A 92,075-nucleotide genomic window follows, 5' to 3' on the forward strand; every position below is an offset into this window, starting at 1 on the left:
CCTCAAACCGGGCGGCACCCTGCTCTATGCCACCTGCTCCGTGCTGCCGGAAGAAAACAGCGCCCAGATAGAGCAGTTTCTGGCCCGCACGCCCGGGGCTGACATTGAGCCACTGCCCTACCCGGACGGGGTGACTGAAACCCATGGACTTCCCGGACCACTCGGTGAACAATGGCTGCCACAGAAGGACGGTGCCGACGGATTCTACTACTGCCGCCTGCGCAAACACCCGGATAACGGGAGTTCGACGCAGTCCGGCGAGTCGGGAATCGCGCCGGCACCGCAAGACCCCGGCGCCGGACGGAACATACCATGAAGATCGTCATACTGGGGGCCGGTCAGGTAGGCGGCAGCCTGGCTGACACCCTGGCCCACGAAGACAACGACATCACCCTGGTCGACACCGATCTGGAGCGCCTGCGCGACCTGCAGGAACGTCTCGATATCCGCACCGTGCACGGCATGGCCTCGCACCCCACGGTGATGAGTCAGGCCGGAGCCGACGAGGCCGACCTGATCATCTGTGTCACCAGCAGTGATGAGGTCAATATGGCCGCCTCCCAGGTGGCCCTGGCCCTGTTCAAGACTCCGACCAAGATAGCGCGCATCCGCAACCCGGATTACCTGAAACATGCGGATGCCCTGTTTCGCACCGAGGCCTGCCCCGTTGATGTACTGATCAGCCCGGAACAGGTGGTCTGCGACTATATCCGGCGGCTGATCGAACATCCAGGTGCCCTGCAGGTACTCGATTTCGCCGAGGGTCACATCAAGCTGGTCGGCGTGCGCGCCTATGAAGGCGGGCCCCTGGTGGGCCAGGAACTGCGTTTTCTGAAGCAGCACATGCCGAATGTACCAGCCCGGGTGGCGGCCATCTTCCGCAAGGACAGGCCCATTCTGCCCGAGGGCAATACCCGCATCGAACCCGGTGACGAAGTCTTCTTCATAGCCGCCAGCGCCAATATCCGCGCCGTCATGAGTGAACTGCGGCGCAAGGAAGTGGCCTACAAGCGCATCCTGATCGCCGGCGGCGGCAATATCGGTTTTCGGCTGGCCTCGTCCATTGAACACCGCTACCGCGTCAAGTTGCTCGAGCGGAACCCCGAGCGCTGTCATCATCTGTCCGAGCATCTGAACAACACCGTGGTGCTGCAGGGCAATGCCTCCGATCAGGAACTGCTGATCAGCGAGAATATCGAGGACACCGATATCTTCATCTCCCTGACCAATGATGATGAAGCCAACATCATGTCCTCCATGCTGGCCAAGCGCCTGGGTGCACGCAAGGTGATGGCGCTGATCAACAACCCGGCCTATGTCGACCTGGTGCAGGGCGGTGAAATCGACATTGCCATTTCACCGTCGCTGGCCACCATCGGCAGCCTGCTGACCCATGTGCGCCGGGGCGATATCGTCAATGTGCATTCACTGCGTCGGGGGGCCGCAGAAGCCGTGGAGGCGGTGGCACACGGCGATCGCAACAGCTCCCGGGTAGTCGGGCGCAATATCGCCGACATCGACCTGCCGGAAGGCACCACCATTGGTGCCGTGGTCCGGGAGGGGGAGGTCATCATGGCGCATCGCGGGCTGGTGATCGAGGCCGAAGACCATGTGATCCTCTTTCTGATGAACAAGAAACGGATTCGTGACGTGGAGCGGCTGTTCCAGGTCGGACTGACTTTCTTCTAGGGACTGGCATGCATTTTCGCATCATACTGCGCGTACTGGGCTTGCTGCTGATGGTGTTCTCGGTGGCCATGCTGCCACCGGCCGGCCTGTCGCTGTGGTACGACGATGGCGCCTTCTACAGCTTTGCCTGGTCGTTCGTGTTCATTCTGGCAGCCGGGCTGCTGCTGTGGCTGCCGGTGCTGCGCAACCGGGACGAACTGCGGACCCGCGAAGGCTTCCTGATCACGGGCCTGTTCTGGGTGGTACTGGGCACCGCCGGGTCGCTGCCGCTGTATCTGTCCACCGATGCCGCCCTGTCCTACACCGATGCCTTTTTCGAGTCCTTTTCCGGGCTGACCACTACCGGCGCTACCGTGATGACCGGCATCCAGGATCTGCCCGAGTCGATCCGCTTCTATCGCCAGCAACTGCAGTGGATGGGTGGCATGGGCATCATCGTGCTCGCCGTGGCCATCCTGCCCATGCTGGGCGTGGGCGGCATGCAGCTGTATCGGGCGGAAATGTCCGGGCCCATGAAGGACAACAAGCTGGCCCCGCGCATCGCCGAGACGGCCAAGGCACTGTGGCTGATCTATGTCGGGCTGACGGCAGCCGCCGGTCTGGGCTACTGGCTCGCCGGCATGAGCCCGTTCGACGCCGTGGGCCATGCCTTCAGCACCGTCGCCATCGGCGGCTTCTCCACCCATGATGCCAGTATCGGTCATTTCAACAGTGGCGCCATAGAATTCATTGCCATCGTGTTCATGCTGCTGGCCGCCGCCAATTTCGGACTGCATTTTGTCGCCTTTCGCACGCGCAGACCCGGGCAGTACCTGCGCGATCCGGAATATCGCTTCTTTCTGCTGCTGATTTTCGGCCTGATGGGCGTTACCACCCTGTCGCTCTGGGCCACCACCAGCGAGACAGGCTGGCAGGCCCTGCGCATAGGCGCCTTCGAGGCCACCTCCATCATGACCACAACCGGTTATGCCAGCACCGGCTTTGCGCACTTTCCGCTGTTTCTGCCCTTCCTGCTGTTCATGGCCTCCTTCATGGGGGGCTCGGCAGGCTCTACCGCCGGCGGCATGAAGTCGATCCGCATTCTGTTGCTGTGGAAGCAGGGGGTGCGGGAAGTCAAACGGCTGATCCATCCCAATGGGGTCTTTCCCATCAAGGTGGGGCGTACCGAAGTGCCGGATCGGGTACTGAGTGCGGTCTGGGGCTATTTCTCCGTCTATGTGTTCGTGTTTCTGGTGCTGCTGATTGCCATGCTGGCCACCGGACTGGATTTCGTCACGTCCTGGTCCGCCGTCGGCGCGGCCATGAACAACCTGGGTCCGGGTCTGGGGGCAGTTGCCTCGAACTATGCCAGCATTCCGGACGCCTCCAAATGGCTGCTCTGTTTCGGCATGCTGATGGGCCGCCTGGAGATCTTCACGCTGATCATCATTATGAGCCCGATGTTCTGGCGCCGGTAGGCAAGGCCACGCCCCCGCTTTATAATGCCCGATTCTTCGTCACTCTGTGGTTCGGGCATGCCCCGCACACGCTTGCAGGCTGCATGACAGCCTGGTTAGTGAGTGTCCACTAACATCAAAAGGTGCAATGTGTCAGCAAAACCGACCTTTCAGGAACTGATTCTGACCCTGCAGCAATACTGGGCTGAACACGGCTGCGTAATGCTGCAACCGCTGGATATGGAAGTGGGGGCCGGGACATCGCATCCGGCCACCTTCCTGCGGGCCATCGGGCCCGAGCGCTGGAACGCTGCCTATGTGCAGCCCAGCCGCCGCCCTACCGATGGCCGCTACGGGGAAAACCCGAACCGTCTGCAGCATTACTATCAGTATCAGGTGGTGCTCAAGCCCTCACCCGATGATCTGCAGGATCTCTACCTGGGGTCGCTGCGCGCCATGGGCATTGATCCGACCGTGCACGACATCCGCTTTGTGGAAGACAACTGGGAAAACCCGACACTGGGGGCCTGGGGTCTGGGCTGGGAAGTCTGGCTGAATGGCATGGAAATCACCCAGTTCACCTATTTTCAGCAGGTGGGCGGTCTGGAATGCTTCCCCGTGACCGGCGAGCTGACCTATGGTCTGGAGCGCCTTGCCATGTACATTCAGGAAGTGGACAACGTCTATGACCTGATCTGGACCCGCAGCCGCGATGGCTCTGTGGTGACCTATGGTGATGTCTATCATCAGAACGAGGTCGAACAGTCCACCTACAATTTCGAGCATGCCAATGTCGAAGCGCTGTTTGCCGCCTTCGAAGAGCATGAAGCGGCGAGCAAGCGGCTGATCGAAGCCGGGCTGCCCTTGCCGGCCTATGAACAGATTCTGAAGGCCGGTCATACATTCAACCTGCTCGATGCCCGCCATGCCATCTCGGTCACCGAGCGTCAGGGCTATATCCTGCGCATCCGCACACTGTCCCGCGCCGTGGCCGAGGCCTACTATGACTCGCGCGCAGCGCTCGATTTTCCCATGGCCGATGCCGACATCAGGGCCCAGGTCAAGGCCCGGCAGGAGAAGGAGTCCGCCCAATGACCACAGATACCGGAACTCAGGATTTCCTGTTCGAGCTGGGCACGGAAGAGCTGCCGCCGAAATCACTCAAGCAACTGGCACAGGCACTGGAACAGGAAGTCTGCACCGGCCTGGCCGAGGCCGGGCTGCAGCACGGCGAGGTCAGCCGCTTTGCCGCGCCACGCCGGCTGGCTCTGCGCATCAATGCACTGCAGGACCGTCAGGCCGACCGCGAGTTCGAGCGCCGGGGGCCAGCCGTCAAGGCGGCCTTTGACGATGCCGGCAAACCCACACGCGCGGCAGAGGGCTTTGCCAGCTCCTGCGGTATAGCGGTATCCGATCTGGAGCAGGTAGAGACCGACAAGGGCGCCTATCTGGTGTATCGGGGTACCGAGCCGGGCCAGGCCACCACGGCCCTGCTGCCGGCCATTCTGGATCGGGCACTGGATCGTCTGCCGGTGGCCAAGCGGATGCGCTGGGGCAGCCATCGCTTCGAGTTTGTGCGGCCCGTCAAGTGGCTGCTGGCCCTGTGGGGCGAGGATGTACTGCCCTACGAAGCCTTCGGTCTGACGGCGGACAACCTGAGCTACGGACACCGCATTCATGCCCCCGAGGCCATTGCGATCCGCCGTCCCGCTGATTATGAAACCGTATTGCGCGACCAGGGCTGGGTACTGGCCGGTTTCGAGGCGCGCCGGGACTATATCCGCAACCACCTGAGCAAGGCCGCCGATGAGCATGGTGTGCAGGTGGTGGTGGAAGATGACCTGCTGGATGAGGTCACCGCCCTGAACGAATGGCCGGTGGTTCTGAGTGGCCAGTTCGAGCAGCGCTTCCTCGACGTGCCGGCCGAGGCGCTGGTGTCGTCCATGCAGGAACACCAGAAGTATTTCCCGGCCCGCTCCGACAGCGGCGAACTGGTCAATCGCTTCTTCTTTGTGGCCAACCTGGAAAGCCGGGACCCCGAACTGGTGGTGTCTGGCAATGAAAAAGTGATTCGGCCGCGCCTGGCCGACGCCGCCTTCTTCTGGGAAAGCGACCTCAAGACCCCGCTGGCAGAGCGGGTGGCCAAGCTCGACAAGGTGGTCTTCCAGAAACAGCTGGGCACGGTCGGCGACAAGGCACGCAGGATCGAGAAGCTGACCACACATCTGGCCGGCCTGGCCGGGGCAGACCAGACAATCGCCGGTCGCGGCGCCCTGCTGGCCAAGGCCGACCTGGTGACGGATCTGGTCTTCGAGTTCGATGACCTGCAGGGTACGGCCGGCTACTACTATGCGCTGCGCAGTGGCGAGCCCGCAGGCGTCGCCAGTGCCATTCGTGACCACTATCGTCCGGCTTTCGCCGGCGATGCACTGCCGGAAACGCTGGAAGGCAGCCTGGTGGCGCTGGCCGATCGCCTCGATACGCTGGTGGGCATCTTTGCCATCGGCCAGAAGCCCACCGGCACGCGTGACCCCTTTGCACTGCGACGGGCTTCTCTGGGTATTCTGCGGCTGCTGATCGAAAAAGCTCTGCCGCTCGACCTCAGGGCCCTGCTGAACTCGGCGCTCGCGGGCTATGGTAAGCGTTCACTGCCCGCCCGGGATACCGCCGTTGATGAGGCTCTGGCCTATGTACTGGAGCGCTTCCGCGCCTGGTATCAGGACCAGTCGGTGCCCACGGATGTGTTCTATTCGGTGCGCGAATTGGCATTGACGGTACCCCTGGATATCCACCGCCGCGTATCCGCAGTCAGCACCTTCAAGGATTCCAGTGCCGCTGCCAGCCTGAGTGAAGCCAACAAACGCGTGGCCAACCTGCTGGCCAAGGCCGATGCCGACCTGTCTCGTGTCACCGGCACCACGGCGCTGACAGAGCCGGCGGAAGCCGCATTGCTCGAGCGGCTGCAGGCTCTGGAAACCGAAGTACCGCAGCAGGTCGCACAGCATGACTACGCCGGGGCCCTGAAGGCGCTGAGCAGCCTCAAGGAGCCACTGGATCAGTTCTTCGCGGAGGTCATGGTCATGGCCGAAGACGCCGACCTGCGCCAACAGCGCCTGGCGCTGCTCTACAGAGTGCGGCAGCTGTTCCTGCAGGTCGCTGATATTTCGCTGCTGCAGCTTTGATCTCTCGCTGAGGCGATACCAAAGCCGCCGGCAGTCGTCTGCCGGCGGTTTTTTTGTGTCCGTGAAATCAGGGGCTGGCTGCGTCTTCCGGCTGCAGGCGTGGAAAGAGATCGGATACCGACCACCAATCCGGCAACCAGCCCAGTGCATCGGCCATGACCCACAGGGCCAGCAACAGAAACAGCAGGCTGGCCAGGCGACGGACGACCCGGGTCGGTATCCGGTCGGCAAAACGATGACCCAGCCAGAGCGCCGGCGTGGTCACCAGCAGAATACCCAGGGTCGCACCCAGAACAACCGGTACCACCTGGCCATAGACCCCCATCAGGCCGATTACGGTGACCTGTGTCTTGTCGGCCATTTCCAGTATGAAGAAGGCCAGTGCGGACGAGAGCATCAGATGTCGGCCGGAGCGCACCGGTGGCGGCGCATCGTCCTCCTCGAACAGCAGCCAGACTGCCATGATCAGGAATACACCCGCAATCAGCCAGGGTTGCCAGTGCATGGGCAACAGGCTGAACAGCCACAGGCCGGCCAGCGCTGTCAGCAACTGGTTAGCGAACAGACCCAGAGCCATGCCCCAGAATATGGGCCAGGGGCGGCGGTAGCGCAGCCCCAGCAACAGGGCAAGAAAGAGGGAGCGATCACCGATTTCGGCAATGCCGACAGCGAGCGCTGAAACAAGAAAGGCATCCATGGAACTTCTCCGGGCTGGGCGACTTGGACAAAACCGGTGCAGCGTTTTCCATCGCCCAGCCTGACTTGTCCGTCAACCGGAAGAAAACACCGCACAGGTCTCGCCAAGCTGACAGGTCACAGGCAACCTGCCGAGCCGTGTACACCATGGTCATGTGGACCAAATATGTTGATGTACACCCCGCCCTGAATGCTCAGAGCAGGCGACTACTCCCCTGAAGGATGGCGGCATTAAACCGCAAAGGCGCCCCAACTTCAAGTGTCGAGTCTGGTCGCAGGCGCAAGATGTTCCACGTGGAACACTCTGTACCGGCAAATCAGACAGCCATCCACAAAAAAGCCATTGTTCCACGTGGAACAATGGCTTGTTGCAAAGCTCAACTGCAGATTGCGTCAGTAGTCCAGGTTCTCCACCAGCAGGGCATTCTGCTGTATGAACTCGCGTCTGGGCTCGACATCATCACCCATCAGCGTGGTGAATATCTGGTCCGCCGCGATGGCGTCCTTGACCGATACCTGCAGCATGCGCCTGGACTCCGGATCCATGGTGGTTTCCCAGAGCTGCTCCGGGTTCATCTCGCCCAGACCCTTGTAGCGCTGTATATGATAGCCGCGCTGGGCCTCATTCATGAGCCAGGTCATCATCTCGGCCATGCGCTCGGTGCTGAGCTCCCTGTTGCCGCGTACAATTCGGGCCCCGTCACTGAACAGGTCCAGCATGACCTTGCCCAGACCGTTGATGCGCTGATAGTCCTCGGATTCAAAGAACTCAGGCGTCAGGCTGTAAGTCTGCGAGAGCCCATGCTGCACGGACGTGATACGCGGTGCGTGCAGCCCGGTCTCTTCATTGCGATAGATTTCCGCACTGTAGACCCGGGTACTGGTGTTGTAGGCCTGCAGCATGCTGTCCATCTGATCCGTCCAGGCCTGCATTTCGGCCTCCCCGCGCATCAGTTCGCGATTCACCGTCGGCAGATACAGCAGATTTTCCAACACCGCTTCCGGATAGACCCGGGCCAGTCGGCCAATGGCTTTCATCACGGCCTGATACTGCAGGATCAGTTTTTCCAGTGCTTCACCGCTGATTGGTGGCGCACCCTCTTCCGGTATCAGTTCGGCGCCATCAATGGCCACCTGAGTGAGATAATAGTTCAGCGCATCATCATCCTTGATGTACTGCTCCTGCTTGCCCTTTTTCACCTTGTACAGTGGTGGTTGGGCGATATAGATGTAGCCGTTTTCGATCAGTTCCGGCATCTGTCGGAAAAAGAAGGTCAGCAACAGGGTTCGAATATGGGAACCGTCCACGTCCGCATCGGTCATGATGATGATGTTGTGGTAGCGCAGCTTGGCGATATTGAATTCTTCGCGACCGATACCACAGCCCAGAGCTGTGATCAGAGTGCCAACCTCGGCCGAAGCCAGCATCTTGTCGAAGCGTGATTTCTCGACATTGAGGATCTTGCCCCTCAGCGGCAGAATGGCCTGCGTCTTGCGATCCCGGCCCTGCTTGGCAGAACCACCGGCGGAATCACCCTCCACCAGATAGAGCTCTGACAGCGCCGGGTCCTTCTCCTGACAGTCGGCCAGCTTGCCCGGCAGACCGGCTATATCCAGGGCGCCCTTGCGGCGGGTCATGTCCCGGGCCTTGCGTGCGGCTTCCCGAGCCCGTGCCGCGTCAATCATCTTCTGCACGATCTGCTTGGCTTCGTTCGGCTTCTCCAGCAGATAATCGGCAAAGTGCTGCCCCATTTCCTGCTCTACAGCCGTCTTGACCTCGCTCGAGACCAGTTTGTCCTTGGTCTGCGAACTGAACTTGGGATCCGGCACCTTGACCGAGATAATGGCCGTAAGACCTTCCCGAGCATCGTCGCCGGTGGTGTTCACCTTCTGTTTCTTCTGTACATTTTCCTGGGTGATGTAGTTGTTCAGACAGCGCGTAATGGCGGCCCGGAAACCGGCCAGGTGGGTGCCACCATCCCGCTGCGGAATATTGTTGGTGTAGCACAGAATCTGTTCCTGATAGCTGTCATTCCACTGCAGCGCCACCTCTACCCCGGTACCATCTTCCCGCATCTGATTGAAATGGAAGGTGCTGTTCAGCGTGGTCTTGTTCTTGTTGAGGTAGTCGACAAAGGACCGCAGACCACCTTCATAGCAGAAATGCTCTTCCTTGCCATCGCGCTCGTCGCGCAGCCAGATGGATACACCGCTGTTCAGGAATGACAGTTCGCGCAGCCGCTTGGCCAGGATGTCATAGTGGAATTCGATATTGGTGAAGGTCTCGCCGGACGGACGGAAATGAATTCTGGTACCGGTCCTGTCAGCAGCTTCCAGCTGTTCCAACGGGGTATCCGGTACACCGTGATGATATACCTGCTGATACTTGAAGCCGTTGCGCCAGATGGTCAGGATCAGTTCGCGCGACAGCGCGTTGACCACGGATACACCCACACCGTGCAGACCGCCGGATACCTTGTAGCTGTTGTCGTCAAACTTGCCGCCTGCGTGCAGGACGGTCATGATGACTTCCGCTGCTGATTTGCCTTCCTCGTGCTCATCGGTCGGTATGCCACGGCCGTTGTCACTGACCGACACCGACTCATCCTGGTGAATGATGACTTCTATATCCGAGCAATGACCGGCCAGAGCCTCATCAATCGAGTTGTCCACTACCTCGAAAACCATGTGGTGCAGACCGGTGCCGTCATCGGTATCACCGATATACATCCCGGGTCGCTTGCGCACGGCATCCAGCCCTTTCAGCACCTTGATGCTCGACGAATCGTATGTATCAGACATCGATTACTCCTGTAACCTGTATGGGTGAACCCGACCTGCTTCTACGGCAAACCAGCGCGGGTCATCATGCGCAGACCACAGCCCGGGGGCCGGAAGCTGGTCTGCGGCCAGAACGGTCATAAAGACCTGGGTGTCAAAACTGTCGATCAGCCGCAACATCTCGGTCAGATGGGCCTGATCCAGTTCTGCGGCCAGATCATCCATCAGGATGATCGGCAATGTTGTATTTTCCCGCTGGGCCAGACAACGAATCTGGGCCAGTTTCAGACAGTGCCCGAGCACCTTCATCTGCCCCCGTGACAGTACATCACGGGCCGGCATGCCTTCCCACAGCATGCGCAGATCCGCCCGATGGGGCCCGACCTGGGTAATGCCGGTACGCCGCTCGCGCTCCTGTATGCCCGGTCGTGACAAGGCCTCTTCCAGCGTCAGCCGGCTGTCCCAGCCCGGGCTATACTGAATACCCAGTTCACGTCCGAAGGCCAGTGTATCGGACCGCTCACACAGCTGCCGAAACTCTTTCAGCAGCGTTTCGGTGTAGGCCGTACGCAACTCATGCAACTGGCCGGACACGCGCAGGAATTCATGGGTCCAGGCCTGCCGCTCGGAAGCCGATATTTTACCAGATTTCAGCCCACTGTTGCGTTGTTTTACGGCCCGCTCAAAGCGACGGAATACGGGGCCTGAACCCTGTTGTTCCACGTGGAACACACCCCAGTCGAGAAAACGGCGGCGAACACGGGGTCCGCCCTCGAAAAGCTGGAAGTCATCCAGTGTCAGCGCCTGTACGGGCATGATGGCCGCCAGTTGGCTGGCTGAATGCACACGATCACCATTGACCACGATATGACTGTCCGACTGTCTGGACCGCTCCATGCCGATCGCATACCCACTGGGCTGCAGCTCTCCATAAAGAGAGAAGCGCTCGGCCTGGATATGGATCAGGGGACGATGCTGCGCCACTCGATAGCTCTTGCCGGTGCCCAGCACGTAAAGCGCCTCCAGCAGAGACGACTTACCCGACCCGTTATCGCCGCTGATGCAGTTGAAGCGCGGGCCAGGTTGAAAACGCAAGCCGTCAAGGTTACGGAAACCGGAGACTTTGAGAAGAGAGAGATACATGCAGTGAGGAGTTGGCCGTATTCACCGACCGGGTCGGTGAATACGGCCAATAGACCTAGAGACGCATCGGCATGACAACGTACAGTGCGGTCTCGTCGTCGAAGTCCCGCACCAGAGCACTGCTGTTGGCGTCGGCAGCCTTGATCAGCACCTGCTCGCCCTTGATGGCATTCAGAACGTCGATCAGATAATTGACGTTGAACCCCACTTCCAGCGTTTCGCCTTCATAATCGACGGGCAGGTTTTCTTCTGCTTCTTCCTGCTCCGGATTGTTGGCCAGTACCTGCAGATTACCGCTGGTCACTGTCAGTCGCACGCCGCGATACTTCTCGTTGGACAGGATCGCAGCCCGGGTCAGCACCAGCCGCAGGCTGTCCTTGTCGGCCACTATCTCCTTGTCGCCGCCGCGCGGAATCACCCGTTCGTAGTCGGGGAACTTGCCATCAACCAGCTTGGTGGTGAAGGTATACTGTTCGACTGTCGCGCGCAGATGGTTGGTGGTCAGTGTCAGCCTGACCGGCGAGTCGGTATCTTCCAGGATACGCTGCATTTCCAGCACGCCCTTGCGCGGTACGATCACCTGTACCCCGGGTACAGGGTCTTCCGAATTCACTGCCGCCATGGCCAGGCGATGGCCGTCTGTGGCCACGGTGCGCAATTGCCGGTCTTTCAGTTCCAGCAACATGCCGTTCAGATAGTAGCGCACATCCTGCACCGCCATGGCGAAGGTCGTGGCATCAATGATGCGCAACAGGGCACTTTGCGGAATAAACAACTCGCTGGCCTGCTCATCGGTCTGGATATTGGGGAATTCAGTGGCCGGCAGGGTCGACAGGGAATAGCGGCTGCGGCCGCTGGTCAGCAGTACCCGCTCCCCTTCGGAGCTGAACTGCAACTGCGATTCCGCCGGCAGCGACTTGCACAGATCAAGCAGCTTGCGGGCCGGCAGCGTCACCCGCCAAGCCTGGGGCGCCGGTGTTTCAAGCGGCACTCGGGCCACCAGTTCCACTTCCAGGTCGGTACCGGTCAGCGTCAGTGTATCGCCTTCCGCTTCCAGCAGCACATTGGCCAGTATGGCCAGAGTATTCCTCTTTTCTACCACTCCGGCCACAAACTGTAGCGGCTTCAGCAGGGCTTCGCGTGAGACGTTCAGATTCATTGTCCTTACTCTTGCTCGGTTAGCTGGTCAGTGACCGGTGAATTTTGGCGTAATCTTCCCGCAGTTCGGCGGAAGTTTCCAGCAGCTCCCGCACTTTGCGACAGGCGTGCAGCACCGTGGTGTGATCACGACCGCCGAATGCCTTGCCGATTTCAGGCAGACTGTGCGACGTGAGTTCCTTGGCCAGTGCCATCGCCATCTGCCGCGGTCGCGCCACGGAACGGCTGCGGCGCTTGGAAATCAGATCAGAAATCTTGATATTGTAATACTCAGCCACGGTACGCTGAATATTGTCGATGGAAATCTGCTTCTCCTGGGCCGCCAGCAGGTCCTTCAGTGTATCCTTGATAAAGCCCAGCGTAATCCGGCTGCGGGTAAACTGGGCGCTGGCAATCACCCGTTTCAGGGCACCTTCCAGCTCCCGCACATTGGACTGAATCTTCTGCGCTATAAAGAAGGCAGCTTCATCGGACAACTTGACCCGATCACGCTCGGCCTTCTTCTTGAGGATGGCGACCCGGGTTTCCAGGTCCGGCGGCTCCACGGCTACCGTCAGACCCCAGGAAAAACGACTTTTCAGACGATCTTCCAGACCTTCTATCTCCTTCGGGAAGCGATCACAGGTGAGAATGACCTGCTGATTGCCTTCCAGCAAGGCATTGAAGGTATGAAAGAACTCCTCCTGGGTGCGGTCCTTGCCGGAGAAAAACTGAATATCGTCAATCAGCAACGCATCCAGATTACGATAGAAACGCTTGAAATCCGGCATGGCACCCTGCTGCAGAGCCTTCACCATATCGGCCACAAAACGCTCGGAATGGATATACAGCACCCGGGCATTGGCATTGCGCTGCACCACCTCGTTGCCGATGGCATGCATCAGGTGCGTTTTGCCCAGGCCAACACCGCCATAAATGAACAGGGGGTTGTAGGCGCCGCCTTCGTTGGCCGCCACCTGTCGCGAGGCGGCAAGTGCCAGTTGGTTGGCCTTGCCTTCGACAAAGCTGCCAAAGGTAAAACCCGGATTCAGATAGCTGTGATGGCGCAGGCCACCTTCAACCCGCACCTTGCTGTCCTGCTGATCGAGCTCACGCGCCGCAGATGATTTCTCACCCATGGTGGTGGCCTGGCCATTCAGGGTAGCAGAGCTGCTTCTTCGTGCCGGCACAACGGTTGCACTGCCGGACGCCCCGATGGACAGTTCCACGCGCAGCCCCGGATCTTCACTGACCTCCTTGGCCAGTTGCGTGATGCGATCAAGATACTTGTCACGCACCCAGTCACTGACAAACCGGTTGGGCGCCGCCAGGTTCAGGCGGCTGTCCTCTTCACTGACTGACAGCCGTCGAATCCATGTGTTGTATTGCTGTGGCGGCAACTCGGTCTCCAGCACTGCAAGACAGACTTCCCAGACTCCCTGTGCCAAGCCAACCCCCGGATATAAAAAAATGAAAGGAACAGACGATACACAAAGGCTGTGTATAAGCAGGGAACACAGACGGGCATAACCCGCGTATAACCCTGTGCCTGATCAGGCTGTGGACAGTATGCCGTTTTATGGACTGCTTTTCCACCGCATGCTGACAGCTTTGCGGTCAGTTGCTACCGGCTTTTAAAACCCTATTTTTGTTTTAAATTCAATGACTTAATACGTTTTTCCACAGAAAATTCCGTACCCTGTAGTAACCATTACCACTGTTCTTCTCTTCATAAATCAATACATCATGTGTGAGTCACTGCATTGATCCAATACAACCCCGGCCTACAGACTATCAATGCGTGCCAGGTCCCTTGTTTCAGAGTGACTTCTCGGCTAGAATCCGCGCTCACCTGATTTCAGGCTGACTGCTTTTTGAGCAGCAGCATCCAACCGCAGTGAGACCAACGTTATGAAAAGAACATTCCAACCCAGTGTTCTGAAGCGCAAACGCGCTCATGGTTTTCGTGCCCGCATGGCCACCAAGAACGGTCGCAAGATTCTGGCCGCTCGTCGAGCCAAGGGCCGCAAGGTACTGAGTGCCTGAGCAGACTGATCGGGAACCGCTGGCCGCCGCGTCCGAGCGACCAGGCAGTCAGCGGTTTCAGCGTAGCAGACGTCTGTTGACAGCGAGTGATTTCAACCGGGTGTTCGAACAGGCTTCCACCCGGGCCGGTACAGCCGAGCTGTTTCTGTTGGCAGCACCAACCGAAGCACCGGATGCCCGAATTGGCTTTATCGTGGCGCGCAAGCATGTTCGGCGCGCCGTCAAACGGAACATGCTGAAGCGAATAGTACGGGAAAATTTCCGTACCCTGGATGCAGACTATCCGCCACTGGACATCATCGTGATGGCACGCAAGGGCGCAGATCGACTCAGTCGACCCCAGGTGCATGAAGCGATCCGGCATCTGTTGCACAAGTTGCGTCGACGCTACAACCAGGCAGGCTGAGTGAACAAGCTCGAAACGAAGCGCGTATCGACGCTTTTCATGCCGGAGTCACCCGGTTAGCATTACCAACCTGTTTTAAACTTCATAGGACAATTCATGGACTGGCGACGCGCGCTCCCCATACTTGGCCTTGGCATTGTCAGCTATTTGCTGGTCTTGCAGTGGTCGGAATTTGATACTACGCAACGGAGCCAGGAACTCACTCCCGCGACTGAGCAGTCCAGCCAGGACATGCCGCCGCTCGAGGAAGCCCCTGATCCCGAGACTACCACTGAATTGTCCTCAGAGGCGGAGAGTGCGCTGCCCGAGTTCCAGAGTGCTGACGATGAATCGGCACAGCAACCCGGTGAATCGGTGCCGCAACTGGATGCCACGGGTGATACAGCCTCCACCATCGTGGTCGAAACCGATACAGTGCGGGCGGAAATACAGTTGCAGACCGGTGATCTGACCGAAGTTGCGCTGTTGCAGTACGCGGTATCGTCCGATAACCCGACCCCCATGCGCATACTGGAGCAGCATTCCGGGCGGACCTACATTGCCCAGAGCGGGCTGCTGAACCAGGACAACCGTGATATTACCCGCCAGGGCCGTTTTGTAGCCGAGCAGGACCGCTTCGAACTCGGTGCCGGCGAAGATGAGTTGCGGGTACCGCTGACCCAGGTACTGGACAGCGGGCTGGAAATCACCAAGACCTATGTGTTCAAGCGTGATGACTATGCCATCGATGTCGAATTCGAGGTTCGGAACACTGCGGATTCGGCACAGCAGTTTTCCCAGTTCGGCCAGTTGCGCCGTGATCGCAGTTCGGATCCGAGCCGAGGTGCCGGCTTTGCCATGGCATCCTACCTGGGTGTAGCGACCACCTCGGAAGACGATCGCTACGACAAGATCAGTTTCCGAAATATGGACCGCCGCGCCCATACGCACACCCACTTTGGTGGCTGGATGGCGTTCCTGCAACACTATTTCGTCAGTGCCTGGGTGCCACCGCAGAATGAAACACATCGCTATTTTGCCCGGGAAAACAACGGCCTCTATTATGCCGGCTTCACATCTCCGGCGCGCACGGTAGAAGCGGGCGGTACCCAGACCTGGGAGACGACGCTGTTCGTCGGACCCAAGCTCCAGGACCGTCTGTCCGAACTGGCCGAGCATCTGCAGCTGACAGTCGACTATGGCTGGCTATGGTGGGCGGCGCAGCCGCTGTTCCAGTTGATGACCTTTATCCATGACTATGTGGGTAACTGGGGCTGGACCATTGTGCTGCTGACTCTGATCATCAAGATGGCCTTCTACCCGCTGAGCGCCAAAGCCTATCGATCGATGGCCAAGATGCGCAAATTCGCGCCCAAGATGCAGCAACTGAAGGAGCAGTATGGTGACGACCGCCAGAAGATGGCGCAGGAAACCATGAAGCTCTACAAGAAGGAGAAGATCAATCCCATGGGCGGCTGTCTGCCCATGCTGGTGCAGATGCCGGTGTTCATCGCCCTGTACTGGGTATTCATGGAAAGCGTCGAGTTGCGTCATTCGCCGTTTATCTTCTGGATTCAGGATCTGTCGTCACGTGATCCCTACTTCATTCTGCCGCTGATCTTCGGTGCCACCATGTTCCTGCAGATGAAGCTGGGTGCACAGCCCACAGACCCGATGCAGGCCAAGGTGATGAAGTTCCTGCCCATCGGCTTTACTGCCTTTTTCCTGCTGTTCCCGGCCGGCCTGGTACTGTACTGGGTGGTCAACAACAGCATTTCGATTGCGCAGCAGCAGTTCGTGAACTGGCGCGTGCTGCGGGAAGACGAAAAGGCCGCCGCTGCCGCCAAGGCCGATGGCGACTGACGACACCATTTGCGCGATAGCCACGCCACCCGGCAGGGGTGGCGTGGGCATTATCCGGTTGTCCGGTCCGGCCAGCCTCGATATCGCCCGGCGGCTCACCGGCCGCACGCCCCAACCCCGCTACGCTCATTACGGGCTCTTCTCCGATAACCAGGGTGAAGTCCTCGATGAAGGCCTGACGCTCTATTTCCCGGGTCCGCACTCCTTTACCGGCGAAGACGTCGTTGAATTCCAGGCCCATGGTGGCCCGGTCATTCTGGATCTGATTCTGCAGACCGCGATGGCGGCCGGTGCTCGTCTGGCTCGCCCCGGTGAATTCAGCGAACGGGCCTTTCTCAACGACAAGCTGGATCTGGCGCAGGCCGAAGCCATTGCCGATCTGATTGCGGCCTCGTCCGAACAGGCGGCCCGCAGTGCCACCCGCTCCCTGCAGGGTGAGTTTTCCCGTACCGTTACCGCCCTGGTTGAAGACTGCATTCAGCTGCGCATCCATGTCGAGGCAGCAATCGATTTTCCGGAAGAGGAAATCGATTTCCTGTCCGACGGACGGGTCGCTTCGGCGCTGGAGAATCTCAGAACCCGGTTGGCCCAGACCATGGCCAGTGCTCGTCGAGGCACCCTGTTGCAGGAAGGCATGACGGTGGTGATCGCCGGTCGGCCCAATGCCGGCAAATCCAGCCTGCTCAATGCACTGTCCGGGCAGGACACGGCCATTGTCACCGATATTGCCGGAACCACCCGGGATGTGCTGCGCGAGTCCATACAGATTGACGGTCTGCCGCTGCATATCATTGATACTGCGGGTCTGAGAACCACGGAAGATGCAGTGGAAAAGCTGGGGATAGAACGCGCCTGGGCGCAGATCAGGCAGGCCGATTTGGTTATTCTGGTTGTGGACAGTCTGCAGCAGACAGAATCAGCTGTCGGTCCGGAAGCCGACCCTTTGCTGGCCGAGCTGCCGGCCAAATTGCCGGTGCTGCAGGTGCGCAGCAAATGTGATCTCAGCGGGGAGATTGCCGGCATGACATCGGAGCAGCCACCGGTGATCACCCTCAGTGCCACCACGGGTGCCGGTCTGGACACCTTGCGTACCTATCTGAAGACCACCATGGGCTATGACAGCACCAGTGAAGGCGGCTTTATTGCCCGCCGGCGCCATTTGCAGGCCCTGGAAGAAGCCACGGCCAGCCTCGACAGTGCTCATGCCCAACTGCACGGGTCGGCAGCGGGTGAACTGGTGGCAGAGGACCTGCGTCAGATGCAGCAGGCCCTCAACAGCATCACCGGCGAATTCACCTCAGACGATCTGCTGGGTCGCATTTTCAGCAGTTTCTGCATCGGCAAATAATCAGCCTTCGCTGGCAGTGAACCTTCCAGCCCGGTTACGGCAGGATTCCGTGCGGATTCGCAGGCTGCTGATCAGGCCTGGCCGTTGTCTTCCGCGTTGCGGAACATGCGCTTGATCAGCAGGCGCAACCAGGCACGCAGCTCGGAGTCGCTCTGGGGTCGCTGCACTACCTCGTTGATGCCGGCCTGCCGGGCATGCTGGGCCAGTTTGCTGTTGCCGGCCGGGGCCAGCCCGATGATCCAGGCAAACCGATTCCCATCTTCGCGCTCGCGGCAGAAGCGGGTAAATTCGATACCGTCGACCAGCTGCGCAGCCAGATCGATGATGATGACATCAAAGGCCTGTTCACGCAGTGTGGTCAGCGCTATCTGGCCATTCTTGACCCAATGCACATCAACCCCGGGGGTCAGATGTTCACCCGCTTCCTGATAGAGCGTGGGTGAATCATCGACGATCAGCCAATGCTCTACCATCCGACTGCGCTGGCGGGTCTGCTCGCGATCCAGCCACAACCAGAACACGATGCTGGTGCCTGCTTCCGGGGTGGACTGCACCTGCAGCCGCGCGCCGAGTTGACGCAGCAGAAAGAGCGCAATGGTCAGCCCGGACCCCAGGCGGGAGTCGGCTTCTTCCTGATCCCCCGCATGCAGGGCCGGAATGCCATCCTGCCAGAAACGCTGAATATCCTGCAGCAGAAGGTCATCCATGCCATGGCCGGAATCACGCAGCTCAAAGCGGGTATTGACGCGATGCCGGGTCTGCCCTTCGGCCTGTACCAGCAACTTGATAAAGCCGCTGTCGGTGTACTGTATGGCATTGTCCAGCAAGCGCAGCAGTACCATCTTCAGCGTGGTGGCGGGCCCGGTCAGTGGCGGCATGTCGCTGCTCAGCAGTTCGGTGCGGAAATAGAGCGGGTGCTCCTCTTGGCGGGTCTGATACTGGTCGAACCAGTCTTCGAACTGGGTCAGCCAGGCGCGCAGATCCAGCGGCTCATTCTCGACCGCATAGTCGCGGGTCAGAAGACGTTCCAGCGTCTGCAGATCCTGCACATAGCCGAGACCGTCACGCACCGCCTGCTGTGCCGTGTTGAGCAAGGCATGGCGTTCGTCTGCCTGCACGGCCTGACGCAGGCTCACCACGGCATTGCTGACCTGCTGCAAGCGCGCTTCGATATGGTCGTTGAGGGTGCCGCGCCAGGTTTTGCCCAGCAGGGCTGCAGTGCGGTACTGGTTCAACTGTTCCCGATGTTCGTCAGCGACATCGGCAAAGGCCTGTGAGCGCGCGCGCAGATCGGCCCAGGCCTTTTGCTGATTGTGATGATACTGCCAGTACACCACAAAGGAATGCAGGCCGGTCAGCAACAGGAACAGCAGGATAAACAGCGTCACCAGCACGGGCTGCAGGACCGGCGCCCAGGACATGAGCGCAAACCAGCCGCCGGCGAGCAGACTGAATCCGAACAGCACAATGTGCAGGCTGCGCAAGGCCCGGGTGTGGTGCAGATGCCAATAGATCATGGCCGCCGTGGTCGAGTACCAGCCCCAGATCAGCCACAGATAGGTTGCGGGCGGAACTACCAGTTGCAGCACCAGGGCGGTCAGAAAACCGCCAATGGCGGCGCTGTACAGCCACCCTTTCTGTGTCCGGTCCAGAAAGGCCGAGAGCGCGGCAATGACCGACCCCAGGAGGCTGACACCGGTTACCGCCAGCAGCAGATACCAGACCCGGTTCTGCAGCCAGGGCCATTCGGGCCACAACCACAGATGGCCCAGGCCGAACCAGTACCAGACCTGCAGGGCCCAGGCCATGGCGGCAATGGCCACCCAGACAAAGGACCAGTGCCCCTTGAGCACGGTTTGCAGCAGGTTGAACAGAAACAGGGCCAGCAGCAGGCCCGTGGCCGCCCCGATCAGCAGCATTTCCTGCTGGGCAAAGGTCTGGTAGCCGGTCTGGTCTACCAGCATCATGGGGTAGAACTGCCAGTCGTCACTGGTACCCGTGATGTACAGGGTCTGGCGGGTACCGGGCTCTATCTGCAGCGGTATGATGAAGTGGTTGCCGGGAAACAGGCGTTGCGATGGCGACATGTAATCGCTCATCTGCACGTAGCGGTCGGTATCCGGCAGGTCGAGATAGACCCGCAGCAAGTCCAGGCTGGGGTTGCGGATGACGACATACCAGTTGGTCTGGGTACTTTCGTTGCTGATGTTGGCCGACCAGTGAAAAATATCATCTGACCAGCCTCGACTCGGGGTCATGCTCTGGCCTTCCGGCCATTCGAGATCAGGTTCGGGTTCCCAGTGCTGCAGCCACAGACCGGCGGTATGCTGATGCAGGTCATAGCGACTGCGGTCATCGGTCAGAGTCAATACAGCGTGCGCCGGGGCAGTCAGCAGCCACAGGCCAAGACCGACCCACCAGGCCCATGGATGGGAGCCGGTTTCAGTGGGCCGTAAAGTCGGCAACCATTTTTTGCACATCAGCCCAGACCAGTGCCTTGTCCTTTTCATTGAGTATCTCGTGGCGAAGCGTCGGATACAGCTTGAGTTCAGCCCCCGGGCCATGCTGCCGCAACCGGTGCGCCAGGGTTCGGGGCCCTTTGCCAAAGCGCCCAACCGGATCCCGGCCGCCGGCCATGATCAGCACCTGACAGCCTGCTGGCAGGCGTTGCAGTGTGCTGTTCCGCGCCAGGCGCAGCAGCACCTGACTCAGTTCATGCCACAAACCCACACTGCAGGCGAAACCGCAGAGCGGGTCATCAAGATAGGCATCGACCACGGCGGGGTCACCACATATCCAGTCGGATTCGGTACGGGCCGAGGCAACGCTGCGGTTGAACTGACCAAAGGTCAGTTTCTGCACCAGCGGGCTGACTGCCGAAGCGCCCTGGCGCCACTTCAACAGTCCGGTCAGGGCCTGCAGGGCTCGGGTCGGCAGCGTCTGGGGTGAGTCAGGGCCAACCAGAACCAGGCCCCGGCAGGTGTCAGGCAGGGTCAGGCTGGTGGCGTAGTCGAGTACGGCAAAGGAGCCCATGCTGTGGCCCAGTATCCACAAGGGCAGTCCGGGCGCCCGGTCGGCGGCGTGGGCCAGCATGACCGTCAGGCGGTCGGTGACCGCGTTCCAGCCGGATGGGCCAAGATCTCCCAGCGTGCTGGCGCCGGCGCCGTGGCCCGGATGGTCATAGGTCAGCACATGCCAGCCGCGCTCGGCCAGGTAGCGGGCGAAGGCGTCATAGCGTCGGTGGTGCTCTGCCATCCCGTGGCAGATTACGATGCAGCCGCGGGCCTCGTCAGAGGCAGGTGTCCATTGCCAGTCGAAATCAGTCATGCACGCAGTTTAGGTGCAGTCGGGCATGCAGGCAATGCTCAGTTGGGCATACGGACCCGTAATGCATGCTGATCCATGAAAGGACGCAGGATACCGGGCTCCTCCCGCGTGACCAGTACCGGCGCCTGTTCGAACCCGTCCATCAGAATGGACAGGGTCTGTTCCACGATACCCTCGAGTTCGGAGGCGTAGGGCTCGCCAATCAGGGTGTGGGCCACCATGTTGGCTTCGGTCATGTCCACATGCAGAATGAACCGACCCAGGCGCAGGCGCAGCTGGTCATTGAGTTCTTCCAGCAGGCGATGCCCGAGATAGGCACGATCGATCAGGGCCAGCAAACCACCGGCCTGACTCAACTCGCATTCGCGGGTGAAAAAGTTTTCTACCGCCTGGGTAACCGGCAGAATCAGCGTTTCCAGACCCCATTGCCGGGCCGACGTCTGGGCGGTACGCAGAGACACTGGCAACTGTTCCATATAGCGGCCCACAAATACCTGCAGGCTGGTGCTGTCGGCATCCAGTTTTCTGGCCTGTCGGCTGTAGACCTGTTCCATGTCGGGACGAGATTCGTCGCAACTTCGGGCCAGCAGAATGGCATATTCCACATCGGTCACGGTCATGGTGCGTCACAGTCAGGTTCGGTAGGGTCTGATTCCAGTATAGTGGCTGTGCATGAACTGTCCGTCAGGACTGCGTTATTTTATGTAATATGGCGCCACCGTCTGGCCACCAGCCCGGCCATCAGCAGGCTGCGCAGCGCCATCATGGCGGCAAACAGAATCCAGATCACATGATTGCTGGTAATGGGAATCAGCAGGCTGAGCGGCAGGTAGATGGCAAACACGCTGATCAGCAGCACATTGCGCATGGCACGGACCCATTGCAGGCCGATAAAGACACCATCGAGCCAGTAGGCCCACCAGGTATAGAGCGGCATCAGAATCAGCCATATGGCGTATTCGATCGCCACGGCGCGCACTCCGGGCAGATCGGTCAGCAGATGAATCAGGAATTCGGCCGCCAGGGCAAAGACCAGGGTCAGCAGCAAGGCGGTACCGGCGGACCACAGGCCACTGCCCAGAATCGCCTGTTGCACGCGCCGCCGCCGGCCAGCGCCGGCATGCTGTCCGACCAGGGCTTCGGCGGCATTGGCATAACCGTCAAGCAGGCTCGAAATGACCAGCAGGAAGCTCAGCAGTACTGCATTGGCCGCTACCACATCCGGGCCGAGCTGCAGCCCCAGACGGGCGAACCAGTTGAAGGCGAACAGCAGGGTCAGGGTGCGAATCAGCAACGGCAGGGCCAGCCGCAGGTAGTGGCTGAGTGGTGGAATGGCTGCGGACAGCGCTGCGGATACTCTGTGCGCACCCTGGCTGTGCAGTACCCGCCAGGCACTGCAGGCATAAACCAGAAAGGCGCAGAGATCGCCGATCACACTGCCCACGGCGACGCCCGCCACCTGCCAGCCCAGGCCGACCACCAGCAGCACACTGAGCGCAATATTCACAATCTGGGCGGTCAGGGTGGCCCAGAGGTTGATCCGGGTGCGCTGCACCCCGATACACCAGCCGGCCAGCAGCAGATTCAGCAATACCAGCGGCACGGACCAGACCCGAATGCCGAGATAGGTGCGAATATGTTCGGCTACCACTGAATCATCGGGCTGATAGAAGCCGATACCGAGCGCAATCAGCAACGGTGACAGCAGAACCAGCAGCACGCCCAGGCCACCGACCCAGACCGCCAGCCGGCGCAACCAGAGGCCTGCCGCCGCCAGGCCGGAGCGACCGAATATCCAGGCCGTGCTGCCACTGGTGGCCATGGTCAGCAGATTGAACCCCCAGGCGACAAAGCCGAACAGATTGGCTCCCAGCGCCACGGCGGTCAGGTAACGGCTGTCCGTCTGGTGACCCATCAGGCCGGTATCCACCAGACCAAGCAGCGGGGCGCTGGCGTTGGCCAGCATCAGGGGCCAGGACAGATGCCAGATCCGGCCCAGCATGGTGAGGGGAAACAGACGCCGCAGCGGGCAAGCAAAATAAGCCAAATCCGGGAGGTCCTTGTGGTCGTTGACAGCCTGCAAGCCCGCCTTACGGGCCTTCAGGTTTGACTTTCGGCTGACAATTTTACAGTATTGCGCGCCGCGTAAGACTGTCAGATCAGTGCACGCACGTATATACTCCCCACCGCCAGAAGCGGAGTAGCAACAGCGTTCCCTAATGTAAAGATTCTCGCCGGGCCGGCCACCGATGTCACCCCAGCGCCAGAATCGACGGTCAACTGCTGATCTGGTGCGCCGCGCGGAGCATCGTCGTACGACAAAAGAAGCTGTATCAAGCCGAGGTAAACATGCTTAAACGACTGCGACCCTTCAGCCTGCTGGCTGTGGTTTTCACGGCCCTGATGGTGGCCAGTAGTGGTGCCCTAGCCGGGTGGGAACTGAACATGCGTCAGGGGGTAACTGAAATCAGTCAGGAAATCTACTCCCTGCACATGCTGATGCTTTACATCGTCTGCATCATCGGGGTGCTGGTGTTTGGCGTCATGTTCTGGGCCATGTTCAAGTACCGCAAGTCCAAGGGCGCCAAGCCGGCGACCTGGCATGAGAACACTCGTCTTGAAGTGCTGTGGACGGTGATCCCGCTGGTGATTCTGATCGGCATGGCGGTGCCGGCCACGGTGACTCTGGCCAAGATCTACGACACGCCGGATGCGGACATCACAGTCAAGGTCAACGGCTATCAGTGGCGCTGGGAATACACCTATCTCGCAGATACACCGGAAGAAGAGGTGTCTTTCTTCTCCTCTCTGGCAACACCGCGTTTCGAAATTCGTGGTGAGGCGCCGAGAAGCGAGTTCTACCTGCTGGATGTCGACAACCCGCTGGTGATTCCGGCCAATACGCCGGTCAAGTTCCTGATCACGGCCAACGACGTTATCCACTCCTGGTGGGTACCTGATTTCGGCATCAAGAAGGATGCCGTGCCCGGCATCATCAATGAAAGCCATGCCACCGTGCTCGAGCCGGGTACCTATCGCGGTATGTGTGCCGAGCTCTGTGGTCGCGACCACGCCTACATGCCCATCGTGGTTGAAGTGCTGGAGCCGGAAGAATTCGAACAGTGGCTGGCCGAACAACGGGGTGACGTGGCTGCCGCCGAACAAGACGACAGCGTTGCCCTGACCTCAGCCGGACAAGTAAGGAGCTTTATTCAATGACAGCTATTCCGCATGATGATCACGCACATCATGGTCCGGCTACGGGCCTGTGGCGCTGGGTAGTCACCACCAACCACAAGGACATCGGCGCGATGTACCTGTGGTTCAGTTTCGCCATGTTCCTGCTCGGCGGCGCCTTTGCCATGGTCATCCGGGCCGAGCTGTTCCAGCCCGGTTTCAGCCTGGTGGAGCCCGAGTTCTTCAACCAGATGACCACCATGCATGGTCTGATCATGGTGTTCGGTGCCGTGATGCCGGCCTTTGTCGGGCTGGCCAACTATATGATTCCGCTGATGATCGGGGCGCCGGACATGGCGCTGCCGCGCCTGAACAACCTCAGCTTCTGGATTCTGCCGTTCGCCTTCCTGATTCTGGTCAGCACCCTGTTCATGGCCGGCGGCGGCCCCAACTTCGGCTGGACCTTCTATGCGCCGCTGTCGACCACCTACGGCCCGCCGTCCACGGTCTTCTTCATTCTGGCCATGCACATCATGGGTGCGTCCTCCATCATGGGGGCGATCAACATCATCGTCACCATCTGGAACATGCGCGCGCCCGGCATGACCTGGATGAAGATGCCGCTGTTCGTCTGGACCTGGCTGATCACCGCCTTCCTGCTGATCATGGTCATGCCGGTACTGGCCGGTCTGATCACCATGATGCTGCTCGACATCACCGCGCAGACCTCGTTCTTCAACGCCGCCGGTGGCGGCAGCCCGCTGCTGTTCCAGCACCTGTTCTGGTTCTTCGGACACCCTGAAGTCTACATCATGATCCTGCCGGCCTTCGGCATCATCAGTGCCATCATTCCGGCCTTTGCACGCAAGCCGCTGTTCGGCTATGCGTCCATGGTGTATGCGACGGCAGCCATTGCCATCCTGTCATTCTTTGTCTGGGCCCACCACATGTTCACCGTGGGCATGCCGTTTGCGGCGCAGCTGTTCTTCATGATCTCCACCATGATCATTGCCGTGCCGACCGGGGTGAAGGTCTTCAACTGGGTGGCTACCATGATCGGCGGCTCCATGACCTTTGAAGTGCCCATGCTGTTTGCCATCGCCTTTGTGGTGCTGTTCACCATCGGTGGCTTCTCCGGCCTGATGCTGGCCATCGCGCCGGTCGACTATCAGTACCACGACACCTATTTCGTGGTCGCACACTTCCACTATGTACTGGTGCCAGGTGCGGTGTTCTCCATCATGGCGGGTGTGTACTACTGGCTGCCCAAGTGGACTGGCCACATGTTCCATGAAGGCCTGGCCAAGGTGCATTTCTGGATGTCCTTTATCGGCGTCAACGTGGCCTTCTTCCCGCAGCACTTCCTGGGCCTGGCCGGCATGCCGCGCCGGATTCCGGACTACCCGCTGCAGTTTGCCAACTTCAACATGATCTCCAGCATGGGGGCCTTCCTGTTCGGTCTGAGCCAGTTGCTGTTCATGTTCATCGTTATCAAGTGTGTGATGGGCGGCAAGAAAGCCGAAGCCAAACCCTGGGAAGGTGCCGAGGGTCTGGAGTGGGATCTGCCAAGCCCGCTGCCGTACCATACCTTTGAGACACCGCCGAAGATCAAGTGAGGTCTCCTGCCATGACTACTGATGCAGCAAAGAAGAAGTCGAACACGAAGATAATGGTGCAGCTGGGCCTGCTGGCAGCGTCCATGATTGCATTTGTTTTCGTGGGTCTGGTGCCCATGTACAACTGGATCTGCGAGGTCACCGGCATTGGCGGGCGCACCACTGGCCCGACCACGGAACTGATCACGGAAATCGACGAAAGCCGCGATATCCGTGTGCAGTTCATGGCCAGTGCCGAGCGCGACATGCCGTTCGAGTTTCGGGCGCTGGACACGCGTGTCCAGGTGCATCCGGGCCAGCAGCACACCATCCACTACCGGGTTACCAACACCAGCGACGAAACGCGTGCGGTGCAGGCAGTACCCAGTCTGAGCCCCTATCGGGTGACGGAGCATTTCCACAAGATCGAGTGCTTCTGCTTCGAGGAAACGGTGCTGGCACCCGGAGAATCGCTGGATATGCCGATGATTTTCTATGTGGATCCCCGACTGCCTGAGGATGTGAGCAGTATTGCCATGTCCTACTCTCTGTTCAATCTGCCCGGATATGCCCAGGCTGACATCAAGGAGCCCAACTGATGGCCTCATCAACTCATGACAAGACGCCGGCCTACTATGTGCCGGAATCGAGCCGGCTGCCTATTGCCATGGCCTTCACGCTGTTCCTGCTGGCCTGGGGCGGCGCCGGTGTGTTGCAGAATGTCTCCGGCATTCAGCAGAACAGCTCCGGGGTCTGGATTCTGTCGGTTGGCCTGGTCATGTTTGCCGCCACCCTGACGGTCTGGTTCACCAAGGCTGCGCGCGAACATATGGCGGGTCTCAACAGTGAACAGCTGCAGGAGAGCTACCGCCAGTGCATGAAATGGTTCATTGTGTCCGAGGCCATGTTCTTCGCCGCCTTCTTCGGCGGCCTGTTCTATGTGCGGGCCTTCGAGCTGCCGTGGATGGCCGGCGAAGGGGCCAAGGCGGCCACCGGCATGCTGTATGAAGGCTTCGAGTACACCTGGCCGTTGCTCACCAACCCGGTACCGGAAGCCGTGCCCGGCCCGCAGGAGGCCATGCACTGGACCATTCCGCTGATCAACACCACCCTGCTGATCACCTCCAGTGTCACCCTGACCTTCGCCCACCATGCCCTGCGCAAGGAGCATCGGGCCAGCCTGAAAAACTGGCTGCTGGCGACCATTGTGCTGGCGGTGGTGTTTCTCGGTTTCCAGGCCTACGAATATTATGAAGCCTATGCGCATCTGGGCCTGACTCTGGATTCAGGCATTTACGGGTCCACGTTCTTTATTCTGACCGGGTTCCATGGTGTGCACGTGATCATGGGAACGATCATCCTGATCGCGCTCTACTTCCGTGTATTGAAGGGCCACTTTACCGGCCCCGACCATTTCGGTTTCGAGGCCGGGGCCTGGTACTGGCACTTTGTGGATGTGATCTGGATTCTGCTGTTCTTCGTGGTCTATATCTTCTAGGCACCGGCTCCGGCCGGTCAGTAGGTGCCGCTCCACGGAGCGGCTACATCCAACTGACCGGTGACCAGCCCGATGACCAGGACCGCCATCAGCACTGCCGCCAACCCGACTCGCCACCAGAGCCAGTACAGGGTTTTGGCACCATCTTCCCGCCACAGGTGACGCGCCGAGGTCGCCAGCGCAATGATCATGGCCAGCAGCAGAACCGCCAGTAACAGCTTGAACATACAGGATACTCCTCATGGCATTTAGGCCAGGCTGGGCGATGACAGCTTTTGTGCTGTTTTTCCTGCCGGTGACACTGGCTCTGGGGATGTGGCAGCTTAACAGGGCTGACGAAAAAAATCAGTTGCTGAGCGCCCTGGCCCAGCAGGCCGAAATGCTCCAGCAGTGGGACCAGGGTCCGGCTCCGGCCCCGGGTACGCCGGTCAGCAGCTGTGTGGTTCTGGCCGGTACCGAATGGCACCTGGACAATCGGACTATGGACGGCAGGGTGGGTTATGACCTCTACTGGCCGGCCCGGCTGTGCAGTGATGGCGCTCCCCTGCTGATTCGGGCCGGGTGGCTGGAAGGGCCGGCGACCCGGGACCGGCTGCCGGCATCACGATTGCCGGACTTGCCGCCAGGACAGGCCACGTCGATACAGGGCCAGATACGGCCCGCGCCTGGCACGCCCTGGTTGACGGCCGGCGCCCAGCAGGTAGAGTCCGGGCGCTGGCGCCTGCAGAATCTGACCGATGTGCCGGACCAGGAGTGGGGTGAAGATACCCCAATAGTGCAGATCACACAGCCGGAGCCCTGGGCTCTGGTCGACAACTGGGACCCGGTCAACATGCCGCCGGAACGGCATATCGGGTATGCCATACAATGGTTCGGGCTGGCCGCCGTGTTGGTGGTCGGCTTCCTGATCTGGGGATTTCATCGCGGTCGAGCGACCGCCAGGAGCACTGACAGCAATGAGTAACGCCCGCCCCAAGCCCGGCTACAAGGCCGCCCAGTTGTGGATTGTCCTGCTTACACCCCTGGTGGTCATACTGGCCTCCACGCTGCTGTTTTATTCCGGCTGGCTGCATCCGGAAGACACCACCAACAAGGGCGAGCTGATCTCACCGCCGCTGGATATCAGTGCGCTGGGGCTGGAACAGGACGACCGCCGCTGGTGGCTGCTGACGGCCTCCACTGCCGGCTGCGACGCGGTGTGTGAAGAGCAACTGTATTGGGTGCAGCAGATTCATATTCGGCTGGGGCGCGAAAGTCCGCGCGTCAGTCGTTCCCTGCTGACCGCAGAGCCGGTTGCTCTTAGTCAGGAATTCCCCGGCCTTCATGAACGCCAGGGCAATCTCGATGCCCTGCCCATGGATGAGCCGGTGCAGTTGTTTGTTGTCGATCCCAATGGCAATGTCATGATGAAATTCAATTCTGACAACAGCTATGAAGATGTGCTGGATGACATCAATACGCTGCTCAGCCGATCAACCATAGGTTAGAGGTCTAATGTCCATGTTACGGAAAGATCTGTCCCGCCCCGGCTATCTGCTTGCACTGTCGGCAGTCATCTTCAGCTATTTCGTGGTCACCCTTGGTGCCTATACACGTCTGGTGGATGCCGGCCTGGGCTGTCCGGACTGGCCCTTCTGCTACGGGCATCTGTGGGCGCCGCTGACCGACGAGGCCATCTCACTGGCCAACCAGGCCTGGCCCGAATTTCCGGTGGACCACAGCATCATCTGGCCGGAAATGCTGCATCGCTATGTAGCAGTGATACTGGGGCTGATGGTGCTGGCCCTGTGGTGGGTCACCTGGCGGCATCGCAATGTGCCCGGTCAGCCGCTCAAGCTGCCCATCGCCATCGGCATCATCATCTGCATTCAGGCGGCTTTCGGGGCCTGGACCGTGACCCTGAAGCTGTGGCCGCAGGTCGTCACCGCGCACCTGCTCGGCGGCTTCCTGACCGCGACTCTGCTCTGGCTGCTGACCCTGCGGCTGTCCGGCTGGCAACCCGGCCTGCGCTGGGTCAATACCCGCTACATGTCGATGACCCTGGGCCTGATCACCATGGCGGCGCTGATCATCCAGATTGCGCTGGGTGGCTGGACCTCGGCCACCTATTCGGCGCTGGCCTGTCCGGACTTCCCGACCTGTCAGGGCTACTGGTTTCCGCCGTTCGACTACGCCCGCGGGTTCGACATCTTCAAGGCCATTGGCCCCAACTATCTGGGCGGCAAACTGGATGGTGAAGCCCGTGCTGCCGTGCATCATGTGCATCGCGTTGGCGCGCTGGTGGTGACCCTGCTGATGCTGGTTCTGGCCTGGCGGGTGCACAGAGCCGGTTTACAATCGCTTGCCAAACTGTTAGTGGGTACACTGGCAGTGCAGGTTGCACTGGGTATCATAAACGTATATTTTGCCCTGCCCCTGTGGGCGGCAACAGCTCACAATGGTGTGGCACTGGTGCTGCTGATGGTCATGACGACCATCCTGTACCGTATGTACCGGGAGTTATCCTATGACCAATAGCGTGGTCCGCTCTACTCGCACAGCGCTTTTGCGCGACCTCTGGGAGATGTGCAAGCCCAAGGTCGTGCTGCTGATGCTGATCACTTCCGTGGTCGGTATGGCGCTGGCGACCGAGGGCTGGATTCCGCCTCTGGTACTCATCTTCGGCAATCTCGGCATTGCCATGGTGGCGGCCTCCGGTGCCGCCATCAACCACCTGATGGATGAGCGCATTGACCAGAAAATGGCCCGCACCCAACGCCGACCCGTGGCAACGGGCCGGGTCTCGGTGCCCATGGGGGTGGCGTTTGCTGCCCTGCTGGGTGCCATTGGCAGCCTGATCCTGTGGTGGAGCACCAATCTTCTGACCATGTGGCTGACGCTGGCGGCGCTGGTGGGGTATGCCTTCATCTACACCGGCTTTCTCAAGCGGGCCACGCCGCAGAACATCGTGATTGGTGGTCTGGCCGGGGCGGCCCCGCCCCTGCTGGGCTGGACTGCAGTAACCGGGCAGATAGAGCCGATGGCGCTGTTGCTGGTGCTGATCATCTTCACCTGGACCCCGCCGCATTTCTGGGCGCTGGCCATTCATCGGCGTGAAGACTACGCCAAGGCCAACGTACCCATGCTGCCGGTGACCCATGGGGTGGCCTACACCAAGCTGTTCATCCTGCTGTATACGCTGTTGCTGACGGCCGTGACGCTGTTGCCTTTCCTTATTCTGGAGGTGGGTCGTCTGTATCTGATCGCCGCCATGCTGCTGAATCTGCGCTTTATCCAGTGGGCCTGGCGGCTGTATCGGGATGAAAGACACGCCATGCCGACGTTCCGGTTCTCCATCACCTATCTGCTGTGGCTGTTTACCGCCCTGCTGGCGGATCACTACCTGAGCCTGTTCGCGCCGCACCTGGCGCGCATGGTCAGCTGAGCCTGCGGCTCAGCCTTCCCGCTTCAGCCAGGGGCCGAACCAGGTGACCAGCTTTGCCTCCAGCTCCGCCAGTCCTTCCTTGTGCAGGGCCGAAAAGGTCTGAATGCTGACCAGATCATCCACATTGGCCAGTCCGGCACGGGCTTCCTGCAGGGTATTTTTCTGCGGGCCCTTCTTCAGCTTGTCCGCCTTGGTCAGCAGGATATGAGTCGGAATTTCCGCATCCACGGCCCATTGCAGCATGGCACGGTCGAACTCCTTGAACGGGTGCCGGATATCCATCAGCAGCACCAGCCCGATCAGGGACTGCCGCGACTGCAGGTAGGATTCCAGTTCGGCATCCCACTGCTTCTTGATACTCTTCTGCACCCGGGCGTAGCCATAGCCGGGCAGGTCGACCAGACGCAATGAGTCGGCTCCGAAGGTAAAGAAATTGATCAGTTGGGTACGGCCGGGTGTTTTACTGGTGCGAGCCAGTTTATGGTTACGCGTCAAAGTATTCAGCGCACTGGATTTGCCCGCATTGGAGCGTCCGGCGAAGGCTATCTCGGCCCCTTCATCGACCGGACACCGGGCAAGGTCAGGCGCGCTGGTCAGAAACTGTGCCTGTGCAAAATCGAGGTAATCGGACATTGAACAAATCCCCTGCTGTTTTCCGGCTCCGGATGCTGAGCCGAGAGTGTACCAGAAAGCCGCTGCATCGCCTGCTGTCAGCAGCGCTGTTGATGGCCGGAACCCTGCTGTTTTCTGCCAGCTGGGCGGATGAACCTGTACCGGGTCAGCGGGTGGTGGAGCAGAACTGCATGAGTTGTCATCTGTCGGGGGCCGGCAATGCCCCGCGTCCGCGCCACAGCGAAGACTGGGCTCCACTGCTGGAGACCTGGGGGTTTGACCAGGTGGTCACCCAGGCCTGGGAAGGACGCGGTCGGATGCCGGCGCGAGGGTTCTGCCAAAGCTGCAGTCGGGAGGACATCGAAGCAGCCGTGCGCTACATGATCCCGGAGCATCTGCTCGACGAGTATGCGCCGGAACCCTGATCCGGCGCGAATCAGCATGCAAAAATCACGCGTCTGATTGCCCGTGTGGCCCCGTACCGTTAAACTATGCTCCAGTCAATTTTCATTCAAGAACATGGATCACGGCATGATGAAAAAAACCATCGCGGTCACCCTCGCGCTAGTCGGATTGTCCGGCTTGGCGCTGGCTCAGGGTGATGCAGAACGGGGCGAAGAACTCGCACAGACCTGTGCAGGCTGCCACGGTACTGACGGCAACAGCGCCAGCCCTGACTTTCCGAAAATCGCCGGTCAGAACACGCGGTATTTCATCGAGCAGATGGAGGCCTACCAGGACGGCTCGCGGGTCAACGCCCTGATGCAGGGCCAGGTCGCCGCACTGGATGATCAGGATATCCGGGATCTGGCTGCTTTCTATGCGCAACAGGAGCCCAACTTCGGTGAGGCCGATCCGGATCTGGTCGAGCTGGGCCGCGAGATCTACCGTGCCGGGCTGCAGGAATCCGGAGTCATGTCCTGCATGGCCTGCCACGGTCCTCAGGGTCAGGGCAATGCGGCTGCCGGCTTCCCACGTATTGCCGGTCAGCATGCGGATTACACCATCAGCCAGCTGAACGCATACCGCACCGGCTACAGAGCAGATGAACCGGCGGAGAACGCCCGCATGACCGATGGTGACACCCGCATGATGCGGGCTATTGCCTACCGTATGCGTGATCACGAGATCGAAGCGGTGGCCTCTTATCTCGAAGGGCTGCACTGAGGCGCGGCGGGCTCTATAAATCAACTGTAAAAAGGCGGAGTATTCCGCCTTTTTTGGGTTCAAATACCCCATAATCATTCGCCTGAAGGCGACTCAGGTGGCCTAAAACTATCCAGAAGTTCAGGTATTCGCTATGAAACGACGTATTGCGCTGGCCTCGGCAATGTTGGCGGCCCTGTTGACGGTGCACACCGTCAAGGCCGATCACCTGGAAGAAGGCGTGCATTATCGCACCCTCAGTTCACCGGTAAATGTATCCATACCGCGCGACAAGGACGGTATCATTCATGAATTCTTCTGGTACGGCTGCATCCATTGCTACAACCTCGAGCCCGCCGTCATAGAGTTCAAGAATGACCTGCCGGACAACCTGGCTTTTGAGGAAGTACCCGCCACCTTCAGCGAAGTGCATGAACTGCATGGGCGGGCATTTTATGCCTGGCAGTTTCTGAACCTGCCGGAAGACACGCACCAGGCGCTCTATGACGAGATATTCGTCAACAACAATGACTTGCGCAGCGAGCGAGCATTGGCTGATTTCTTTGCCGAGCGTGGCGTGGATGCCGAAGACTTCAGAAAGATGATGAATTCTTTCTCCGTGCAGACCAAGATCAGGGTGGCACAGAATCTGACTGCCGGGGCGCAGGTCAGGGGTACGCCCTCGGTCATGGTCAATGGCCGCTACATGATTGAAAGCGGCATGCCGGGCGTGAGTTCCAATGAGGAAATGCTGCGCATTGCCCGCGAACTGGCTCTGGAGCAGGCCAGCGATTGAGCTTTATGTGCGGTTTTCCTGATTTGATGTAAGCCTGTAGAGCTGAACAGCAACGGGTGGGCGGTGTTAATCGGATGATTCCGTCGGTATTCGCTGCTCATAGGGTTGTTGGAAGGCCCGGTCCAGTAAAGTACCAATGTAATCGGCCAGGTCGTCAAAGTAGGCGTCATCCATGGTCGTTTTGCCTACCGATTCCAGTATAGGCTGTAGCAAAAGCGGCGCGACAAGCAAGCTCTGCAACACCAGTCGCGCCTGTTCGGGTCGATGAATGTTGCCCTCGGGCAGTGACTGATCCAGTTGTTGCTCTACTTGACGCAGCAGGGGACGCAAAACTGTTTCGATCAGCCATTGTCGCTGGTTGTCCGGAGCAAACAAAGCGCTCTTGACCACCAGGTGGATCAGTTCGCGTGGAGCGAAACGGTAGTAGTTGCGGAACAGGTCAGCAAAGGACATCTCGGGGAAGCGCTTCAGGCTGGCAAGTACATGCGCCTTGACCGGTTCAAGATAACTGAGCAGAACCGCGCGGTAAAGGCCACTTTTGTCGCCATAGTAATAGGCGATCATGGCGGAATTGACACCGGCACGCTCGGCGATGCGCCGAATTGAAACCCGCTGGTACTCTTGATGCAGGAACAGATGGCGCCCAGCTTCCAGCAAGCGGTCGCAGGCGCTGGTGTTTTTGTCCGATGAGTATGTCTGCATGCTATCTCCCCCGTTTGTATGACTGATAACGCGGGCCTTGGACAATACCGCAGAGCCACCTAGATTAGCCACTCCAGTTGCCAGAATATCCGATCGCTGTCGTCAGCCGTCTGCAATTGGACTGCGTCTCCAGCGCGATAGCCAACCCAGCCAAACCGGGTGCGCCACTGGTCGCTGATGTCCCAGTCGGCCGCCAGCCGCGTCGCCTGCCCGCTGTCGGTCAGGCCGCCAAAACCGAGCACCACTCCACTCAGCGTGAGCCGCTCCCGCAAGGTGCTGTGCTCTGCGCCGATGGCCCAGCGGTGGTTGAACTCCTCACCCAGATTGGCGGCCATGTCAGGCTGATAGTCAGGCAGGTAATCAGTGCGGTACTCGAGTAGCAGGCGGCTGTTTTCGGGCAGCGTAAGGTCGACCCCCAGCGCCCAGGATAGCCGTTGGGTGGTGCGTTCCGCACCACTGCTTCGCACCGCCTGCCCGCCCTGCTGGGTCGTGTTGACCGGGGCCCAGGTAAGACCGTCTTCAACGGCGATTTCGGCCCTGATCACAGTACTGTCGAACGGCACGCTCAGCCCGGCGCCGACGGTTGTCAGTCGCTCGTATCGGCGCTCGACCGCGCCCGGCTCAAACATCAGATGCCCAGTCGGGTTGTAGCCACGCCAGACGAACGCCGCCAGATCGGCACCCTGCCAAAGGCCGCTTAAGCGTACACCGCCGGCATGCGCGTCCGGGTCTTCCCAGCCATGGTTGGGTGTCCGGTCTTTGGTCTCGGCAGGCAGTGGATAGTAATCGCTGCCATGAACCGGCTGTTCGGCCATCCGGTTTTCATGCGCCACCATACCCTGTAGCGTCCAGTTACCCAGGTACAACCGGGCCTCGGTCAGCCAGCGGGACAGCCTCGTTTCGTCGGCGTCATACAAACCCGGCTGCGCCATACGGGGCGGGTTGACCGGTTCGAGCACTGAGAGTACATCGTTGAAGCCCCAGGATTGCACTTGCCGTCCACTGGTCAGCGCCCAGTCAGAGGTGCGGTAACCCAGGCGGGCCTCATGCAGCTCCAGTTGAGTTTCCCGCTGGTCACGATAGGGCGTTTTCCAGTCCGTGTCGGGTCGCAGGTCAAACACCCAGTCCTGGCTCAGTTCAGCATCCAGAACTCCATCGAAGCGGCTGTTCGGACGCCATTCCACTCTGGACCGCCAGGCGGTGACCAGGCTGGCCAGCCCTCGGTGATCAGTCTCATTCAGGTCTGGTTCAGGCTGGGTCGTGTTCACCTGCCCCCGTTGGATCAGGCGATTGGCCAGATAGACCGTACGGGGTTCTGACGGCTCCACCGGTTCGACCTCGCCGAAGCCGCTGTTGAACGTTTCACCAAAAGGGTCGTCTGCCGCCACGATGTTACTCGCCACGACCAGGCTGGTCGCTGCGAGTATCAATAGTACTGTTAATCTCATAGCCCCTGCTCCAGTCGCTGTATGCTGAATTCGGACGCTGATATTTCAGGGTCCAGATCGATGTCGCTGAATGTCAATTGAGTACGATGCACGGTCTGGCCGCCTTCCTGGCTGACCACCTGCATGACTTTAGGCAGCCAGTAGCCATCGCGATGCTCCCATTCCGGTATGTTTATCAGTTTGCGTTCATTGACACCCTCAAGGCTGTGGATGGCTCGAATCACCTGATAGTTGCTTTGCTGAACATAGATTACCGATTCGGTGTAGCCGGTGCGGTCAATCACGTCGTTGTCGGCCGCCGTGGCGCGAACCAGCCAGACCGGTTCGTCACCGACCCTGTCTTCACCCAGCAGCTCGTATGTCCAGTCATCCAGATTGCGCGACGACATATCGGCATAGGACAGGTCCGACCCCATAAAGCTGCTGCTCTGGTCACTGCCAGCGATGCGTCTGGACCTGTTCATGCTGGGTAAAAACAGCCACTGGTCGTCGCTGAGTTGCGGGTCGTTGTAATCGAAGGACAGAAAACCGGTGCCACGGACATCGGACGGTTCCAGAAAAAACATCAGACTGCGTTCGCTGTCCTCAAAGGTCCGGCTCAGCGACTGCAACCGGCGTACTCGCTGGTTGCTGTTGCGATCAATCAGCGTCATGGTGATCTCGGAGGCCATCACTTCGGGCGTGGGTTGGGCATCGACTTCGGCCATGATCTCCCGGCCGGTTTCGGCCTGGGCGCTGGTGCTGGTCAGCACCAGAATGGTCGACAGAATGGCGATTCCAATGCTCAGATGAGCAGGCTTATTCAAAAGTTCATGTTTCATTGGGCAGTCTCCCTGGTCAGTAAGGGGGCGTACCAGCGCAACAGCACTGGCGTGAGGGTAAAGTTCGACAACACTGCCAGCAGAAAAGCGGTTCCGCTCAGGAAGCCAAAGTTGAAAATGCTGGAGACGTTGCTGAACAAGAAGACGTAGAAACCGACGGTCAGAACAATGGCTGTGGTCATCAGGGCTCGGCCAGCGTTGTCGAAGGCCGTTTCGCTGGCCGCGCGGGCGTCCGGATTTTTGGCCAGCGCCGAGCGGAAGTGGTGAGCGAAGTGCACCGTGTTATCGACGGTGATGCCGATGGCGATTGTTGCCACCAGCATGGTGAACAGATCCAGCGGGATGCCGAGCCCGTGCATCAGACCCATCACCACCAGAATGGGCGCCAGGTTCGGCAGCATGGCCACGACACCCAGACCGACCGAGCGCAGCAGCGCGATCATCATCAGTGTAATAGCCACAGCCGCAAGGCCATAGCTCCAGGCTGTGGTGGTTACCACTTCGTCCAGGGTATCGCTGAGCAGGGGCAGCAGACCGGCGACATGAACCTCGGCCCAATCTTCCAGCGCACCACCCAACTGAGTTTCCGTCACCTCAATAAAGTCCTGGTATTGCAGAATGTCCGCCCAGGGCATGATCAGCGTCACCTTCATCTGGCTGTAGTCGGAATTCACCAGCCGGGCAAGCTCATCCGCACCCGTGTTTTCAAACAGCACCAGTTCTTCGGCGAGCAGGCTGGCGTTGGAAGGGATCCGGTAATAGGTCGAGTCGCCATCGTTCAGGGCCTGGTGGGTGCCCTTGATGATGTCCAGCATTGAATTCACATGGCCAATGCGTACACCACCGGGTGTACCGGCTTGCAGGGCCGAGAGTTCTTCGTCCAGGCGTTGCAACAGTTCGGGGTTCTTGATGCCGTTTTCCTCGCCGGTGTCGATGATCACTTCCATATTGATCGTGCCGCTTAACTGTTCGTCGATGGTGTGAGTGGCTGTGCGTATCGGCAGATCTTCTGGCATCCAGTCAAGCGGGTCGAAAGAGAAACGCAGCTGTACGGCAAATGCCAGCGCGATAATCACTGCCAGAAGCCAGGCAGAGGCCAGCCAGGCACCCCGCTTCCAGGACAGGTCGGCAAAATAACGCAGAATCCCGCGTGCCCGATCTCGATGATGCGTCGGGCGTGCTGCGGACAGAGGCCAGAGAGCCATCAGCGCCGGGGTCATAAGCACTGTCAGAACGAAGGCCAGCATCACGCCCAGTGCGGAGAAGGCCCCCAGGTTGGCAATGGGTATCAGATCGCCGCTGGCCAGGGTTATCAGGCCGGCGGCCGTGGTCAGGGAGGTGAGGAAAATGGGCAAGGCGGTGATACGAATAGCCTGGCGCATCGCCTGGAATCGGTCGATACCGTTGTTATAGGCATTGAAGAAATGCGTCAGTATATGCACGGCATAGCCAACGGTGATTGCCAGCAAGAATGACGGCACCAGAATCAGTGGCATTTGTACTGTCTGCCCGGCAAGAGACAGTGCTGAAAAGGTCGCCAGTATGGCCAGCATGACAGCCGACAAGGGTATGACCACAGCGGACACTCGCCGGAAAAATGCCACCAGTACAATGATGATCAGCACCACTGTCAGACTGATGAAGGTCTGCATCTCGCTTTTCATCGTGGTTTCCAGTTGCTCGTTAACCACCGGCATGCCGGCAATGACCGTCCTTAGCCCCTCTGTGATCGCCAAGTCGGATTCCAGAGCCAGGATCAGCTCATTGGTTTTCTCGATGGGCAGGAAGCGCTCGCCGTCATCAGCAGGCTCAGCATCACTGACCGACGGCCCGGCGGTGAAATCCCCGCCAAAGGCATCGTCGAAGGCAGTGGCGTCGTCGGGCACCGCATCCGGGTCGAAATCGTAGGTGTAGGGTTCAATCACCAGGGCGGTGAAGTTGCGCGCAGCGTTGATGACCATGCCTTCGAGCATCGGCGTGGCGGCAATGCGCCGCTCGATGGTGTTCCGATCCAGTGTGCCTATGGGCGTCGGAATCAGGTCATCGACCAGCAAGCCGTCTGCAGTGCCTTCCTGGTATGGGGCGTTGATCAGGCTATCGACGCGGCGCACCCATGGGACTGATTGTTCAATGCGCCGGTGAAGGTCGGCCAGTTCAGTCAGGCTCGCATTACTGAGGACGTCATCCGCCGATATTCCGACGACGATAACGTCGTTGCGACCGTAAGTTTCCTTGACCGCGTTGTAGGCCTGGCGTGCAGGCTTGCTCTCATCAATAAAGTGTTCAAGATCGGTATCGATTTCAAGGTGGCGCAATTGGCTACCCAGGGACAGCATGATCAGAAAGATCATGCCGAGTACTGTTAGCGGGTGGCGCATTACCCAGTCGGTATAACGTTTGAGCCAGGATGAAACGAGGTCAGGTTTCATGGTGCGGTCTCTCCGGTACGGCATTAATCAAGTGATTAAACTCTAGTGCCGTACCCGACGGGGACGCTATGGCTTTTGTTCATCAAATGGAACGAAGTGATAAATGGTTATCGCCGAACGCATCTAACCAGAACGGGGAATCAATAGTTATGACATGGATGGTGTATCGGGGCGGCAGGCGACTGGCGTAGTCGAAAGCCTTTGACGGAAGTCAGGGGGCTCTGAAGATGAGAAGTGTGTACTGTTCAGGCCGGTTTGACCGGCCCGAACAGTCTGGAATCAGAGCAATTCCAGATCCCAGTCATCCAGTTCTTCACGCAGCCGCTGTCGTTCCAGGTGGTCTTCTACCGCCCGGCGGGCCGCCAGCTTGCGGTGATTGTTCTGCCGTTTGTTCTCGCTGCTCTCCGTAGCTTTATGAAGCTGATCGTCTTCCAGATTGGCCAGTTCGACTTCAAACAGATTCATCGACATGAATAGGACTCCTTGTTCAGTCGGCGTTCAGTCCAGCGCTCGGACCGCACGGCCGTTTCTTCTTTTTCTTGGGTCACGACACAGGCTGTTTTGCATCGTGTCACCGGTAACAGTGTGCTATCGGAAAACCACATCGCAGCCTTGACCGGTGCCTTTGAGTTTAGATCAAAGGTCGGGATCGAACAAATACTGATTGTATCCAAAGCGTGAACATCGTCACTGTTCGAAACTGATGGCGACAGATTCAATGCAACAGGCGGGGTTGTTCGGTCGGTGGTCGGTAATGCCGGACAAAGGTCTCCAGATCATCCACATCCAGTGTATGACCGACCTGTTCCCCCTCGAGGCGGCTGGGTGACAGCGAGCGAATGGATTCCAGATCCTGGTAGCTGTTGACCCGAACCACGCAGAGTTCCCAGTTCAGTGACTGGCTGATGCCAGCCAGCAATTGCATCTGCCCGGGTTCGCCCACGGCCATGCGCAGTCGGGTCAGCGGCAACTGCAGGCACTGACTCAGTGTGACCGGCCAGGCTTCCACGTCTTCCAGCGCCAGCCTGAATCCGGTTCGATGCAGGGCGTTGAGCTGCGCCATTACCAGCGTGCGGTCATGCTGCAGTACTCGCGCCGGAAAACTGAGCTCCAGCAGCGCGGGCGGGATATTGAATTCATCCAGCACCGTCGCCGTCATTTCGCGCAGGTGTTCATTGAAGACCAGGCGGCTGTTCAGCGGGAAGGAGAGCAGCAGTGTTTCCTTGTGGGCGGAGCGCGCGCAGCGTACGTGGCAGGCGCAGGCCTCGCGCAGCAACTGCCGGTACAGCCGTTCTTCCAGCTGTTTTTCCTGCGCCAGAGCATAGAGCGGATCGGCCAGCTGTTCACCCAGTTCGGCATAGGCCAGTACCGTACTGACCCGGATGCCCCTGAGCTCACCATGGGTGCCCTCCACCTGGGGGCGAAAGCGCAGCGGGGTTTCCAGGCAATCGAGTATCTGTTGCAGCGCCTGCAGGGATTCGGCCTTGCGGGCATCGGGACTGCGGTGCAGGTCACCGGCTTCCACCACCCGATTACCGCCACGGTGCTTGGCCTGCTCCAGGGCGATACCGGTGGCATTCAGGCATTCATGGACGTTCTCCGGGTTCAGCATCAGCAGCCCCATGGAGACGGACGGCAGCACATCCTGGTCGTCCAGCAGCATGGGGCGATGGATGTCCGCCACGATCTGATCGGCCAGGTGACGCAGGCGTACCGAGGTTTCAAAGTGCGAGAACAGCAGGCCGAAATGGCCGCCGCCCAGGCGCGCCACCATCAGCAGCGGCGCGCCATACTGGTTCAGCCGCGCGGCAATATCCTGCAACAGCAGATCACCGGTGGCGTGGCCATGCGTCTCGTTGATGGCGCGGAACGCATCGATGTTAAGCAGCCCCAGGGCGACCTGCTGTTCCGGCAGCCGATCCATGCGCCGGTAATAGTCGAGTTGCTGGTAAAAATAGCTGCGGTTGGGCAGTCCGGTGAGCGGGTCATAGTGGCCCTTGTCCTGAGTCTGTCGGGCTTGCCGCTGCTGGCTGAGATCGCGCCCGAAACCCAGATAATGGCTGACCAGGTTGCCGGTCATCACGGAGCGGAAACTCAGGTGCAGCGGGAAGGCTTCGCCGTTGGAGCGCTGTTCCAGCAACTCGCCTTCCCAGTGCCCCTGTTCACGCAGCCGGGTGACGATATCGTGGGTCAGGCGGCTGTGGCTGCATCGAACCCAGGGTCGGTCGCGCCATTCATCCGCCGAGCGGCGCAGCATCTCGGCAAAGGCGGGATTCAGCGCGCTGACGTTGAAGTCCCGGTCCAGCACCAGCAGCGGGTCCCGGTTGTCACTGAACAGGCTGGCAGCGAGGGTCAGCTCCTGCTCCCGCTCCACTTCGGCGGTAATATCACGTCGGGTACCGAGCAGTCGCTGTGGCCGCTGCTTTTCGTCAAAGGCAATGGTACGCCCGGTGTCTTCCAGCCAGCGCGGCGGTTCCTCCCGGTTGCGATAACGCAGCGTCAGGCGCGGCGTGATGCCCCGCAGGTGCCGGATCACGGTGCGCCGCACACGCGCGAAATCGTCCGGGTGCACATAGTCGCTCAGTGGCCGCATGACGCCATTGTGCAACTGGCCAAAGCCCTGTTCCGGTCCGCTGATGTGCAGGTGACGACCGCGGATATCCCAGTCCCAGACGGCCAGTTGGCTGGCCTGCATGGCCATCTGGAGTTTCTGGTCATTCTGTCGCAGCGCTTCGGTAAAGGCATCCTTGAGCCGCATCTCGGTAGTGAGCTGGCGGTTGTTGTCAGCCAACTGACGCGCCCGCTGGTCCAGTTGCCGGGCCATCCGGTCCTGGGCGGTATAGAGTGACTGCAGCACCTTCTGTTGCCGCCACAGCGCCAGGGTACCCAGTATCAGTACCGTCAGCGTGATACCGGCCCAGGCGGTCGCCGGCGCATTCAACCACAGCAGCACCAGCCAGCCGAGCAACAGCGCCACCGCCGCCGGCAGCAGCCGCCGCCAGACGCGCGGGGGCCCGGACGTCTGCTGCAGCTGCTCGCTTGCAGACGGGTCGGATATGAGCTCTTTCATGCGTTTACTTGTATGCCTATACAGGTACGTTAGAATGCAGCAGCGGGTGACAGCCACTTTGTTGTGAAGCGCTTACATCCCTCCTGTTACTTTAGTCGCCACTGTCGGACCGCGCCACCGCGGAGCGGCAGGAGTTATCAGAGCACCCATTCCCGGAGCCCGACATGTCCATCCTTGAACGTCTCCAGAGCCTGAATGCCCCGCAGCGACAGGCGGTCAAATCCGATGCCCGCCATCTGCTGGTACTGGCGGGCGCCGGCAGTGGCAAGACGCGGGTACTGACGCACCGCATTGCCTGGCTGATGGAAACCGGGCAGGCAGCACCCACCGGCCTGCTGGCGGTCACCTTCACCAACAAGGCGGCGCGGGAAATGCGCCATCGGGTCGAGGCCCTGCTGGCACAGCCGGTCGGGGCCCTGTGGATCGGTACCTTTCATGGTCTGGCGCACCGGCTGCTGCGGCAGCACTATCTGGAGGCGGGGTTGCCGCGCGAATTCCAGATCATGGACAGTGATGATCAGCTGCGGCTGATCAAGCGCCTGCTGACCGAATTGGGTCTGAAGGACACCAGTCTGGAGCCGCGCCAGGTGCAATGGTATATCAATGACCACAAGGATGAAGGCCGCAGGGCCGAGCACATCGCGCCCAGCGGTGACCCCTTCGAGCAGGCCTGTCAGCAGGTTTACGGTGCCTACCAGGAGGCCTGCAATCGGGCCGGCGTGGTCGACTTCGCGGAGTTGCTGCTGCGCTCCCTCGAGGTCTGGCGGCACAACCCGGCCCTGCTCAAGCACTATCAGGCCCGCTTCCGCCATCTGCTGGTGGACGAGTTTCAGGACATCAATACCATCCAGTATGCCTGGCTGCGCACTTTGCTGGGTGACGGCGGCAACCTGACCGTGGTCGGTGATGATGATCAGTCGATCTATGGCTGGCGCGGGGCCCGGGTGGAAAACATCCAGCAGTTTCGCGATGACTTCCCCGGCGCCGAACTGATCCGACTGGAGCAGAACTATCGCTCTACCCAGACCATTCTGCAGGCCGCCAATGCAGTGATTGACCACAACCAGGGCCGGCTGGGCAAGGAGCTCTGGTCCGAGGGTGAACCCGGTGAGCCGTTGCAGGTCTATACCGCCTTCAACGAGCAGGACGAGGCCCGTTTCGTCGCCGAGCAGGCTGAGCAGTGGATCGAGTCCGGCCATTCGGCCGACGATATCGCGGTGCTTTATCGCTCCAATGCCCAGTCCCGGGTGCTGGAAGAAGCTCTGATGCAGGCCCAGGTGCCCTACCGCATCTATGGTGGCATGCGTTTCTACGAGCGGCTGGAAATCCGCAATGCGCTGGCCTATCTGCGCCTGGTCGCCAATGCCCGGGACGATCCGGCCTTTGAGCGGGTGGTCAATGTGCCGCCCCGCGGCGTGGGTGCCAAATCACTGGAGAAAATTCGGCAACTGGCCCGCGAAGAGGGCAGTTCGCTCTGGGATGCGGCCGTGCAGGCTGTGGAGCAGCGCCTGGTCAGCGGCAAGGCACATCATGCACTGGGGGCCTTCTTTCAGTTGGTTACCGATCTGCGCGACAGCCGGCATGGCATGGACCTGCGTGAGCTGGCGCAGACCGTGCTCGACATGACCGGCCTGCTGGACTATCACAAGGCGGAAAAAGGCGAGCGCGGACAGGCCCGGGTCGAGAACTTGCAGGAGTTGCTGGGCGCACTGGAAACCTACCAGGCGCCGGAGGATCTGGACCCGCTGACCGAGTTTCTGGCGGATGCCAGCCTGGATGCCGGTGAAGGTCAGGCCGACGACTATGAGGCCGCCATCAGCCTGATGACGCTGCACTCCGCCAAGGGACTGGAATTTCCACTGGTGTTTCTGGTCGGCATGGAAGAGGGCCTGTTCCCTCATCAGCGTTCGTCTGCGGACCCGGAGCGTCTGGAGGAAGAGCGCCGTCTCTGCTATGTCGGCATTACCCGGGCGGAGCAGCAGGTGTTCATTACCCATGCGGAAAGCCGGCGCCTTTACGGCCAGGACAGCTTCAACCCGGTATCGCGCTTTGTGCGCGAAATTCCCGCCGAGCTGCGCACTGACATCCGCATTAATCTGCAGCTGTCGATGCCGGGCAGCACCTCGGGTGGGGTTTCGGCCTTGGGGCAGCCGCCGGCCATTCCACTCGGCGCTCTGGTACGGCACCCGATTTTCGGCGATGGTGTGGTGTTGCAGTTCGAGGGCCAGGGTCCTAACGCCACGGTGCAGGTGAACTTTGACGGCGAAGGCATCAAGCAACTGGTCTATCAGTTTGCCAAGCTGGAAGTGATCGGCTGATCAGGCAGTGCGCGGTTCCACCGGAATGGGTCGGATGCGGCGCTGTTCATCAATGGCCACATAGGTGAACTCGGCTTCGGTCACCTTCTGCCGCCGGTCTTCTTCCGGCATGCGGCACCACACCTCGATGGACACGCGCAGTGAACTGCGCCCGGTCTGCTTCAGCAGGCCATAACAACACACGATGGAGCCCACCTTCACCGGACGCACGAATGACATTTCGCCGATGGCCATGGTGGTGACCCGACCGCGGGCAATGCGGGCGGCCATCAGCGCGGCAGCAGTATCCATCTGGGTAACCAGCCAACCACCGGAGATATCGCCGTTGGGGTTGGCGTCCGCCAGCATGGGCACCACGCGCAGCATGAGTTCACCCTGAGGATTGGGGGATAGGCTGTCATCGTACATGAACGTACTGTTTACCTGTGATTATAGGTCCGAATGTGTCGCGCATTATAGCGTGTTCAGGCAGTTGACGCACCGCAGTCGCATCAGTATATTAGCCGTCCGTTGCCGGCATAGCTCAGGTGGTAGAGCAACTGACTTGTAATCAGTAGGTCCCGCGTTCGAATCGTGGTGCCGGCACCAGCCATTCTTTAAGCCCGGGCAATCCTGATTGTCCGGGCTTTTCTGTTTCTGGTTCAGTGATATCTGCAGGAGATTACCATGTCCGCAATGCTGATCGAATTCTCGTCCTGGTTTCAACCCCACCTGCGTTTTCTGGCGACGGCCTTGGTGGCTTCGCTGCTGGTCATTTTTGGTACTGACATCAATCGCGGTGTACGCGGTATGATACGCAAGGCACATTTCGTGCTCCGCACACTGGTTTTTGTCATACTCTGTGCATTGGGCTACGGGTTTCTGACCGTTCAGGGGGGCATATGGCTGGCACGTGGACTGACCGCGATCGACGCGCATATTCTCGGCATCGTGATCGTGCTCGCCTTCCTGGTCGTGGGCTGGCTGGCCGAGCGGCGCAGTGGCTGACGGCACTGGGCCTGCTCACCTTGCTGGCGCTGCCGGCACAGGGGTTCGGTGAGCGCGGGCACCAGATTGTGGCCCAACTGGCCACCTACTACCTGAACGATGACGCGCGGGCACTGGTAGAGAGTCTCTATGGCACCAACTACCGCCGCCTGCTGCTGGAAGATGCCAACTATGCGCAGCAGGTGACGCGCCGCCGGGGCAATGAATGGCGTCTGGGCTACCACTATACCTGGTTTCGGGAAGGCGACAGCGGCTTTGTACCGGCAGAGCATTGTCCCAATGGCATCTGCTCTGTAGCGGCGGTGCTGAGCGCCGAAGAGGTGCTGGCCGATGACGGCGCCAGTCGGAACCAGCGTATGGATGCGTTCCGTTTTCTGGTGCACTATATGGCCGACCTGCACGACCCGGTCAACGCCGGTTTTGCCGCTGATCGCGGCGGCCGTGAAACCGAGCTGGTAGGCAGCGATCTGGAACGTTACAGCCTGTTCGAGATCTGGCAGCACGAGTTGTTTGAACACCTGCCGCACCCGCCCTTTGTCATGGCCAATATCTATGCCCGCCAGATCACCGATGAGCAGCGGCGAGAATGGGAGGCGGGTGAACCGGCCAGTTGGGTCTGGGAGACCCATACTGTGGCCCGTGATATCGCCTACCCGGCCGTACAGCGAGCCGGAGGCTGGAATTCCATTTATCGGCGCGAGGCCCTGCCGGCGCTGGAAGAACAACTGAAGAAGGCTGCCGTGCGCCTGGCCTCGCGCTTCAATCAGGTGGTGTCGATGCAGTCCGCCCAAGGCGCGCTGGAAGCCAGTCCGGACCTGCTGGAGTTCGAGTGAGTCATTATGACTGACAGCGGACTGTTGTATTGTTATGGCGATCAACGCCTGGTGGCGGCACTCAAGCGCAATGAATTGCCGCTGACCGCTTTCGAAACCCTGCCCAACCCCTGGCTGCAGACGCACACCGGTGTGGGCAATGAAGTGGATCTGACCGAGGATCAGTGGCAGCGCGCGCTGCGGCGGCGCTATGACGCCCTGCCGGACCACATCCGGGCAGCGGTGGATTTCGAGTACTTTGCCGGGCAGATGGAGCTCAAGCGGGACACGCTCAGTGCAGAGATAGTGGACGAGATCCTGGCCGAGCAGGCCAGCGAAAACTCCATTGATCTGGCCCGCCATCAGGGCGTTGCGGTACTGCGCCTGCTGGAGAGCCCGCTCAACCCGCTGGGCTGGCAGGTACTGGGTGACAACTATCAGGGTGTGTGCGTCGGCCTGCCGGTCGACCAGGCCCTGTTTCAGCCCGGGAAGGGCCAGCCACGACTGCTGCGTCATGTGCGCTACGGACCGCATCGGACGCTGGAGGCCACTGACAACCTGCCTTTTCCCGGCTGGTTTGAAGAGCCCGAAGCCATGGCTTCGCTGCATGAATGGCGGCTGGCGCTGCCCCGCCGGCAGGCCAGACAACGTGACGGTCAGTGGTTTCTGCCGCTGGGGCAGGGGGTTGTACGCGATATCTACCTCGGCCCCATGGCCGATGACACCGTGCTGCACGCCGTCAGAGAGCTGCAGCGACTTTACCAAAGGTATCGACAATGTCGCCGATACCTTATCAAGGCCGCCCATCGCAGCTTTTCGTTGCAGGGGCAGCAGGATACAGATCAGGATTTGGGGGGCCGGCCTGAATGACAGATAGCCTGCAAGTACTCGTAGTGGATGATGCCAGCTTTATTCGGGATCTGATCAAGCGCTCGCTGCGCAGCCAGTTGCCTGGCATTCAGATAGATGAAGCCAATGACGGGCGCCGCGCCCGGTCGATGCTGAACAAGAACAGCTATGACCTGGTGCTGTGTGACTGGGAGATGCCGGATGTGTCCGGTATCGAGGTATTGACTGATCTGCGGGCTCAGGAGCTTGAAGACGGCGTCGAAAAGACGCCCTTCATCATGGTCACCAGTCGCGGCGACAAGAGCCATGTCACCCAGGCCGTGGAGGCCGGGGTGTCGGACTATATCGGCAAGCCCTTTACCAGTGAGCAGTTGCTGCGCAAGGTGATTCGCCAACTGGCCCGCAAGCACAAGGCCACGCTGCAGAAGATCATGGGGCGACAGGAAAAAACCGTGTCCGATCAGGCCCGCAGCGCCGCTCATAACAGTGCTGCGACCTTGCTGGGAGGCGGTGCAGCGCCCCCGTCTGCACCGGCGCAGGATCCGGGCGCAGCCGGGAACCCGGCGGGCCAGGCCCCCGCAGCAGCGGAGCCGGCACCACCCAAACTGAAAACCGGACGCCTGAAGCGGGAAGTCAAAGCGGACCTGCGCCTGACCGACAACACCTTTGCCGCCACCGTGGAAGACATGAATCTGCGTCAGGCATTGCTGCGCATTCAGCGCGACAAGCGCTTGCCGCAGCTGTTCGAGCAGGCGGCGCTGGATATCCAGTTGGGGGGTGACCGCATGGCCCGACTCAACGTCTTCGTCTATGCACTGCAGGCCACCAGCCAGGACTTCGACTGTGACAGCCTGCTGGTCAATGTGCTGATGACCGATGAAGACCCGGAGAAGTACGCCGATCTGTCACGCTTTATTGCCCGCGTGCGCTAGTGTCCCAGAGCCTGAATGCCCGAAAGCAGGGGCAGCAGGCTCTTGTCGACCACGGTGCCGGTAAAGACGCAGAGCCCCACCCAGTGGTTGTTGAGGAAGGCCCGGAAGCACGGCATGCGCTCGCGACGGCGAATCAGGCGGTGCTGATAGCCGAACAGGCCGCCCGCACACAGCAGGCCGATGTAATAGGCCCAGCCGCTGTCGGTCATGTTGCCCGCCAGTATCATGCCGAGCAGGAACAGGCCCTGCAACACACCAACGGCCAGCCGGTCGGCATCGCCAAACAGAATGGCGGTGGACTTGATGCCGATCTTCAGGTCGTCATCACGGTCGACCATGGCATACAGGGTGTCGTAGGCCATGATCCAGCACACCGCGCTCAGAAACAACACCCAGGCGACCGGGTTCGGTGTCAGGCCTTCTGCGGCCCAGGCCATGGGAATGGCCCAGGAGAAAGCCAATCCCAGAAACAGCTGCGGCAGGTGGGTATAGCGCTTCATGAACGGATACAGCGCTGCCAGCCCGACGGCCCCGAAAGACCAGACAATGGTGGCCAGGTTGGTGGTCAGCACCAGGCCGAAGGAAATCATCACCAGCACTGCCGCCAGACCCAGCGCTTCCCGCGTACCGACCCGGCCTGTCGTCAGCGGCCGGTCCCGGGTGCGTTTGACGTGCCGGTCGAGGTGGCGGTCCGCATAGTCGTTCATCACGCAGCCGGCGCTGCGCATGAAGATCACCCCCAGAATGAAGACGACCAGGTTGTGCAGGCCGGGTGTGCCGGCAGCGGCAAACCAGAGGCCCCACAGGGTCTGCCACAGCAACAGGTAGACTCCGATGGGCCGATTGAGGCGGGTCAGTTGCAGATAGAGTTGCAGGCGCTGGCTTAAGTGGGTCATAGTTGTTCAAGCAGTGAATTCAGAAACACTTCTACCAGAACGATCTCGTCCCGGCCAATCCGAAACCAGCTGCGGCGGGCCAGGCCCCAGTCCAGCGCGGCAAAATCCATTTGCAGGCGCTGCAGTCCGGGTTGCGCGAACAGAAAGGCCCCCAGCGGTTTCGAACCCAGCAGCCGCAGGCGCCGGATCAGTCGCTGCTGCGGCAGCGGCACCAGTGTCACGGCCCGGATCAGGTTGGTGGCCCCGGCATGCAGCACGACTTTACGCTGCCAGTACAGCCCGGGCAACTGGCGCAGGGTCCGGCTGCCCGGGGGCCTGGGATGTCCGGGCGCGGCCCTGCAGCGACCTTCCGCCAGGACCCTGACCCGGAGCTGGCCACCGGTAAAGGTCTGCAGCTTGGCGGTCAGGGAACCGGTATCCTGCAACCACTGACGCGGCATGCCGCTGGCAGGCGGTTCAGAACGCCAATGCAGACGCTGCAATGAATGCGATTCAGGGCCGGTCACGGCGGAGGTTTGCATCATTGTGGCCGAAGCAGAAAGGGAGAAGGCGCGCAGTGTAACCACCGGTCCGGAAAAACTCCAGACCGCCATTTCCGCGTGCATTCCGAGCTGGCGGCAGGGGCAGTGCCAGATCGATCCGGGTGACTGAAAGCTGTCGCTTATCGGCTACAGATACGCTCCCGGAAGGGTTGTCTGGTCAAATATCAGCCAAAGGGCGTGCAAATACCGAAAAAAACCGGCCTGAGAGGGAACATTCGCTTGACGTGTGGCGCCCGGGCTTCAAGAATGGCCATACGGCGGCAGTCCTGGGCCTTGTGTACGTTGCTCTTGGCAGGCCCTGTTCGACAGCCGCATGATTAACCCGAACCAAGAAAAAGCAGAGGAATGGCCCATATGCGTAAACCGGAACTGGCGGCAGCCATCGCCGAACGTGCCGAACTGTCCAAGGACAAGGCAAACGATGTACTCAACGTGGTACTGGACGAAATCACCAACTCAGTGGCCAAGGGCGATGCTGTCACCCTGGTCGGATTCGGTACCTTCCAGAAGAAAAACCGCAGTGCCCGTACTGGCAAGAATCCCCAGACTGGTGCCCCGATTCAGATCCCGGCCAGCAGCACCGTTGGCTTCAAACCGGGCAAAGCACTGAAAGATTCCGTGAACTGATCTTTCTGCCTGCAACGGGTTTGCCGGGTTATCTTGCCCGGCAGCCCTAGCGCACCTTCACCTCCAGCCTTGCCCCACCCCACCAAAGTCGCCGCCGTATCAGTACCAGATAGCACCGCCCGCAGTGCTCACAGAGCGGACTCTCTGCCGTTTGGCGCAGATCCAGTATCACCTCGTTGCGACCCTGACAGAATGGACAGCGAACTGTTCTCTCGTGCAGGGGTGATGATTTGACGAACCATGGCATAATAAGGAACCTCTGAACCCTGTCGCCGCACGGGCGGCGCCTGATCACAGACTATTTCAGGAGCCCAGCGCATGTCACGTACCGTTATTCATACCGACCAGGCTCCGGCGGCCATTGGTCCCTATTCCCAGGCCATTCGAGCCGGCAATACGGTCTATCTGTCCGGGCAGATACCCCTGCAACCCGACACCATGGACCTGGTGACCGGTGACCGGGCGGCCGAGATCGAGCAGGTGTTCCGCAATCTCGAAGCGGTCTGCACGGCGGCCGGAGGCAGTCTGGCCCATATCGTCAAGCTCAATATCTATCTGACTGACCTGGCCGATTTCGCCCTGGTCAATGAACGCATGCAGCGTTTCTTCAATGAACCCTATCCGGCGCGCGCGGCCATCGGCGTGGCCGCTTTGCCCAAGGGTGCCCAGGTGGAAATGGATGCTGTCATGGTGCTCGAGGACTGATGCGCTCTGCAGCCACCATGGTGCTGTCCCTGCTGGTGCTGTCATTGCCGGCGCATGGTGAAGAACAGACCCGGACCTCGATCTACACCGGCTACTATGATGCAACGCCCGATGGCGGCCACTATTTCGGGCTGGGCCTGGGCGGCGACCTGCAGTTCAACGAAATAGAGTACGGCACCAATCGCGATACCCGGCAGGTTGCCTTTTACGGCACCTACCAGGTGCCGCTGTTTCGTGACTATGCGCATGCCCTGCTCGGGGTCGGCTTCGCCAATTTCATTCTCGATGATGATGACTTCTGGGCGCGGGTGACGCCCGATGTGGCCCTGATCAAGGGCGGCGCCAATCTGCGTGTACTGGGGCCGCTGTATATTGAAGCCTTGGCCGAGAACAGCTATTTCGGTACCGAGCGCGCCGACTACAAGCTGCAGTTGAGGCTCAACTTCTGATGGACACCGAGGTCGATCCGGCGCTGACCCGTCTCAAGGGGGTGGGGGCACAACTGGCCGAGAAGCTGGAGCGTCTGCACCTGCGGCAGATACCGGATCTGCTGTTCCACCTGCCGCTGCGCTATGAAGACCGCACCCGAATTCATCCGCTGGGCCAGTTGCGCCTGGGTCAGCATGCATTGATCCGGGGTCGGGTGGTCAACACCAGTGTGCAATACGGACGGCGGCGTTCCCTGCTGGTCCGGGTGCGCGATGACAGCGGCGAGGTGGGGCTGCGCTTCTACTACTTCTCTGCCGCCCAGCAGCGTCAGCTGCAGCCGGGCACCGCCATTCAGGCCTTTGGTGAAGCCCGGCGTGGCGCTACGGGTCTGGAATTCTACCACCCCGAATACAGCGCCGCAGACGACGACGGCGCCCTGCCGGCGCCCAGCGGTACCCTGACGCCGGTCTATCCCACGACAGAAGGGCTGACGCAGAAGCGGCTGCGTCAGTTGATGGAACAGGCACTGGCATGGATGCGCACCAGTGATGAACTGCCTGATCTGCTGCCAGCGTCTCTGCGTGAGCAGTGGCAGTTGCCGGCCCTGCCCACCGCGCTGGACTTTATTCACAATCCGCCACCGGCGACCGATCTTGAAACCCTGATCAGCGGTGATCATCCCTGCGTCGCCCGTCTGGCCGTGGAGGAATTGCTGGCCCAGCATCTGGGTCTGCGCCAGTTGCGCCACCAGGCGCGTGCGGAGGCCGCACCGCCACTGCACAGCCAGGGGGGTACGCTGCAGCAGCAACTGCGCGCCAGTCTGCCGTTTGCGCTGACCGCCGCCCAGGACCGGGTACTGGAAGAGATCGAGGCCGATCTGGCGCGGCCGGTACCCATGCTGCGCCTGGTGCAGGGGGATGTCGGGGCCGGCAAGACGCTGGTGGCGGTACTGGCCATGCTGCGTGCTGTGGATGCCGGCTGGCAGTCGGTGTTCATGGCGCCGACCGAAATCCTGGCAGAACAGCATGCACGCAACCTGACCGCCTGGCTGCAATCACTGGGTATCGAGGTGGTGCTGTTGCTGGGTCGTCAGACCCGGCGTCAGCGCACCGAGGCGCTGGCGCGGATTGCCGCCGGGGCGGCCTGTGTTGTCGGCACCCATGCCCTGTTTCAGGAGGAAGTCCGCTACCAGCGGCTGGGCCTGGTGGTGGTGGACGAGCAGCATAGGTTTGGGGTCGACCAGCGCCTGCTGCTGCGGGAAAAGGGGCGCCAGCAGGGGCTGGTGCCGCATCAGCTGATCATGACGGCTACGCCGATTCCGCGCACCCTGGCCATGTCCATGTATGCCGATCTGGATTTCTCGGTGATCGATGAACTGCCCCCCGGCCGCACGCCGGTGGTGACCACGGTCATGAATGATGCCCAGCGCGAGCGGGTCATACAGCGGGTGCGTGATGCCTGTACCGACCGCCGGCAGGTGTACTGGGTCTGTACGCTGATTGAAGACAGTGACGAGTTGCAGGCACAGGCCGCAGAAGAACTTTACACCCAGCTCACCGAGGCCCTGCAGCCCTTCCGCGTGGCGCTGGTACACGGGCGCATGAAGAACAGCGAAAAATCGGCGGTCATGTCGGCATTCAAGGCCGGCGAGACGCAGGTGCTGGTGGCCACCACCGTGATCGAGGTCGGCGTTGATGTGCCCAATGCCTCGGTCATGATCATCGAGAATGCCGAACGGCTGGGGCTGTCCCAGCTGCATCAGTTGCGCGGCCGGGTGGGCCGGGGCGCGGCCGACAGCTACTGTGTGCTGCTGTATCGCCCGCCACTGTCACAGGGCGGCAAGGCCCGGCTGAACACCATGCGCAGTACCAGTGACGGCTTTCAGATTGCCGAGCAGGACCTGCTGCTGCGCGGACCCGGCGAGGTGCTCGGCACCCGCCAGACCGGCGAGGCCGGTTTTCGTATTGCCAACCTGCAGCGAGACCAGCATTGGCTGCCGGCGGTCAAGCAGCTGTCCGAGACGCTGGAAAGAGAATATCCGGACATGGCGACGGCTCTGCTGGCGCGTTGGCACCCGGAAGGCCTCAATTACGGAAAAGTGTGACTTGATGGGGGACAGCGACGTTTTTAACCTCTACACTCTCCATTAGCAGAACTAGATACAGTCGCCAGGATCACAATTACAATCGCTCGGATCTCTCGCGGCAGGACTCATAATGGATTGCGCCGATGGACAATACCGCCGAAGACATGAAGCCCAACGACCCGACTCCCATCGCTGTTCGCCAGTATCTTTCTCGTCAGGGAGTTGAGACAAGACTGATCACACGCAAGGATGCCAGGCATCCTGTGGTGGAGTGCGTATTGCTGGCCGACAGCCTGGGCAAGGTGGCACTGCTGCTGCCAGCTGACCGCATGCTGGATCTGGCGGCCCTGCGCCAGCAGACCGGTCGTCAGCTGGCAGCGGCGCCGCTGGCGGAGCGGCAGCAACTGCTGCGCAAGCATGGCCTGCAGGAGCTGCCTGCCCTGGATGGATTGTGTGGGGTAGAGGCGCTGGCTGACCAGCACCTGCCCACCACCGGGGAAGTCTGTATCCAGAGTGGTCTGCGTGGCCAGTTGCTGCAGCTGCCGGCAAGCGCGCTGGTGGCGGATGCCGCAACCCGTCAGGTCGATGTCACGGTGGCGGTACCGGAGATAGAACTGGACTATGAGCTCAGCCTGTTTGAAATGGATCGGGATGCCATCGAGCAGTCGGTCGGTCGTTTTACCGCCAAGCGCATTCGCCAGCGTCTGGAAGAAACCCTCGAAATACCGCCCCTGCCCGCTACAGCACAGGAAATCATTCGTCTGCGGGTCGATCCCAGTGCCGATATCAGCAAGCTGTCGGCGCTGGTCGAGAGGGACCCGAGCCTGGCGGCGCAGGTTATCAGTTGGGCCTCTTCGTCCTACTATGCGGCCCCGGGCAGTGTGAAATCGGTGCAGGATGCCATAGTGCGGGTATTGGGCTATGACCTGGTCATGAACCTGTCGCTGGGCCTGGCGCTCGGCAAGACACTGCAGATGCCGGAAGATGAGCCGCAGGGGTTCGCCCCCTACTGGCAGGAAGCCGTCTATACGGCCGCCGTGGTGGCCGAACTGCACTCCGCCATGCCGCGAGAAGCTCGGCCCAGCTTCGGCCTGGCCTACCTGACCGGCCTGCTGAGTAACTTCGGTTATCTGGTGCTGGCGCATGTGTTCAAGCCGCACTTTTCCACCTGCTGTCGGCTCTGGGAAGCCAACCCGCATCTGGACCCGCGGGTGGTGGAAGATCATGTGCTGGGCATCAACCGCGACCAGATTGCGGCCAGCCTGCTCAACAGCTGGAGTCTGCCCGGTGAGGTCTGCCTGGGCATTCGGCATGCGTCGCATACCGACTATTATGGCCTGCACTCGGACTATGCCAATCTGGTTTGTCTGTCCACGCGGCTGTTGCGGCGCGCCGGCCTGGTTGCCGGGCCCCGGGTCCCGCTGGAGCCGGCGCTGTTCGCCAATCTGCAGTTGACTCCGGTCGCCGCCAGAGCCGCCCTGACCAAGGTACAGGACGGCCAGGACTCACTGGATGCACTGGCCCGCGGCATGGAAAGCTGAGCGCACCGCAGCCAGCTTCCCGACACACTCAGTGCGCTTCGCCCCAGTCCTTGCCAACCCCCACATCGACCACCAGCGGCACTGACAGCGATGCCGCGTGCTGCATGCGAAACACCACGCCGGTGCGCACGGCCTCCAGATCCTGCTCCGCCACCTCGAATACCAGCTCATCGTGCACCTGCATGACCATGCGTGCATCGAGCTGGCTGCGGGTCAGCCAGACCTGCACATCCACCATGGCCTGCTTGATGATGTCGGCGGCCGTGCCCTGCATGGGCGCGTTGATCGCCGTGCGCTCGGCCGCACGCCGCTGCTGCTGGCGGCTCGAGCGAATATCGGGCAGATACAGCCGGCGTCCGAATACCGTCTCTACATAGCCATCCTCGGCGGCCTGGGCCCGTGTGCGGTCCATGTAGGCCCGCACCCCCGGGTAGCGCTGGAAATAGGTATCGACATAGGTCTGGGCCTCGCCGCGCGGAATACCCAGATTGCGTGCCAGGCCGAAGGCCGACATGCCGTAGATCAGCCCGAAGTTGACGGCCTTGGCCGCACGGCGCTGTTCGCCGGTGACCTGATCTTCCGGCAAGCCCATGATCTCCGCCGCCGTGGCGCGGTGAATATCCTTGCCGTCGCGGAAGGCACGGATCAGATTGGCGTCTTCCGACAGGTGGGTCATGATGCGCAGTTCGATCTGCGAGTAATCCGCCGCCAGAATGCGATAGCCGGGCGCGGCCACAAAGGCCTTGCGGATGGCGCGGCCCTCTTCCGAGCGGATGGGAATGTTCTGCAGGTTGGGCTCGCTGGAAGACAGCCGGCCGGTCTGGGCGCCGGTCTGGTGATAGCTGGTGTGCACCCGCCCGGTGTCCGGGTTGATCAGGTCCGGCAGCGGCTCGGTATAGGTGTTGAGCAGCTTGCGCAGATGGCGATAGCGCAGTACCAGGGCCGGCAGTTCATACTGATGCGACAGCTCCGTCAGCACCTCTTCGTTGGTACTGGGCTGGCCCGAGGGGGTCTTGGCCACCACCGGCAGACCCAGGTCGGTAAACAGCACCTCACCCAGCTGTTTCGGTGAATCCAGATTGAATGCCTTGTCGGCGGCAGCATGGGCCTGCTGCTCCAGCGTCTCGAGCTGGCTGCGGAAGCCGGCACTCAGTTCGGCCAGAAAATCCGCATCGACCCGGGTGCCGGTCCATTCGACCTGCTGCAATACGGGGACCAGCGGCGTTTCGATATGTTCATAGACCCGCCACTGGTCAGGGTACTGCTGTTGCAGATCACTGGCCAGGCGCCGGTACAGCCGGCCCACATAGTCGGCGCGCTCACAGGCGAAGGTGGCCAGAGTGGCCGGATCAAGGTCCGGCAGTGCGGTCTGGCGGGTGCCGAACTTGCCGGCAATATCGACAATGGTGCGCGGTTGCTCGTGCAGCCAGACCCGGACCAGGTTGTCCAGACTCAGGGTATCGAAATGGCGGTCCAGCTCCGGATCACGGTGCACGGTGGCATCGCGTACAAAACCCATGATCATCACATCATCCTGCAGATGCGACGGTTCGGGACAGACCGGATAGAGCGCATGCAGCAGCCGTTTCAGGTCATGCGTGACCTTGTGGTAGCTGTGCTGGTTGAACAGGGGCAGCAGTGGCTGCAGGGCATCCTGCGGCCAGTCCTCGGCGCGGAAATCCACATAGACAGCCTGCCCCGAGCCGGTACTGACAGCCAGTCCGAGCCATTTGAACGATCGATAGTGGCTCTTTTCCAGCACCGGCCACAGTGCCAGGTGAGGTGCGGCGCTTTGGGCCTGCAGCCAGTCATACCAGGCGGCGGGGGTGCTCAGGGTCTGATAGTCGAGCTGGTCGGGAACGGCATCTTCCTGCGGGGCACTACTGGCGCTGCGGTCGGCGTCCGCTGCGGCCTCCTCGGGGACCTCCACACCCTTTTCCGTCAGCGCCTTCAGCCAGCCGCTGAACTCGAACTTGCGATACAGGCCGGCCAGGCGGGGTTCATCCGGTTCGTCCCGGCGCAGGTCGGCCAGCCGCACGTCCAGTTCGACATCACACTTGATGGTGGCCAGTTCGTAGGACAGCCGGGCCAGTTCTTCATGCTCCTGCAGCTTCTTCGGCATGGTCTTGGCGCCGCGGAAGTCGAGTTCGGGAATGCGGTCCAGATTCCGGTACAGCTCATCTATGCCGCCGATGCCGGACAGCAGGGCCTTGGCTGTTTTCTCGCCCACACCGGGCACACCGGGTATGTTGTCCGACTTGTCGCCCATCAGGGCCAGGTAGTCGATCATCAGCTCGGGGCCGAAGCCGTACTTCTCGGTCACGCCGTCGACATCCAGCGCTTCATTGCTCATGGTGTTGATCAGACTGACATGCGGGGTGACCAACTGGGCCATGTCCTTGTCGCCGGTGGAGATCACGCAGCCGCGCCCAGATTCGGTGGCCTCCCGGGCGAGGGTGCCGATGACATCGTCAGCCTCGACGCCCTCTATGCACAGCAGCGGCAGCCCCATGGCGATGATAATCTCATGAATGGGCTCGATCTGCGGGCGCAGTTCATCCGGCATGGGGGGCCTGTTGGCCTTGTACTCTGCATACAGCTCGTTGCGGAAGGTGGGGCCCTTGGCATCGAACACCACTGCCACCGGGCTGTCCGGATACTGGTCCAGCATGGCGCGGACCATGTTGATGACGCCCTTGATGGCGCCCGTGGGGTGCCCGGACTGGTTGGTCAGCGGGGGCATGGCATGGAAGGCCCGGAACAGATAGGACGAGCCGTCGATCAGTACGACCGGAGCCGGGGCAGATTGTGAATCACTCATGACGCTCTCGATGCTGGGATTGGTGGAAAATTCATTTACACTGTGCGCCGAAGTGTAACGCGAAGTGCAGCGCATGTCCGTATTCACCCCGGTCAGCCGGGACCAACTTCTGCCCTGGCTGGCTGCGCACGGCATTCATGACCTCCATGAACACCGGGGCATCAGTGGCGGTACCGTCAATACCAATTACTGGCTGACCACAGCCAGCGGCGACTGGATTCTGACTCTGGTCGAGGACAGACCGGCGTCGGCGGTGCGCCCCATCATGGCCCTGATGCAGGCGCTGTCGCAGGCAGGCCTGCCGGTGCCTGCCGTGCGGGCCGGTGCCAATGGCGAACTGGTAGACCGGCTGCAGGACAGACCGGCGACGCTGGTGCAGGCGCTGCCCGGAGATCACCCGGCGCCCACAGCGCCGATCTGTGCGGCGGTCGGGCGCTTTCTGGCCGACCTGCATCAACAGCACCCGGCGCTGGAGCCGCTGCCACTGAATTTCGGTCCTGACTGGCAGCAGGCCCGGGCGGATTACTGGCAGCACCAGTTGCCGGCCGCCGACAGCCAGTTGCTGGCGCGTACCCTGGCCAGGGTACAGCCGGTCTGGGCCCGCCGCTGGCCGGAGGCCTGGGTGCATGCCGACCTCTTTCCGGACAATGTGCTGTCGGTGGACGGCAGGATTACCGCCGTGATCGACTGGTACTTTGCCAGCCGTGGCCCGCGTCTCTGGGATCTGGCCATTGCACTGAATGCCTTCTGCGGCAGCGCCGGGCTCGCGGAACCGGCGCCGGCAGCCATGCTGCAGGGTTATGCGGCGGGGCAGCGTCTGCGCGCCGATGAAGCGGCCGCCTTGCCCATCATGCGCTGCAGTGCCGCCCTGCGATTCTGGTTGTCCCGTCTTGATGCCGAGGCCAGCCACCAGGCCCTTGCCGCCGATCATGCAGTTACCATCAAGCCGCCCGCCGAGTATCGGGATTTGCTGCTAGAATTGGAACAGAAGGCCTAACAACAACCTAGCGAAAGGATGACCGGATGGGAGACCAGGAAACAGCGGATCGCGTCAAGGCGTTCCGGCGCGGTATGGTGCGGCTGAGCCTCCTGGTGTCTGACCAGTCGGAGCGGCTGAACAAGCTGATGGATGAATTGCGCCAGGTCCTGCGTCAGCCCGAGCTGACGGATGACGTGGTCGAAGATGTGATAGACCGCTCCGAGCAGGCGCACGAAGACTGGGAGCAGGAGGTACAGCAGAGTCGCGATGCGCTGGCCGATGTGCTGCGCGCCATGAATGCCCCGCTGCGGGCTCACGGCGGCCCGCACAGTGAAGAGGCCGGTCGTCTGGACACTGCGCTGGACCGAAGAGTCACCGACCTGCCGGAGATCATTCGTTACCTGCAGGAGTTTGGTGCCCTGCAAAGCCGGGTTTTTCAGCGTTTTGAAGGCCTGCAGGAAGCAGAGATTCGCCTGGGTGATGCGGCAGACAGCCTGGCAGCGACCGCACCGATGGAAGTGTCCGCGCCGACGGAAGAGCCAACTGATATCAAGGCGATGACCGCCGAGGTGTTTGACGCGGTCACCGGCCTGGCCAATCGTATTCAGGTGCCGCCGGACAAGCAGGATGCGCTGCAGTCCATAGTACACGAACTCAACCGGGGCATAGACTGGCCGGAACTGCTGGCTGGCCTCAACAGCCTGATCGAACTGATCGTCTCCGTGCTCAATGATGAGCAACAGGCGTTGGAACAGTATCTGGAAGACCTGAACCAGCGCCTCAGCTTTATCCGGGCCTCGGTACAGAAGGCACAACAGGTACGCCGCGAGTTCAGGCAGGACGGGGCCCGCCTGGACAAGCGCATTCAGGGCCATGTCGACACCATTCGCCATGAAGTCAGCAAGGCCACCAGCCTGTCCGAGCTCAAGAACGGCATTCAGTCGGAGCTGGACGACATTGTGGGCAGTATCGACCAGTTTCTGCGCGACAGTGCAGAGAAAGAACGCAGTATGGCAACCATGATGGCCGAGCTGGTCAATGTGATCACCGAACTGGAAGAGCAGAACCAGCGCATCCGTGAAGACTTCGAGCGTACCCGCCAGCAGGCCATGACCGACCTGCTGACCGGGCTGCCCAATCGCAGCGCCTACATGCAGCGGCTGGATGAGGAATATGCCCGTTATCAGCGCTACGGCACGCCACTCTCACTCTGTGTGCTGGACGTTGACTATTTCAAGACCGTCAACGATGAACTGGGGCATGCCGCCGGGGACAAGGTGCTGAAAATTCTGGCACGTCAGCTCAAGCAGTTGCTGCGCGAGAATGATTTCATTTCCCGGCATGGGGGCGAGGAATTTGTTATCCTGCTGCCGGAGACCGGACTCAACGATGCCATGGCTGCAATGGAAAAGCTGCGCCGGCTGGTTGAAGAGGCGCCCTTCCATTTTCGGGGCAAGCCGGTGCCCATTACGGTGTCCATCGGTTGTGCCGAATTCAGTGACGGGGATACCGCAGACGCCGTGTTTGACCGGGCCGATCAGGCCATGTATCGCGCCAAGGACAACGGCCGCAATCGGGTCGAGCGCGCCGATTGATCGGCACCGGCTCGGTGTCCCCTTCAACACGTCATCAGCAGGAGAAATCGCGTATGTCAGACCGGGTTACGGTCAACGCGTCAATTACCCCCAAAGGCAGTCTGGAAACGCTGTCACAGCGGGAAGTACAGCAACTCAGAGCGACCGGATCAGGCGCCACCTACAAGCTTTTTCGACAGTGCGCGCTGGCGATCCTCAATACCGGCTCGGACTCCGACAACGCCAAGACTATTCTGGAAGCCTACCCGGACTTTGATGTCCGTATTCACCAGCAGGACCGGGGCATCCGTCTGGAAGTGCTGAATGCACCGGCTGACGCCTTCGTCGACAACGAGATGATTGCCAGTACGCGCGAGATGATCTTCAGCGCCCTGCGCGACATCATCTATACCCAGAGCGAGCTGGAACACAAGCGTGTTGATTTCGAGACCCCGGAAGGCATTACCGACTATGTCTTCCACCTGCTGCGCAATGCCGGCACGCTGCGCTCCGGTCGTGAACCGCGCATGGCGGTGTGCTGGGGCGGGCACTCGATCAACAAGGAAGAATACAAATATACCAAGACGGTAGGCCACGAGCTGGGCCTGCGTGGCCTGGACATCTGCACCGGCTGTGGCCCGGGTGCCATGAAGGGGCCGATGAAGGGCTCAACCATCTCGCATGCCAAGCAGCGTATCCGCGATGGCCGCTACCTGGGCCTGACCGAGCCCGGCATTATCGCCGCCGAGGCGCCGAACCCGATCGTCAACGAGCTGGTCATCCTGCCCGATATCGAAAAGCGGCTGGAAGCCTTTGTGCGCGTCGGCCACGGTATCATCATCTTCCCCGGGGGCGCCGGTACGGCCGAAGAGCTGCTGTATGTACTGGGCATCCTGATGCATCCGGAGAATCGTGAACTGCCCTTCCCGCTGATATTGTCCGGCCCGGCCAGTGCGGAGCCCTATTTCCAGCAGCTGCACGAATTCATCGGTGCCACCCTGGGCTTTGAGGCCCAGCAGCGGTACCGCATCATCATTGATGACCCGGCCATGGTGGCGCGCGAGATGAAACTGGGTATCGATGAGGTGACGCGCTATCGCCAGCAGCGCAACGATGCCTACTATTTCAACTGGCTGCTGAAGATCGATCACAGCTTCCAGCAGCCCTTCGAGCCCACGCACGCCAATATGGCGGCGCTGGAGATTCACCACGGCCTGCCGGTGCATGAACTGGCGGCCAATCTGCGCCGTGCCTTTTCCGGTATCGTCGCAGGCAACGTCAAGGATCAGGGCATCCGCCTGATCGAGCGTGAAGGGCCCTACGAGATTCAGGGTGACCCCAACATCATGCAGCCGCTGGACGAGCTGCTGCAGGCATTTGTACAACAGCACCGCATGAAGTTGCCGGGTACCGGCGACTATGTGCCCTGCTATCGACTGGTTTCCTGAGGAGAGTCTATGAGACCCAGTGGCCGCGCCTCCAATGAGTTGCGCCCCATTACCATTGAACGCCACTTTACCAAGCATGCCGAGGGGTCAGTGCTGATCAGCTTCGGTGATACGCGGGTACTGTGTACCGCCTCGGTTACCGAGGGTGTGCCGCCCTTCATGCGGGGCCAGGGGCGGGGGTGGGTCACGGCCGAATATGGCATGCTGCCGCGCGCCACCAATACCCGTAACAATCGCGAGGCCGCGCGCGGCAAACAGAGTGGTCGCACCGTCGAGATCGGACGCCTGATCGGGCGGGCCTTGCGCAATGCGGTAGACCTGCAGGCGCTGGGCGAATACACCGTTACGCTGGACTGTGATGTGCTGCAGGCTGATGGCGGCACACGCACGGCGGCCATTACCGGGGCTTGCGTGGCGCTGGTGGATGGTCTGCGATCGCTGCAGCGCGACAAGAAGCTGCTGACCGACCCGCTGCGCCACATGGTGGCGGCCGTATCAGTGGGGCTCTACAAGGGTGAACCGGTGCTGGACCTGGACTATATTGAAGACAGCCAGGCCGATACCGACCTGAACGTGGTCATGACCGACAGTGAAGGCTTTGTCGAGGTCCAGGGTACGGCCGAGGGCGAACCACTTGCCGGGGAAGATCTGAACCGCCTGCTGGCGCTGGCTCGCGAGGGCATAGTCGATCTGGTCGCCGCACAGCAGGCAGCACTCACGGAGGCCTGACCATGACGGACTATTCTTCACGCGTACATATCCGCCCCTTCCTGATTGTGCTGGATGTGGTGGCCGTGCTCTGCCTGCTGGTGGGGCTGCATGACCTGTTGCGGCCGGAGATCCCGCTGGTCCATCCCAACCTGCAGTTTGACGGTTACCTCTGGGTATTGCTGCTCGGCGGCCTGATACTGGGCGCGATTTCCGTATGGACGCTGATCCGCATGTTTTCCGGCAAGGGCGTGGTGTCGGCCGAGGATATCGGCTGAGCCCGCCTCAGATGGCTGCGGGGCCGATAATCAGGCTGGCGCGCAGGCCCTGACGGCCGAAGCGGGCCATGCGTTCGAACTGGGCCCGGGGGATGGGCAGCCAGGCGTTGTCGGTTGCTGAGGCTTCCAGCTCGTCGCCCACATCCGGATCATGCACATAGAGGCAGTGGGCGTCGGCCGCTACCACGGTTACCCAGTGGGGGGCCTTGTTGCCGTTCATGCGCCAGCTGCTGATCAGCACCAGCGGGATACGCCCGGCTTCCAGATGGCCGGCCAGATCAGCCGCACCGAGAGCCCCCGTCTGTACCTGCACCGGGGTGGTCGCCAGCTGGCGCTCGAAATCCTCATGCACCAGGGTCATCACGGCCTTCTTGTCCGGGTCGCGCACGCTGTCCAGAAACAGTGGCCCGGCCTGATTGACCACCAGCGTCACGCCAAAGCCCCGGTTGTGGGCAGCCAGGGCCAGGCCGTGCGGCCCACAGCCCCCATGCCCGGATGTCATGAAGATGGTGGTGGCCTCACGCCACAGGCGCAGTTCCTCGGTGCGTTCCAGGGCGCGCTCGGAGTCCAGAGCTGCCATGGCCATCAGCAGGCTGGCCGGGCCGCAGGTGAAGTCCGTGGTCTGGGCATAGAAGGGAATCGAGCGCCGGGTCTCCTGGCGCGGATGGCGAATTCGTTTCTCCAGGCGCAGCGCCGGTGAATGGTCGGCGTAGTAGTCGTCCACGGCGGCAAACTGCCGGTAGCCCAGGCCCTTGTAGAACCGTATGGCCACCGCATTGTCCGGCCTGACTTCCAGCCGGGTGTGGGTACAGCCATGAGCCAGCGCATCCGCTTCGCTGCGGGCCATCAGTGCATGGGCAATGCCGCGACCCTGAAAGTCCGGGTCCACCGCAATGGAATAGATGCGGCTCAGGGCCGTACCGCGGCGGTACAGCACACAGACATAGCCGGCCAGCCGGCCCTCGGTCATGGCCACCAGCAGGGAGGCGGTTTCACTGTCGATCAGGCGGCGGAAGCTGCGTCGGCTGAGGCGGTCGCTGTCGAAACAGCGTGCTTCCAGCTGCTCCAGCGCGCTGACATCATCTCGCGTTGCCGCGCGCAGCTCAGTCGGAGCATCAACATGTGCAGCCTGGGATGGCAAGTGCGCTATCATGAAACTCCAACCCCATCTGGGGCGCCCTTTGAATGACGGTCCCGGGAGAAGACCATGGCTGATCTGCTGATTGTCGTTGAACGACGCCAAGACTGGAAGTCTTTCTATCCTACCGACAATGTACTGACCTTTCAGGAATACCTGACTGAAGCGCGGGGTCCTCTGCCGCGGGGCACGCGCGTGCTCAACCTGTGTCGGGACTACAAGTACCTGTCCAACGGCTATTACTGTTCGCTGCTGGCGGAAGCTCGCGGCCACCGGGTCATGCCTTCAGTGCGCACGCTGAATGACCTGGGGCGCAAGGCCATCTATGGTCCTCGCATCGAGGAACTGGCGCCCACCCTGAAGAAGCTGGAAGCACAGAGCACTGCGGACGGGCAGCGTGAGGTGGAGGTGGTTTTCCATTTCGGTACCTTCCCGGGGCCGGGGTTTGCCGGTGCCTCCCCCATGGCGGCCGCTGCCGAGTCTGCAGAGTCCGGTGCGGAGCCGGGCCCGGTGGCCGCTTCGGGGACCGGCCCGACACCACCTCTGGTGTCGCTGGCCCGCCAGCTGTTCGAGCAGTTCCCCTGCCCCATACTGCGCGTGACCTTCTCCACCTCGGGGCCCAGAGACCGACCGACTCCCTGGACCATCAGCAGCCTGCGGGCGGGGCGTCTGCACCGACTGACGGATCAGGAGGAAGACGAGTTTGCGCGTGCGCTGGATCATTTCAGTCGCCAGATCTGGCGCCAGCCGAAGTCCCGGCGCTCGGCCCGTTTTGAACTGGCCATGCTGGTCAACCCGGACGAGCAGATGCCACCGTCCGACGAGCGTGCTCTGAAGCGGTTCGTGAAGGCGGGGCGGAAGGTCGGGCTGGATGTGGAAATAATCCACAAGGGCGACTACGGCCGCCTGGCCGAGTTTGACGGCTTGTTCATTCGGGAAACCACGGGTATCGACAACCACACCTATCGCTTTGCCAAGCGGGCCGAGTCCGAGGGCCTGGTGGTGATCGACGATGCCGAGTCGATACTGCGCTGTACCAACAAGGTGTATCTGGCCGATCTGCTGCAGAAGAATCGGGTACCGACTCCGGAAACGCGAATACTGAGTCGTGACAACCGCGAGGATCTGGCGGCGGCCGGCGCAGCCCTGGGCTTTCCGTTGGTACTGAAAATACCCGATGGCAGCTTTTCGCGTGGGGTGGTCAAGGTACAGGATGCCGCCAGCCTGGAACGGGAAGCCGCTGCCCTGTTCAAGCGCTCCGCCCTGCTGCTGGCGCAGGAATTCATGTACACCGATTATGACTGGCGCATCGGCGTGCTGGCCGGCAAACCCCTGTTTGCCTGTCAGTACTTCATGTCCCGGGGCCACTGGCAGATTTACCAGCATGGGGCGGGCGGCCAGGTCGATTCGGGCGATTTCCGCACCATGCCGGTACATGAAGCACCCAAGGCCGTGGTGCAGGCTGCGGTCAGGGCGGCCGGTCTGATCGGCCAGAGTCTGTACGGGGTCGACGTCAAGCAGCAGGGCAAGCGAGCCGTGGTGATCGAAGTCAATGACAACCCGAACATCGACGCCGGTGTGGAAGACGAGTTTCTGGGCGACGAACTCTACCAGCTCATCATGGAGGATTTCCTGCGGCGCATGGAGCTTCGGGGCCGTAAATAGACACAATCGGCAGAGGAGACGACTATGGATGATCTGGTATCACGATGGAGCCTGACCGATCAAGTGCCGGTAGGGGGAGGGTCCATCAATCAGGCCTTCGCGGCCCGGACTGCCGAGGGGGAACGAGTCTTCCTGAAGACCCACCCCCACCCCCCTCCCGGCTTCTTTGCCGCCGAGGCTGCAGGCCTGCAGGCATTGGCTCGCGCCGGGGCCCCGGTACCCGAGGTGCTGGATGTAGTGGACAGCGGACTGCTGCTGAGCCATATCGAAACGGGCAGTGCCGGGCCTCGCAGCATGGAAGCCCTGGGCGAGGTGCTGGCGGCCCTGCATGAGCAGCACGGGCCTCATTTCGGTTTCGAGGCCGACAACTACTGTGGCCTGTCAGTGCAGCACAATGCGGCCCATGACAACGGCCACGACTTTTTCATCAACTGCCGCCTGCTGCCACAGGGGCAGCGTGCCTTTGACGAAGGCCTGCTGACACGGCCCTGGATGCAGGCGCTGGAGCGCCTGTGCAGTCAACTGGGTGACCTGATACCGCAGCAGCCACCGTCGCTGATCCATGGTGATCTGTGGAGCGGTAATGTGCTGTTCGATGCACAGAGGCAGCCGGTACTGATCGACCCGGCCGTAAGCTGGAGCTGGGCCGAGGCCGATCTGGCCATGACCCGGCTCTTTGGCGGCTTCGGCCCGGAGCTGGACGCGGCCTATCAATCAATACGGCGGCTGGACCCCGGGCTGGAGGAGCGCATACCCCTGTACAACCTCTACCACTTGCTGAACCATCTGAACCTGTTCGGCGGTGGCTATCAGGCGGCGGTCACCCGGGTGCTGCAACCCTGGCGCTGACCGCCCGGCAGGGGCCTGCACCCGCCTCAGTTGAGGCGGAAGCGGGCCACCAGGTTGCGCAGCTGCTCAGCCAGTTGGGAGAGGTTGTCGCCGGCCTCCACCGATTGGCTGACATTCTCTGTGGTCTGGGCGGCCACCTCACTGATGCTGTGAATGCTCTTGTTGATATCGCGCGATACCGCGGTCTGCTCCTCAGTGGCACTGGCGATCTGCTGCGCGGTTTCATCGATCAGGTTGACTGCTTCCACAATACGCTCCAGCTGGGTGCCGACCTCTTCCGACCGCGTCACGCTTTCCTCGGACCGCTCGCGGCTGGTTTCCATGGCGGTGACCGCCCGTTCGGTGCCCTTTTGCAACTGCTCGATCATGGTCTGGATTTCGGTCGTGGACTCCTTGCTGCGACCGGCCAGCCCGCGCACCTCATCGGCCACCACGGCAAAGCCACGCCCGCTTTCGCCGGCCCTTGCCGCCTCGATGGCAGCATTCAGGGCCAGCAGATTGGTCTGCTCGGCAATGCCTTCGATCACTTCGACCACCTTGCCGATACGATCACTGTCTTCCTTCACGGTGTTGATCACCTGGGTGGTGTTTTCAATCTCCCTGGCCAGCTGATTGATGGCTTCAATCGAGGCCTGTACCACCTGCCGCCCTGTGGCCGCCGACTCGGAAGCCGTGCGTGACGCATCGGCCGAGGACTGGGTGCTGGCCGCCACGTCTTCCAGCGTGGCGGTCATCTCGTTCATGGCGGTGGCGGAGCTGTTGATTTCCTGGGTCTGCTGTTCAACCCCTTCATTGGTTCGGGTGCTGATCTGGGCCAGTTCGGTTGAAGCCGACGCCACCTGCGCCGAATAGTCGCCGATGTCCGTCATCATGCCATGCAATCGCTGCTGCATACTATGCAGTGAGGCCAGCAGGCTGTCCTGGTCGCCCTTGCGCAACCGGATCTGTGCGGTCAGATCGCCATCGGCGACCTGGTGCACGATGGCGGCTGCGTATTCCGGGTCTCCGCCCAGCGTTTTCAGAATGGACCGCACCATCAGCAGACAGGCGCCGATCGAGGCGGCAATGACCAGCGCGGCCAGTATCGTCAGGAAGGCCAGCATCTGGCCCACTGCGGCCAGCGCCACAGACTGTTCGGTTTCCACCACCAGTGACCAGTCCAGCATGTCGATATAGGCACTGGCGCCCACGACACGAGTGCCGGCAGCATTGGTGTAGGTGCCGGCCTGATCGGTGCCGGCCTGGGCAGCCTGTGCAGCCTCGGTCTCCAGCGGGGAGTCGGTACTGCCAAAGGATGCTGCCGGCGTGACCGGCACCCCGTTGCCATCAAGCAGATAGATCTCGGTGCCGGCCCCCCGATCCAGTGCCTCCAGGCGTTCCACCAGGGTATCGATCATGACCGCACCGCGCATGACGGACACAATCTCGTTGTCATAGACCGGAATGGCCACCGTGGACACGGTATTGCCGGTGGCCCGGGATACTACAGGTTGCGAGAAGGCCGGTGTCCCCGAGACGGCCTGCTGGAACCAGGCGCGGTCGTGTACATCAAAAGCATTGGCCTCGGATTCCGGCATGATTCTGGGGCTGCCTTCATTGAGGTCGACCCCGGCCATACCGATGCCATCGGCACCGACCAGGAAGATGGTGTCATAGAACAGGTCCTGTTCGGTAATGCGCAGCATCAGTTCGTTGACGCGATCCAGATCGGCATCGATCGACGCTTCCAGACTGGCCAGAAAACGCATTTCGTCCTGGCGTGCCTGCAGCCACTCGGTAAACGACTGGGCATTGTTCTGGGCCGTGGCTTCAACACTGGTAAGGGACTGTTCTACCTGGGCCTGTCGGTACTGGGAGAACAGAATGGAGGTCAGGATGAGTATGGCGCCCACGATCAGGGCGACCAGTAGGGTGGTCAGGCGAACGCCAAAGCTTAGTTTTTTCCATGTGGAATTGAGTGCGGAGTTTGTCATGTGTCACCTGTCTTGACCCGAACAACTTCGGATCGGTCGGTACGGCTTGTACGGCCTTGTGAGACCGCTTGTAATTATCAAGCGTCCTTGCGGGTCAAAGAGCGACTCTCTGAACAGTTGTCGTCTGTTCTTGCAGTATCTGGATAGTCTTATATGCGAAAATACGCAAGTGATTTTAACATTGATCAGGACAGTCTGGGCTGTCCGCTCTGCACCAGTGCCCGGTGTCGCCTCTTAACACTCCCTTTGCACTGTACAAGGCTTGAAAACTGAGCCGGTTCGGGCAAAGCTGTCAGAGTTGAATATAATCAATACAAAGAGCCGGAAGCTGGGAGCCAGGCAAGAATGGCCACAGTATCCAATTAGAGGCCGGATTGCCCGAAGACTCATTCACGCTGTCAGCCCTGCCCCCGCCGGTGGCCGGGCCGTTGGAGGATTACTCGATGTTCCACTCTGTCCGCCTGCCCGGCCACCAACTGGGAACAGGGTTGCTGGTCACCTGCCTGATGCTGTCTGCTGCGGCACTGGCACAGGCCACCGACAGCCCCGAGATGATTCGAACCCATGCCCTGTCCATACTGGGCGAGCCCAAATACGACGCGGACTTCGAACATTTCGACTATGTGAACCCGGACGCGCCGCAGGGCGGGCGCATTGTGTTTGCCGCCATCGGCACCTATGACAACTTCAATCGCTATGCCCAGCGCGGGCTGGCAGCCACTGGCAGCACGCTGTTCTATGACTCCCTGATGACCGCCAGCAGTGACGAGATCCGCACCTACTATCCACTGGTGGCGCAGGAGCTGGAATACGCCAGTGACTATTCCGAGGTCACCTTTTTCCTCAATCCGGACGCCCGCCACCAGGACGGTGAGCCCCTCACTGCTGCAGATATCGTGTTCACCTTCCACAAGTTCATGGACGAAGGCGTGCCCTTCGTGCGTTCCCAGTATGCTGCAGTAGCCGATGTGGAAGCGCTGGATGACTATACCGTGCGCTATACCTTCCACCCGGATGAAGGCTCGCGGGACCTGATTCTCCGTATCGCCAACATGCCCATCCTACCGGAGCATTTCTGGGCCGAGCGGGATTTCTCCGAGCCGTTGAACGAGCCGCCGCTGGGCAGCGGCCCTTATCGGGTCAGCCGCTTTGCCATGGGCCAGCATGTCGAATACGAGCGGCTGGAGGACTACTGGGCCCGTGACCTGCCGGCCATGCGCGGCACCATGAATTTCGATTATCTGCGCTACGACTACTATCGCGACACCACGGTGGCGCTGGAGGCCTTCAAGGCCGGCGAATACGACTTCCGCCAGGAAAACGTGGCCCGCCAGTGGGCCAACGACTATACCGGGCGCGCCTTTGATCGCGGCGACATCGTCAAGGAAGAATTGCCACACAGCGTGCCGCAACCCATGCAGGCCTTTGTGTTCAATATCGAACGGGACCAGTTTCAGGACCACCGTGTGCGCCAGGCGCTGAACTATGCGCTCGATTTCGAGTGGATGAACCGCAACCTGTTCTTTGATCAGTACGAGCGTACCTTCAGCTATTTCCAGAATACCCCCTATATGGCCGAAGGTCTGCCTTCGGAGCAGGAACTGGAAATTCTGGAGCCGTTCCGTGACCAGTTGCCGGAGGCGGTGTTCTCGGAAGAGGCCTGGCGACCCAATGTGACCGACGGCACCGGTCGTCTGCGGGCCGAGACACGGGAAGCCCTGGGCCTGTTGCAGGAAGCCGGCTGGGAACTGCGCGATCAGCGTCTGGTGCACAGTGAAACCGGTGAGCGTTTCCGTTTCGAGATGCTGCTGTCGAGCCCCACCTTCGAGCGGGTGGCGCTGAATATCCAGCGCAACGTCGAGCGCATGGGCATTCGGATGGACATCCGCATCATTGATCCGTCGCAGTTTACCAACCGCCTGCGCGAGCGCGACTTCGACGTGATCGCCAACGGCTATGCGGCCAACCCCTATCCCAGTGTGAGCATGCAGACTTCCTGGCATTCGGACTATATCGACTCCACCTGGAACACGGCCGGGGTCAGTGACCCAGTGATCGACGCCCTGATCGAGGGCATCATTGCCCACCAGGGCGACGAAGACAGACTGCTGGCCTATGGCCATGCCTTCGATCGGGTGGCGCGCTGGAATTTCTATGTGATGCCCAACTGGCACAGCAGCAGCTACATGGTGGCCTACTGGGACAAGTTTGATCGACCGGAGACCCGGCCGGACTTCGACCTCGGGGTCAGTACCTGGTGGTATGATAACGATCGTGCAGCTCGTATCCGTCGCTGACATCACCTGAGGGAGCTGAGCGCATGGGCGCCTATGTAGTCCGCCGTCTGTTGCTGGTGATACCCACACTGCTGGCCATCATCACGCTGAACTTTGTGATCATCCAGGGGGCCCCCGGGGGGCCCGTCGATCAGGCCATTGCCAACATGATGGGCCAGGGCCAGGCACTGGACCGCATAACCGGAGCCGGTTCCGAGGTGATGGACTCGGGCGGCAGCTTCCGCGAGCGCGAAGAGCAGTCCGGTACCCGCGCCGGCCGCGGGCTGGACCCGGCCATCATTGCCGAAATCGAGGCCCGTTTCGGCTTTGACCGGCCTTTGCATGAACGCTACTTCCTGATGCTGCGGGACTACTTCACGTTCAACTTTGGTGACAGCCTGTTTCGCGGCCGTTCGGTACTGGAGCTGATCATTGAGCGCATGCCGGTTTCCATTTCTCTGGGGCTCTGGAGCACCCTGATCCTGTATCTGGTCTCCATACCGCTGGGCATTCGCAAGGCCATCAGGCACCACTCGAAGTTCGATGTCTGGACCAGCTGGGTGGTGGTCATCGGCAATGCCATCCCGGGTTTTCTGTTTGCCATTCTGCTGATCATCCTGTTTGCCGGTGGCAACTACTTCAACTGGTTCCCGCTGCGTGGGCTGGTGTCGCAGAACTTTGACGAGCTGCTGTGGTATCAGAAGATACTCGACTATTTCTGGCACCTGACGCTGCCCATTCTGGCCATCGTGATCGGCGGTTTCGCCACCCTGACCATGCTGACCAAGAACTCCTTTCTGGACGAGATCAGCAAGCAGTATGTGATCACGGCCCGGGCCAAGGGCGCGACCGAAAAGCGCATTCTGTACAAGCATGTGTTCCGCAACGGCATGCTGATCATCATTGCCGGCTTCCCGGCGGCCTTTATCGGCATGTTCTTTACCGGTGCGCTGCTGATCGAGGTGATCTTCTCGCTGGAAGGACTGGGTCTGCTGGGCTTCGAGGCCACCCTGCAGCGTGATTTCACCGTCATGTTTGCTACCCTGTACATGTTCAGCCTGCTCGGGCTGCTGCTCGGCATCCTGAACGATGTGGCCTACACCTGGGTCGATCCGCGCATAGATTTCGAGGCGCGCTGATGGTCGTACTCAAGCTTAACCCCATCAACCGTCAGCGCTGGCAGCGTTTTCGCAACAACCGCCGGGCGTTCTGGAGCCTGTGGCTGTTCAGCGGCCTGTTTCTGCTCAGCCTGATGGCCGAGTTCATTGCCAATGAACGGCCCATCATCGCCTACCATGACAACACCTGGTATGCGCCGGTCTTTTTCAACTATTCGGAGTTGGCGTTCGGCGGCGACTTTGATGTGCCGGCAGACTATACCGACCCCTTCATTCAGGATCTGATCAACGAGGACGGCTGGATGCTGTGGCCGCCGGTCCGGTTCAGCTATCGCAGCATCCACTATGATCTGCCGTCGCCGGCACCCAGCCCGCCCAGTACCGAAAACTGGCTGGGCACGGACGATCAGGGTCGTGATGTGGTGGCACGCCTGCTCTATGGCACTCGCATATCCATTCTGTTCGGCTTCACGCTGACCATACTTACCTCCGTCGTCGGTGTGGCCGTCGGGGCCATGATGGGCTTCTTCGGCGGCAAGCTGGACCTGTTCGGGCAACGGGTGCTGGAAGTCTGGTCCAGTCTGCCGACCCTGTTCATTCTGATCATCATCTCGAGCATGGTGCAGCCCACCTTCTGGATCCTGATGGGCATCATGCTGTTGTTCGGCTGGATGGGGCTGGTCAGCCTGGTGCGCGCCGAGAGTCTGCGTGCGCGCAACTTCGAATATGTGCAGGCCGCCCGGGCCATGGGGTTGGGCAACACGGCCATCATCTTCCGGCATGTGCTGCCCAATGCCATGGTGGCCACCATCACCTTCCTGCCGTTTATTCTGGCGGGTTCGGTGACTACCCTGACCGGGCTGGATTTCCTCGGTTTCGGTCTGCCCCCCGGCTCACCGTCGCTGGGCGAGATGATCAACCAGGGCAAGAACAATGTGCGCGCGCCCTGGATCGGCCTGTCGGTGTTCTTCATGCTGTCGCTGATCCTGGTGCTGCTGGTGTTTATCGGTGAAGGCGTGCGCGATGCGCTGGACCCCAGGAGGACCCGCTGATGAGTCAGGATCTGATCCGTATCGAGAATCTCAGCGTCGGCTTCGAGGACGACGGCCAGGTCAATCAGGTGGTCAACGAGGTCAGTCTGAGCATACCGCAGGGCGAGATCATGGCGCTGGTCGGCGAGAGCGGCTCCGGCAAGTCGGTGACGGCCCAGTCCATATTGCGCCTGCTGCCGGAGCCGCCCGTGGTCTACCCAACCGGTTCCATCTGGTACCGGGATCAGGATCTGCTGCGCGGGCCGGACAGCGAACTGCGCTTTATCCGCGGCCACAGGATCAGCATGATCTTCCAGGAGCCGATGACCAGCCTGAACCCGCTGCATACCATTGAAAAGCAACTGGGCGAAGCCATCCTGCTGCATGACGGCACCGGGCGCAAAAAGGCCCGGCCCCGCATTCTGGAATGGCTCAATCGGGTCGGCCTGCGCAACCCGGAAAAGCGCCTGAGCGCCTTCCCGCACGAACTCAGCGGCGGCGAGCGTCAACGCGTCATGATCGCCATGGCGCTGATCAACGAGCCGGACCTGCTGATTGCCGACGAGCCCACCACGGCGCTGGATGTGACCATACAGGCCCAGGTGCTGGACCTGATTCAGCAACTGCAGCGCGAACTGGGCATGTCGGTGCTGTTCATCACCCATGACCTGGGCATAGTGCGCCGCATGGCCGAACGGGTCGCCATCATGCAGCAGGGACGCATCGTCGAAACCGGCCTGACCAAAGACATCTTCGCCAACCCGCAGCAGGACTACACTCGCATGCTGCTGGCTTCGGCCCCCACCGGCCGGCCCGAACCGGTACCGGCTGCGGCGCCCGAACTGCTGCGGGCGGACAACCTGCGCGTCTGGTTCCCGATCAAGAAGGGCCTGCTGAAGCGGGTGGTGGATCACGTCAAAGCCGTCGACGGCATCGACCTGACCCTGCGCCAGGGTGAAACCCTGGGCATTGTCGGCGAAAGCGGCTCCGGCAAGACCACCCTGGGCCGCGCCCTGTTGCGACTGATTCAGAGTGAAGGCGAGATTGTCTATCTGGGGCGCGGCGGCGACCTGCTGACCGGGCAACCCGGACAGGCGGTACGCCTGAATGTACTGAGCCACCGGGGCATGCGTCCGCTGCGCCGCTTCATGCAGATCATCTTTCAGGACCCGTTCGGCAGCCTCAGTCCGCGCATGTCGGTGCAACAGATTGTGGCCGAGGGGTTGCGCGTGCACGAGCGGCTGTCTGCCGAGGAAACCGAGCAGCAGGTGATCGAGGCCTTGCAGGCCGTGCATCTGGACCCGGAAACCCGCCACCGCTATCCGCACGAGTTTTCCGGCGGCCAGCGCCAGCGCATCGCCATCGCCCGCGCACTGATTCTGAACCCGGGGCTGCTGGTGCTGGATGAACCCACCTCGGCACTGGACCGCACCGTGCAGAAGGACATCATCGAACTGCTGCGGCGCCTGCAGAAGGAAAAAGGCCTCACCTACCTGTTTGTCAGCCATGACCTGGCCGTGGTGCGGGCACTCAGTCACCGCATCATGATCATGCAGGACGGCAAGGTCGTGGAAACCGGCGACACCGAAACAGTCTTCAACGAACCGCGCGAGGACTACACCCGCAAGCTGATTGCCGCCATCCCCACCCTGTAACGCTGCACCTGCCCTGTAGCGAGGCACGCAAGTGCCGATTGTGCAGGTGGCACCATATCATCCCGTCGCCGAAACTACCGGCCCTTGCGCACTCGGCTTTAGCCGCCGTGGTCGGGGTACCGATAATGCAGGTTGGCACCACGCGATCCTGCCGCCGGGGAGTGGGTAGCGGGTGAACAGACCGTCGACGCACAGGGATGTGCGGAGTCGAGCTGTCATGGACGACGTTTTTTGCGTGTCTGATCACCCGCTACCCCGACCACGGCGGCATGGCTATATTTGCTGCTCTTACATTGGTTGCTGACGAGCCACAGCCACTTGACTTTACGTCGCAAATCACCAATTCTGCAAAGTATGAGACGTCACGCCGCTTACGCCACCATTATATCCATTATCCAGCACGACAGTGGTGGGTCGGATTAGCGCGTGCTTGTCGCAATAATTTGAAAACCCGCCACCAGGCGGGTTTTTTTTGTGCCAGAGAAAAGGTTCACGGGCTGAATCTGCAGAAAACAGGAGATAGATTCCATGGCTGACTCAGCCGGTACTGACACCAGTACCACCAGCGGCAAATCCGACACCGAGGCCGGCAGTTTTTCCTTTGTCGACACCGAACACCAGGTATTGCAGTTCTGGGCAGAGGCGGAGGTGTTCCAAAAATCTCTGGCGCAGACTCGCGGTGGCAAGCCCTATATCTTTTATGACGGCCCGCCGTTCGCCACCGGGTTGCCACACCACGGTCATCTGGTCGGCTCCACCCTCAAGGACGTCATGCCGCGTTACTACACCATGCAGGGCTATTACGTGCAGCGCCGCTTTGGCTGGGACTGTCACGGGCTGCCGATCGAGCACGAAATCGACAAGTCACTGGGGATGTCAGCCCAGGAAGCCGTGGCCAAACTCGGCTTGAAAGGCTACAACGACCAATGCCGCAGCATCGTGCAGCGTTATACCCGAGAGTGGGAAAAGACTATTACCCGCATTGGTCGCTGGGTCGACTTCCGCAATGACTACAAGACCATGGAACCCTGGTACATGGAGTCCGTGTGGTGGGTCATGAAGCAGCTGTGGGACAAGGAACTGGTATACCAGAGCGTCAAGGTCGTGCCGTACTCGACCGCCCTGGGCACGGTGCTCTCCAACTTTGAAGCGGGCTCCAACTATCAGAACGTGCAGGACCCCTCCGTCACCGTGCTGTTCAAACTGCGAGACGAGGACGCCTGTATCGCGGCCTGGACCACCACCCCCTGGACCCTGCCCTCCAATCTTGGCCTGTGCGTCAATGCCGATATCGACTATGTGCGCGTCCATGACAGTGAACGTGATCTGCGCTTCTATGTGGCCCGGGCGCGACTGGGCGAGGTTGGCAAATCACGCAACCTGGTGGTTGAGGCCGAGGTCAGGGGCAGTGACCTGGTCGGCAAATGGTACGAGCCCCTGTTCCCGTATTTTGCCGCATTGGCGGATGCAGGTGCGTTCCAGGTACTGGCGGATGACTATGTCACCACCGACAGTGGCACCGGCGTTGTCCATATGGCCCCCGCCTTTGGTGAGGATGACTTCCGGGTCATGAATACCAACGGCATTGCGGCGCTGGTGTGCCCGCTTGATCAGAACGGTCGCTTTACCGATGAGGTCAGCGATTTCGCCGGGCAGTATGTCAAGGACGCCGACAAGGGCATCATCCGCCGACTCAGGGACAGTGGCTCGCTGTACAGCCATGAGGTGATCGAGCACAGCTATCCGTTCTGTCCGCGTTCCGACACGCCAATCATCTACCGCACGATTCCGTCCTGGTATGTGAAGGTAGAGCAGATCAAGCACCGCATTGCCGAACTCAACCGGCAGATCAACTGGGTGCCGGAGCATATCCGCGAAGGTCGCATGGGCAACTGGCTTGACAATGCGATTGACTGGAGCGTGTCGCGCAATCGCTACTGGGGCACACCCCTGCCCATCTGGATCAATGACGAAACCGACCGGCGTATCTGCATCGGCTCGATTGACGAGCTGGAGCACTACACAGGGGTGCGCGTGGCAGACCTGCACCGGGAGCATGTCGACAACCTGACCTTTCAGTTGGAGGGTGAGCCGGGCACTTTCCGCCGGGTAGAAGAAGTACTGGATTGCTGGTTCGAGTCCGGCTCGATGCCCTATGCCCAGTTGCATTATCCCTTCGAGAATCAGGACCTGTTCGAAGCCGGTTTCCCGGCCGAATACATTGCCGAAGGGCTCGACCAGACCCGCGGCTGGTTCTATACCCTGCTGGTGCTGGGCACGGCCCTGTTTGACCAGCCGGCGTTCCGGAATGTCATCGTCAATGGCATCGTGATGGCCGAAGACGGCAAGAAGATGTCCAAGCGGCTGCAGAACTACACGCCGCCTGACTTGCTGATGGAAGAGTATGGCGCCGACGCGTTGCGCCTGTACCTGATCAATTCCGGTCTGGTCAAAGGCGAGGAACAGCGTTTTACCGATGCCGGCGTCAAAGACATGGTCAGGCGGGTTCTGCTGCCCTGGTACAACGCCTTCCGCTTTCTGAGCACCTACGCGGACATTGATGGCTGGCAGTCCAGCAACGAGGTCACTGTTTCAGACAATATTACCGATCAGTGGATCCTGTCTCGACTGCAGAGCCTGAAAGCCAGTATCGCCCGTGAGATGGCGGCCTACCGGCTGTACAATGTCGTACCCGCGCTGTTCGAGTTCATTGAGGACCTGACCAACTGGTACATCCGCCTGAACCGGTCGCGTTTCTGGGCGGCAGGCATGTCCCCCGACAAAGTGGCAGCTTTTGAAACCCTGTACCGTACCCTGCACGAACTCAATATCAGCATGGCGCCTTTCGCCCCGTTTCTGTCCGAACATGTGTTCCAGCAGCTCAGGGCCTGTGCTGCCGGTGCTGTACCCGAGTCCGTGCACCTGTGCCGCTACCCGGAGGCGGAGGAAGACCTGATCCGGACCAGGCTGGAAGCCGCCGTGGCGCGCATGCAGAACATCATTCTGCTGGGTCGTCAGAAGCGCAACCAGGTGAAGATCAAGACCAAGGTGCCGCTGCCACGCCTGACGATCATTCATCAGGATCAGGCCATGCTGGATGAGATTGCGCGGCTGGAGGATTACATCAAGGCTGAACTCAATGTGAAGCAGGTGGACTACACGACTGCAGAAGCCGACTACATTGCGTTCCATGCCAAACCCAACTCGGCAGTACTGGGCAAACGTCTGGGCAAGGCTTTCAAGAAGTTCAAGCCGCTGATCGAGAACCTGAAGGCCGAGCAGCTCCAGCAACTGAGAGACGGTGGCGAGCTGCTGCTGGAAGACGAACGGTTCAGCAATGATGACATTCTGCTATTCCGCGAAGCCAAAGCGGGCACCGAAGCGCTGTCCAATCGCTTTATCTCGATCGATATGGACTGCACGCTGAACGAAGCCCTGATTGCCGAAGGCCTGGCACGGGAAGTTGTCAATCGGATCCAGAAAACGCGCAAGGAGTTGGGGCTGAACCTGACGGACCGCATTGCGGTTGCCTACCGGGCCGATGCCGAGCTGGCTGCTGCCATTGCCGAGCACCGGGACCATATCGCCCGTGAAACCTTTTGCAGTGCGTTGCAGGCAATCGATGCAGAGGCCGACCAGGGTGCCGAACACACCTTTGAGATCGACAATTTGCACCTTGGCATGACCATTACGAACGTACCCTGATGTGCCGCCGTGTTGGGTACCGATAATATAGGTTGGCACAATACGATCCTGCCGCCGGGAGTGGGTAGCGGGTGAACAGACCGTCTGCGTGCATGGATGCACGCAGACGAGCTGTCAGGGACGACGTTTTTTGCGTGTCTGATCACCCGCTACCCCGACCACGGCGGGATGGCTATGATTGTTGGAATCCCTGGATACGGTAGTCAGAACCAGTCTGCGTTAACATAGAGGCAGGCTCAGAGCATCCGGAGTTGAATATGACTTTCTGGCAGACCGAAATCCGCCTGCGCCCTCGGTCGCGAGGCTTTCACCTGATCACTGACGAGATCGAGTCGGCGCTGGCGCAGGCCCCGGCGGTGGAAGTGGGGCTGGTGCATCTGCTGCTCAAGCACACCTCGGCCAGCCTGACCGTCAATGAAAACGCCGACCCGTCAGTGCGCAGTGATTTCGAGACCTTTATCAACCGGCTGGCGCCGGATGTGCATCCCGGCGAGGGCTATGAGCATACCTATGAAGGCCCGGATGATCTGCCGGCGCATTTCAAATCCAGCTTGCTGGGGTGTCAGCTCACCCTGCCGATCACCGGCGGGCGGCTCAACCTCGGTACCTGGCAGGGGGTGTATCTGGGCGAGCATCGCAACCGCGCCGGCAGTCGGTCACTGGTGCTGACGCTGCAGGGCGAATGACACGACTGCCGTGAAGTCGTCGGCCAGGAGATCGGGCCGGAAGCGCGTCAGATCCTCGCCCTGATGATAGCCATAGGTCACGGCCACCCGGGGCATGTTCAATTCCTGGGCTGGCGCCAGGTCATTCACCGAGTCACCGACCATCATGGCCTCCTCGATCGATACTTCAAGACGTTCACAGGCCAGCGTCAGGCTCTCCGGGTGGGGTTTGGGCTTGTGTATCTGATCACCGCAGATGACGGTGGCAAAGCAATCGGCAATATCCAGATGATGCAGAATCGGCAATGTAAAGGGCCAGGGTTTGTTGGTCAGGCAGGCCAGGTGCAGCCCGGCCGCGCGCAGTCGGGTCAGGCCTTCGGTCACGCCGGGATAGAGCTGGCCGTTGAACACCGTCCTGGCATAGGCCTGCTCGAACTCGGTCAGAGCTGCCGACAGCTCCTCTGTGGCGCTGTTCTCCCCAAGTGCACGCTGCATCAGTACCCGAGGGCCATTGCCCACCCAGCGGCGAACCTCGTCCACCGTGCAGGTGCGACCCTGGCGCGCCTGCAGCACCTGATCAACGGCCTGATGCAGGCCGGGTACACTGTCGACCAAGGTGCCGTCGAGATCGAACAGGACTGCTTTCAGCCTCATGGATGGCGACTCCTCACATTGTCTGAATGGTCTGCAGGATAGAGCAAATTCGCTTTTCCGGGTATGGCTCAGGCATTGGCCATGCGCCGCGACAGATGCAGCAACCAGCGTCGGGTGACCCAGCCCGCCGCCAGCAGATAGGGAATACCGCCCAGCACCCACATGATCAGGCCTGCTAACTGCTGGTCCTGCAGGTCGCGGGCATCGGCATAAAAGGGTTCCCGGCCAAAGGTCATGATGGCGCCCAGAAAGCCGGTATGCATCAGCGTCAGCAGCAGTGCCAGCAGCGCAAAGGGCGAGCGCCGGGCGCTGGTTGACAGTACGGCCCACCAGAACAGCACGGCGGTGAGCAGAAAACTCAGGTGCTCGGCCGCATGCCAGCCGGCGTGATCCAGTGCCAGGTCATAGACGGCCGGCAGGTGCCAGAGCCAGATGGCGCCCCCATGCAGATAGGCCATCCACAGCGGATGCCGGGCCAGGCGTGCCAGCCCGCCGATCAGTGGCTGGCCCAGAGCGCCGCTACCGCGCACCAGTTGGGCCTGCGGTCGCAGCAGAATCCACAGCGGTGCGATCAGCCCCATCAGCAGCATGTGCTGCACCATGTGGGGGCCGGTGCCGGTATGCGCCCACTGATCCAGCGGGCCGATCAGGGTCAGCAGGCCGCCGTACAGGGCCACAAACCAGACACTCCAGACCGTGAGGCCGAGTGCCAGTTGCATGGGGTGCTGCGGATTCAGCATGATCAGCCCCCTCCCCAGGCCATGGGCAGCCCGATAAAGGCGGCCAGACTCAGCCAGAAAACACCACAGGTATAAACCCAGAAGGGCTGCAGTACCCGGGTTTCATAGGGCAGATGGGCGGACACATAACCCAGCCTGACGCGCAGCGCCTGCAGCCCGGTCAGCACCGTGGCCAGGCCACAGTGCCAGAACAGATAGATCAGCATGACCATCAGCACGGCGTCATGGGCCTGCTCGGTGGCCGCCAGCGGGGCGCTGACCATTACCCAGAGCACCGCGCCGGTGGCAATGGCGCCGAGTACGGTCAGACTACCCAGAGCCGCGGCCAGATGGCGATCTTCCCCGCCCTGCAGGTGGCGTACCCGGTCGCGGTAGAGCAGCGTCAGTACGGTGACCAGGATTGCGGTCGCCAGCAGAGGCAGGGTGGCCAGCGGGCTGTCGGCCGGGGCCGACCACTGTGGTGAGGCCGTCCACAGATAGAACCAGCCGAACAGCAACGAGGCGTATAGCGTGCCGTTGGCCAACAGGGTGATGATCATGCCCCAGCGCCCGGGGCCATCCAGGGTTCTGGATTCCAGCGGTGGGCTCTGGTCATCGTCTTTGCCGGCAAGTTCTGCGTCTGTCAAAGGCGCGGCTAGAGGGTGGCCACCGTTCAGCCAGCTCCAGCGGAGCAGGAACACGGCCGCCACCAGACAGCCCGCGAGCGCCAGCGGGTAGATGCGGATCAGCAGCCCGATGCAGACCACGGCCAGCGCCGCCGCCGACAGCATCGGCAGCCAGGTGTTGCCGGGCAGGTGACAGCGCTCGGCCACCCGGGCGGTGATCGCATCCGTGCCCAGAGTGTCGCGCTGGTCCTGCTGAACCTCACCCAGATGACCCTCGCCGGCTGCCATCTGCTGCGCCACGTCCGACTGATCCCACAAGGGGTGCCGACTGGTCACCGTGGGCTGGCTGGCAAAATTGTACGGTGCCGGCGGTGTGGCGGTTGCCCATTCCAGAGTGTCGGCTTGCCAGGGGTTGGCCGGTGCCCGGCGCCCGAGGCGTGCATGCAACAGCAAATCCAGCACGATCATGGCCACCCCGGCCGCCATGATAAAGCCGCCGACGGAGGACAGCAGGTTCAGCCAGTCCCAGCCCAGGCCGGCCTCGTAGGTGTAGACCCGGCGCGGCATGCCGAGCAGACCGGTCAGATGCATCAGCAGGAAGGTGGCATTGAAGCCGATAAAGGTCAGCCAGAAGCCCCACTTGCCCAGGCGTTCGGACGGCAGGCGACCGGTCACATGCGGCAGCCAGTAGTAGAGGCCGGCGATGAGCGGGAAGAACATGCCACCGACCAGCACATAGTGCATGTGGGCCACCACAAAGTGGGTGTCGTGCACCTGCCAGTTGAAGGGCACCAGCGCCAGCATGACGCCGGTCAGGCCCCCGCAGACAAAGATCACCAGAAAGCCGAAGATCCACAGCATGGGCAGTGTGAAGCGAACCCGCCCCGTCCACAGTGTGGCCAGCCAGGCAAATACCTGAATCGCCGTCGGCACCGCCACCAGCATGCTGGCCACCGAGAAAAAGGCCTGTGCCAGCTGCGGAATACCGACGGTGAACATGTGATGCACCCAGAGGCCGAAGCTGATAAAGCCGGTCACGATGATGGACAGCACCACCCAGCGATAGCCCACCAGGGGTCGCCCGGAGAACACCGGGATCAGTGTCGATACGATGCCGGCGGCGGGCAGGAAGATGATGTACACCTCGGGATGACCGAACAGCCAGAACAGATGCTGCCACAGCAGCGGGTCACCGCCGCCGCCGGGGTCGAAAAACGGCATGCCGGTGGCCCGTTCCAGCTCCAGCAGGATGCTGGCCAGAATCAGCGGCGGAAAGCCGAACACGATCATCAGCGCCATGGCCAGGATGTACCAGCAGAAGATCGGCATGCGGCGCAGCGTCATGCCAGGGGCCCGGGTGCGCAGAATGGAGACGGTCAGCTCGATACCGGCCGCCATGGCCGAGATTTCAACAAAGGTGATGCCGAGCAGCCAGAAATCGGAACCCGGGCCGGGGGAAAACTCGGCGCTGCTCAGTGGCGTGTACATGAACCAGCCGGAATCCGGAGCCACGCCCAGAAACAGGCTCGACAGGATGATGATGCCGCCAAACAGATAGCAGTAGTAGCCCAGCGCCGTGATGCGCGGGAACACCAGATCCCGGGCACCAATCATCTTGGGGATCAGATAGATGGCCAGGCCTTCCAGTACCGGAATGGCAAACAGGAACATCATGATGGTGCCGTGCATGGTGAACACCTGGTTGTACACATCGGCAGTCAGGATGTTCTGTTCCGGCAACGCCAGCTGGGTGCGGGCCAGCATGGCCAGCACGCCACCGATCAGGAAGAAGATCAGGCCGGTGATCATGAAGCGCAGGCCAAGCGTGGTGTGGTTCACCGCCGCCAGTGACCCCAGTCCGGGCCAGTTGGCCCAGACGCGGCTGAAGGTCTGATGCAGACTGCGGGTCTGCTCCGTGGCCTCGTGGGGTTGTACGGGTGTCGTTTCAGTCATCCGTCTCTCCCTCGTCCTGTTGCGCTGCCTGCTCCGAGAGCCAGGTGGCATAGTCGTCCGGGCTCAGGGCCTCGGCAGTGAACTGCATGTGGGCGTGCCCTACGCCACAGAACTCTGCGCAGACACCGTGATAGGTGCCCGGCTCATCCGCCACCAGGCGCAGGGTATTGGTATGGCCGGGAATCAGGTCGGTCTTGCCGGCCAGTCTGGGCACCCAGAAGGAATGGATCACATCCTCGCTGCGCAGAATGATGTCGACCGCAGTTTCGCTCGGGATGACCACTTCATTTTGCAGTTCGATACCCTGCTCCGGGTATTCGACGCGCCAGCCCCACTGATAGCCGGTGACCTCGATTTCCACTCGGTCTTCAGCGGGCAGCGGCAGCATGCTGTGGCCCATGGGGATGCCGAAGGCCAGCAATACCGTGATGCTGCCCAGCGGCAGCGCCAGCCCGCCGCCCCAGATCCAGCGGTTCTGCTGGCGCTGGGCGTCGGCGTCGCTGACTTCACCCGGGTCACGGCGCAGGGCAATGATCCACAATGCAGTGACGGCGATCAGCACCAGGGTGGCAAACAGGAACATGCCCCACCACAGCAGCGCGGCCGAGTGGGCTGCTGGCCCGGCGGGCTGCAATGTCGACAGGGGGCCGTCAAACCATCCTGCACAGCCGCCGAGCAGCATCAGGATGCCAAGGCTGATCATGGCTGCTAACCTTGTCATCAGGAAATCCTCTTCATTGACAGATTGTCCGGGAGTTCGCATCCATGGCCACCCATCCTCAACCCGGTGATCAGGACCGGGCCATCAAGTTCGTGACCAACCCGGTGACCAGTCGCATGGCGATCAAGGGCCATCCGCTGCATCCGATCCTGATTCACTTTCCGGTGGCCGCGCTGCTGGGGCTGGTGGCCACCGATCTGGCCTGGCTGTGGACCGGCGACAGCTTCTGGGCCCGCGCCGGGCTCTGGCTGGCCGGTGTCGGTGCACTCGGCGGCTGGGTATCTGGTTTTGCGGGTCTGGTGGACCTGTCCACGGTAGCCCGCGTGCGGCGACTGGTTACCGCCTGGTGTCACGCCATCATGGCCGTCATGCTGCTGTCGCTGGCGTCGCTGAACTGGCTGCTGCGCCTTGGTGATCCCGCAGGGGTCATCTGGCCCTGGGGCCTGTACCTGTCGCTGCTGACCGGTGGGCTGATTGCGATCACCGGGTTTCTCGGCGGCAAGATGGTGTATGAATTTGCCGTCGGGGTGGATACCCGGCAGGCCGCTGACAAGCACCACCAGATCAACACCTGATCGTCTGCAGGGAGGTGTCATATCGGCAGCTCCACATCCGGTTTGGCCAGCACCAGCCAGAGAATACCGGTCATCAGCAGCAACTGGGTCGTCAGCGAGATACGGCACCAGATAAGCAGCCCCCTGGTCTGACCTGCTTCTGCGCGCAGGACCAGCAGACCGGTCAGGGCATGGCAGACCACCAGCCCGGAGACCAGGGTGAGCTTCAGAATCAGCCAGCCATCGGCATTGCGATCCAGCAGAAAAACAGCGGTGCCCGTCATGATGGCGGCCAGTGCGGGCGGGGTGGCGACATGGGTGAACAGAAACCGGGGCAGGCCATCGGCGGCCAGGGGGGAATCAACCAGATTGAGCTGTTGCCGGGTCTGACCCATGATGGTCAGCGGCAGGTACAACAGGGCGGCACACCAGAACAACAAGGTGCCAATGTGCAGCACCAGAAACCAGAGCATTCAGTACTCCTTGTCGGTTGAGTGGCCTCCTGCAGGCCGGTCCGGGAAATCGATCAAACGAAATTCAGTATAGGAGGCATGCCCCTGTTTTCAATGCGATGCCGGCGCCGGGAGGTTCCCACAGCCAATCTTTGCACCCGATTTGCGAGCGGTCAGGGTGCCGGTTAGCCTGTTTGCGAAGGTTGTAACGGAGGTAATGGATGGCAGCAGAACAATGGCGCATCCGGGTTTCCGGTCGGGTGCAGGGCGTGTTCTATCGTGGCTCAACCCAGCAGACAGCGCAGTCTCTGGGTCTCACCGGCTGGGTGCGCAACCTGCAGGACGGTCGGGTCGAGATTCTGGCTGAAGGCGATCTGGACCAGCTGCAACAGCTGCTTGACTGGTGCTGGCATGGTCCGGCCGCGGCAGAGGTCTCGAATGTCGAGCACCGGGTTGAAGCCGCCACTGGCCGCTTCAACAGGTTCGAGGTGGCGGCAACCTGCTGAATCAGGTGACGGACAGCGCCAGGGCCAGCAATGCAACCGCCAGCGCCGCGGCCGCCAGGCCTCTGGCCCATGGGTCACGTTGCGGCGCTGCCTGTGGCCGCAGGCGGGTGCGTTTGGCACTGCTGTCGCCCGTGTCTGTGTCTTTCGGCAGTTGCTCATGCAAATCTGCAGGTGTCTGATCATCGACGTCTTTCAGTGTCTTGAGCAGATAACGGAAATGATTGGCGTCAAACTGATAGGGGTCGAAGCGCTCGAACCCGTGTGTCCGCAGCATCAACTTGACTGCATCGTTGATCGCAGTGTACTTCATCGACCCATGGTCGAACTGGCGTCGCTTGATCTCGTTTTCGGAGACAATGCGAATATCCGTATGGCGGTCATCCTGGCGAATGGTCTCCAGCAGAGCCTTCACCTTGTCGCGCTCCCCTTCCAGACACTGCAAAAAATAACCATCACAGTAGAACAGCACGCCGCCGATTCGATGCTGGGCATTGTGGGTGCGAGAAGCCTGCAGAATTCGGCCCACATCGGGTTCAATACCCTTGGTGGCGGGCAGCGGCTTGAAGGTGGCGCGGCTGATATACAGCACCGAGATGAGATCTTTCATTGAAATTTCCGTGACATGATTCGAGTTTGTGTACGGTGTTCGGACGAAGTCAGTTCATAGTCTGTGTCCCTGAAATCTGATGCGTTCACCAGCCGAGACAGGGAGCGCATGCCAGACGGATGCGGAGCATAACACAAGCCGGTAAGCGCTACCTGTCGGTGGGCAGAGGATTTGCGCCCAACCTGATCTTTGGTTAGCTTGCCGGCATCTGGTCGGGCAGGAAGAGGTTCTGGCAATTGAACAATTCGCGGGATACCAGGTTGGTCCCGGCGCGGCTCGGGTCATCGGGATTGCCCGGGGATGATGCCGCCGGCACCTTCGTCCGGGTTGCGCCCGCCTGTCGTTCCGGGCAGGCCGCACTGGTTTGCGGTGACAGCCACCTTTCATGGGGAGATCTGCATCGGCAGGTGGACGCCCTGGCGCTGACCCTTCATCATCGCACCAGGCCCGGACAGGCCATCGCGCTCGACCTTCGGCAACCACTGCAACTGGTGGTGGCCTTTCTGGGCGTGGTGCGCGCCGGGTGCCGGGCCCTGGTGTTCGACCCCCAATGGACAGCGGCACAGCGACAGGCCATCGAGCAGCAGGTGCAGATCGATCTGATGCTGGATGATGCCGGTTATGCGGCACTGGAGCAGGCAGCTCTGTGCAAAAATCCCTCTCCTGCTGATTTACCAGTGCCATCTGCGCAGGACCTCTTTTATGTCGGCTTTACCTCGGGCTCTACTGGTTTGCCTAAAGGCTATCGACGGCAACATGCATCCTGGCTGGCCAGTTTCCGGATCAGCGACCGGATGTTCGACCTGACGCAGGAAGATGTGGTCATGGCGCCGGGCAGTCTGGCCACGTCGCTGCATCTGTATGGTGTCGTGCATGCACTGGCGCGCGGCATTCCTGCGGTACTGGTGCCGCAGTTCCGACCGCGCTCCGTGCTGGCGGCCATGCGCGCGCGCAATGTCACGGTCTGCTATGGCACACCGACCCAGATCCGCCTGCTGGCGCAGACGCTGGACAGGGACAAGTCGCCCCCACTGACTGCCCTGCGCCACCTGATTGTCAGCGGGGCCAAGTGGCCCGAAGATACCCGCGAAGCGCTGCGCCGGCATTTTCCCGCAGCCCGACTCACCGAGTTTTATGGCACCTCCGAAACCAGCTTTGTCACCCTGCACAGCGATCGGGACCGGGCGCCACTCGGGTCGGTGGGCAGGCCGGTGCCCGGAGTCGAGGTGTGTATTGGCCCGACACCGGAAGCGCCCGTCGCCGACGGTGAGCGCGGACGCATCTGGGTGCGCAGCCCGCTGCTGTTTGACGGCTATGAATGTGGCGGCGGGGACGAAATCCGGCGCCATGGCGACTGGCTGACGGTGGGTGATCATGGCTGGCAGGATGCAGCCGGTCATCTGTATCTGGTGGGGCGGGAAAAGCGCATGCTGGTCAGCAGCGGGCAGAACCTGTATCCGGAAGAAATGGAGACCTGGTTGCAGCAGATGGCGGGAATTGAACAGGCGGCCGTACTGGGTGTGCAGGATGAACTGCGGGGCCAGCGACTGGTCGCCCTGTATCAGACGAGCGCAGAGACAGCTTCGGAGCAACTGCGCAAGCATTGTGCCCAGCGTTACCCCACGGCCCAGCTACCCCGTGCCTGGCACCAGGTCAGTGAGTGGCCACTGACCCGCAGCGGCAAGAGTGACTTTGTTCGTCTGCAGGCACTGGCGGACCAACTGGAGGCAGCGCATGAATAGCCGCGTCTGGATAGTGGCGGCTCGGCGTACACCGGTGGCTCCGGTGAATGGCGCACTGCGCGAGCTGGGCGTCGCCGACCTGGCTGCTCCCGTTATCCGTCAACTGCTGCAGGATGCAGCAATCGGTGCAGATCAGATTGATCAGGTGATTCTGGGCAATGCCCTGTATGGCGGCGGCAATCCGGCCCGGCTGGTGGCGCTGGCGGCAGGTCTGCCGGAGTCCTTGTCAGCGCTGACGCTGGATACCCAGTGCTGTTCCGGCCTGGATGCACTGCGTCTGGGGGCCCAGTCGATTGAGGCCGGTCAGGCCGATCTGGTGCTGGCCGGTGGTGTGGAGAGCACCAGCCGCCGCCCCATTCGCCAGCATCGACCCACTGGGACAGACGGCATACCGGTGACCTACGAACGCCCGCCCTTTACCCCCTGGCTGGAGCGCGATCCCGATATGGCGGACAGCGCCGCGCGACTGGCCGCCGAGGAAGGCATCGACCTGAACACACAGAATGACTGGGCCTGTCGGAGCCACCGGAAAGCATTGGCGGCAAAAGATCGGCTGGCCGCCGAGTGCGTACCGCTGGGTGGCCTCTCGGTCGATGCGGCCACCCGACCCATGAGCCCGGCCCTGGCCGCGCGCACGCCGGTGATTGCGCACTGTGGTGAGGGCCGGGTCAATGTGGCAGGGACCGCTCTGCAGGCCGATGCCGCCGCCGTGGTTTTGCTGGTCAGTGACGAGGCGCGCCGTCGTCTGAGCCCGTCTTTGCCCGCGATCCGCTGGCGGGCAGGTCTGGCGGGAGGCAGCCTGGCCGACAGTCCGCCGCGGGCAATGGTGCCGGTGGTACAGCAGTTGTTGGCGCGAGAGGGGCTGAGCCCGACCGATCTCCATTGTGCAGAAATCATGGAAGCCTTTGCCGTGCAGGCGATCAGCAACTGTCGGGATCTGCACCTCCCTGATGAATGCATCAACAGGGGGGGAGGGGCCCTGGCGCGTGGACACCCCATTGGGGCCTCGGGTGCCATTCTGGCCGTGCGAGCGTTTCATGAACTGAGCACTGTGCCTGTGGGCGCCCGGGCACTGCTTGCCATAGCGGCTGCCGGTGGGCTGGCCAGTGCCGCGCTGCTGGCGCGAGAGCAGTAGTCGTGGGCCACAAATGTAGGCCGTGGCCCTTGGCCACGCATGAGTTGTAGGCAGTGGCCCTTGGCCACGCATGGCGGCGCAGCCGCCTTGAACAGAGTGCGAAGGGCGAGGGGTCAATCTTCAAACCCCGAAAAACGGCTGAATTCCGGCAGCGGCAGACGCTGCGTATCAAATTGGTTCTCCGGTGCGTCCGGATCGGCATGGCCGATGGCCATCCCGCACACCACAATCTCGTCCGCGGGGATATTCAGCTCATCGCGGATGACATGATGGTAGCTGGCCAGGGCGCCTATGCCGCAACTGCCCAGCCCCTGCTCTGTCGCCGCGAGAAAGATGGACTGGATGAACATGCCGAGATCCATGAAGCAGCCCTTGCCCAGGCCCCGCTCGATGGTGATGACCAAACCGACCGGGGCATTGAAGAACTCGAAATTGCGCCGGTGCTGGGCCTTGCGTCCCTCGATATCCCGCCGCGCAATGCCCAGACTCTGGTACAGCGCATAGCCAACCTGACGTTGTCGTTCTTTCAGATGGGCCGGCATGGGGCTGGGGAAGTAGCAGTACTCTTCCGCTCGGGTGTCACCCTGCTCGAAGGCAGCGCACAGGCGCGCGCTGAGTCGGCACAGCGGTGCGCCGGTCAATACGCGGACGAAACCGGGCTGCAGGTTGGCGCCGCTGGGGGCCTGACGGGCCAGCTCGAGCAGTGTGGTGACCTGCTGATGGTTGACCGGCTCTGTGGTGAAGCGGCGCACAGAGCGCCGAAACTGTAGGGCCTGAGTAACGTTGACCATGTAATAAGTGATCGATCGCTGTTCGGAATGGTGTCTTTTTCGGGCCATGGCGTTTGCGTATGCTGGCTCCGATGCCTAGGCTTTGTATTGCATTTCAAGGCACTGCGGAGCATACCATGAGTGAAGCCAGAATCGCCCAGAAAGGGCCATTTGCAGTGGAAGTCGAAGCCGGCAAGCGCTATGCCTGGTGTGCCTGCGGGCGCAGTGGCACGCAGCCGTTCTGTGACGGCTCGCACAAGGCAACGGAACTGAACCCGGTCATGTACAAGGCGGAAGAGAACAAGACACTCTACTTCTGCGGCTGCAAGCAAACCGGCGACCAGCCGCTGTGCGACGGTACCCACAACGGCCTCTAGCCGCCCCCGCGGACTGCGTCACGCATCCAGAGTGTCAGTCGGCCGGGGTAAGCCAGCAGTAGGCATGGCCGGCCAGGGTGACCTGGCGCCCGGTGTCCTGCCCGGTCATGACATCGCGCATGGCGGTCGGCAGTTCCACATGGCGTGGCTGGTCGGACAGGTTGTGATAGATCTCCAGATGCGTCTGCCCCGCCTGGCGGGCCAGGCCGAACAGCGCCGGATCATGCAGGTCCATGAAGCGGCCCGGGCCGTGAAAGCAGGCCGCAAACTCGCGGCGGGCCCGCACTATGGCCCGGACACCTTCGAACAACTGGTGTTCGACCGACTCCGTATGTTCCAGTGCCCGCTCGACCTTCGACCAGTCCATGGGGCCCCGATTCAGAAAGCGGGCATCCCGGAAACCGGTCTGGCGGCTGGTCTGCTCGAAGAAGGCCTGATCATTGCCCATGCCCACTTCGTCACCATAGTAGAGGATGGGTGAGCCCTCGGTAGCACACAGCATGGAGTGCATCAGCAGCATCTTGTCGGGGGCTTCCCGCAACAGATAGAACAGGCGCCCGGCAATGCCTTCGCCTTCGCGGAAGCTGTACTGCGGGTGGTGCAGGTAGTAGCGGTTCATGCGTTCACGTACGTCCGGGGTGACGAACTCCAGCGTCAGCTCGTCGTGGCAGCGCAGAAAGCTCATCCAGCAGCAGGATTCCGGAATCACCGGGGTCACCTCGGGGGCCAGGGCGTCCCGAATATGCCGATAGTCGGCTTCCGCCAGCGCCATGAAGAACTGCGGCATCAGCGGAAAGTGATAGGCGGTCTGGCACTCGTCGGCATCACCAAAGTAGCTCACCACCTCGCGCGGCTCCATGTTGGCCTCTGCAATCAGCAGCGTGCCCGGCTGACAGTAGTCCAGCGCCGCCCGAATCAGCTTGAGGATGGTGTGAGTGGTCGGCAGGTCTTCGCAGTCGGTGCCCTCTTCCTTCCAGATGAAGGGAATGGCGTCCATGCGCAGGCCGTCCACACCACGGGCCTTCCAGAACAGCATGTTGTCGATCATCTCGATCAGCAGGTCCGGGTTGCGGTAGTTCAGATCCGGCTGGAAGGCATAGAAGCGGTGGAAGTAGTAGTCGCCAGTGGCGTCGTTGTATTCCCAGTTGGAGTCCACCATGCCCTTGAACAGCAGGCGTGCATCCAGATAGCGGTCCGGCTGGTCGCTCCAGATGTAGTAGTCCCGATATGGTGAATCGGGGTTTTGTCGTGCTTCCCTGAACCAGGGATGCTCATCCGAGGAGTGATTCACCGCCATATCGAACAGAATGCGGATGCCGCGCGCATGGGCCTGGTCGACGAAGCGGACAAAGGCTTCATTGCCGCCGAGGTCCGGGCGAATGGCGCGAAAATCACTGATATCGAAGCCCTGATCGCGCATCGGCGAGTCCAGGATGGGCAGCAGCCAGAGCGTATTCACGCCCAGCTTCTCCAGATAGTCCAGACGCCCGGTCAGGCCATCAAAATCACCGGCATAGGCATCGACATAGAGACAGTAGATCACTGCATCGCGGTACCACTCCGGGTCAGCAGTGTCGCCGGCCTGGCTTGGCGGGTCGGCCAGCAGTGCCTGCCGCCGGTCGTCGAGTAGCTGCAGCAACCGATCCTGCGCCGCGTCGGTCGTGTCATGGAAAATGCGTTGCCAAAGTTCACGCAGAGTGCTTTGCTGTTCCAGTTGTACGGTCATGGTAAGGGTCCGTTGGTCTGCCCGGGGCAGAATGAATCGTATTGCCTGTGTGTGTTCCTTGTTAGAGTAGACGCGGTGAACGGGCCTGACCAGATGTAAACCGCTTTGCAGGGGGAGGAATCCAGCCCATGAACGACAGCTCCAACTCGTTGGCGGTCCATCCGGATGCGCGCGCCGTGCTCAACTTCTGGTATCAGGAACTGAGTGTCCGCGACTGGTTTCGCAAGAGCGACGCTCTGGACCAGACCATACAGCAGCGCTTTGGCCCCGCGCAGCGGGCAGCCAGCCAGGGAGAATGTGCCGCCTGGCGCACCACGCCGGAAGGCCGACTGGCCGAGATCATCGTGCTGGACCAGTTCTCGCGAAATATTTTTCGGGATCGGCCAGAGGCCTTTGCCAGCGACGGCATGGCACTGGTGCTGGCGCAGGAGGCCGTTGGCCGGGGTGATGACCAGCGACTGCCCGAGCCCATGCAGCGGGTCTTTCTGTACATGCCCTATATGCACAGTGAATCGAAATTGGTGCATGAAGTGGCCATGCAGCTGTTCGCTCAGCCGGGGCTGGAAGAGAACCTGGGTTTCGAAGAAAAGCACAAGGCGATTATCGACCGATTCGGACGCTACCCGCATCGCAACGTCATCCTGGGACGCGAGTCGACGCCGGAGGAAATAGAATTCCTCAGGCAGCCCGGCTCCTCGTTCTGAGCTTTTGTCGGCGCCTACTTGCGTTCAGGCGCCATCTGCATACAATAGGCGCCCTTGGCGGAGAGTAGCTCAGCTTGGTAGAGCACTACGTTCGGGACGTAGGGGTCGCAGGTTCAAATCCTGTCTCTCCGACCAATCTGATTTGGTCGATACAACAAGCCGCCATTATCCCCTTTCGAGTCACCTGCGCCCCCGGGTCGCAGCCGGAGCGCCGGCCGGATCAAATCCTGTCTCTCCGACCAATTCTTCACTGGTCGATATCACATCTCGCCATAGCAGCCCTCGCAGCAGCAGACACCAGTAACAGCCATACTGATTGAGTCGACAGATGACAGTCGAAAGTAGACAGTGGGGTTTAGTCGACAGATGACGGTCGACAGTAGACAGTAAGGGCTTGACAGCCTTCTGTGGTTTGGAACGATTCTACCGTCTACCGTCTACCGTCTACCGTCTACCGTCTACCGTCTACCG

Annotated in this window: 80 protein-coding genes, 2 tRNA genes and 1 riboswitch (1 of these 83 only partly in view); of the genes, 51 read left to right on the forward strand and 31 right to left on the reverse strand. The window is 61.0% G+C overall.

Annotation, left to right across the window (positions count from 1 at the left end):
* The 5 genes from rsmB to glyS form a co-directional block, all read left to right on the forward strand.
* Positions 1 to 316, forward strand: the final stretch of a protein-coding gene (gene rsmB, locus E4656_RS15820; RefSeq protein ID WP_135484280.1) for a 16S rRNA (cytosine(967)-C(5))-methyltransferase RsmB. It extends 1,073 nt beyond the left edge of the window; only the last 316 of its 1,389 coding nucleotides appear in the window; its start codon lies off the left edge, out of view; the stop codon is at positions 314 to 316.
* Positions 313 to 1,689: a Trk system potassium transporter TrkA gene (gene trkA / locus E4656_RS15825; RefSeq protein ID WP_135484281.1), complete on the forward strand. Its 1,377-nt coding sequence runs from the start codon at positions 313 to 315 to the stop codon at positions 1,687 to 1,689. The genes rsmB and trkA overlap by 4 nt, the downstream gene beginning before the upstream one ends.
* An 8-nt stretch (positions 1,690 to 1,697) precedes the next feature.
* A complete protein-coding gene (locus tag E4656_RS15830; protein WP_135484282.1) occupies positions 1,698 to 3,146 on the forward strand; it encodes a TrkH family potassium uptake protein in 1,449 nt (482 codons plus the stop codon).
* A gap of 129 nt (positions 3,147 to 3,275) precedes the next feature.
* Positions 3,276 to 4,220, forward strand: coding sequence for a glycine--tRNA ligase subunit alpha (gene glyQ / locus E4656_RS15835; RefSeq protein WP_240754002.1), 945 nt, complete (start codon positions 3,276 to 3,278; stop codon positions 4,218 to 4,220).
* Positions 4,217 to 6,307: a glycine--tRNA ligase subunit beta gene (glyS, locus tag E4656_RS15840; protein ID WP_135484284.1), complete on the forward strand. Its 2,091-nt coding sequence runs from the start codon at positions 4,217 to 4,219 to the stop codon at positions 6,305 to 6,307. Before glyQ ends, glyS begins: the two co-directional genes overlap by 4 nt.
* Positions 6,308 to 6,374: 67 nt before the next feature.
* Here glyS and E4656_RS15845 read toward each other — a convergent pair whose 3' ends face one another.
* The 5 genes from E4656_RS15845 to dnaA form a co-directional block, all read right to left on the reverse strand.
* Positions 6,375 to 7,004 (reverse strand): TMEM165/GDT1 family protein, encoded by a 630-nt coding sequence (locus tag E4656_RS15845; RefSeq protein WP_135484285.1) that lies wholly within the window; start codon positions 7,002 to 7,004, stop codon positions 6,375 to 6,377.
* 96 nt (positions 7,005 to 7,100) lie between these two features.
* A riboswitch (yybP-ykoY riboswitch) is annotated at positions 7,101 to 7,225 on the reverse strand.
* A gap of 171 nt (positions 7,226 to 7,396) precedes the next feature.
* On the reverse strand, positions 7,397 to 9,805 hold the full coding sequence (gene gyrB / locus E4656_RS15850; RefSeq protein WP_135484286.1) for a DNA topoisomerase (ATP-hydrolyzing) subunit B: 2,409 nt from the start codon (positions 9,803 to 9,805) through the stop codon (positions 7,397 to 7,399).
* 3 nt (positions 9,806 to 9,808) lie between these two features.
* The gene (gene recF, locus E4656_RS15855; protein ID WP_135484287.1) at positions 9,809 to 10,927 is read right to left on the reverse strand and encodes a DNA replication/repair protein RecF; all 1,119 of its coding nucleotides are present in this window, start codon (positions 10,925 to 10,927) and stop codon (positions 9,809 to 9,811) included.
* A gap of 55 nt (positions 10,928 to 10,982) precedes the next feature.
* Positions 10,983 to 12,086 carry a DNA polymerase III subunit beta gene (gene dnaN, locus E4656_RS15860; RefSeq protein ID WP_135484288.1) on the reverse strand — a complete coding sequence of 368 codons (1,104 nt, stop codon included), beginning with the start codon at positions 12,084 to 12,086 and terminating at the stop codon, positions 10,983 to 10,985.
* A 19-nt stretch (positions 12,087 to 12,105) separates the two neighbouring features.
* Positions 12,106 to 13,512 (reverse strand): chromosomal replication initiator protein DnaA, encoded by a 1,407-nt coding sequence (dnaA, locus tag E4656_RS15865; RefSeq protein WP_135484289.1) that lies wholly within the window; start codon positions 13,510 to 13,512, stop codon positions 12,106 to 12,108.
* Between the two features lie 463 nt (positions 13,513 to 13,975).
* Here dnaA and rpmH point away from each other — a divergent pair, with 463 nt between their 5' ends.
* The 4 genes from rpmH to mnmE all read left to right on the forward strand — a co-directional run bounded on the left by rpmH (position 13,976) and on the right by mnmE (position 17,706).
* Positions 13,976 to 14,110 (forward strand): 50S ribosomal protein L34, encoded by a 135-nt coding sequence (gene rpmH, locus E4656_RS15870; protein ID WP_135484290.1) that lies wholly within the window; start codon positions 13,976 to 13,978, stop codon positions 14,108 to 14,110.
* A complete protein-coding gene (gene rnpA, locus E4656_RS15875) occupies positions 14,103 to 14,516 on the forward strand; it encodes a ribonuclease P protein component (RefSeq protein ID WP_135484291.1) in 414 nt (137 codons plus the stop codon). The genes rpmH and rnpA overlap by 8 nt, the downstream gene beginning before the upstream one ends.
* Positions 14,517 to 14,612: 96 nt before the next feature.
* Positions 14,613 to 16,358: a membrane protein insertase YidC gene (gene yidC / locus E4656_RS15880; protein WP_135484292.1), complete on the forward strand. Its 1,746-nt coding sequence runs from the start codon at positions 14,613 to 14,615 to the stop codon at positions 16,356 to 16,358.
* Positions 16,348 to 17,706 carry a tRNA uridine-5-carboxymethylaminomethyl(34) synthesis GTPase MnmE gene (gene mnmE / locus E4656_RS15885; protein WP_135484293.1) on the forward strand — a complete coding sequence of 453 codons (1,359 nt, stop codon included), beginning with the start codon at positions 16,348 to 16,350 and terminating at the stop codon, positions 17,704 to 17,706. The genes yidC and mnmE overlap by 11 nt, the downstream gene beginning before the upstream one ends.
* A gap of 71 nt (positions 17,707 to 17,777) precedes the next feature.
* On the opposite strand, the gene E4656_RS15890 is transcribed toward mnmE, so the two are convergent.
* The 4 genes from E4656_RS15890 to E4656_RS15905 all read right to left on the reverse strand — a co-directional run bounded on the left by E4656_RS15890 (position 17,778) and on the right by E4656_RS15905 (position 23,080).
* On the reverse strand, positions 17,778 to 20,186 hold the full coding sequence (locus tag E4656_RS15890) for a hybrid sensor histidine kinase/response regulator (RefSeq protein ID WP_167856090.1): 2,409 nt from the start codon (positions 20,184 to 20,186) through the stop codon (positions 17,778 to 17,780).
* The gene (locus E4656_RS15895; protein WP_135484295.1) at positions 20,149 to 21,033 is read right to left on the reverse strand and encodes an alpha/beta fold hydrolase; all 885 of its coding nucleotides are present in this window, start codon (positions 21,031 to 21,033) and stop codon (positions 20,149 to 20,151) included. Before E4656_RS15895 ends, E4656_RS15890 begins: the two co-directional genes overlap by 38 nt.
* A gap of 38 nt (positions 21,034 to 21,071) precedes the next feature.
* Positions 21,072 to 21,653: a hypothetical protein gene (locus E4656_RS15900; protein WP_135484296.1), complete on the reverse strand. Its 582-nt coding sequence runs from the start codon at positions 21,651 to 21,653 to the stop codon at positions 21,072 to 21,074.
* An 80-nt stretch (positions 21,654 to 21,733) separates the two neighbouring features.
* Entirely contained in the window at positions 21,734 to 23,080 is a 1,347-nt protein-coding gene (locus E4656_RS15905) for an MATE family efflux transporter (protein ID WP_135484297.1), read from the reverse strand.
* Between the two features lie 302 nt (positions 23,081 to 23,382).
* Between E4656_RS15905 and coxB (E4656_RS15910) the strand changes: the two genes are divergently transcribed.
* Genes coxB (E4656_RS15910) through E4656_RS15925 form a run of 4 tightly spaced genes read left to right on the forward strand, consistent with a single transcriptional unit; the run spans position 23,383 to position 27,303 of the window.
* On the forward strand, positions 23,383 to 24,252 hold the full coding sequence (coxB, locus tag E4656_RS15910; protein ID WP_135484298.1) for a cytochrome c oxidase subunit II: 870 nt from the start codon (positions 23,383 to 23,385) through the stop codon (positions 24,250 to 24,252).
* On the forward strand, positions 24,249 to 25,826 hold the full coding sequence (gene ctaD / locus E4656_RS15915) for a cytochrome c oxidase subunit I (RefSeq protein ID WP_135484299.1): 1,578 nt from the start codon (positions 24,249 to 24,251) through the stop codon (positions 25,824 to 25,826). Before coxB (E4656_RS15910) ends, ctaD (E4656_RS15915) begins: the two co-directional genes overlap by 4 nt.
* 11 nt (positions 25,827 to 25,837) lie before the next feature.
* Positions 25,838 to 26,404: a cytochrome c oxidase assembly protein gene (locus E4656_RS15920; protein WP_135484300.1), complete on the forward strand. Its 567-nt coding sequence runs from the start codon at positions 25,838 to 25,840 to the stop codon at positions 26,402 to 26,404.
* Complete coding sequence (locus tag E4656_RS15925; protein WP_135484301.1) at positions 26,404 to 27,303, forward strand: cytochrome c oxidase subunit 3; 900 nt, start codon at positions 26,404 to 26,406, stop codon at positions 27,301 to 27,303. Before E4656_RS15920 ends, E4656_RS15925 begins: the two co-directional genes overlap by 1 nt.
* A gap of 17 nt (positions 27,304 to 27,320) precedes the next feature.
* Here E4656_RS15925 and E4656_RS15930 read toward each other — a convergent pair whose 3' ends face one another.
* On the reverse strand, positions 27,321 to 27,530 hold the full coding sequence (locus tag E4656_RS15930) for a DUF2909 family protein (protein WP_135484302.1): 210 nt from the start codon (positions 27,528 to 27,530) through the stop codon (positions 27,321 to 27,323).
* A gap of 14 nt (positions 27,531 to 27,544) precedes the next feature.
* Between E4656_RS15930 and E4656_RS15935 the strand changes: the two genes are divergently transcribed.
* The 4 genes from E4656_RS15935 to cyoE are packed head-to-tail and all read left to right on the forward strand — an operon-like array spanning position 27,545 to position 30,727.
* The gene (locus tag E4656_RS15935) at positions 27,545 to 28,267 is read left to right on the forward strand and encodes an SURF1 family protein (protein WP_135484303.1); all 723 of its coding nucleotides are present in this window, start codon (positions 27,545 to 27,547) and stop codon (positions 28,265 to 28,267) included.
* Positions 28,260 to 28,790, forward strand: a complete 531-nt coding sequence (locus E4656_RS15940) for a hypothetical protein (RefSeq protein ID WP_135484304.1) — start codon at positions 28,260 to 28,262, stop codon at positions 28,788 to 28,790. The genes E4656_RS15935 and E4656_RS15940 overlap by 8 nt, the downstream gene beginning before the upstream one ends.
* Before the next feature lie 13 nt (positions 28,791 to 28,803).
* A complete protein-coding gene (locus E4656_RS15945; protein ID WP_240754004.1) occupies positions 28,804 to 29,820 on the forward strand; it encodes a COX15/CtaA family protein in 1,017 nt (338 codons plus the stop codon).
* The gene (cyoE, locus tag E4656_RS15950) at positions 29,810 to 30,727 is read left to right on the forward strand and encodes a heme o synthase (RefSeq protein WP_135484306.1); all 918 of its coding nucleotides are present in this window, start codon (positions 29,810 to 29,812) and stop codon (positions 30,725 to 30,727) included. The genes E4656_RS15945 and cyoE overlap by 11 nt, the downstream gene beginning before the upstream one ends.
* A 9-nt stretch (positions 30,728 to 30,736) precedes the next feature.
* Here the strand turns inward: cyoE and yihA are convergent, their stop codons facing one another.
* The gene (gene yihA / locus E4656_RS15955; protein ID WP_135484307.1) at positions 30,737 to 31,360 is read right to left on the reverse strand and encodes a ribosome biogenesis GTP-binding protein YihA/YsxC; all 624 of its coding nucleotides are present in this window, start codon (positions 31,358 to 31,360) and stop codon (positions 30,737 to 30,739) included.
* A 92-nt stretch (positions 31,361 to 31,452) separates the two neighbouring features.
* Between yihA and E4656_RS15960 the strand changes: the two genes are divergently transcribed.
* The 3 genes from E4656_RS15960 (at position 31,453) to E4656_RS15970 (ending at position 33,281) form a co-directional block, all read left to right on the forward strand.
* The gene (locus E4656_RS15960; RefSeq protein ID WP_167856091.1) at positions 31,453 to 31,764 is read left to right on the forward strand and encodes a c-type cytochrome; all 312 of its coding nucleotides are present in this window, start codon (positions 31,453 to 31,455) and stop codon (positions 31,762 to 31,764) included.
* Positions 31,765 to 31,870: 106 nt separating this feature from the next.
* Complete coding sequence (locus E4656_RS15965) at positions 31,871 to 32,506, forward strand: c-type cytochrome (protein WP_240754005.1); 636 nt, start codon at positions 31,871 to 31,873, stop codon at positions 32,504 to 32,506.
* A 133-nt stretch (positions 32,507 to 32,639) separates the two neighbouring features.
* Positions 32,640 to 33,281 carry a thiol:disulfide interchange protein DsbA/DsbL gene (locus tag E4656_RS15970; RefSeq protein WP_135484309.1) on the forward strand — a complete coding sequence of 214 codons (642 nt, stop codon included), beginning with the start codon at positions 32,640 to 32,642 and terminating at the stop codon, positions 33,279 to 33,281.
* Positions 33,282 to 33,347: 66 nt separating this feature from the next.
* Here E4656_RS15970 and E4656_RS15975 read toward each other — a convergent pair whose 3' ends face one another.
* From E4656_RS15975 to E4656_RS16000, 6 genes are all read right to left on the reverse strand, one after another.
* Positions 33,348 to 33,983 carry a TetR/AcrR family transcriptional regulator gene (locus E4656_RS15975; protein WP_135484310.1) on the reverse strand — a complete coding sequence of 212 codons (636 nt, stop codon included), beginning with the start codon at positions 33,981 to 33,983 and terminating at the stop codon, positions 33,348 to 33,350.
* 59 nt (positions 33,984 to 34,042) lie between these two features.
* Positions 34,043 to 35,431, reverse strand: a complete 1,389-nt coding sequence (locus E4656_RS15980; protein ID WP_135484311.1) for a TonB-dependent receptor — start codon at positions 35,429 to 35,431, stop codon at positions 34,043 to 34,045.
* Positions 35,428 to 36,252: an outer membrane lipoprotein-sorting protein gene (locus tag E4656_RS15985; RefSeq protein ID WP_135484312.1), complete on the reverse strand. Its 825-nt coding sequence runs from the start codon at positions 36,250 to 36,252 to the stop codon at positions 35,428 to 35,430. Before E4656_RS15985 ends, E4656_RS15980 begins: the two co-directional genes overlap by 4 nt.
* Positions 36,249 to 38,681 (reverse strand): efflux RND transporter permease subunit, encoded by a 2,433-nt coding sequence (locus E4656_RS15990; RefSeq protein ID WP_167856092.1) that lies wholly within the window; start codon positions 38,679 to 38,681, stop codon positions 36,249 to 36,251. The genes E4656_RS15985 and E4656_RS15990 overlap by 4 nt, the downstream gene beginning before the upstream one ends.
* Before the next feature lie 279 nt (positions 38,682 to 38,960).
* Positions 38,961 to 39,152 (reverse strand): PA3496 family putative envelope integrity protein, encoded by a 192-nt coding sequence (locus E4656_RS15995; RefSeq protein ID WP_135484314.1) that lies wholly within the window; start codon positions 39,150 to 39,152, stop codon positions 38,961 to 38,963.
* Positions 39,153 to 39,396: 244 nt separating this feature from the next.
* A complete protein-coding gene (locus E4656_RS16000) occupies positions 39,397 to 41,751 on the reverse strand; it encodes a sensor domain-containing diguanylate cyclase (protein WP_135484315.1) in 2,355 nt (784 codons plus the stop codon).
* Positions 41,752 to 41,915: 164 nt separating this feature from the next.
* On the opposite strand from E4656_RS16000, the gene uvrD reads away from it, so the two are divergent.
* Positions 41,916 to 44,069, forward strand: coding sequence for a DNA helicase II (gene uvrD / locus E4656_RS16005; RefSeq protein ID WP_135484316.1), 2,154 nt, complete (start codon positions 41,916 to 41,918; stop codon positions 44,067 to 44,069).
* Here uvrD and E4656_RS16010 read toward each other — a convergent pair whose 3' ends face one another.
* On the reverse strand, positions 44,070 to 44,477 hold the full coding sequence (locus E4656_RS16010) for an acyl-CoA thioesterase (protein WP_135484317.1): 408 nt from the start codon (positions 44,475 to 44,477) through the stop codon (positions 44,070 to 44,072).
* 104 nt (positions 44,478 to 44,581) lie between these two features.
* Here E4656_RS16010 and E4656_RS16015 point away from each other — a divergent pair.
* The 5 genes from E4656_RS16015 (at position 44,582) to E4656_RS16035 (ending at position 47,649) form a co-directional block, all read left to right on the forward strand.
* A tRNA-Thr gene (locus E4656_RS16015) sits at positions 44,582 to 44,657 on the forward strand.
* Between the two features lie 78 nt (positions 44,658 to 44,735).
* Positions 44,736 to 45,056, forward strand: coding sequence for a DUF3392 family protein (locus tag E4656_RS16020; RefSeq protein ID WP_135484318.1), 321 nt, complete (start codon positions 44,736 to 44,738; stop codon positions 45,054 to 45,056).
* Between the two features lie 20 nt (positions 45,057 to 45,076).
* Positions 45,077 to 45,889: a S1/P1 nuclease gene (locus E4656_RS16025; protein ID WP_167856093.1), complete on the forward strand. Its 813-nt coding sequence runs from the start codon at positions 45,077 to 45,079 to the stop codon at positions 45,887 to 45,889.
* Positions 45,890 to 45,895: 6 nt separating this feature from the next.
* Positions 45,896 to 46,738: a hypothetical protein gene (locus E4656_RS16030; RefSeq protein ID WP_135484320.1), complete on the forward strand. Its 843-nt coding sequence runs from the start codon at positions 45,896 to 45,898 to the stop codon at positions 46,736 to 46,738.
* Positions 46,735 to 47,649 (forward strand): response regulator, encoded by a 915-nt coding sequence (locus E4656_RS16035; protein WP_135484321.1) that lies wholly within the window; start codon positions 46,735 to 46,737, stop codon positions 47,647 to 47,649. The genes E4656_RS16030 and E4656_RS16035 overlap by 4 nt, the downstream gene beginning before the upstream one ends.
* Here the strand turns inward: E4656_RS16035 and ubiA are convergent.
* On the reverse strand, positions 47,646 to 48,545 hold the full coding sequence (ubiA, locus tag E4656_RS16040; RefSeq protein WP_135484322.1) for a 4-hydroxybenzoate octaprenyltransferase: 900 nt from the start codon (positions 48,543 to 48,545) through the stop codon (positions 47,646 to 47,648). The two genes, E4656_RS16035 and ubiA, sit on opposite strands and share 4 nt — an antisense overlap.
* Positions 48,542 to 49,138, reverse strand: coding sequence for a chorismate--pyruvate lyase family protein (locus E4656_RS16045; RefSeq protein ID WP_167856094.1), 597 nt, complete (start codon positions 49,136 to 49,138; stop codon positions 48,542 to 48,544). Before E4656_RS16045 ends, ubiA begins: the two co-directional genes overlap by 4 nt.
* Positions 49,139 to 49,441: 303 nt before the next feature.
* On the opposite strand from E4656_RS16045, the gene E4656_RS16050 reads away from it, so the two are divergent.
* The 5 genes from E4656_RS16050 (at position 49,442) to E4656_RS16070 (ending at position 54,475) form a co-directional block, all read left to right on the forward strand.
* On the forward strand, positions 49,442 to 49,714 hold the full coding sequence (locus E4656_RS16050; RefSeq protein ID WP_135484324.1) for an HU family DNA-binding protein: 273 nt from the start codon (positions 49,442 to 49,444) through the stop codon (positions 49,712 to 49,714).
* A gap of 318 nt (positions 49,715 to 50,032) precedes the next feature.
* Complete coding sequence (locus E4656_RS16055) at positions 50,033 to 50,419, forward strand: RidA family protein (protein WP_135484325.1); 387 nt, start codon at positions 50,033 to 50,035, stop codon at positions 50,417 to 50,419.
* A complete protein-coding gene (locus E4656_RS16060; protein ID WP_135484326.1) occupies positions 50,419 to 50,868 on the forward strand; it encodes a hypothetical protein in 450 nt (149 codons plus the stop codon). Before E4656_RS16055 ends, E4656_RS16060 begins: the two co-directional genes overlap by 1 nt.
* A complete protein-coding gene (recG, locus tag E4656_RS16065) occupies positions 50,868 to 52,952 on the forward strand; it encodes an ATP-dependent DNA helicase RecG (protein WP_135484327.1) in 2,085 nt (694 codons plus the stop codon). The genes E4656_RS16060 and recG overlap by 1 nt, the downstream gene beginning before the upstream one ends.
* A 125-nt stretch (positions 52,953 to 53,077) precedes the next feature.
* Positions 53,078 to 54,475, forward strand: a complete 1,398-nt coding sequence (locus tag E4656_RS16070) for an aminoacyl-tRNA deacylase and HDOD domain-containing protein (RefSeq protein WP_135484328.1) — start codon at positions 53,078 to 53,080, stop codon at positions 54,473 to 54,475.
* Positions 54,476 to 54,503: 28 nt separating this feature from the next.
* Here the strand turns inward: E4656_RS16070 and polA are convergent, their stop codons facing one another.
* A complete protein-coding gene (gene polA, locus E4656_RS16075) occupies positions 54,504 to 57,296 on the reverse strand; it encodes a DNA polymerase I (RefSeq protein ID WP_135484329.1) in 2,793 nt (930 codons plus the stop codon).
* Positions 57,297 to 57,369: 73 nt separating this feature from the next.
* On the opposite strand from polA, the gene E4656_RS16080 reads away from it, so the two are divergent.
* Genes E4656_RS16080 through E4656_RS16100 form a run of 5 tightly spaced genes read left to right on the forward strand, consistent with a single transcriptional unit; the run spans position 57,370 to position 62,283 of the window.
* Positions 57,370 to 58,293 carry a phosphotransferase gene (locus tag E4656_RS16080; protein WP_135484330.1) on the forward strand — a complete coding sequence of 308 codons (924 nt, stop codon included), beginning with the start codon at positions 57,370 to 57,372 and terminating at the stop codon, positions 58,291 to 58,293.
* Positions 58,294 to 58,319: 26 nt separating this feature from the next.
* Positions 58,320 to 59,870, forward strand: a complete 1,551-nt coding sequence (locus E4656_RS16085; RefSeq protein WP_135484331.1) for a sensor domain-containing diguanylate cyclase — start codon at positions 58,320 to 58,322, stop codon at positions 59,868 to 59,870.
* 53 nt (positions 59,871 to 59,923) lie between these two features.
* Positions 59,924 to 61,297, forward strand: coding sequence for a nucleotide 5'-monophosphate nucleosidase PpnN (gene ppnN, locus E4656_RS16090; protein WP_135484332.1), 1,374 nt, complete (start codon positions 59,924 to 59,926; stop codon positions 61,295 to 61,297).
* A gap of 9 nt (positions 61,298 to 61,306) precedes the next feature.
* The gene (gene rph, locus E4656_RS16095; RefSeq protein WP_135484333.1) at positions 61,307 to 62,026 is read left to right on the forward strand and encodes a ribonuclease PH; all 720 of its coding nucleotides are present in this window, start codon (positions 61,307 to 61,309) and stop codon (positions 62,024 to 62,026) included.
* A gap of 2 nt (positions 62,027 to 62,028) precedes the next feature.
* A complete protein-coding gene (locus tag E4656_RS16100; RefSeq protein WP_135484334.1) occupies positions 62,029 to 62,283 on the forward strand; it encodes a hypothetical protein in 255 nt (84 codons plus the stop codon).
* A gap of 7 nt (positions 62,284 to 62,290) precedes the next feature.
* Here the strand turns inward: E4656_RS16100 and E4656_RS16105 are convergent, their stop codons facing one another.
* On the reverse strand, positions 62,291 to 63,436 hold the full coding sequence (locus tag E4656_RS16105) for a GNAT family N-acetyltransferase/peptidase C39 family protein (protein WP_135484335.1): 1,146 nt from the start codon (positions 63,434 to 63,436) through the stop codon (positions 62,291 to 62,293).
* A 54-nt stretch (positions 63,437 to 63,490) separates the two neighbouring features.
* On the opposite strand from E4656_RS16105, the gene E4656_RS16110 reads away from it, so the two are divergent.
* Both E4656_RS16110 and E4656_RS16115 read left to right on the forward strand, forming a co-directional pair.
* Positions 63,491 to 65,086: a RimK family protein gene (locus E4656_RS16110; RefSeq protein WP_135484336.1), complete on the forward strand. Its 1,596-nt coding sequence runs from the start codon at positions 63,491 to 63,493 to the stop codon at positions 65,084 to 65,086.
* Positions 65,087 to 65,110: 24 nt separating this feature from the next.
* On the forward strand, positions 65,111 to 65,935 hold the full coding sequence (locus E4656_RS16115) for a fructosamine kinase family protein (RefSeq protein ID WP_135484337.1): 825 nt from the start codon (positions 65,111 to 65,113) through the stop codon (positions 65,933 to 65,935).
* A gap of 26 nt (positions 65,936 to 65,961) precedes the next feature.
* Here the strand turns inward: E4656_RS16115 and E4656_RS16120 are convergent, their stop codons facing one another.
* A complete protein-coding gene (locus E4656_RS16120) occupies positions 65,962 to 67,908 on the reverse strand; it encodes a methyl-accepting chemotaxis protein (protein WP_135484338.1) in 1,947 nt (648 codons plus the stop codon).
* Between the two features lie 443 nt (positions 67,909 to 68,351).
* On the opposite strand from E4656_RS16120, the gene E4656_RS16125 reads away from it, so the two are divergent.
* The 6 genes from E4656_RS16125 to E4656_RS16150 all read left to right on the forward strand — a co-directional run bounded on the left by E4656_RS16125 (position 68,352) and on the right by E4656_RS16150 (position 78,379).
* Positions 68,352 to 70,205, forward strand: a complete 1,854-nt coding sequence (locus tag E4656_RS16125) for an extracellular solute-binding protein (RefSeq protein ID WP_135484339.1) — start codon at positions 68,352 to 68,354, stop codon at positions 70,203 to 70,205.
* Positions 70,206 to 70,228: 23 nt separating this feature from the next.
* On the forward strand, positions 70,229 to 71,323 hold the full coding sequence (locus tag E4656_RS16130; protein ID WP_135484340.1) for a microcin C ABC transporter permease YejB: 1,095 nt from the start codon (positions 70,229 to 70,231) through the stop codon (positions 71,321 to 71,323).
* On the forward strand, positions 71,323 to 72,354 hold the full coding sequence (locus tag E4656_RS16135) for an ABC transporter permease (protein WP_135484341.1): 1,032 nt from the start codon (positions 71,323 to 71,325) through the stop codon (positions 72,352 to 72,354). The genes E4656_RS16130 and E4656_RS16135 overlap by 1 nt, the downstream gene beginning before the upstream one ends.
* Positions 72,354 to 73,988, forward strand: coding sequence for an ABC transporter ATP-binding protein (locus E4656_RS16140; RefSeq protein WP_135484342.1), 1,635 nt, complete (start codon positions 72,354 to 72,356; stop codon positions 73,986 to 73,988). The genes E4656_RS16135 and E4656_RS16140 overlap by 1 nt, the downstream gene beginning before the upstream one ends.
* Positions 73,989 to 74,516: 528 nt before the next feature.
* Positions 74,517 to 77,693, forward strand: coding sequence for an isoleucine--tRNA ligase (ileS, locus tag E4656_RS16145; RefSeq protein ID WP_135484343.1), 3,177 nt, complete (start codon positions 74,517 to 74,519; stop codon positions 77,691 to 77,693).
* Positions 77,694 to 77,950: 257 nt separating this feature from the next.
* Positions 77,951 to 78,379, forward strand: coding sequence for a secondary thiamine-phosphate synthase enzyme YjbQ (locus E4656_RS16150; protein WP_135484344.1), 429 nt, complete (start codon positions 77,951 to 77,953; stop codon positions 78,377 to 78,379).
* On the opposite strand, the gene gph is transcribed toward E4656_RS16150, so the two are convergent.
* The 4 genes from gph to coxB (E4656_RS16170) all read right to left on the reverse strand — a co-directional run bounded on the left by gph (position 78,350) and on the right by coxB (E4656_RS16170) (position 83,031).
* Positions 78,350 to 79,012, reverse strand: a complete 663-nt coding sequence (gene gph / locus E4656_RS16155; RefSeq protein WP_135484345.1) for a phosphoglycolate phosphatase — start codon at positions 79,010 to 79,012, stop codon at positions 78,350 to 78,352. The genes E4656_RS16150 and gph overlap by 30 nt on opposite strands.
* 68 nt (positions 79,013 to 79,080) lie before the next feature.
* A complete protein-coding gene (locus E4656_RS16160) occupies positions 79,081 to 79,752 on the reverse strand; it encodes a cytochrome c oxidase assembly protein (protein ID WP_135484346.1) in 672 nt (223 codons plus the stop codon).
* 2 nt (positions 79,753 to 79,754) lie between these two features.
* On the reverse strand, positions 79,755 to 82,310 hold the full coding sequence (ctaD, locus tag E4656_RS16165) for a cytochrome c oxidase subunit I (protein WP_135484347.1): 2,556 nt from the start codon (positions 82,308 to 82,310) through the stop codon (positions 79,755 to 79,757).
* Positions 82,303 to 83,031 carry a cytochrome c oxidase subunit II gene (gene coxB, locus E4656_RS16170; RefSeq protein WP_205849243.1) on the reverse strand — a complete coding sequence of 243 codons (729 nt, stop codon included), beginning with the start codon at positions 83,029 to 83,031 and terminating at the stop codon, positions 82,303 to 82,305. Before coxB (E4656_RS16170) ends, ctaD (E4656_RS16165) begins: the two co-directional genes overlap by 8 nt.
* A 44-nt stretch (positions 83,032 to 83,075) precedes the next feature.
* Here coxB (E4656_RS16170) and E4656_RS16175 point away from each other — a divergent pair, with 44 nt between their 5' ends.
* Positions 83,076 to 83,606, forward strand: coding sequence for a DUF2231 domain-containing protein (locus E4656_RS16175; RefSeq protein ID WP_135484348.1), 531 nt, complete (start codon positions 83,076 to 83,078; stop codon positions 83,604 to 83,606).
* 17 nt (positions 83,607 to 83,623) lie between these two features.
* On the opposite strand, the gene E4656_RS16180 is transcribed toward E4656_RS16175, so the two are convergent.
* Positions 83,624 to 84,058, reverse strand: coding sequence for a CopD family protein (locus E4656_RS16180; RefSeq protein WP_135484349.1), 435 nt, complete (start codon positions 84,056 to 84,058; stop codon positions 83,624 to 83,626).
* A 200-nt stretch (positions 84,059 to 84,258) separates the two neighbouring features.
* Between E4656_RS16180 and E4656_RS16185 the strand changes: the two genes are divergently transcribed.
* Positions 84,259 to 84,543 (forward strand): acylphosphatase, encoded by a 285-nt coding sequence (locus tag E4656_RS16185; protein ID WP_135484350.1) that lies wholly within the window; start codon positions 84,259 to 84,261, stop codon positions 84,541 to 84,543.
* Between the two features lies 1 nt (position 84,544).
* Here E4656_RS16185 and E4656_RS16190 read toward each other — a convergent pair whose 3' ends face one another.
* Entirely contained in the window at positions 84,545 to 85,150 is a 606-nt protein-coding gene (locus tag E4656_RS16190; RefSeq protein WP_135484351.1) for a BLUF domain-containing protein, read from the reverse strand.
* A gap of 290 nt (positions 85,151 to 85,440) precedes the next feature.
* On the opposite strand from E4656_RS16190, the gene E4656_RS16195 reads away from it, so the two are divergent.
* Complete coding sequence (locus E4656_RS16195) at positions 85,441 to 86,892, forward strand: AMP-binding protein (RefSeq protein ID WP_135484352.1); 1,452 nt, start codon at positions 85,441 to 85,443, stop codon at positions 86,890 to 86,892.
* Positions 86,885 to 88,027, forward strand: a complete 1,143-nt coding sequence (locus tag E4656_RS16200; protein WP_135484353.1) for a thiolase family protein — start codon at positions 86,885 to 86,887, stop codon at positions 88,025 to 88,027. Before E4656_RS16195 ends, E4656_RS16200 begins: the two co-directional genes overlap by 8 nt.
* Positions 88,028 to 88,140: 113 nt before the next feature.
* Here E4656_RS16200 and E4656_RS16205 read toward each other — a convergent pair whose 3' ends face one another.
* The gene (locus tag E4656_RS16205) at positions 88,141 to 88,818 is read right to left on the reverse strand and encodes a nitroreductase (RefSeq protein ID WP_135484354.1); all 678 of its coding nucleotides are present in this window, start codon (positions 88,816 to 88,818) and stop codon (positions 88,141 to 88,143) included.
* Positions 88,819 to 88,934: 116 nt separating this feature from the next.
* On the opposite strand from E4656_RS16205, the gene E4656_RS16210 reads away from it, so the two are divergent.
* Entirely contained in the window at positions 88,935 to 89,174 is a 240-nt protein-coding gene (locus E4656_RS16210) for a CDGSH iron-sulfur domain-containing protein (RefSeq protein WP_135484355.1), read from the forward strand.
* Between the two features lie 34 nt (positions 89,175 to 89,208).
* Here E4656_RS16210 and E4656_RS16215 read toward each other — a convergent pair whose 3' ends face one another.
* On the reverse strand, positions 89,209 to 90,900 hold the full coding sequence (locus E4656_RS16215) for an alpha-amylase family glycosyl hydrolase (RefSeq protein ID WP_135484356.1): 1,692 nt from the start codon (positions 90,898 to 90,900) through the stop codon (positions 89,209 to 89,211).
* Positions 90,901 to 91,028: 128 nt separating this feature from the next.
* On the opposite strand from E4656_RS16215, the gene E4656_RS16220 reads away from it, so the two are divergent.
* Together E4656_RS16220 and E4656_RS16225 are read left to right on the forward strand one after the other, a co-directional pair.
* The gene (locus E4656_RS16220; protein ID WP_135484357.1) at positions 91,029 to 91,604 is read left to right on the forward strand and encodes a DUF924 family protein; all 576 of its coding nucleotides are present in this window, start codon (positions 91,029 to 91,031) and stop codon (positions 91,602 to 91,604) included.
* Between the two features lie 58 nt (positions 91,605 to 91,662).
* Positions 91,663 to 91,739, forward strand: a tRNA-Pro gene (locus tag E4656_RS16225).
* Positions 91,740 to 92,075 lie beyond the last annotated feature (336 nt).

This window comes from Natronospirillum operosum (genome assembly GCF_004768465.1).
Classification (GTDB): domain Bacteria; phylum Pseudomonadota; class Gammaproteobacteria; order Pseudomonadales; family Natronospirillaceae; genus Natronospirillum; species Natronospirillum operosum.

Coding starts and splice junctions, on each gene's coding strand:
- E4656_RS16140 (WP_135484342.1), top strand. CDS start 72,354: ATGAGTCAGGATCTGATCCGTATCGAGAATCTCAGCGTCGGCTTCGAG.
- gph (WP_135484345.1), bottom strand. CDS start 79,012: ATGAGGCTGAAAGCAGTCCTGTTCGATCTCGACGGCACCTTGGTCGAC.
- E4656_RS16120 (WP_135484338.1), bottom strand. CDS start 67,908: ATGACAAACTCCGCACTCAATTCCACATGGAAAAAACTAAGCTTTGGC.
- uvrD (WP_135484316.1), top strand. CDS start 41,916: ATGTCCATCCTTGAACGTCTCCAGAGCCTGAATGCCCCGCAGCGACAG.
- rph (WP_135484333.1), top strand. CDS start 61,307: ATGAGACCCAGTGGCCGCGCCTCCAATGAGTTGCGCCCCATTACCATT.
- E4656_RS16055 (WP_135484325.1), top strand. CDS start 50,033: ATGTCACGTACCGTTATTCATACCGACCAGGCTCCGGCGGCCATTGGT.
- E4656_RS16190 (WP_135484351.1), bottom strand. CDS start 85,150: ATGAAAGATCTCATCTCGGTGCTGTATATCAGCCGCGCCACCTTCAAG.
- E4656_RS16130 (WP_135484340.1), top strand. CDS start 70,229: ATGGGCGCCTATGTAGTCCGCCGTCTGTTGCTGGTGATACCCACACTG.
- E4656_RS15920 (WP_135484300.1), top strand. CDS start 25,838: ATGACTACTGATGCAGCAAAGAAGAAGTCGAACACGAAGATAATGGTG.
- E4656_RS16050 (WP_135484324.1), top strand. CDS start 49,442: ATGCGTAAACCGGAACTGGCGGCAGCCATCGCCGAACGTGCCGAACTG.
- E4656_RS15975 (WP_135484310.1), bottom strand. CDS start 33,983: ATGCAGACATACTCATCGGACAAAAACACCAGCGCCTGCGACCGCTTG.
- ctaD (WP_135484299.1), top strand. CDS start 24,249: ATGACAGCTATTCCGCATGATGATCACGCACATCATGGTCCGGCTACG.
- rpmH (WP_135484290.1), top strand. CDS start 13,976: ATGAAAAGAACATTCCAACCCAGTGTTCTGAAGCGCAAACGCGCTCAT.
- recF (WP_135484287.1), bottom strand. CDS start 10,927: ATGTATCTCTCTCTTCTCAAAGTCTCCGGTTTCCGTAACCTTGACGGC.
- E4656_RS16215 (WP_135484356.1), bottom strand. CDS start 90,900: ATGACCGTACAACTGGAACAGCAAAGCACTCTGCGTGAACTTTGGCAA.
- E4656_RS15965 (WP_240754005.1), top strand. CDS start 31,871: ATGATGAAAAAAACCATCGCGGTCACCCTCGCGCTAGTCGGATTGTCC.
- polA (WP_135484329.1), bottom strand. CDS start 57,296: ATGAGTGATTCACAATCTGCCCCGGCTCCGGTCGTACTGATCGACGGC.
- E4656_RS15940 (WP_135484304.1), top strand. CDS start 28,260: ATGAGTAACGCCCGCCCCAAGCCCGGCTACAAGGCCGCCCAGTTGTGG.
- E4656_RS16030 (WP_135484320.1), top strand. CDS start 45,896: ATGACTGACAGCGGACTGTTGTATTGTTATGGCGATCAACGCCTGGTG.
- E4656_RS16150 (WP_135484344.1), top strand. CDS start 77,951: ATGACTTTCTGGCAGACCGAAATCCGCCTGCGCCCTCGGTCGCGAGGC.
- gyrB (WP_135484286.1), bottom strand. CDS start 9,805: ATGTCTGATACATACGATTCGTCGAGCATCAAGGTGCTGAAAGGGCTG.
- E4656_RS16125 (WP_135484339.1), top strand. CDS start 68,352: ATGTTCCACTCTGTCCGCCTGCCCGGCCACCAACTGGGAACAGGGTTG.
- E4656_RS16135 (WP_135484341.1), top strand. CDS start 71,323: ATGGTCGTACTCAAGCTTAACCCCATCAACCGTCAGCGCTGGCAGCGT.
- E4656_RS16045 (WP_167856094.1), bottom strand. CDS start 49,138: ATGGCGGTCTGGAGTTTTTCCGGACCGGTGGTTACACTGCGCGCCTTC.
- cyoE (WP_135484306.1), top strand. CDS start 29,810: ATGACCAATAGCGTGGTCCGCTCTACTCGCACAGCGCTTTTGCGCGAC.
- E4656_RS16110 (WP_135484336.1), top strand. CDS start 63,491: ATGGCTGATCTGCTGATTGTCGTTGAACGACGCCAAGACTGGAAGTCT.
- E4656_RS15830 (WP_135484282.1), top strand. CDS start 1,698: ATGCATTTTCGCATCATACTGCGCGTACTGGGCTTGCTGCTGATGGTG.
- E4656_RS16210 (WP_135484355.1), top strand. CDS start 88,935: ATGAGTGAAGCCAGAATCGCCCAGAAAGGGCCATTTGCAGTGGAAGTC.
- E4656_RS16035 (WP_135484321.1), top strand. CDS start 46,735: ATGACAGATAGCCTGCAAGTACTCGTAGTGGATGATGCCAGCTTTATT.
- E4656_RS16180 (WP_135484349.1), bottom strand. CDS start 84,058: ATGCTCTGGTTTCTGGTGCTGCACATTGGCACCTTGTTGTTCTGGTGT.
- E4656_RS15925 (WP_135484301.1), top strand. CDS start 26,404: ATGGCCTCATCAACTCATGACAAGACGCCGGCCTACTATGTGCCGGAA.
- ppnN (WP_135484332.1), top strand. CDS start 59,924: ATGTCAGACCGGGTTACGGTCAACGCGTCAATTACCCCCAAAGGCAGT.
- E4656_RS16085 (WP_135484331.1), top strand. CDS start 58,320: ATGGGAGACCAGGAAACAGCGGATCGCGTCAAGGCGTTCCGGCGCGGT.
- E4656_RS16020 (WP_135484318.1), top strand. CDS start 44,736: ATGTCCGCAATGCTGATCGAATTCTCGTCCTGGTTTCAACCCCACCTG.
- E4656_RS16010 (WP_135484317.1), bottom strand. CDS start 44,477: ATGTACGATGACAGCCTATCCCCCAATCCTCAGGGTGAACTCATGCTG.
- mnmE (WP_135484293.1), top strand. CDS start 16,348: ATGGCGACTGACGACACCATTTGCGCGATAGCCACGCCACCCGGCAGG.
- ileS (WP_135484343.1), top strand. CDS start 74,517: ATGGCTGACTCAGCCGGTACTGACACCAGTACCACCAGCGGCAAATCC.
- E4656_RS16070 (WP_135484328.1), top strand. CDS start 53,078: ATGGACAATACCGCCGAAGACATGAAGCCCAACGACCCGACTCCCATC.
- E4656_RS16100 (WP_135484334.1), top strand. CDS start 62,029: ATGACGGACTATTCTTCACGCGTACATATCCGCCCCTTCCTGATTGTG.
- E4656_RS16080 (WP_135484330.1), top strand. CDS start 57,370: ATGTCCGTATTCACCCCGGTCAGCCGGGACCAACTTCTGCCCTGGCTG.
- ctaD (WP_135484347.1), bottom strand. CDS start 82,310: ATGACTGAAACGACACCCGTACAACCCCACGAGGCCACGGAGCAGACC.
- coxB (WP_135484298.1), top strand. CDS start 23,383: ATGCTTAAACGACTGCGACCCTTCAGCCTGCTGGCTGTGGTTTTCACG.
- yidC (WP_135484292.1), top strand. CDS start 14,613: ATGGACTGGCGACGCGCGCTCCCCATACTTGGCCTTGGCATTGTCAGC.
- E4656_RS15930 (WP_135484302.1), bottom strand. CDS start 27,530: ATGTTCAAGCTGTTACTGGCGGTTCTGCTGCTGGCCATGATCATTGCG.
- E4656_RS16060 (WP_135484326.1), top strand. CDS start 50,419: ATGCGCTCTGCAGCCACCATGGTGCTGTCCCTGCTGGTGCTGTCATTG.
- ubiA (WP_135484322.1), bottom strand. CDS start 48,545: ATGACCCACTTAAGCCAGCGCCTGCAACTCTATCTGCAACTGACCCGC.
- E4656_RS16205 (WP_135484354.1), bottom strand. CDS start 88,818: ATGGTCAACGTTACTCAGGCCCTACAGTTTCGGCGCTCTGTGCGCCGC.
- E4656_RS16160 (WP_135484346.1), bottom strand. CDS start 79,752: ATGCTGAATCCGCAGCACCCCATGCAACTGGCACTCGGCCTCACGGTC.
- E4656_RS15980 (WP_135484311.1), bottom strand. CDS start 35,431: ATGAGATTAACAGTACTATTGATACTCGCAGCGACCAGCCTGGTCGTG.
- dnaN (WP_135484288.1), bottom strand. CDS start 12,086: ATGAATCTGAACGTCTCACGCGAAGCCCTGCTGAAGCCGCTACAGTTT.
- yihA (WP_135484307.1), bottom strand. CDS start 31,360: ATGTCCGATTACCTCGATTTTGCACAGGCACAGTTTCTGACCAGCGCG.
- E4656_RS16000 (WP_135484315.1), bottom strand. CDS start 41,751: ATGAAAGAGCTCATATCCGACCCGTCTGCAAGCGAGCAGCTGCAGCAG.
- E4656_RS15895 (WP_135484295.1), bottom strand. CDS start 21,033: ATGACTGATTTCGACTGGCAATGGACACCTGCCTCTGACGAGGCCCGC.
- E4656_RS16200 (WP_135484353.1), top strand. CDS start 86,885: ATGAATAGCCGCGTCTGGATAGTGGCGGCTCGGCGTACACCGGTGGCT.
- E4656_RS15970 (WP_135484309.1), top strand. CDS start 32,640: ATGAAACGACGTATTGCGCTGGCCTCGGCAATGTTGGCGGCCCTGTTG.
- E4656_RS15845 (WP_135484285.1), bottom strand. CDS start 7,004: ATGGATGCCTTTCTTGTTTCAGCGCTCGCTGTCGGCATTGCCGAAATC.
- glyS (WP_135484284.1), top strand. CDS start 4,217: ATGACCACAGATACCGGAACTCAGGATTTCCTGTTCGAGCTGGGCACG.
- E4656_RS16115 (WP_135484337.1), top strand. CDS start 65,111: ATGGATGATCTGGTATCACGATGGAGCCTGACCGATCAAGTGCCGGTA.
- E4656_RS15985 (WP_135484312.1), bottom strand. CDS start 36,252: ATGAAACATGAACTTTTGAATAAGCCTGCTCATCTGAGCATTGGAATC.
- E4656_RS15945 (WP_240754004.1), top strand. CDS start 28,804: ATGTTACGGAAAGATCTGTCCCGCCCCGGCTATCTGCTTGCACTGTCG.
- E4656_RS15995 (WP_135484314.1), bottom strand. CDS start 39,152: ATGTCGATGAATCTGTTTGAAGTCGAACTGGCCAATCTGGAAGACGAT.
- E4656_RS15935 (WP_135484303.1), top strand. CDS start 27,545: ATGGCATTTAGGCCAGGCTGGGCGATGACAGCTTTTGTGCTGTTTTTC.
- E4656_RS16175 (WP_135484348.1), top strand. CDS start 83,076: ATGGCCACCCATCCTCAACCCGGTGATCAGGACCGGGCCATCAAGTTC.
- trkA (WP_135484281.1), top strand. CDS start 313: ATGAAGATCGTCATACTGGGGGCCGGTCAGGTAGGCGGCAGCCTGGCT.
- coxB (WP_205849243.1), bottom strand. CDS start 83,031: ATGACAAGGTTAGCAGCCATGATCAGCCTTGGCATCCTGATGCTGCTC.
- E4656_RS15890 (WP_167856090.1), bottom strand. CDS start 20,186: ATGTGCAAAAAATGGTTGCCGACTTTACGGCCCACTGAAACCGGCTCC.
- E4656_RS15960 (WP_167856091.1), top strand. CDS start 31,453: ATGGCCGGAACCCTGCTGTTTTCTGCCAGCTGGGCGGATGAACCTGTA.
- E4656_RS16105 (WP_135484335.1), bottom strand. CDS start 63,436: ATGATAGCGCACTTGCCATCCCAGGCTGCACATGTTGATGCTCCGACT.
- E4656_RS16220 (WP_135484357.1), top strand. CDS start 91,029: ATGAACGACAGCTCCAACTCGTTGGCGGTCCATCCGGATGCGCGCGCC.
- E4656_RS16185 (WP_135484350.1), top strand. CDS start 84,259: ATGGCAGCAGAACAATGGCGCATCCGGGTTTCCGGTCGGGTGCAGGGC.
- E4656_RS15990 (WP_167856092.1), bottom strand. CDS start 38,681: ATGAAACCTGACCTCGTTTCATCCTGGCTCAAACGTTATACCGACTGG.
- E4656_RS15900 (WP_135484296.1), bottom strand. CDS start 21,653: ATGACCGTGACCGATGTGGAATATGCCATTCTGCTGGCCCGAAGTTGC.
- recG (WP_135484327.1), top strand. CDS start 50,868: ATGGACACCGAGGTCGATCCGGCGCTGACCCGTCTCAAGGGGGTGGGG.